General features: G+C 64.9%; 113 protein-coding genes, 1 tRNA gene and 1 riboswitch (1 of these 115 only partly in view). Of the genes, 33 read left to right on the top strand and 81 right to left on the bottom strand.

Going from position 1 to position 113,289, the window contains the following annotated elements:
• The 3 genes from CXR43_RS04660 to CXR43_RS04650 all read left to right on the top strand — a co-directional run.
• Positions 1-1,556: the 3' portion of a calcium-binding protein gene (locus tag CXR43_RS04660; protein WP_168219750.1), read on the top strand. The gene continues 967 nt to the left of window position 1, outside the view; the window shows 1,556 of its 2,523 coding nt (coding positions 968-2,523); the start codon falls outside the window, past its left edge; its stop codon occupies positions 1,554-1,556.
• A 168-nt stretch (positions 1,557-1,724) separates the two neighbouring features.
• Entirely contained in the window at positions 1,725-3,437 is a 1,713-nt protein-coding gene (locus tag CXR43_RS04655) for a glycosyltransferase family 2 protein (protein ID WP_146036466.1), read from the top strand.
• 68 nt (positions 3,438-3,505) lie between these two features.
• Complete coding sequence (locus tag CXR43_RS04650) at positions 3,506-7,579, top strand: glycosyltransferase family 2 protein (protein WP_168219749.1); 4,074 nt, start codon at positions 3,506-3,508, stop codon at positions 7,577-7,579.
• Here CXR43_RS04650 and CXR43_RS04645 read toward each other — a convergent pair.
• Together CXR43_RS04645 and CXR43_RS04640 are read right to left on the bottom strand one after the other, a co-directional pair.
• The gene (locus tag CXR43_RS04645; protein ID WP_103332913.1) at positions 7,492-9,024 is read right to left on the bottom strand and encodes a glycosyltransferase; all 1,533 of its coding nucleotides are present in this window, start codon (positions 9,022-9,024) and stop codon (positions 7,492-7,494) included. The two genes, CXR43_RS04650 and CXR43_RS04645, sit on opposite strands and share 88 nt — an antisense overlap.
• Positions 9,025-9,771, bottom strand: coding sequence for a sulfotransferase family protein (locus CXR43_RS04640; protein ID WP_103332912.1), 747 nt, complete (start codon positions 9,769-9,771; stop codon positions 9,025-9,027). It abuts the gene before it with no gap.
• A 157-nt stretch (positions 9,772-9,928) separates the two neighbouring features.
• Between CXR43_RS04640 and glf the strand changes: the two genes are divergently transcribed.
• A complete protein-coding gene (glf, locus tag CXR43_RS04635; RefSeq protein WP_103332911.1) occupies positions 9,929-11,035 on the top strand; it encodes a UDP-galactopyranose mutase in 1,107 nt (368 codons plus the stop codon).
• 15 nt (positions 11,036-11,050) lie between these two features.
• Here glf and CXR43_RS04630 read toward each other — a convergent pair whose 3' ends face one another.
• Together CXR43_RS04630 and CXR43_RS04625 are read right to left on the bottom strand one after the other, a co-directional pair.
• Positions 11,051-11,950, bottom strand: a complete 900-nt coding sequence (locus CXR43_RS04630) for a DMT family transporter (RefSeq protein ID WP_246831277.1) — start codon at positions 11,948-11,950, stop codon at positions 11,051-11,053.
• A gap of 40 nt (positions 11,951-11,990) precedes the next feature.
• Complete coding sequence (locus CXR43_RS04625; protein WP_354001002.1) at positions 11,991-12,878, bottom strand: LysR family transcriptional regulator ArgP; 888 nt, start codon at positions 12,876-12,878, stop codon at positions 11,991-11,993.
• 89 nt (positions 12,879-12,967) lie between these two features.
• Here CXR43_RS04625 and CXR43_RS04620 point away from each other — a divergent pair, with 89 nt between their 5' ends.
• A complete protein-coding gene (locus CXR43_RS04620; RefSeq protein ID WP_103332910.1) occupies positions 12,968-13,570 on the top strand; it encodes a LysE/ArgO family amino acid transporter in 603 nt (200 codons plus the stop codon).
• A gap of 83 nt (positions 13,571-13,653) precedes the next feature.
• Here CXR43_RS04620 and CXR43_RS04615 read toward each other — a convergent pair whose 3' ends face one another.
• The 7 genes from CXR43_RS04615 to CXR43_RS04585 form a co-directional block, all read right to left on the bottom strand.
• Entirely contained in the window at positions 13,654-13,860 is a 207-nt protein-coding gene (locus tag CXR43_RS04615; protein WP_101922075.1) for a cold-shock protein, read from the bottom strand.
• Positions 13,861-14,062: 202 nt separating this feature from the next.
• The gene (locus tag CXR43_RS04610; RefSeq protein ID WP_103332909.1) at positions 14,063-14,980 is read right to left on the bottom strand and encodes a sulfotransferase; all 918 of its coding nucleotides are present in this window, start codon (positions 14,978-14,980) and stop codon (positions 14,063-14,065) included.
• 85 nt (positions 14,981-15,065) lie between these two features.
• On the bottom strand, positions 15,066-15,806 hold the full coding sequence (locus tag CXR43_RS04605; protein WP_103332908.1) for a YebC/PmpR family DNA-binding transcriptional regulator: 741 nt from the start codon (positions 15,804-15,806) through the stop codon (positions 15,066-15,068).
• Between the two features lie 69 nt (positions 15,807-15,875).
• Complete coding sequence (locus tag CXR43_RS04600; protein WP_103332907.1) at positions 15,876-17,234, bottom strand: phosphohexomutase domain-containing protein; 1,359 nt, start codon at positions 17,232-17,234, stop codon at positions 15,876-15,878.
• 57 nt (positions 17,235-17,291) lie between these two features.
• Positions 17,292-19,070: an SLC13 family permease gene (locus tag CXR43_RS04595; RefSeq protein WP_168219748.1), complete on the bottom strand. Its 1,779-nt coding sequence runs from the start codon at positions 19,068-19,070 to the stop codon at positions 17,292-17,294.
• Positions 19,070-19,972: a DMT family transporter gene (locus CXR43_RS04590; RefSeq protein ID WP_246831276.1), complete on the bottom strand. Its 903-nt coding sequence runs from the start codon at positions 19,970-19,972 to the stop codon at positions 19,070-19,072. Before CXR43_RS04590 ends, CXR43_RS04595 begins: the two co-directional genes overlap by 1 nt.
• Entirely contained in the window at positions 19,969-20,781 is an 813-nt protein-coding gene (locus CXR43_RS04585) for a TIGR00282 family metallophosphoesterase (RefSeq protein WP_103332905.1), read from the bottom strand. The genes CXR43_RS04590 and CXR43_RS04585 overlap by 4 nt, the downstream gene beginning before the upstream one ends.
• 98 nt (positions 20,782-20,879) lie before the next feature.
• On the opposite strand from CXR43_RS04585, the gene CXR43_RS04580 reads away from it, so the two are divergent.
• Together CXR43_RS04580 and pdeM are read left to right on the top strand one after the other, a co-directional pair.
• A complete protein-coding gene (locus tag CXR43_RS04580; protein ID WP_103332904.1) occupies positions 20,880-23,273 on the top strand; it encodes a ligase-associated DNA damage response DEXH box helicase in 2,394 nt (797 codons plus the stop codon).
• 48 nt (positions 23,274-23,321) lie between these two features.
• Positions 23,322-23,978 carry a ligase-associated DNA damage response endonuclease PdeM gene (pdeM, locus tag CXR43_RS04575; RefSeq protein ID WP_103332903.1) on the top strand — a complete coding sequence of 219 codons (657 nt, stop codon included), beginning with the start codon at positions 23,322-23,324 and terminating at the stop codon, positions 23,976-23,978.
• On the opposite strand, the gene folD is transcribed toward pdeM, so the two are convergent.
• The 12 genes from folD to tolQ form a co-directional block, all read right to left on the bottom strand.
• Complete coding sequence (folD, locus tag CXR43_RS04570; protein WP_103332902.1) at positions 23,975-24,865, bottom strand: bifunctional methylenetetrahydrofolate dehydrogenase/methenyltetrahydrofolate cyclohydrolase FolD; 891 nt, start codon at positions 24,863-24,865, stop codon at positions 23,975-23,977. The two genes, pdeM and folD, sit on opposite strands and share 4 nt — an antisense overlap.
• 1 nt (position 24,866) lies before the next feature.
• Positions 24,867-25,181 carry a chorismate mutase gene (locus CXR43_RS04565; RefSeq protein WP_103332901.1) on the bottom strand — a complete coding sequence of 105 codons (315 nt, stop codon included), beginning with the start codon at positions 25,179-25,181 and terminating at the stop codon, positions 24,867-24,869.
• A gap of 89 nt (positions 25,182-25,270) precedes the next feature.
• Positions 25,271-26,947 carry a formate--tetrahydrofolate ligase gene (locus tag CXR43_RS04560; RefSeq protein WP_103332900.1) on the bottom strand — a complete coding sequence of 559 codons (1,677 nt, stop codon included), beginning with the start codon at positions 26,945-26,947 and terminating at the stop codon, positions 25,271-25,273.
• Positions 26,948-27,078: 131 nt separating this feature from the next.
• Positions 27,079-27,678: an MOSC domain-containing protein gene (locus tag CXR43_RS04555; protein ID WP_103332899.1), complete on the bottom strand. Its 600-nt coding sequence runs from the start codon at positions 27,676-27,678 to the stop codon at positions 27,079-27,081.
• A gap of 84 nt (positions 27,679-27,762) precedes the next feature.
• The gene (gene ftsH, locus CXR43_RS04550) at positions 27,763-29,670 is read right to left on the bottom strand and encodes an ATP-dependent zinc metalloprotease FtsH (RefSeq protein WP_103332898.1); all 1,908 of its coding nucleotides are present in this window, start codon (positions 29,668-29,670) and stop codon (positions 27,763-27,765) included.
• 78 nt (positions 29,671-29,748) lie between these two features.
• Complete coding sequence (tilS, locus tag CXR43_RS04545; RefSeq protein WP_146036465.1) at positions 29,749-31,005, bottom strand: tRNA lysidine(34) synthetase TilS; 1,257 nt, start codon at positions 31,003-31,005, stop codon at positions 29,749-29,751.
• Positions 31,006-31,016: 11 nt separating this feature from the next.
• Complete coding sequence (gene ybgF, locus CXR43_RS04540; RefSeq protein ID WP_103332896.1) at positions 31,017-31,865, bottom strand: tol-pal system protein YbgF; 849 nt, start codon at positions 31,863-31,865, stop codon at positions 31,017-31,019.
• A 4-nt stretch (positions 31,866-31,869) separates the two neighbouring features.
• Positions 31,870-32,406, bottom strand: a complete 537-nt coding sequence (gene pal, locus CXR43_RS04535; RefSeq protein WP_103334020.1) for a peptidoglycan-associated lipoprotein Pal — start codon at positions 32,404-32,406, stop codon at positions 31,870-31,872.
• Between the two features lie 87 nt (positions 32,407-32,493).
• Positions 32,494-33,825: a Tol-Pal system beta propeller repeat protein TolB gene (gene tolB, locus CXR43_RS04530; protein WP_103334019.1), complete on the bottom strand. Its 1,332-nt coding sequence runs from the start codon at positions 33,823-33,825 to the stop codon at positions 32,494-32,496.
• Positions 33,826-33,940: 115 nt separating this feature from the next.
• Positions 33,941-35,101 (bottom strand): cell envelope biogenesis protein TolA, encoded by a 1,161-nt coding sequence (locus tag CXR43_RS04525; protein ID WP_103332895.1) that lies wholly within the window; start codon positions 35,099-35,101, stop codon positions 33,941-33,943.
• Positions 35,102-35,126: 25 nt separating this feature from the next.
• Positions 35,127-35,597: a protein TolR gene (tolR, locus tag CXR43_RS04520; protein WP_103332894.1), complete on the bottom strand. Its 471-nt coding sequence runs from the start codon at positions 35,595-35,597 to the stop codon at positions 35,127-35,129.
• A 3-nt stretch (positions 35,598-35,600) separates the two neighbouring features.
• Complete coding sequence (gene tolQ / locus CXR43_RS04515; protein WP_103332893.1) at positions 35,601-36,296, bottom strand: protein TolQ; 696 nt, start codon at positions 36,294-36,296, stop codon at positions 35,601-35,603.
• Between the two features lie 388 nt (positions 36,297-36,684).
• Here tolQ and CXR43_RS04510 point away from each other — a divergent pair, with 388 nt between their 5' ends.
• Together CXR43_RS04510 and CXR43_RS04505 are read left to right on the top strand one after the other, a co-directional pair.
• Positions 36,685-37,737, top strand: coding sequence for a sensor histidine kinase (locus CXR43_RS04510; protein ID WP_103332892.1), 1,053 nt, complete (start codon positions 36,685-36,687; stop codon positions 37,735-37,737).
• A 75-nt stretch (positions 37,738-37,812) separates the two neighbouring features.
• On the top strand, positions 37,813-38,211 hold the full coding sequence (locus tag CXR43_RS04505; protein ID WP_103332891.1) for a response regulator: 399 nt from the start codon (positions 37,813-37,815) through the stop codon (positions 38,209-38,211).
• Positions 38,212-38,351: 140 nt separating this feature from the next.
• Here CXR43_RS04505 and ybgC read toward each other — a convergent pair whose 3' ends face one another.
• Positions 38,352-38,777, bottom strand: coding sequence for a tol-pal system-associated acyl-CoA thioesterase (gene ybgC, locus CXR43_RS04500; protein ID WP_103334018.1), 426 nt, complete (start codon positions 38,775-38,777; stop codon positions 38,352-38,354).
• 76 nt (positions 38,778-38,853) lie between these two features.
• Between ybgC and CXR43_RS04495 the strand changes: the two genes are divergently transcribed.
• A complete protein-coding gene (locus CXR43_RS04495) occupies positions 38,854-39,300 on the top strand; it encodes a CreA family protein (protein WP_103332890.1) in 447 nt (148 codons plus the stop codon).
• Here CXR43_RS04495 and CXR43_RS04490 read toward each other — a convergent pair.
• Positions 39,297-39,914: a hypothetical protein gene (locus CXR43_RS04490; protein WP_103332889.1), complete on the bottom strand. Its 618-nt coding sequence runs from the start codon at positions 39,912-39,914 to the stop codon at positions 39,297-39,299. The genes CXR43_RS04495 and CXR43_RS04490 overlap by 4 nt on opposite strands.
• A gap of 149 nt (positions 39,915-40,063) precedes the next feature.
• Here CXR43_RS04490 and dnaG point away from each other — a divergent pair, with 149 nt between their 5' ends.
• From dnaG to CXR43_RS04465, 5 genes are all read left to right on the top strand, one after another.
• A complete protein-coding gene (dnaG, locus tag CXR43_RS04485) occupies positions 40,064-42,046 on the top strand; it encodes a DNA primase (protein WP_103332888.1) in 1,983 nt (660 codons plus the stop codon).
• A gap of 123 nt (positions 42,047-42,169) precedes the next feature.
• Positions 42,170-44,182 carry an RNA polymerase sigma factor RpoD gene (rpoD, locus tag CXR43_RS04480; protein WP_103332887.1) on the top strand — a complete coding sequence of 671 codons (2,013 nt, stop codon included), beginning with the start codon at positions 42,170-42,172 and terminating at the stop codon, positions 44,180-44,182.
• Positions 44,183-44,582: 400 nt separating this feature from the next.
• Positions 44,583-44,855, top strand: coding sequence for a type II toxin-antitoxin system Phd/YefM family antitoxin (locus CXR43_RS04475; RefSeq protein ID WP_103332886.1), 273 nt, complete (start codon positions 44,583-44,585; stop codon positions 44,853-44,855).
• Entirely contained in the window at positions 44,852-45,112 is a 261-nt protein-coding gene (locus CXR43_RS04470; RefSeq protein WP_103332885.1) for a Txe/YoeB family addiction module toxin, read from the top strand. Before CXR43_RS04475 ends, CXR43_RS04470 begins: the two co-directional genes overlap by 4 nt.
• A gap of 8 nt (positions 45,113-45,120) precedes the next feature.
• Positions 45,121-45,402 carry an HlyU family transcriptional regulator gene (locus CXR43_RS04465; RefSeq protein ID WP_103332884.1) on the top strand — a complete coding sequence of 94 codons (282 nt, stop codon included), beginning with the start codon at positions 45,121-45,123 and terminating at the stop codon, positions 45,400-45,402.
• 3 nt (positions 45,403-45,405) lie between these two features.
• On the opposite strand, the gene CXR43_RS04460 is transcribed toward CXR43_RS04465, so the two are convergent.
• A complete protein-coding gene (locus tag CXR43_RS04460) occupies positions 45,406-45,717 on the bottom strand; it encodes a hypothetical protein (RefSeq protein ID WP_246831275.1) in 312 nt (103 codons plus the stop codon).
• Positions 45,718-46,042: 325 nt separating this feature from the next.
• Here CXR43_RS04460 and nrdR point away from each other — a divergent pair, with 325 nt between their 5' ends.
• Complete coding sequence (gene nrdR, locus CXR43_RS04455) at positions 46,043-46,510, top strand: transcriptional regulator NrdR (RefSeq protein WP_103332883.1); 468 nt, start codon at positions 46,043-46,045, stop codon at positions 46,508-46,510.
• Positions 46,507-47,598: a bifunctional diaminohydroxyphosphoribosylaminopyrimidine deaminase/5-amino-6-(5-phosphoribosylamino)uracil reductase RibD gene (gene ribD / locus CXR43_RS04450; RefSeq protein WP_267134629.1), complete on the top strand. Its 1,092-nt coding sequence runs from the start codon at positions 46,507-46,509 to the stop codon at positions 47,596-47,598. Before nrdR ends, ribD begins: the two co-directional genes overlap by 4 nt.
• A gap of 39 nt (positions 47,599-47,637) precedes the next feature.
• Here the strand turns inward: ribD and CXR43_RS04445 are convergent, their stop codons facing one another.
• From CXR43_RS04445 to ruvC, 5 genes are all read right to left on the bottom strand, one after another.
• On the bottom strand, positions 47,638-48,432 hold the full coding sequence (locus CXR43_RS04445) for an Ivy family c-type lysozyme inhibitor (protein WP_103332881.1): 795 nt from the start codon (positions 48,430-48,432) through the stop codon (positions 47,638-47,640).
• A gap of 7 nt (positions 48,433-48,439) precedes the next feature.
• Positions 48,440-49,471, bottom strand: coding sequence for a Holliday junction branch migration DNA helicase RuvB (ruvB, locus tag CXR43_RS04440; RefSeq protein ID WP_103332880.1), 1,032 nt, complete (start codon positions 49,469-49,471; stop codon positions 48,440-48,442).
• 58 nt (positions 49,472-49,529) lie between these two features.
• Entirely contained in the window at positions 49,530-50,453 is a 924-nt protein-coding gene (gene htpX, locus CXR43_RS04435) for a zinc metalloprotease HtpX (protein ID WP_103332879.1), read from the bottom strand.
• A 134-nt stretch (positions 50,454-50,587) separates the two neighbouring features.
• Positions 50,588-51,268: a Holliday junction branch migration protein RuvA gene (ruvA, locus tag CXR43_RS04430; protein ID WP_103332878.1), complete on the bottom strand. Its 681-nt coding sequence runs from the start codon at positions 51,266-51,268 to the stop codon at positions 50,588-50,590.
• Positions 51,265-51,777 carry a crossover junction endodeoxyribonuclease RuvC gene (gene ruvC, locus CXR43_RS04425; protein WP_103334016.1) on the bottom strand — a complete coding sequence of 171 codons (513 nt, stop codon included), beginning with the start codon at positions 51,775-51,777 and terminating at the stop codon, positions 51,265-51,267. Before ruvC ends, ruvA begins: the two co-directional genes overlap by 4 nt.
• Before the next feature lie 343 nt (positions 51,778-52,120).
• On the opposite strand from ruvC, the gene CXR43_RS04420 reads away from it, so the two are divergent.
• Positions 52,121-52,324, top strand: a complete 204-nt coding sequence (locus tag CXR43_RS04420) for a DUF1127 domain-containing protein (RefSeq protein ID WP_103332877.1) — start codon at positions 52,121-52,123, stop codon at positions 52,322-52,324.
• A gap of 129 nt (positions 52,325-52,453) precedes the next feature.
• Here the strand turns inward: CXR43_RS04420 and CXR43_RS04415 are convergent, their stop codons facing one another.
• The 4 genes from CXR43_RS04415 to CXR43_RS04400 form a co-directional block, all read right to left on the bottom strand.
• Entirely contained in the window at positions 52,454-52,825 is a 372-nt protein-coding gene (locus CXR43_RS04415) for a hypothetical protein (protein ID WP_103332876.1), read from the bottom strand.
• 107 nt (positions 52,826-52,932) lie between these two features.
• The gene (locus tag CXR43_RS04410) at positions 52,933-53,829 is read right to left on the bottom strand and encodes a 50S ribosomal protein L11 methyltransferase (RefSeq protein WP_246831355.1); all 897 of its coding nucleotides are present in this window, start codon (positions 53,827-53,829) and stop codon (positions 52,933-52,935) included.
• Between the two features lie 327 nt (positions 53,830-54,156).
• Positions 54,157-54,813: a peptide-methionine (S)-S-oxide reductase MsrA gene (gene msrA / locus CXR43_RS04405; RefSeq protein ID WP_103332875.1), complete on the bottom strand. Its 657-nt coding sequence runs from the start codon at positions 54,811-54,813 to the stop codon at positions 54,157-54,159.
• A gap of 57 nt (positions 54,814-54,870) precedes the next feature.
• Positions 54,871-56,115 (bottom strand): MFS transporter, encoded by a 1,245-nt coding sequence (locus CXR43_RS04400; RefSeq protein ID WP_103332874.1) that lies wholly within the window; start codon positions 56,113-56,115, stop codon positions 54,871-54,873.
• Positions 56,116-56,234: 119 nt separating this feature from the next.
• Between CXR43_RS04400 and CXR43_RS04395 the strand changes: the two genes are divergently transcribed.
• Positions 56,235-57,071 carry an EamA family transporter gene (locus CXR43_RS04395; RefSeq protein ID WP_103332873.1) on the top strand — a complete coding sequence of 279 codons (837 nt, stop codon included), beginning with the start codon at positions 56,235-56,237 and terminating at the stop codon, positions 57,069-57,071.
• Here CXR43_RS04395 and CXR43_RS04390 read toward each other — a convergent pair.
• The 3 genes from CXR43_RS04390 to CXR43_RS04380 are packed head-to-tail and all read right to left on the bottom strand — an operon-like array spanning position 57,068 to position 59,432.
• On the bottom strand, positions 57,068-57,769 hold the full coding sequence (locus tag CXR43_RS04390; RefSeq protein WP_103334014.1) for a CDP-alcohol phosphatidyltransferase family protein: 702 nt from the start codon (positions 57,767-57,769) through the stop codon (positions 57,068-57,070). The genes CXR43_RS04395 and CXR43_RS04390 overlap by 4 nt on opposite strands.
• A gap of 39 nt (positions 57,770-57,808) precedes the next feature.
• A complete protein-coding gene (locus CXR43_RS04385; RefSeq protein WP_103332872.1) occupies positions 57,809-58,729 on the bottom strand; it encodes a tyrosine recombinase XerC in 921 nt (306 codons plus the stop codon).
• A 10-nt stretch (positions 58,730-58,739) separates the two neighbouring features.
• Positions 58,740-59,432: a DUF484 family protein gene (locus CXR43_RS04380; RefSeq protein WP_103332871.1), complete on the bottom strand. Its 693-nt coding sequence runs from the start codon at positions 59,430-59,432 to the stop codon at positions 58,740-58,742.
• A 150-nt stretch (positions 59,433-59,582) separates the two neighbouring features.
• Here CXR43_RS04380 and CXR43_RS04375 point away from each other — a divergent pair, with 150 nt between their 5' ends.
• Positions 59,583-60,434 carry an asparaginase domain-containing protein gene (locus CXR43_RS04375; RefSeq protein WP_103334013.1) on the top strand — a complete coding sequence of 284 codons (852 nt, stop codon included), beginning with the start codon at positions 59,583-59,585 and terminating at the stop codon, positions 60,432-60,434.
• A 41-nt stretch (positions 60,435-60,475) separates the two neighbouring features.
• On the opposite strand, the gene fsa is transcribed toward CXR43_RS04375, so the two are convergent.
• Positions 60,476-61,129, bottom strand: coding sequence for a fructose-6-phosphate aldolase (gene fsa, locus CXR43_RS04370; RefSeq protein WP_103332870.1), 654 nt, complete (start codon positions 61,127-61,129; stop codon positions 60,476-60,478).
• Between the two features lie 89 nt (positions 61,130-61,218).
• Here fsa and CXR43_RS04365 point away from each other — a divergent pair, with 89 nt between their 5' ends.
• On the top strand, positions 61,219-63,432 hold the full coding sequence (locus tag CXR43_RS04365; RefSeq protein ID WP_103332869.1) for a primosomal protein N': 2,214 nt from the start codon (positions 61,219-61,221) through the stop codon (positions 63,430-63,432).
• Between the two features lie 52 nt (positions 63,433-63,484).
• Here CXR43_RS04365 and ileS read toward each other — a convergent pair whose 3' ends face one another.
• Entirely contained in the window at positions 63,485-66,391 is a 2,907-nt protein-coding gene (ileS, locus tag CXR43_RS04360; protein WP_103332868.1) for an isoleucine--tRNA ligase, read from the bottom strand.
• 280 nt (positions 66,392-66,671) lie between these two features.
• Here ileS and CXR43_RS04350 point away from each other — a divergent pair, with 280 nt between their 5' ends.
• Positions 66,672-67,058 (top strand): DUF2237 family protein, encoded by a 387-nt coding sequence (locus CXR43_RS04350; protein ID WP_103332866.1) that lies wholly within the window; start codon positions 66,672-66,674, stop codon positions 67,056-67,058.
• Positions 67,059-67,121: 63 nt separating this feature from the next.
• On the opposite strand, the gene trpB is transcribed toward CXR43_RS04350, so the two are convergent.
• Positions 67,122-68,354, bottom strand: coding sequence for a tryptophan synthase subunit beta (gene trpB / locus CXR43_RS04345; protein ID WP_103332865.1), 1,233 nt, complete (start codon positions 68,352-68,354; stop codon positions 67,122-67,124).
• Positions 68,355-68,555: 201 nt separating this feature from the next.
• Between trpB and CXR43_RS04340 the strand changes: the two genes are divergently transcribed.
• Positions 68,556-69,335 (top strand): DUF4394 domain-containing protein, encoded by a 780-nt coding sequence (locus tag CXR43_RS04340; RefSeq protein ID WP_103334012.1) that lies wholly within the window; start codon positions 68,556-68,558, stop codon positions 69,333-69,335.
• Positions 69,336-69,439: 104 nt separating this feature from the next.
• On the opposite strand, the gene CXR43_RS04335 is transcribed toward CXR43_RS04340, so the two are convergent.
• The 17 genes from CXR43_RS04335 to miaB all read right to left on the bottom strand — a co-directional run bounded on the left by CXR43_RS04335 (position 69,440) and on the right by miaB (position 85,927).
• Positions 69,440-70,102, bottom strand: a complete 663-nt coding sequence (locus CXR43_RS04335; protein ID WP_103332864.1) for a phosphoribosylanthranilate isomerase — start codon at positions 70,100-70,102, stop codon at positions 69,440-69,442.
• Between the two features lie 6 nt (positions 70,103-70,108).
• Positions 70,109-70,468 (bottom strand): lipopolysaccharide assembly protein LapA domain-containing protein, encoded by a 360-nt coding sequence (locus CXR43_RS04330; protein ID WP_103332863.1) that lies wholly within the window; start codon positions 70,466-70,468, stop codon positions 70,109-70,111.
• Positions 70,469-70,573: 105 nt separating this feature from the next.
• Positions 70,574-70,858 carry an integration host factor subunit beta gene (ihfB, locus tag CXR43_RS04325; protein ID WP_103332862.1) on the bottom strand — a complete coding sequence of 95 codons (285 nt, stop codon included), beginning with the start codon at positions 70,856-70,858 and terminating at the stop codon, positions 70,574-70,576.
• Positions 70,859-71,045: 187 nt separating this feature from the next.
• Entirely contained in the window at positions 71,046-72,788 is a 1,743-nt protein-coding gene (rpsA, locus tag CXR43_RS04320; protein WP_267134638.1) for a 30S ribosomal protein S1, read from the bottom strand.
• Positions 72,789-72,897: 109 nt separating this feature from the next.
• Positions 72,898-73,881 carry a hypothetical protein gene (locus tag CXR43_RS04315; RefSeq protein WP_103332860.1) on the bottom strand — a complete coding sequence of 328 codons (984 nt, stop codon included), beginning with the start codon at positions 73,879-73,881 and terminating at the stop codon, positions 72,898-72,900.
• A gap of 175 nt (positions 73,882-74,056) precedes the next feature.
• The gene (locus CXR43_RS04310) at positions 74,057-74,689 is read right to left on the bottom strand and encodes an NAD(P)H-dependent oxidoreductase (RefSeq protein WP_103332859.1); all 633 of its coding nucleotides are present in this window, start codon (positions 74,687-74,689) and stop codon (positions 74,057-74,059) included.
• Positions 74,690-74,802: 113 nt separating this feature from the next.
• The gene (locus CXR43_RS04305; protein ID WP_103334011.1) at positions 74,803-75,414 is read right to left on the bottom strand and encodes a (d)CMP kinase; all 612 of its coding nucleotides are present in this window, start codon (positions 75,412-75,414) and stop codon (positions 74,803-74,805) included.
• A 19-nt stretch (positions 75,415-75,433) separates the two neighbouring features.
• Entirely contained in the window at positions 75,434-76,780 is a 1,347-nt protein-coding gene (gene aroA / locus CXR43_RS04300) for a 3-phosphoshikimate 1-carboxyvinyltransferase (protein ID WP_103334010.1), read from the bottom strand.
• Between the two features lie 271 nt (positions 76,781-77,051).
• Positions 77,052-77,750 carry a tRNA (guanosine(46)-N7)-methyltransferase TrmB gene (trmB, locus tag CXR43_RS04295; protein WP_103332858.1) on the bottom strand — a complete coding sequence of 233 codons (699 nt, stop codon included), beginning with the start codon at positions 77,748-77,750 and terminating at the stop codon, positions 77,052-77,054.
• A gap of 81 nt (positions 77,751-77,831) precedes the next feature.
• Positions 77,832-78,998, bottom strand: coding sequence for a methionine adenosyltransferase (metK, locus tag CXR43_RS04290; RefSeq protein WP_103332857.1), 1,167 nt, complete (start codon positions 78,996-78,998; stop codon positions 77,832-77,834).
• An 8-nt stretch (positions 78,999-79,006) separates the two neighbouring features.
• Positions 79,007-79,056, bottom strand: a riboswitch (SAM-SAH riboswitch).
• A gap of 32 nt (positions 79,057-79,088) precedes the next feature.
• Entirely contained in the window at positions 79,089-80,585 is a 1,497-nt protein-coding gene (lnt, locus tag CXR43_RS04285; RefSeq protein ID WP_246831274.1) for an apolipoprotein N-acyltransferase, read from the bottom strand.
• Positions 80,582-81,550 carry a transporter associated domain-containing protein gene (locus CXR43_RS04280; RefSeq protein ID WP_103332856.1) on the bottom strand — a complete coding sequence of 323 codons (969 nt, stop codon included), beginning with the start codon at positions 81,548-81,550 and terminating at the stop codon, positions 80,582-80,584. Before CXR43_RS04280 ends, lnt begins: the two co-directional genes overlap by 4 nt.
• 40 nt (positions 81,551-81,590) lie before the next feature.
• Positions 81,591-82,094, bottom strand: a complete 504-nt coding sequence (gene ybeY / locus CXR43_RS04275; RefSeq protein WP_103332855.1) for an rRNA maturation RNase YbeY — start codon at positions 82,092-82,094, stop codon at positions 81,591-81,593.
• A 144-nt stretch (positions 82,095-82,238) separates the two neighbouring features.
• The gene (locus CXR43_RS04270; RefSeq protein WP_246831273.1) at positions 82,239-83,246 is read right to left on the bottom strand and encodes a PhoH family protein; all 1,008 of its coding nucleotides are present in this window, start codon (positions 83,244-83,246) and stop codon (positions 82,239-82,241) included.
• Positions 83,247-83,461: 215 nt separating this feature from the next.
• Entirely contained in the window at positions 83,462-83,836 is a 375-nt protein-coding gene (locus CXR43_RS04265; RefSeq protein WP_146036464.1) for a hypothetical protein, read from the bottom strand.
• A 5-nt stretch (positions 83,837-83,841) separates the two neighbouring features.
• Positions 83,842-84,402 carry an OmpA family protein gene (locus tag CXR43_RS04260; RefSeq protein ID WP_246831272.1) on the bottom strand — a complete coding sequence of 187 codons (561 nt, stop codon included), beginning with the start codon at positions 84,400-84,402 and terminating at the stop codon, positions 83,842-83,844.
• A 214-nt stretch (positions 84,403-84,616) separates the two neighbouring features.
• Entirely contained in the window at positions 84,617-85,927 is a 1,311-nt protein-coding gene (gene miaB, locus CXR43_RS04255; RefSeq protein ID WP_103332851.1) for a tRNA (N6-isopentenyl adenosine(37)-C2)-methylthiotransferase MiaB, read from the bottom strand.
• A 130-nt stretch (positions 85,928-86,057) separates the two neighbouring features.
• Here miaB and CXR43_RS04250 point away from each other — a divergent pair, with 130 nt between their 5' ends.
• Together CXR43_RS04250 and CXR43_RS04245 are read left to right on the top strand one after the other, a co-directional pair.
• Positions 86,058-86,927: a hypothetical protein gene (locus tag CXR43_RS04250; RefSeq protein ID WP_103332850.1), complete on the top strand. Its 870-nt coding sequence runs from the start codon at positions 86,058-86,060 to the stop codon at positions 86,925-86,927.
• Between the two features lie 148 nt (positions 86,928-87,075).
• Complete coding sequence (locus CXR43_RS04245) at positions 87,076-87,867, top strand: peptidoglycan-binding domain-containing protein (RefSeq protein ID WP_103332849.1); 792 nt, start codon at positions 87,076-87,078, stop codon at positions 87,865-87,867.
• 110 nt (positions 87,868-87,977) lie between these two features.
• Here the strand turns inward: CXR43_RS04245 and CXR43_RS04240 are convergent, their stop codons facing one another.
• The 10 genes from CXR43_RS04240 to CXR43_RS04195 all read right to left on the bottom strand — a co-directional run bounded on the left by CXR43_RS04240 (position 87,978) and on the right by CXR43_RS04195 (position 94,607).
• On the bottom strand, positions 87,978-89,066 hold the full coding sequence (locus tag CXR43_RS04240; protein WP_210402053.1) for a methyl-accepting chemotaxis protein: 1,089 nt from the start codon (positions 89,064-89,066) through the stop codon (positions 87,978-87,980).
• Between the two features lie 248 nt (positions 89,067-89,314).
• A tRNA-Phe gene (locus CXR43_RS04235) sits at positions 89,315-89,390 on the bottom strand.
• A 116-nt stretch (positions 89,391-89,506) separates the two neighbouring features.
• Positions 89,507-89,686, bottom strand: coding sequence for a DNA gyrase inhibitor YacG (locus CXR43_RS04230; protein ID WP_103332847.1), 180 nt, complete (start codon positions 89,684-89,686; stop codon positions 89,507-89,509).
• Positions 89,683-90,732, bottom strand: coding sequence for a ribonuclease E/G (locus CXR43_RS04225; RefSeq protein WP_103332846.1), 1,050 nt, complete (start codon positions 90,730-90,732; stop codon positions 89,683-89,685). Before CXR43_RS04225 ends, CXR43_RS04230 begins: the two co-directional genes overlap by 4 nt.
• Positions 90,729-91,304, bottom strand: coding sequence for a Maf family protein (locus tag CXR43_RS04220; RefSeq protein ID WP_103332845.1), 576 nt, complete (start codon positions 91,302-91,304; stop codon positions 90,729-90,731). Before CXR43_RS04220 ends, CXR43_RS04225 begins: the two co-directional genes overlap by 4 nt.
• A gap of 1 nt (position 91,305) precedes the next feature.
• Positions 91,306-91,524 carry a translation initiation factor IF-1 gene (gene infA / locus CXR43_RS04215; protein ID WP_054005112.1) on the bottom strand — a complete coding sequence of 73 codons (219 nt, stop codon included), beginning with the start codon at positions 91,522-91,524 and terminating at the stop codon, positions 91,306-91,308.
• Between the two features lie 167 nt (positions 91,525-91,691).
• Complete coding sequence (locus tag CXR43_RS04210; protein ID WP_103332844.1) at positions 91,692-92,573, bottom strand: carbon-nitrogen hydrolase family protein; 882 nt, start codon at positions 92,571-92,573, stop codon at positions 91,692-91,694.
• On the bottom strand, positions 92,570-93,193 hold the full coding sequence (locus CXR43_RS04205) for a GNAT family N-acetyltransferase (protein WP_103332843.1): 624 nt from the start codon (positions 93,191-93,193) through the stop codon (positions 92,570-92,572). The genes CXR43_RS04210 and CXR43_RS04205 overlap by 4 nt, the downstream gene beginning before the upstream one ends.
• The gene (locus CXR43_RS04200) at positions 93,190-93,606 is read right to left on the bottom strand and encodes a ketosteroid isomerase-related protein (RefSeq protein ID WP_103332842.1); all 417 of its coding nucleotides are present in this window, start codon (positions 93,604-93,606) and stop codon (positions 93,190-93,192) included. The genes CXR43_RS04205 and CXR43_RS04200 overlap by 4 nt, the downstream gene beginning before the upstream one ends.
• A 158-nt stretch (positions 93,607-93,764) precedes the next feature.
• Positions 93,765-94,607 carry an SDR family oxidoreductase gene (locus CXR43_RS04195; protein ID WP_103332841.1) on the bottom strand — a complete coding sequence of 281 codons (843 nt, stop codon included), beginning with the start codon at positions 94,605-94,607 and terminating at the stop codon, positions 93,765-93,767.
• 94 nt (positions 94,608-94,701) lie between these two features.
• On the opposite strand from CXR43_RS04195, the gene CXR43_RS04190 reads away from it, so the two are divergent.
• The gene (locus CXR43_RS04190; protein WP_103332840.1) at positions 94,702-95,100 is read left to right on the top strand and encodes a winged helix-turn-helix transcriptional regulator; all 399 of its coding nucleotides are present in this window, start codon (positions 94,702-94,704) and stop codon (positions 95,098-95,100) included.
• Positions 95,101-95,106: 6 nt separating this feature from the next.
• Here the strand turns inward: CXR43_RS04190 and CXR43_RS04185 are convergent, their stop codons facing one another.
• From CXR43_RS04185 to CXR43_RS04160, 6 genes are all read right to left on the bottom strand, one after another.
• A complete protein-coding gene (locus CXR43_RS04185) occupies positions 95,107-95,574 on the bottom strand; it encodes an arsenate-mycothiol transferase ArsC (protein WP_103332839.1) in 468 nt (155 codons plus the stop codon).
• Positions 95,575-95,577: 3 nt separating this feature from the next.
• Complete coding sequence (locus tag CXR43_RS04180; protein WP_103332838.1) at positions 95,578-96,057, bottom strand: UPF0262 family protein; 480 nt, start codon at positions 96,055-96,057, stop codon at positions 95,578-95,580.
• Positions 96,058-96,129: 72 nt separating this feature from the next.
• Positions 96,130-97,431, bottom strand: a complete 1,302-nt coding sequence (hisD, locus tag CXR43_RS04175) for a histidinol dehydrogenase (RefSeq protein WP_103332837.1) — start codon at positions 97,429-97,431, stop codon at positions 96,130-96,132.
• Between the two features lie 136 nt (positions 97,432-97,567).
• Complete coding sequence (locus CXR43_RS04170) at positions 97,568-98,950, bottom strand: MATE family efflux transporter (protein WP_103332836.1); 1,383 nt, start codon at positions 98,948-98,950, stop codon at positions 97,568-97,570.
• Positions 98,951-98,989: 39 nt separating this feature from the next.
• Entirely contained in the window at positions 98,990-99,937 is a 948-nt protein-coding gene (locus tag CXR43_RS04165) for a nickel/cobalt transporter (RefSeq protein WP_103332835.1), read from the bottom strand.
• Positions 99,925-100,578, bottom strand: coding sequence for a DUF1007 family protein (locus tag CXR43_RS04160; protein WP_103332834.1), 654 nt, complete (start codon positions 100,576-100,578; stop codon positions 99,925-99,927). The genes CXR43_RS04165 and CXR43_RS04160 overlap by 13 nt, the downstream gene beginning before the upstream one ends.
• 201 nt (positions 100,579-100,779) lie before the next feature.
• On the opposite strand from CXR43_RS04160, the gene CXR43_RS04155 reads away from it, so the two are divergent.
• Positions 100,780-101,436, top strand: a complete 657-nt coding sequence (locus tag CXR43_RS04155) for a glutathione S-transferase family protein (protein ID WP_103332833.1) — start codon at positions 100,780-100,782, stop codon at positions 101,434-101,436.
• Between the two features lie 192 nt (positions 101,437-101,628).
• On the opposite strand, the gene CXR43_RS04150 is transcribed toward CXR43_RS04155, so the two are convergent.
• A complete protein-coding gene (locus tag CXR43_RS04150) occupies positions 101,629-102,525 on the bottom strand; it encodes an NAD-dependent epimerase/dehydratase family protein (RefSeq protein WP_103332832.1) in 897 nt (298 codons plus the stop codon).
• Between the two features lie 151 nt (positions 102,526-102,676).
• On the opposite strand from CXR43_RS04150, the gene parE reads away from it, so the two are divergent.
• The 6 genes from parE to CXR43_RS04125 all read left to right on the top strand — a co-directional run bounded on the left by parE (position 102,677) and on the right by CXR43_RS04125 (position 107,555).
• Entirely contained in the window at positions 102,677-104,632 is a 1,956-nt protein-coding gene (gene parE / locus CXR43_RS04145; RefSeq protein WP_103332831.1) for a DNA topoisomerase IV subunit B, read from the top strand.
• Positions 104,633-104,671: 39 nt separating this feature from the next.
• Positions 104,672-105,007, top strand: coding sequence for a type II toxin-antitoxin system RelE/ParE family toxin (locus CXR43_RS04140; protein WP_103332830.1), 336 nt, complete (start codon positions 104,672-104,674; stop codon positions 105,005-105,007).
• The gene (locus CXR43_RS04135; RefSeq protein ID WP_103332829.1) at positions 105,004-105,297 is read left to right on the top strand and encodes a helix-turn-helix domain-containing protein; all 294 of its coding nucleotides are present in this window, start codon (positions 105,004-105,006) and stop codon (positions 105,295-105,297) included. Before CXR43_RS04140 ends, CXR43_RS04135 begins: the two co-directional genes overlap by 4 nt.
• 143 nt (positions 105,298-105,440) lie before the next feature.
• Positions 105,441-106,280, top strand: a complete 840-nt coding sequence (locus tag CXR43_RS04130; RefSeq protein WP_103332828.1) for a hypothetical protein — start codon at positions 105,441-105,443, stop codon at positions 106,278-106,280.
• Positions 106,281-106,553: 273 nt separating this feature from the next.
• Positions 106,554-106,688 (top strand): hypothetical protein, encoded by a 135-nt coding sequence (locus CXR43_RS18155; protein WP_267134628.1) that lies wholly within the window; start codon positions 106,554-106,556, stop codon positions 106,686-106,688.
• A 174-nt stretch (positions 106,689-106,862) separates the two neighbouring features.
• Entirely contained in the window at positions 106,863-107,555 is a 693-nt protein-coding gene (locus CXR43_RS04125) for a DUF1194 domain-containing protein (protein WP_103332827.1), read from the top strand.
• Here the strand turns inward: CXR43_RS04125 and CXR43_RS04120 are convergent, their stop codons facing one another.
• The 6 genes from CXR43_RS04120 to proS form a co-directional block, all read right to left on the bottom strand.
• Positions 107,556-107,969 carry a c-type cytochrome gene (locus CXR43_RS04120; protein ID WP_103332826.1) on the bottom strand — a complete coding sequence of 138 codons (414 nt, stop codon included), beginning with the start codon at positions 107,967-107,969 and terminating at the stop codon, positions 107,556-107,558.
• Positions 107,970-108,028: 59 nt separating this feature from the next.
• Complete coding sequence (locus CXR43_RS04115; RefSeq protein WP_103332825.1) at positions 108,029-108,706, bottom strand: ABC transporter ATP-binding protein; 678 nt, start codon at positions 108,704-108,706, stop codon at positions 108,029-108,031.
• Positions 108,699-109,982, bottom strand: coding sequence for a lipoprotein-releasing ABC transporter permease subunit (locus CXR43_RS04110; RefSeq protein ID WP_103332824.1), 1,284 nt, complete (start codon positions 109,980-109,982; stop codon positions 108,699-108,701). Before CXR43_RS04110 ends, CXR43_RS04115 begins: the two co-directional genes overlap by 8 nt.
• 91 nt (positions 109,983-110,073) lie before the next feature.
• Positions 110,074-110,742, bottom strand: a complete 669-nt coding sequence (gene trhA, locus CXR43_RS04105; protein WP_103332823.1) for a PAQR family membrane homeostasis protein TrhA — start codon at positions 110,740-110,742, stop codon at positions 110,074-110,076.
• 81 nt (positions 110,743-110,823) lie between these two features.
• Complete coding sequence (locus CXR43_RS04100; RefSeq protein ID WP_103332822.1) at positions 110,824-111,474, bottom strand: ThuA domain-containing protein; 651 nt, start codon at positions 111,472-111,474, stop codon at positions 110,824-110,826.
• 108 nt (positions 111,475-111,582) lie between these two features.
• Positions 111,583-112,923, bottom strand: a complete 1,341-nt coding sequence (gene proS / locus CXR43_RS04095) for a proline--tRNA ligase (RefSeq protein WP_103332821.1) — start codon at positions 112,921-112,923, stop codon at positions 111,583-111,585.
• Between the last annotated feature and the right edge of the window lie 366 nt (positions 112,924-113,289).

Genomic DNA, 113,289 nt, shown 5'->3' with positions numbered 1-113,289 from the left:
TCACCGCGGTCAAGATCATTCACAGCGGCGAGCGGCTGTTCATCATTGTCGGGGGCGAAACCGAGATCGGGCTGACGGTGCTGGAATGGCCGCTGGGATCTCTCGGTGACGTGATCACAGGCGCAGGCAACGGCGCCACGCTGGCCGGCACCGGCGGGGCGGATATCCTGACCAGCGGTGCCCCCAATCAGGGTCTGACCGGGGGCGGCGGTGATGATGTGCTGATCGCAGAGACCTCCGGCACGCGTCTGACCGGAGGCGCAGGACGCGATACCTTTGTGCTGCGAGACGCCGCAACCCTGACCACGATCACCGATTTCCAACGGGGGGCCGATGCGCTCGACCTGACAGGCTGGCCCATGCTGCGCGATACCGGGCAGCTGACCGTCACGCCCCGCAGCGACGGCATCACCCTGTCCTTCAATGGCCGGACGGTCACCATTCTCGCATCCGACGACCGCCCGCTGACGCTGGCGGAGGTCTTGCCCGTCGGGCTCGGCCCGGCGCGCATCCCGGTGTCCACCCTCACCGCAAGCGCCGAGGGCGGTTCGGCTCATGGCGAGGGTGATGGGGCCCTGAGCCCTGGTGCGCCGGATGAACCGGGCGGCACTGGGGACGATGGCGGCACCCCTCTGCCCACGCCCATGCCCGCCACCGGTCTTACCGGCAGCAGCAGCATCGACCCGGCCGACGGGCCGACCGAACTCTCCCGTCTGCCAGACTGGTCAACAGATCCCGGCTGGCAGAACCGGTCCACAGGTCCGCTGACCCGTACCGGCACCCAAGGCGATGACACCATGACCGGTGCCTCGGGCGCTGATTCGCTGGATGGCGGCGCAGGGAATGATCTGATCTACAGCGGGTTGGGCAACGATACCGTTTTCGGTCTGGCAGGCGACGACTTCATCTTTGCCTCCGGTGGCAACAACCAGCTTTGGGGCGGGCTGGGCAATGATGTGATCCGCGCCCGCGACGGACACGACCTGATCGGTGGCGGCGCGGGGCACGACCTGCTGGACGGCGGCAACGGCCAGAACACAATCTGGGGCGGGTCCGGCAATGATACCCTTCTGGGGGGCGACCATTTCGACACCATCGGCGGCGGTCCCGGCAATGATCTGATCTTCGGCTTTGCCGGCGATGACGATCTGTTCGGCGCCTCGAACCATGACACTCTCCATGGCGGGTCTGGACATGACACGATCTGGGGCGGTCCGGGCAATGATGTGATCTCGGGCGGCCCCGGCAACGACCTGATCGCCTCGGGCGCAGGCACAGACCATGTCTGGGGCAATGACGGCGCGGACACTTTCCTGTTCTACCGCTATTACAAAGATACCTTTGTCCATGATTTCAGCTTGGCCGAAGGCGACCAGATCCAATTGACGCAATGGATGTTCCGCGGCACCTTCCCGTCGGGCAGCCAGATCGCGCAGCACTATGGCAGCGTGACCCCCTATGGCATCGTGCTGGATTTCGGCCTGTCCGACACGATCGTTCACTTACTGGGGGTTTACGATCTGCAGGCACTGGAGAGCCATATCACGGTGATCTGACCCCGCCGCCGCCCACCCTGCCCCCCTGGTGCTGGCCTGTTCCGGCGGGCGCATGTTTTTGATGGAATTGCGGCGCGCTTTTGTGTTGTCTGCTGGCATGACAGACCTGCCTGCGCCCCGTTCCCCCTGCGATTTCGCATCACGCTGGCTGTGCGACGGCATCCTGACGTGACCCGGCACGACAGCCCTCAGATCAGCGTCATCGTGCCGGCCTATAACGTGGCCCCCTACATCGGCGCCGCGATTGACTCGCTCCGCTGCCAGACCTTTTCGGGCTTCGAGGCGCTGGTGATCAACGACGGTTCCACCGACGCCACCCGCCAGCAGGCCCTTGCCGCAATTGGCGGCGATCCAAGGTTCCGGCTCATCGATCAGGAAAACCGGGGCCTGTCCGGCGCGCGCAACGCAGGGCTGGATCTCGCCCGCGCCCCGGTCATTGCCTTTCTGGACGGGGACGACCGCTATGCCCCGACCTTCCTGTGCCGCCTGCACGACACGCTGCACAGCACCGGGGCCGATTGGGTGGCCAGCGGTGTCGCCTTCTGCACGCCCGATGGCAGCCGGCATCCGCATTCCGCGATCCACGGCCAGACTGAACCACGCCCCGGCACGCAGGCGGTGCCCTTTGCGCTGGACGATTGGGCGCAGGTGATCTGCCATTTTCCCTCTGCCTGGAACAAGCTCTACCGGCGCGCCTTCATCGGCGATCTGCGCTTCGATGAAGGCACCTGGTATGAGGATCACACCTTCTTTCAGCGCCTTGCTGCCAAAAGTCGGGTCCTGCACCATCTGTCTGACCCGCTGTACCTGTACACGCTGGACCGCGACGGCCAGATCACCCGCGCCGATGATGACCGGGTTTTTGAACAGATTCCGGTGCTGGAACGCTCGGCCAAGATTTTTCGCAGCGCCGACAAATCCGGTGCCGATACCGGGCTGGCACGGCTTGCCACCCGGCTGTTCTGCGAACGGCTGGAGGTGATCCGCGCGCCCCAACGTGCCGCACGGTTCCGACAGGCGGCAGCCGATTTCCTCGCCCGCCATCAGCTTGCGCCCGACTGGGCCTGGGACGGCTACCTTGACGCGCTGCAGGCATGCAGCCTGTCGGGCCAGCCGCCGGTGACGATCCGCCTTGCCGCCGGACTTGGCGAAAGCATGGAAGACACCCCGCCTGACCTTCTGCCAGACCCTGCGTCACCCTTGGCCCCGCTTTTCCAGCTTGCCACGGCAGATCTGCCCTTGGCTCCGCAAGGTCTGATGATTGACCTGACCGGGTTCGGGCTGGTCGATCATGCCGCCCTTGCCGACATCGCCGGTCACCTGCTGCACAGCGATCTGGCTGCGGTCTTGGTCACGCGGTCTTCGACGCCACAACCACAAGCCAGCCCCCTGTCGCCGCCCCGCATCCTGTCGCCTGACGCAGCCCTTGACCTCAAACCGGATCGGCACGCCCTGCTGGTCAAGGCGGCCTTCGCCTGCCAACCCGTCAGCCCCCAGCCGCAGTTGCGCCTGGCAGAACGGGCCCTGCGGCTCTGCGCGGCGCAAGCTCCGGTTGCCTGCGCGCAAATCCCGGGTGCCGCGCCCCCGCCCGTCCCGCCGCCCCCCTTGCACATCGCCCTGCAAGCGCTTGACGGCTGGAGCACCGCCCTCGCCCCGCTTTTGCCAGCGGGGGGGGCGCGCCGCCTGTTCCTGCGCCAGGCCAGCCATTTGCTGGCGCAAGAGCAGCGGCGCGGCACCCGGCACCGCCTGCGACGCGCGCTGATGCTGCTGCGCCTGTGGCAGATTGGCAAAGCGCGCGGCTGGTGCGGCACGGCGGGCGTGATTGACCCCGACACCCCCTCGGTCCTGCGCCAAATCTTCCGCTTGCCCCCAGCCGGATGATTGCCACACTGCGCCCGGCACCGCATAACCGATCCGTACCCGTACCAGTATCCGCAGACAGGCCCCCGATGATCCCGTTCCGCACAACCAATGGTGCCACCTTCCGCTGCCAGATCGACCCGGACTGGACCCCTTACGCCAACCTGAATTTTTGCGCAGCGGGCCCCAACGATATTCCCTTCCATCTGTCATTGCGCCTTGCCGACAATCTTGCCGTGATCAACCAGCAAGATGCCAGGGGCTGGCACCGCGAAGACCACCTTGCCGTACCCTTTCCCAGACACCGCTTTCCCTTAACTCTGTCCTTTGACGCCCATGCCGTGACCGTCGAGATCGACGGTCTGCGACGGGCCCGCTTTTTCCGCCGGCCCCGGTTTGACCGGACCGCACGTTTCCTGCTCCGGCGCGGCTATCCAAGGCTGCACCAGATCACCGGCTATATCGCCGATGGCGCCGTGCTCTGGGACAGTATCGAAACCCGGGATCACAGCTTTGACCGGCTGTGGCAGGAACTGCGCGCCGGCGCAGGTCCGGTGCTGACCGACCGGATGGAACTGGCAGAACGGCTGCAACGCGGGCAGTCTGCGCCGCGCCATGCGGTGATCCTGCCCGGATCAGCGGCACCGGTCGCCTTGTGCCCCGCAACGCAGGCGCTGTCTTCGCTGCCCAATACCTTTGCCCTGCCCGAGGGCGTCGCGGCCGTTCTGCTGCCGGGCCGGATCTGGCTGGGCACAGGCCCCGATGATGCTGCCGAGCTGGCCATGATCGACCTGCTGACCGGCGGCACCCTCCCGCCTTTGCGCATCGACCGAACCGGCCTTGCCCGGGGCCTGCTGCGCCAGACCCGCAACGGTGCCATCGCCAATGACGATATTGCCGCCCTGCAGGCGATCGAGCATGTCTGCCATTCCGGCGTCTGGCCCCGTCTGGACCCGCAGGTTCACGCAGCCCTTGTCGCAGCGGCGGCCCGGCTTGGCCTGTCAGGCTTTCTGGCCACAGCCATCGGCCCGACGCCCCCCGTCCTGGCACCGCCAGCAGCCCCTGCCGCAGCGCCGCTTGCCGCGCTGACAGCCGATCTGTCGCGCCTGCTGGCCACCGCGCCCGACCGCACCGCCCTTGCCGACTGGCTCGCCACCGCCCTGCCAGCGCCGGCGGGAGAGGATCGCGAACACCTCGCCCTCACCCTCTGCCCCAGCTTTTGCGAACGAGATGCCTTTGATCTGCTGCACGCGGCTGTCTCCGCGCGCGGCCTTCCCCCGGTCCGCCCCAGCGATGATGTGGGCTATGTCTCGCTGCGCCTGCCGTTCCAGCTACTTGATGGCGAACATGATCAGGTCATCAGCCGGATGCATCTGCTGGCCAACCGCCACGGCGGCTGGCTGGCAAGCGCGGCTCTGGGCTGGATCGCACGGGCTGTGGCATGCCCCGGCACCCTGCCGATCCCCGAACATCAGCGCCTCGGCATCATCGACGGTTTTTGCACCCTGCTGACCGCGCAGGCCCAAGACCCTTGGGGCCGCACCCCCTGCCACGGGATGATGGACGGCCTGCTTGCCCTGCTGGGCCAACTGGCCCGCTTGCCGCCCGACCAGCGCAGGTCAATCGAACAGACGGCACTGGCCGCCTATGGCCTGTCGCCGCGGTTTTGGTCCCTCCTTCCCTCCGCTGCGGACAGCGATACCCTGTCGGCCTTTGCCCCCGCCCTGCTGGCCGCCGGACAGGCCTTTGCCCGCCTGACCGATCCCGCGCGCAGTGCCGCCGCCCTGTCGGTGCTTCACGCCCTCAACGTTCAGGGTGTGGCCGCCGCCGCACTCTGCCTGCACTCTGTCCCCGATCTGCGCGAGAGCGCGCCCTGGCACCCCGATCTCGCCTTGCGCGATCTGTTCCGGCCCGGGGCCAGCGATGACCCCGGCTTTGATGTGCGCAGTGCCATCAGCCGCAGCCAGTCCGGCACTGGCCGCGCCCCGCGTTCCGCGGCGTTCGAGGTGCTGGAACGCCAGCTCGGCCAGACCGCCTTTGACCTGATCACCGCCTGGCCCGACACGCCCCCCGCCCAGCGTCTGGCCCGGCTGGACAGGGTTCTGACCGATGCCCTGGCACTGGCAGGCAGCGGAGCCGGGCATCTGGGGCTGGGGGTCAGCCTTGGCCTGATCCTTGCGCTGCGCGAGGACCCGGCAGCCATCAGCCTGCTGCTCGCCGGGCTCCGACGGATGGTCGCGGTCGCACAGATCACGCCCGGCGCGCTGACCTGTGCGGCTGTGGCACCTGCCTTGCAAGCGGTGCAGGCCAACCCGCAACTGGCCGCCCCGGTTCAAGCGGCACTGGGCCTGCCGCCGTTGCCCGCAGGCCAAGCCAGCCCTGCCCTCCCGCCCCCCGATGCGGCAACCGCCTTGTTCAACGCCGTGGTCGTGGTCATGTCCTGCCACCCCAACCTTGCCACCCGCATTCCTGCCCTGCGCCGGGGCTGGCTGGCGGATCTTGCCCGTCTCGGCATCCCCGCGATCGTCGTCGTTGGCGACCCCACCGGCCCGGCCCCGCCGGATGTCGTCTGCCTGACCGCCCCCGATGATTACGAAGGCCTGCCGCAGAAATCCCTCGCCGCCATTGCCCATGTGCATCAGCACTTCCCCGGCCGCCGGATGCTGAAGGTCGATGACGACTGCTTTCTGGATGTAGAGGAATATTTCTTCAGCCTGTCCTGCCTGAAAGCCAATTATTACGGCCGCCCGCTGGCCCGGGCGCGCGGCCAGACGGACCGCAGCTGGCACATGGGCAAATCAAGCTCGCTGCGCGGCCGTCATGATCTGGACAAATCGCCCGAGCCGTCAACCTATGCCGATGGCGGATCGGGCTATCTGCTCAGCCCCCGTGCCATCTCTGCACTGCTGGCCAGTGCCGCCAGCGCAGAAGGCCAGCGCCTGATCCAGGCCTCGTTCATGGAGGACAAGCTGGTGGGCGATCTGCTCGCGCTGTCCGGCATCCGCGTCAGGGGCGAGGATTACCGCGTCCATGTGCTGCGCCGGGCACGCGCGGGTGGTATGCTGGTGCCCAAGTGGGAAAACACCTGCCTCCCCTTTATCGGGTCGGGCGTCAAACTCGCGCATCTGGACGGGCATGACCTGCAAGACCTTGCCACACGCACCGCGAAATCCCGTCGCCCCGCGGCGGCAAAGCTCTGGCCCACGCTGATCCCGGCCCGGCTTGGCGCGCAAAGCCACGCGCTGGATCTGATCTCTCCCCCGGCCCGGCTTGACCATGCTCGCACGGCCCCGGTGGCCATCGTGGCCTGTCTGCGCAACGAAATCACCATGCTGCCGCATTTTCTGGCCCATTACCGGGCCTTGGGCGTCACCAGCTTTCTGATGGCCGACAATGGCTCGGATGACGGGACGCTGGAACATCTTGCCGATCAACCGGATGTGGCGCTCTTTACCGTCGACTCCGATTACCGCCGATCGCATTACGGCGTGCTCTGGCAACAGGCGCTGCTGGCCCAGCGGACCGGCCTGTGGTCGGTGGTTGCCGATGCCGATGAGCTGCTGACATGGACTGCCGATGCCACGGGCAATCTGCCCGACCTGCTGTTGGGCCCCGACTTCACGGATCATGATGCCGCCCGTGTCTTCATGCTCGACATGTATCCGGGCGGGCCGCTGTCAGACGCAACGTTCGCCGACCAGTCGCCGTTTACCGCAGCCCCCTACATCGACCGTGATCCGTTTCTGACCACTGCGCTGGGGCGCGGCCCGTTTTCCAATGCGCAGACCTATACCTCCGCCACCCGGCACCGCCTGCTGCCGGGTTCGCGCCCCGAACTTTTTGTAGCGCAGAAAATCGCCGTGCTGCGCTATCAGCCCTGGATGCGCCTGTCCGACGGGCTGCATTACGTCGCCGAAACCCGGCCCTCCCCGCGCGCCCTGCTGTTTGGCCATTTCAAATATACCGCCGCCTTCCGCGCCAAGGCTGTGGCCGAGGTGGCGCGCGGCCAGCATTTCAACAATGCCGAGGAATACCGCAAATACCTGACCCTGATCCGCGAAGGGCGCGAGACCATCTATGACCCCGCCATCTCGGTTCGCTGGACCGAAAGCCCCTTTGTGCAATCGGTGCTGTCCAGCGGCAAAGCCGCCTCGCCGCGATAGAGCGCCAGCAGCTTGTCGAGATGCGGTCCCATCGTCTCTGGCACCATCGCATTGCGCCAATAGTCCTGCGGCCCCACCGCGCCGGACAGGATTGCCCCGATCCGGTCAGCAAAGGCCGCCACATCGCCGGCGCGGAACACGAAGTCCGGGCTGTTGCCCAGTTCCTGCGCGCCGCCCATGTCGCTACAAAGCAGGGGAATGCGCCGCGCATGCATCTCGATCGCCACCTGCGGCAGGTTGTCCTCCCACATCACCGGCAGCAGGCCCAGACCCACATCGGCCAACAGCCCGTCCAGATCGCCATGGCCATAGCCATCCTGATGCCGGAACACCGCCAGCCGGGGCTCCAGCGCCGCGAGCCGCGCCATCACCTGTGCCTCACCGCGCCGGGCGGCCACCACCAGATGCAGGCGGTTCAGCACCGCGTCCGGCAGCGCCTCCAGCGCATCGAGCAGAAAGTAGAACCCCTTGTCGCGCCGCATGTAACCAAAATAGGCCAGCTTCACCGTGCCATCGGGCCGAAGGATCGGGCCACGCGCCGGGGCCTTGGCAAAAGCCTGCGCCTCGACCGTGCCGATATAGCTGGTAACGGCCTTGTCGGCCCTGATCCCCTGGCGCAGCGCGATCTGGCGCACGCGGTCTGACACGCACAGAACCAGGTCGCAATGCGCGTTGATCTGGCGCACCATCGCCGCCCGCCGCTGCACAAAGCCGGACGCCGCATCTGCCCCTGCCACCGGGTCCGCCACACGCCGCTGCCATGCCCCCTGCACGCGGCCCAGACGCCGGCCCAGACCGAAGATCACCCGGAAGGCCTGCCGGAACATCGCGCTGTCCGGCGATACGCCCGCCACCTTCAACCGATAGGCCAACCCATGCCCGGCCCGGATCTGCCCGGCGTTCCACCGATGCGGCAGGCAGGTGACACAGCGCGCGCCCGCGCCATCATCGGTGCAATGGCGGGCTTCATCCTGCCAGAAATTCACCTGCGGGCAGAACGGATAATAGTTGTGCAGGGACAGCACCAGCCGGGTGGCCGGAAACAGCTGTTTGAGGTGCAGCACATCGACCGGAAGCCCTTCAAGATTGTTGAAATGCACCACATCATAGGGGCCGGTCCGCGCCAGAAAGTCGAAAAACACCGCCTCGGTCGCCGGATGGCTGATCTGGGCCGCCTGCCCGAAGGACGCATGCCCCGGCGCGAGCGTGCCGGAATTGACCAGATCAAACCGCCGGTCCCGTGCCTCCTGCGGGCCATGATGCATCTTTTCCCAGCGCGGCCGCGGGCGCAGCGGATCATAAGACGTGCCGCAGGCGATGAAACTGGCCTCTGCCCCCGGCAGGGCCGCCATCGCCCGCATCAGATTGCGCTGATACAGCGACACGCCGCCGCCCCGGCCCTCGGGGTCAAGATAATCAACCCAATTCACATACAGGATTTTCATTCAGACCAGCTCATCCTCCAGCCAGTTGGCGCGGCCAAGATAACGCATGTAGGACTCGATCGGGCCGGGTGTGGCAAACCGGTCAAGGACCCGGTTGCTTCCCTGCTTGATCAGCGGAGAGTTCATGTCCGGGTCCGTCTCTATGCCCAAAAAGCCGCAGATCCGCGCATTGAAACCCGGCTTGAACAGCTCGCAATACTCCAGCGTCAGGCTCGGATTGGGCAGGGTGCCGAGCCATTGGGCAAACAGGAAGTCCATCGTCGCATATTCATGCCAGCGATGGCTGATCTCCTCGGGACTTGCGACAATCTTCTGTGTCATGGCGCGTGACCGCCGGGTTTGCGCCCAGGTCTTGGTCTGCATTGCCTTCAGAAAGGACGCGACCTGTGCCAGCCGGTTGTCGCGGTGAACATAGATGATCCGCACCTGTGCCAGATCGGGCAACTGGCTCAGCACCCTGATATTGTGCCCCAGCATCAGCTTGAACCCGATCCGCTGCCACGGTCCCGCCTCATGGCGTTCGAAGAATTGCCGCATGAAATAACGCGGCCCCCAGTCGCGCTTGTATCGCAGATCCGGGTCGTAATTGGGCTCTGCGGTTTCGATCACGCTGTAGGGGTTGAACAACTCACCCGAGCAGGTCACCAGGCGGTGCGAGTTCAGCAAGGTCATCAGATAGGTCGTGCCACTGCGCGGCAGACCCACGATGATGAACCGCCGATGCTGCGCCTGATCTGCCTGCGTCATCCTAGCCCTGCCGTATTGCACGCGTCTGCCGCGCGTGGGTTTCCCCACGTTTCACCATCACGCGCCACAGGGCAAGGGGGCTACACCACAACACCGCAGGTTGTGCGACGCCCTCCCGCCGTCTAGACAGGACTCACACACAAGTCGGGGGCGGCGCATGACCATTCTGATTGTCGGGGCAGGGTTTTCCGGGGCAGTCATTGCGCGCGAACTGGCCGAAGCGGGCCTGTCCAGCACCGTGATCGACAGCCGGCCCCATATCGCCGGAAACTGCCATACCGAACGCTGCGCCGAAACCGGCGTCATGCTGCACCGCTATGGGCCGCATATCTTTCACACCGATGATGCCGAAGTGTGGGACTATGTCACCAGCCGCGCCACGTTCATGCCGTTTCGCAATCAGGTAAAATCCACGGCACGCGGCGCAGTCTATTCGATGCCGATCAACCTGCACACCATCAACCAGTTCTTCGGCCAGACCCTGCGTCCGGCCGAGGCGCAGGCCTTCATCGCCAGCCGCGCCGCGCCCGCCGATGTGCCCGCCACCAATTTCGAAGATCAGGCGCTGCAGATGGTCGGCCCCGAGATCTACGAGACCTTCTTCAAGGGCTATACCGAAAAGCAATGGGGCCTGTCACCGCGCGCATTGCCCGCCTCAATCCTCAAGCGGCTGCCGATGCGCTTCACCTACGATGACAACTATTTCAGCCATCGCTTTCAGGGCATTCCGCAACAGGGCTATACCGATCTGGTCGCCCGCCTGCTGGATCACCCGGCCATCCTCACACGGCTGAACACGCCCTATGACCCAAGCATGGCGGCCAGCGCCGATCACATCTTCTGGTCCGGCCCGCTGGACGGCTATTTCGGTTTCCGGCTGGGACGGCTCGGCTACCGCACGCTGGACTTTGAGCGCTTTACCGATACTGGCGACCATCAGGGCTGTGCGGTCATGAACTACCCCGATCCGGATGTGCCCTATACGCGCATCACCGAACACAAGCATTTCGCCCCGTGGGAAAGCCATGCCCGCACTGTCTGCTACCGCGAATACGCCCGCGCCGCCGGCCCCGACGACATCCCCTATTACCCGATCCGCCTCAGCGCCGAGCAGACGCTGCTGGCCGATTACGAAGCCCTGGCCCGCGACGCGCAAAACGTCACCTTTGTCGGCCGGCTGGGCACCTATCGCTATCTGGACATGGATGTCACCATCCGTGAAGCCCTGAACACCGCCCGCGCCTTTCTGGTCCGCCGCCGCTGACGTCGCGGCGGTGGCCTAAAGCACCTCGGGCACCAGGCTGCGCCGCCTCTGCCGCGCTTCGGCCCAGGTGATATAGCTGACCGATCCCACAATCACCGCACCACCCACCAGCACGAAGACATCCACCGCCTCACCAAAGGCAGCCCAGCCCAGCAAGGCGGCCCAGATCAGTTGCAAGAACACCACCGGCTGCGACACCGCAATCGGGGCGGCGGCAAAGGCGCGGCTCATGCAATAATGCCCGCCCGTCGCACAGGCCGCCACCACCGCCAGCCATGCGACCTGCGCCACGCTGACCGGCACCCAGACAAGGGCCGCAAGCGGGGCCAGTGCCAGGGTCACCCCCAGGGACAGCATGGCCACGATCTGCCCGGCACTGGCCATCCCCGCCAGCCGCTTGGCAAACAGGTAAGAGCCGGCAAAAAACACCGCCGCACAGATCTGGGCGATATGGCCATCGGTCACCTCCCGCAGGCCGGGCCGCAGCACGATCAGCGCCCCGATCAGGGCCACCCCAATCGCCAAGACCCGCCGCCACGACAGGCGCTCGCCAAAGAACACCACCGTACCAAGGGTCAGCAACACCGGGTTCAGATAGCCGATCGCGGTCACCTCGGCCACCGGGATGCGGGCCATGGCATAGAACCAGCACACCACCGCCGCCACATGCACCACGCTCCGGCCCAGATGCAGCCGCAGGTGCAGACCCGGCATCCCCTTGCGCAGCACCCCGATCAGCGCCGGCAGCAGAAACACCACGCCCCAGGCAAAGCGCAGGAAAGCAGATTGCACGGCAGGCAGATCCGTTCCCAGATAGCGCACGATCCCTGTCACCCCCACGAAAGACAGGCCAGAGGCCAGCATCCACAGAATGGCCTGCACGGGATTGGTCTGATCGGGTGATGTGGTCGTCATGGCCGCACCCTGTGGCGCGCTGTCGCCAAGGACAAGCGCGTTATTGTAACCGTAACATCTGCGCCGCCGCCGCCCGCATCGCCAGCGTCAGCGGCCGGATCGCCGACGCGGTCAGCCGGGCAAACTGCCAATGCAGCGCCACGTCCAGCGCCGCCCCGGGCACCAGTTCCACCAGCCGCCCTGCGGCAAGGTGCGGGGCGACCAGGGGTTCAGGGTTCAATCCCCAGCCTAGACCCAGCAGGCAGGCATCGACAAAGCCCTGCGTCGAGGCGATCCGGTGGCTGGGAAAGCCCGCCCGCACCCCCAAGCCGCGCGCGGCCACCCATTGCACCTGCAACTGGTCCTTGTCGGAAAACGTCAGCGCCGGGGCGCGGGCCAGAGCCTGCGCCGTAACGCCATCCGCAAACCAGCGGCTCACATAGGCCGGGCTGGCGGTTGCCACATAGCGCAGCGCGCCCAGCGGCAGCGTGTCACAGCCCTGCAAGGGTCCGGCATGCGACGTGACCGCCGCCGCCACCTCGCCGCGCCGCAGCCACTCCTGGCTGAAATCCTGATCATCAATCACCAGATCAAACAGCACGTCGGGCACCTGCACAAGCGCGGGCATGACCCAGGTGGCCAGCGAATCGGCATTCACCGCAATGCGCAAGGTCACCGCGCCCGTCTGCACGCCCGGCAGATCTTCCGCTGCCTGACGCTCCAACAGCACGACCTCGTCGAAATGCCGGATCAGCCGCAGCCCTGCGGCCGTCGCCACGCTGGGGCTGCCGCGCCGGATCAGCAGCACCCCGGCCCGGTCCTCCAGCGCCCTGATGCGCTGTGACACGGCCGATTGCGTGATGCCCAGATCGGCGGCGGCAAGGTCGAAGGACCCGCGCCGGTGCACGGCCGTCAACGCCGCCAGATGCAAAGGGTCAAAGATCAGCACAGCTTATCTGCTATCAGAAAGATGAACTGGATTGATCATCACACCCCACGCTAAGTCAAGCAGCACACCGCAGCTGAAAGGCCCCTTACATGACCGCCGCCCTTGCCGGATTTCTGACCGCCCTGTCGCTGATTGCCGCCATCGGCGCGCAGAATGCCTTTGTGCTGCGCCAGGGGCTGCGGCGCGAACATGTGGTGCCGGTGGTTCTGGCCTGTGCCCTGTCTGATGCGGTGCTGATCTACGCCGGGGTTGCTGGGTTCGGCACGCTCGCCGCCCTTCTGCCCTGGATCACCACCGCCATGCTCTATGCCGGGGCGCTGTTCCTGTTTGTCTATGGCGCGCTGCGGTTCCGCGCGGCCCTGCGCGGGGGTGAGGCGCTGCGCCCTGCCCCCGGCACCGGCACCAGCCTTGGCCGCACCCTTGCCACCGCACTGGTGCTGACCTGGGCCAACCCGCATGTCTATCTGGACACCGTGGTGCTGCTGGGGGCGATCTCGGCGCAATATGCGCCCGGCCAGTGGGTCTTTGCCGCCGGTGCCATCGCGGGCAGCTTTGTGTTTTTCGCAAGCCTGGGATTTGGCGCCCGCCTGCTGGCCCCGTTGTTTGCCAACCCCAAAGCCTGGGTCTGGCTGGAACTGATCGTGGGCAGCACCATGTGGATCATCGCCGCCGCCCTGATCGCCGGGGCCTGACACATTCCTGCAAAATGCAAAACGGGGGCAGCTTGCGCCACCCCCGTTTCAAAATGTCTGACCGATGGATCAGACCTGACAGATCAGGCCAGTGCCAGATTGGTCGCAGATTCGCGACCGTTGCGGTCACGTTCCAGATCGAAGGTCACAGCCTGACCGTCGTTCAATGCACGGATACCAGCGCGTTCCAGCGCGGTGATGTGCACGAACACGTCTTTCTGGCCGCCTTCTGGCGCGATGAAGCCGAAGCCTTTGGTTGCGTTAAACCATTTCACGGTGCCGTTGGCCATCGTGAGATCTCCTGTAGTGTCTGCCATCCACAGCATGCGATGGCCCGGCCCAGAGTCGTCTAGATCGTGTGACTGTGGGCCGAAGCAGACAGAAGACCGAAAGAGAAGATACTTTGCTTCCCTAACTTGCGCCGATTTCCCTCAAATTGCAAGGGGCGGTGCAAAAGAAAGGCCAAAACGCGCCCGGCGACCGACCAGCCGGTCAGCAGTATCGCCAGATGCTGGCAATGAAATCAGCCCCGAAGCGCTGTTTGCACACCTCATAGACCTCATCATAAAACACGCGGACCGATTGCAGCGCCCCGTCATCCAGATCGCCCTCGCGCGGCGACCAGTTGACCCGCCGGTCAAAGTTCGGATGCCTGCGGTCGATGCCCAGAAAAGCACAGGCGCGGCCCAGTTCTTCCAGCGTCAGGAAGGTTTCATAAAAGCCGTAGAACAGTTCTTCCGGTTGAAACGCCGCCTCCAGCGCCGCCATGGTCCGGTCATAACGGGTGTACATCTGGCACCAGTCGCTTTTGGCCGCCGTGTCAAAGCGTTCATGCGCTGGCCGCCCCACGGCATGGCCCGCCTCCGCCGCATTGCGGTCTGCCATGCGCAGCATTGAAAAACAGCGTTCGATCGGGTCGCGCATCAGAAACACCACGCGCGGCACATAGCCCTCCGTCAGGATGCGGGCGCGGATGTCCGAGAAGTTTTCCGCCGTCAGCCCCGCATATTCCGGCGTGATATCCCCCAGCAGGCGGGCCTGCGGATGCTGCGCCCGCAACAGGCGATAGGACGCCCAATAGCGGTCGATGTCATGGTTCATCGCCAGATTGTCGAGCAGCGACACCAGCTCGGCAGGGTCGGCCGCCGCCTCACCCTTGTGAAATCCCCGCACCGATGCCGCCAGATGGTCGCGCAGCCGCTCAATCTTGACCACCTCGGACAGCCGGAAGCGGTCGGGCTGGTAATAGGACTGGAACACCGACTGTTCCTTGATCGGCCCCATCGCACAGTAGGGATGATCGCGCAGATAGCGGTAAAGCCAGGTGGTCGCCGCCTTCTGCGCGCCCACACCAAGAAGAAAAACCGGCTTGGGGGGATCAGGCGGCTTTTTGAAGAACGAAAGTCGCATCACTCACCCACCACCAACACACAGCGCCAACGCGGCGCATCACCATCCCATCCGTCAGCGCCCGCGCTGTCGCGCGCAGCGCCGGTTACAACTGTGCCGCGACATCCTCGGGAATGTCAAAGTTATGCGTCACCGTCTGCACGTCATCATCTTCTTCCAGCATGTCGATCAGCCGCATCAGCTTTTGCGCGGTGTCCAGATCCACCTCGGTCAGGGTCTGCGGCTTCCAGATCAGCTTGGATTCACTCGATTCGCCCAAAGATTTTTCCAAGGCATCCGACACCTCGTTCAGCGACTCGACCGGGCAATAGATCCAGTGGCCGTCCTCATCGGACTCCACATCATCGGCCCCCGCCTCCAGCGCCGCCATCATCACCGTGTCGGCATCGCCCACAGATGCGGGATAGGAGATTTCGCCCACCCGGTCAAAGCTGTGCGCGACCGATCCGGTGGTGCCCAGATTGCCGCCGGCCTTGCTGAAATAGGACCGCACATTGCTGGCGGTGCGGTTCAGGTTGTCGGTCATCGCCTCGACGATGATGGCAATGCCGTTGACGCCATAGCCTTCATAGCGGATTTCGGTGTAATCCTCACCATCGCCCATCTGGCTTTTCTTGATGGCGCGGTCGATCACGTCCTTGGGCATCGACACGGCCTTGGCGGCCTTGACAGCCAGACGCAGGCGCGGGTTCATCTCGGGGTCGGGCATGCCCATCTTTGCTGCAACGGTGATTTCCTTTGCCAGCTTGGAAAACATCTTCGAGCGCAGCTTGTCCTGCTTGCCCTTGCGATGCTGGATGTTCGCCCATTTCGAATGGCCTGCCATGACCCGTACTCCTGCCCGTCTGATCGGTAATGGGTTCCCTTACACCAGCCCGCCTGCCGCCTGCAAGGCTCAGGCCAGGGCCTTGCGCACCTGCGCAAAGGCCAGCGCCATCAGCGCCTCTGCCGCCGCGACCGTCTCAGCTTCGGCATAGACCCGGAATTCCGGCGCATTGCCCGAAGGCCGCAGATGCACGATGGCCCCGCCCTCCAGCGTGGCACGCAGCCCGTCGCTGCGGTCCACGCTCGCCACCTGCCCCAAAGGTGCGAGGAACCCCGCCAGTTCCCCCGCGCCCAGCCGCGCCAAAAGCGCGCCCGACGCTTCGGGGGCGATCCCCTCCAACCGGTCGGTCACGGTAAAGCGCGCGGGTTCCAGCGCCACCCGCGCCGCCAACGACCCGGTGCGCCGTGCCTCGATCAGCGCGGCCACAATCGGCAGCAGGCTGTCGCGGGTCATCAGCCGCGGCAACGGCCCCCAGGGCCCCGCCGCGTCAAATCCCAGCAGAAAGCCGCCATTGGGTTCATAGCCGACCACACGCCCCCCGGCCGCCTCCATCGCGGCAATCACATAGGGCGATCCGATCCGCGTGCGGATGACCCGCCCGAACCGGCCCGACAGATCCACCCCGCTATTGGCCGATACGGTGGTGACAACCGTTTCCGCCCCCACCAGCGCCGCCGTGATCTGGCCCAGCACATCGCCCGGCACAATGCGGCCCGCGGCATCGGCCACCAGGGGCCGGTCGCCATCGCCATCGGTGGACACAACCGCATCCAGCCCCCGCACCCAGCCCGGCAACTGCGCCCGCACCTCCGCCGGCACCGCTTCGGTATCGACCGGCACGAACACCTCCGACGGGCCAAGCACCACCAGCTGCGCGCCCAAAGCTTCCAGACAGGCGACAAGTCCGGCACGGCTGACCGCAGAATGGGCCCAGACCCCCACCTTCATCCCGTCCAGGCAGCGCCCGAACGCGCCGCGATACCGCGCCGCCCAGTCGCCGCTGATCTCGAACGAGTTGCGGCGCGGGGCCGTCAGACCCGCCGGGTCGCGGCCAAGGCCGCCCAGAATGGCCGCCTCCTCTGCCTTGGTGATCTCACCGCCCGGCACGTAGAATTTCAATCCGTTGCGATCTGCCGGGATATGGCTGCCCGTCACCATCACCGCTGCCGCCCCCGCCGCCATCGAGGCCATCGCCAGCGCCGGCGTCGGCACCGCCCCGCAATCGGTCACCGTCACCCCTTCGCCCCGCGCCGCCGCGATCACCCCCTCGGCCAGCAACGGCGAACTCGCGCGCAAATCGCGCCCGACCCACAGACCTGTGCCCACCGGACATGTTGCCAGAAAGCTGCGGGTGTAATCCGCCACCAGATCCGGCGTCAGCTCTGTCACCAGCCCGCGCAACCCGCTTGTCCCGAATTTCGGTGCCATGGCGTCAAACCCACAGATCGGCTGGGCAGAGAGGAAACACAGGCATAAAACGCTCCTTCAGAACGGAAAGAACAGCGGAATCAAGGCCGAGATCCCCACCATCATCACGATATTCAGCGGCACGCCGATCCGCAGAAAATCGCTGAACCGATAGCCTCCGGGCCCATAAACCAGCGTGTTCGTCTGATACCCGATCGGCGTGGCGAACGAGGCCGAGGCCCCAAACATCACTGCCACCACAAAGGGGCGCGGATCAACCCCGATCTGCGCCGCCAGCCCGATCACAATCGGGGTCAGAATCACCGCCACCGCATTGTTCGACACGATCTCGGTCAGCACCGAGGTCAGCGCATAGACCACAAAGATCAGCATGAAGGGCGGCAGCCCCTGCATGACGGGCGCGATCCAGCCCACAATCAGCTCCACCGCGCCGGAATGGTCCAGCCCCGCCCCCACCGCCAGCATCGCAAAGATCAGCGCCATCAACCGGCCATCGACAAAGCCGAAGGCCTCATCCGCATCGATGCAGCGCGTCACCAGCACCACGGCCACGCCGATCATCGCCAGCATCAGGATCGGGGCCACGTTCAGCGCCGACAAGCCGACCACCGCCGCCAGCACCAGCACCACGATGGGCGCCTTGGTGCGGCGGTAGGCCCGGTCCGACGGTTCCGAGATATTGACCACATCCATCTCTGTCGCCAGCCGCCGGATGTCGCCGGGCGCGCCTTCCAGCAGCAGGGTATCGCCGATCTGCACCACCAGATCATCCAGCTGCCGGCCGATGTTCTGGTTCTTGCGGTGCACCGCCAGCGGATAGACACCGTAGCGCCGCCGCAACCGCAGGCTGCCCAAAGACCGCCCCACCATCGCGCAGCCGGGTGTGATCAGCACCTCAACGGTCGTGGTCTGGACCGAGGACAGCTTGTCCACCATCCGCAGCTCTTTCGACTCCTGCAGCGCCAGCACCTCGGACATCGGCGTGCGCAGCACCACCCGGTCGCCCAGGGCAAGCTCCACCCCGGCCAGTTCACGCCGCAAGGACGCATCGCCGCGCAGCACATCGACGACGCGCATGTTGTCACGCTTGAACAGGCCCACGGCATCAACCTTTTGCCCGATGATCGGGCTGTCCTCGGGCACCACCACCTCGGTAAAGAACTTCATCTGGCTGCGGTCTGACAGCATCATCGCCATGCTGTCGCGGTCGGGCAACAGACGTTTGGTGAACAGCGCGAGGTAAGTCAGTCCGACCAGCGATGCGGCTATGCCCAGCGGCGTGATCTCGAAAATGCCGAACGGCTCCAGCCCCCGCTCGCGCGCCACCCCGTCCACGACGATATTGGTCGAGGTGCCGATCAGCGTGATCGTGCCGCCGAAAATCGCGAGGTAGGACAGCGGGATCATCAGCTTGGACGGCGACAGCGCCAGCTGCCGGGCAATCTGCATGAACACCGGGATCATCACCACCACGATGGGTGTGTTGTTCATGAAGGCCGACATCGCAATCACGCCCAGCGCGATCACCACCAGCGATGATTTCGGATGCGTCTTCACATAGCGCAGCGCATATTGCGTGGCTGTGTCCAGCGCGCCCGTCCGCACCAGACCGCCGGCAATGATGAACATCGCCGCAATCGTCCAGGGTGCCGCGTTCGACAAGGCGCTTACCGCATCGGCCTGCGGCAGGATGCCCAGCGCCAGCATCAGGCAGGCCCCGCCGATCGCCGTCACCTCGACCGGATAGGTTTCGCGCACGAACAGCATCAGCATGCCCGCCAGAATCGCCAGCGCGACATAGGCCTGCACCGCCTGATCCAGCTCGATCCCCAGCATCACGCCTCCTGTTCCACGCGCAGGGCGGCAGCCCTTGGCCGCACCAATGCCACGCCCGACAGCACCACCACAAGCGCAACCCAGACCAGGGGCTGCAACCGCTCGCCCAGCAGCAGCATCGCCCAGATCACCCCGGCCCCGGTGACCAGATACGAGCATTGTGCCGCAAAAACCGCCCCTGCGCGTGCGGCCAGCCAGACATAGCCCGCATAGCACAGCGCATGCACCACGCTGGACCCGACCAGCGCCCATTCCGGCGCGGCCCAGTTCCCGCGCGGGTCAATCCACTGCCCCGTTGCAAGCGTGACCGGCAGGCACAGCACCACCCCCACCAGACTGGCCATGAACATCGCCTGCACCGCATCCATCCCGCCGGTCCCGGCGCGGGCGACGTAATTGGCCTCCAGCGCATAAAACAGTGGCCCCACCAGCGCCAGCGGCAGAAACACCAGCAGATGCCCCGGCAAGCCCGCACCCGGGGCCGCAATCATCGCCACCCCAACCAGCCCCAGCCCCAGCCCGGCAATCCGCCGCAGCGAAAACCGGTCCATGCCCAGCGCCAGCGCGATGGGAAAAGACAGGATCGGCACCGCCGAAATCAGGATCGACATGATCCCCGACGGCAGGTGCTGAATGCTGGTGTAGAATGTCGCATTGGGCACCAGCGTGCCCAGCACCGCCACCACCAGTGCAAAGATCAGCGCGTCGCGGGTGACCACCAGCCCTTTGCCCCGTGCCAGCGACAGCGCCCCCAGCACCATCGTGCAGATCACCAATTGCCAGAAGATCAATCCGAACGGCTGATAGCCGGTGCTGGTCGCAAGCTTGCCCAAGGGCTGCGTCAGCCCCCAGCCAAGACCAAGCGCCATCAGCACAAGGGCAAACAGCCGGTGGTCGCTCAAGGCAGCGCCTCTTCCAGCCGCCCGCCAAGCCGGATCATCCGCAGCTTTACCGCCTTGCCGGTGCGGTCATCGGTTTCCACATACACCCCCGACAGCGTGGCCGGCCCGCCCGCCGGTTCAAACCGCGCCTTCGGCATGCCGGTGATAAAGCGGCGCAACGGCTCCAGCTTTTCCATCCCGATCACGGAATTATAGTCGCCACACATTCCGGCGTCGGTCAGATAGCCGGTGCCCCCAGCCAAGATCTGCGCATCCCCCGTGGGCACATGGGTATGGGTGCCCACCACAAGGCTGGCCTGCCCGTCGCACCAATGCCCCATCGCCATCTTCTCAGACGTGGCCTCGGCATGCACATCGACGAGTGCAGCCTGCACCATGCCGCCCATCGGATGCGACTTCAGCACCTGTTCGATGGCGGAAAACGGGTCGTCGAACGGGCGCTTCATGAACACCTGCCCCAGCACCTGCGCCACCAGCACCTTGCGCCCCTGGGTCGCGGTGAACACCCGCCACCCCTTGCCCGGCGCGACCTTGCTGAAATTGATCGGCCGGATGATCCGCGGTTCCTGCTCGATGAAGCTCAGCATGTCCTTCTGGTCAAAGGCATGATCGCCAAGCGTGACACAATCCGCCCCGGCCCCCAGCAGAAGTTTCGCGTGCTCCGGCGTCAGACCCGCCCCCGAAGACGCATTCTCGCCGTTCACCACCACGAAATCGAGGTTCCATTCCAGCCGCAGCCCCGGCAACCGCTCGGCAATCGCCGCGCGCCCGGTCCGGCCCATCACATCGCCAAGGAAAAGCATTCGCATGCCCCTCCGGTTAAGCCCCGCAGCACGGCCCTTCAAGCAAAATCGCAGCGGTCCCTGCGCCCGGTTGACGCGGCACCCCACACGGCTACCTTGCGAGAATGAACCGCCTCCCCGCCGCATTGTCAGACTGGTTCGCCGCCAAGGGCTGGACCCTGCACCCGCATCAGTGGGAGATGCTGGCCCGCGCCGAGGCCCCGGCCACCCTGCTGATCGCGCCCACCGGGGGCGGCAAGACGCTGGCAGGCTTCCTGCCCACCCTTGCCGAGCTGACCGAGAGCCCCGCCAAGGGCCTGCACACCCTCTATATCTCGCCGCTCAAGGCGCTTGCCGCCGACATCCGCCGCAACCTGCGCACCCCCATCGAGGGCGCAAACCTGCCCATCCGGGTCGAGGACCGCACCGGCGACACCACCTATACCCAGCGCCGCCGCCAGCGCGCCGACCCGCCGCACATCTTGCTGACCACGCCGGAATCCCTCGCCCTCCTTCTGTCCTACGAAGATGCCCCACGTATCTTTGCCGGGCTGCAACGGGTTATTCTGGATGAACTCCACGCCCTGGCCGAATCCAAACGCGGCGATCAGATGACGCTGCTGCTCGCCCGCCTGCAAACGCTGTCACCAACGCTGCGCCGCGTCGGCCTGTCGGCCACGGTCGAAGACCCGCCGGCCCTGGCCCGCTTTCTCGCCCCCGAGACCGGCATCCTGCTGGCCGACCCCGGCCCACCGCCCGATATCCAGATGCTGGAAACCGACACGGCCCCGCCTTGGGCGGGCGGTGGCGGGCGCTATGCCATGGCCGCCATTCTGGAACAGGTGGCGCAGCACCGCACCACCCTCATCTTCCACAACACCCGCGCGCAGGCCGAACTGTTCTTCCGCGACCTGTGGCTGGCCAATACCGCAGACCTGCCCATCGGCATCCACCACGGCAGCCTGTCGCGCGAACAGCGCGAACGGGTCGAGGCCGCCATGGTCGCTGGCGCCTTGCGCGCCATCGTCTGCACCGGAAGCCTCGACCTTGGCATCGACTGGGGCGATGTCGATCTGGTGATTCAGGTTGGCGCGCCCAAGAACGTCAAACGCCTTGTCCAGCGCATCGGCCGCGCCAACCACCGCTACAACGCGCCCTCCAAGGCGCTGCTGCTGCCCGCCAACCGCTTTGAGGTGGTGGAATGCAAAGCCGCGCTTGATGCCGTGCGCGACGGCACGCTGGATGGCGAGCCGCGCGGCCCCGGCCCGCGCGACGTCTTGTGCCAGCACATCCTGCTGACCGCCTGCGCCGGCCCCTTCGACGCCGATCGCCTCTATGCCGAAGTTCTCACCGCCGGCCCCTACGCCGCCCTGACCCGCCCCGCCTTTGACGCCACGCTCGATTTCGTCGCCACCGGCGGCTACGCCCTGCGCGCCTATGACCGCTGGCAGCGCCTGAAACAGACCAGCGGCCTCTGGGCCTTGCGCGACCCGCGCGCGGCTGCCGTGATCCGCCAGAACCTTGGCACCATCATCGACACCGAAACCCTCAAGGTCCGCCTGAAAAACCGCACCGGGGGCACACCGCTGGGCGAGGTGGAAGAGGCCTTCGCCGCCACCCTGACCCCCGGCGACACGTTCCTGATCGGCGGGCAGGTCGTGCGCTATGAAGGCTTGCGCGAGATGACGGTCGAGGTCACCAACCAGCCGGGCCGCGACCCCAAGGTCGCGGTGTTCAATGGCACAAAATTTGCCACCTCCACCCTGCTCACCCAGCGGATTCTTGACATATTCCAGCAATCCAGCTGGCCCGACCTGCCCGCCCATACCGCGCAGTGGTTGTCCCTGCAACGCGAGGTGTCGCGCCTGCCCGATACGGACACCCTGCTCTGCGAAAGCTTCCCGCATGACGGGCGCGAGCATCTGGTGGTCTACGGCTTTGCCGGCCGCAACGCGCAGCAAACCCTTGGCCTCTTGCTGACCAAGACGATGGAAGAGGCGGGCCTTGCCCCGCTTGGCTTTGTCGCCACCGATTACGCCACCCTGATCTGGGGCATCGACGCCGTGCAGGACGCCGCCCCCCTGTTCGACCTGCAGGCGTTGCAAGAGGGGCTAGAAACCTGGCTCGCGGGCAATGCGGTCATGAAGCGCACCTTCCGCGCCAGCGCCATCATCGCGGGCCTGATCGAACGCAGCCATCAGGGCCGCCGCAAATCCGGGCGGCAGGCCACCTTCTCCTCCGATATCCTCTATGACACCTTGCGCAAATACGACCCCGACCACCTGCTGCTGCAAATCACCCGCGAAGAGGCGATGCGCGGGCTGATCGACTTTTCCCGCATCGAAGAGATGCTGACCCGCGTCGCGGGCCGGATCGAGACCCGCCGCCTGCCCCGCCTGTCACCGCTCTCCGCGCCCCTGTTTCTGGAGCCCGGCCGCATCCCGGTGCAGGGCATGGGCCGCGAACGGCTGGCCGAAGACGCGGCACGGCGGCTGATGGAGGCGGCAGGGCTGGCGTGACTCACAGGGGGATTGCCAATCCTGCCCGCTTTGGGCAAGCCGGGGCGCATGACCCTTGCCCTTGTCCTTGCCGGTGAATCCCTGATCGCCCGCCCTTCGGGTGCCCTGTTCTGGCCGGACCAACAGCTGTTGTGCGTGTCAGACCTGCACCTTGGCAAATCCGGGCGCATGGCGCGCCGGGCGGGCACCCTGTTGCCGCCCTATGAGACACGCGAAACCCTGCTGCGGCTGGAGGCCGAGATCGAGTCCACCGGCGCGCGCAGGGTGATCTGTCTGGGCGACAGTTTCGATGACAGCGCGGCGCTTGACGGGCTGGACGTGGATGACCGGCTCTGGCTCACCCGTCTGATCGCCGGGCGCGACTGGATCTGGATCGCCGGCAACCATGATGCAGGCCCGCTCGATGTTGCGGGCAGCCACCGGGCCGAGGTGCATCTGGGTGCCCTCACCTTCCGCCACATCGCCGAACCGGGTGCCAAGGGCGAAGTGTCGGGCCATTACCACCCCAAGGCACGGCTGGCGGGCAAGGCATGGCGGTGCTTTCTCGCAGATGCCGGGCGCCTGATCCTGCCGGCCTTTGGCACCTATACCGGCGGGCTCTGGTGCCACGATCCGGCGCTGACCGGGCTGATGCAGCCCGGCGCGCTGGCAGTCTTGTGCGGCGGCACCGTCGCCCGCGCAATCCCGATGCCGCGCCGGCCCTAGGCGGTCAGCCCCTCGGGCTCGGGCAAGCCATGCGCGCGGCAGCAGGCGGTCAGCGTATTGGCCAGCAGGCAGGCAATCGTCATCGGCCCCACCCCACCCGGCACCGGGGTGATCGCCCCCGCCACGGGTGACACGCTTGCGAAATCCACATCGCCCACCAGCCGCGCCTTGCCATCCCGTTCCACCCGGTTGATGCCCACATCAATCACCGTGGCCCCCGGCTTGACCATATCACCGGTGATCATCTCTGCCCGACCCACGGCGGCCACCAGAATGTCCGCCCCCCGGCAGATCGACGCCAGATCCTTCGTGCGCGAATGCGCGATGGTGACCGTGCAACTGTCCCCCAACAGCAGCTGCGCCATCGGCTTGCCCACAATGTTGGACCGCCCGACCACCACCGCATGCATTCCCGCCAAAGACCCGTGATGGTCGCGCAGCATCATCAGACAGCCCAGCGGCGTGCAGGGCACCATCGCCTTTTGCCCGGTACCCAGACGCCCGACGTTCAGAATGTGGAACCCGTCCACATCCTTGGCCGGATCAATCGTGTTGATCACCAGATCGGCGTTCAGATGCGCAGGCAACGGCAGCTGCACCAGAATGCCATGCACCGATCGGTCCGCATTCAGCCGCGCAATCAGCGCCAGCAGATCGGCCTGCGATGTCTCGGCCGACAGCTTGTGCTCAAAGCTGGCCATCCCGGCTTCCACCGTCTGCACGCCCTTGTTGCGCACATAGACCTCCGAGGCCGGGTCTTCCCCCACCAGCACCACGGCCAGCCCCGGCACCACCCCGTGCTCTTCGCGCAGCCGCGCCACGCCCTGTGCCACGCGGGCGCGCACCGCTGCGGCAAAGGCCTTCCCGTCGATCACCTGCCCTGCCATATCAGTCTTCCTTCCGCATCGAATCCGGTCCCAGCCGGTTTTCTTCCCGCGCAATCGACCAGTCGATCAGCCGCCGCCACAGCTTTTCCACCAGATCGGGCGGCAGGCCATAGGCCACCGCATGGCGGCGCACATTTTCCACCACCTCCTCGACGCGAGGCCCGATCCGCGCCGGCAGATCCACCTCGGCCTTGATCTCGGCAGCGCGGTCGATATAGCCCGCGCGTTCCGCCAGCAACCGGACCAGATCCTCATCCAGCCGGTCAATTTCGGCCCGGATATGGACCATGGTTTCGCAGTTCGCAGGTGTGCGCATCGGATGTGTCCCGTTCAGATCAGCCAGATGGCTTCGACATAAAGTGCGGCCTCGCAAAGGGCAACGCGGGGTTTTGCCTCAACGCGCGCTTAGAACAGCCCCTCGACATCGCCATCCGCATTCAGCCGGATCACCTCGGCCGATGGCACGCGCGGCAGGCCGGGCATCGTCATGATCTCGCCGCAGATCGCCACCACAAAGCCCGCGCCCGCCGACAACCGCACCTCGCGCAGCGGGATGCTATGGCCCACCGGGGCGCCCCGCACCGACGGATCGGTGGTAAAGCTGTATTGCGTCTTGGCGATGCACACCGGCAAAGGCCCGTGGCCTGCCTCCTCCCACGCCTTCAGCTGATCGCGCACCGAAGCATCGGCCACCACCCCTTCGGCGTGATAGATCTCGCGGGCGACGGTCTCGATCTTGTCAAACAGCCCCATCGCATCGGGATAGAGCGGCGCAAAATCGGCCACGCCACTTTCGGCCAGCTCCACCACCTTGCGCGCCAGATCCTCGATCCCCGCCGACCCTTCGGCCCAGTGCTTGCACAAAACGGCCTCGGCCCCCAGCCCGGCCACGTAATCCTTCACCGCCTGCACCTCGGCAGGCGTATCGGTGGTGAAATGATTGATCGCCACCACCACCGGCACGCCAAACTTGCGCACATTGCCGATATGGCGGCCAAGATTGGGGCAGCCCGCCCGCACCGCCGCGACATTCTCGGCCCCCAGATCCGCCTTGGCCACGCCGCCGTTCATCTTCATCGCCCGCACCGTGGCGACAATCACCGCCGCCGCAGGCCGCAACCCCGCCTTGCGGCACTTGATGTCAAAGAACTTCTCCGCCCCCAGATCGGCGCCGAATCCGGCTTCGGTCACCACATAATCGCCCAGCTTCAGCGCCGTGGTGGTGGCAATCACCGAATTGCAGCCATGCGCGATATTGGCAAACGGGCCGCCATGCACAAAGGCCGGATTGTTTTCCAGCGTCTGCACCAGATTTGGCTGCATCGCATCCTTGAGCAGAACCGTCATCGCGCCATCGGCCTTGATGTCACGGGCCGTCACAGGGGTCTTGGCCCGGGTATAGGCCACCACGATATCGCCCAGCCGCCGCTCAAGATCGGCCAGATCGCGGGCAAGGCACAGGATCGCCATAACCTCCGACGCCACCGTGATGTCAAACCCGGTCTGGCGCGGAAAGCCGTTCGACACGCCGCCAAGGCTGGTCACCACATCGCGCAGCGCGCGATCGTTCATATCCATCACCCGGCGCCAGACAATCCGGCGCGCGTCGATATCCAGCGCATTGCCCCAATAGATATGGTTGTCGATCATCGCCGCCAGCAGGTTATGCGCCGAGGTAATCGCGTGGAAGTCGCCGGTGAAATGCAGGTTCATCTCCTCCATCGGCACCACTTGCGCCATGCCGCCGCCCGCCGCCCCGCCCTTCATCCCGAAATTGGGGCCAAGCGACGCCTCGCGGATGCACACCACCGCCCGCTTGCCGATCCGGTTCAGCCCGTCACCCAGCCCCACGGTCGTCGTGGTCTTGCCCTCCCCCGCCGGGGTCGGGTTGATGGCCGTCACCAGAATCAGCTTGCCGTCGGGGCGGTCCTTCAGACCGGCGATGAAGCCTTGGCCCACCTTCGCCTTGTCATGGCCATAGGGCAGCAGATCCGCCTCGGGGATGCCCAGCTTTGCGCCGATGGCCTGAATCGGCAGTTTTTTCGCCGCGCGGGCGATTTCGATGTCTGATCCCAAGGCCATGTCACTCTCCCAAACGGCAAGGATGCGCCTTTTACCGGCGCTTGGCCCCAGTGTTAGCCGCCCGAAGGCTCAAGACACAGGCATTTCCGACCTGTCAGCCGTAAAATTCGGCGCAGACAGGCCCTGGCGCATCACGCGCGCCGCGCCTCCTTCAGATGGGCCCAGACCGGCTGATCGGGAATGTGCAGCGTGATCGCCTCGCCCAGCGTGAACACGCCCTCGCGCTCCACCCAGGCCGTAACCCCGCGCCGCCCCTTGGCTGCCGCCTTGAACTTGGCCCCGAACCCGGGATGCACCGCATTGATCGGCTTGCCGGGCAACACGCAGGGGCGGTTTTCCATATCCACCACCAGCGTGGCCCCCGAGTCGCCCTGCAAGCGCGACGAGGGCGGCAGATGGCTGAAATCGGGCAGGCCCGCAATCACCATGGTCGCCCCCACCAGCGCAGGGTCCAGCGCGTCAAGCCCCATGCGCGCGGCAATCTCGGCCAGATCCTCGGCCCCCAGCAGGGAAAACTGCCGCGTGTTGCGGATCACCGTATCGCGCGGGTATTGCGCCTTGACCCGGCTGCAGGCAGGCCGCGTCAGCCCGCCATGGGCCTCGCCTGCAGGGCCGTCAAAATCGGCCCGCAGCTCGGTGACCGGCTCTGCCTCCAGCTGCCGGTCGCGGTCAGGCACCACGCCCAGCCAGGTGATCCGGCCCACAAATCCGGTTGGTTTCAAAGCTGGCATCGCATGCCCCCCAAAGCACGTGTCACAAAGAAAAACCCCCGGAACCTTGGCGGGTTCCGGGGGTCTGTCAGATCATCGGTCCGATCAGGCCATCGGCTCCGGCTCCAGCCCGCCAGCGGCCTTGGGCTTGAGCTTCGGGATCGACGGGATCGAGGCCAACCCGCCCCCCGAGGCCGGCTTGTCGGCATCATCATCGCCGCCCAGCTTTTCGCCTGCGACAACCTTCTTGATCTCATCGCCGGTCAGCGTCTCATACTCAAGCAAGCCCTGCGCCAGCCGCTCGAACTCCGTATTCTTTTCCAACAGAATGCGGCGCGCCGTCTCATAACCCTCATCGATCAGGCGCTTCACTTCCTGCTCGATCAGCCGCTTGGTCTCGGCCGAAACCGAGAAGCCGCCGGTATTGCCGGAATAGCCCTCGGCCGCTTCGGCATAGTCGATGTTGCCGACCACATCCGACATCCCCCAGCGCAGCACCATGGCCCGCGCGAGGGCCGACGCCTGCTGAATGTCACCCGATGGGCCGTTCGACACCGAATCCTCACCCCATTTGATGATCTCGGCAGCCTTGCCGGCCATGGTCATCGCGATGCGCTGTTCGCACTGGTCGCGGTGCCAGTTCAGGCGGTCCATCTCCGGCAGGCTCATCACCATGCCAAGCGCACCACCGCGCGGAATGATCGTGGCCTTGTAGACCGGGTCACATTTCGGCAGCGCCATGCCCACAACGGCGTGGCCAGCCTCGTGATAGGCGGTCATTTCCTTCTGGTCCTGCGTCAGCACCATGCTCCGACGCTCGGCCCCCATCATCACCTTGTCCTTCGCGTTTTCGAAATCGTCCATCGCCACAAAGCGACGGCCCACGCGCGCGGCCATCAGCGCCGCCTCGTTCACAAGGTTCATCAGATCGGCCCCCGAAAATCCGGGCGTGCCACGCGCAATCGTACGCAGGTCAACATCCGGGCCCAAAGGCACCTTGCGGGCATGCACGCCCAAGATCTTCTCACGGCCCTTGATATCGGGGTTTGGCACATGGATCTGGCGGTCAAACCGCCCCGGACGCAGCAGCGCAGGGTCCAGCACGTCCTTGCGGTTGGTGGCGGCGACGATGATCACACCTTCATTCGCCTCAAACCCGTCCATCTCGACCAGCAGCTGGTTCAGCGTCTGTTCGCGCTCGTCATTGCCGCCGCCGATGCCCACGCCCCGGGCGCGGCCCACGGCGTCAATCTCGTCGATGAACACGATGCAGGGCGCGTTCTTTTTCGCCTGCTCGAACATGTCGCGCACACGGCTTGCCCCCACACCGACGAACATTTCCACAAAGTCAGAGCCAGAGATGGTAAAGAACGGCACCCCCGCCTCGCCGGCAATGGCGCGGGCCAGCAGGGTCTTACCGGTACCGGGCGGGCCAACCAGCAGCGCGCCTTTCGGGATCTTGCCGCCCAGACGGCTGAATTTCTGCGGATTGCGCAGGAATTCGACGATTTCCTCAAGCTCTTCCTTGGCCTCATCAATCCCGGCCACGTCGTCAAACGTCACCCGGCCATGCTTTTCGGTCAGCAGTTTGGCGCGCGACTTGCCAAAGCCCATCGCCCCGCCTTTGCCGCCGCCCTGCATCCGGTTCATGAAGAAGATCCAGACCCCGATCAACAACAGGAACGGCAGGAAGGTCATCAGGATCGACACAAAGCCGGACTGCTGCTGCGCCTCGGCCCGCACTTCCACCCCGGCGGCCACCAGCCGGTCGGTCACATCGGTGCCCTGCGGCACGATCGCGGCATAGCTGTTGCCGTCGCTGCCGCGCACCTGCAGCCGTTCGCCATCAATAACCACACTCGACACCTGACCGGCATCCACGCGCTGCACGAATTCCGAATAGGAAATCTGGCGCGAGGATGTGGTGGTCTGGTTGCCGCCAAACAGATTGAACAGCGCAAGGATCAGAAAGAACAGTACGACCCAGAATGCGATATTTCGTGCATTGCCCACGAGGCATCTCCCCACATGTCCGCCGCCCGGAACGGGGTGGCGGTCTTGTAACCTAAGATAGACAGAACCGCGCCGGGTTCAATGCGATAACAGGAATAAGCCGAAACCTGCCGTCAATGTCGCAGAGTAAGCGCTGTCTTTCGACAGGATCGGGGCGCTGATCAGCCCTGCGCCCCGCCAAACCCCGGGTGTGGCCATGGCCACCGCCCGCGCAAGGCCGGCCGCGCGCCAGTCTGGCACCTGCGCCAGCCCTTGTGCCCCCAGCGCCCGGACCGACGCTGATTCTGGCCCCGGTTCCGGCCCCGGTTCTGGCCCCGTCACCCGCCAGCGCCCGTCCCACACCGCACCCAAAGCCACCTCCGGGCCCAGGCCGCGCGACTCGCGCACCAGCAGCATCACGCCCTTGTGCGGCAGCAGACGACAGCCCCACAGCGTCGCCGCCCGTCCCGCCGCCATCGCCTGCACCATCCGTGCCAAGGCCTCGGCCCGTGGCGGATACTCCGCCCCCGACATCCACAACAGCGCCGCCTGCATCAGCCGCCGTGCCACCTCGCCCGGCAGCGCGGCAAAGCCCGCGCGGTCAATCTCCAGCGCCCCCCCCCGCTCCACCACCAGCCGCGCGGCGGCCCCTGCCACCATCCCGCGCAGGTCGGCCTGCACCGCCGCCAGATGGCGCGCCACGCTGGCCAAGCCTTCGGCCGTGATCCCCACCTCGCCCAGGCCCGCCAGCGCCCGGCGCATCTTCACCCGGTCAAAGCCCGGATCGTCATTGCTCGGGTCATCGACAAACCACAGCCCCCGGCTTTGCAGATACCCCCGCAGTGCCGCCCGCGTCACGCCCAGCAGGGGCCGGTGAAACCACACGCCCCCCTGTTGCCACCGGGGCCGCATGCCGGACAATCCGTCAAGACCCGCCGCCCGCGCCAGCCCCAGAAGCACGGTTTCCGCCTGATCATCCGCCGTATGCGCCACCAGCACCGCGCCAATCCCGCGCGCCGCCGCCCAATCGGCCAGCAACCCGTACCGCGCCCGCCGCGCGGCATCCATCAGATTGCCCGCCACCGCGCCATGCTGCCAGACCAGCACCTCATGCGGCAGGCCCAGCCCGGCGCAGACCTGCGCCACGCCGGCAGCCTCTGCCGCCGAAGCCGCGCGCAAGCCATGGTCCACCGTCGCCACCGCCAAAGGCCGCGCCCCGGCGACCCCGGCCATCAGATGCAGCATCGCCATCGAATCGCCGCCACCCGACACCGCCAGCCCGACCGGCCCCGGCGGAAATGACGAAAGCGCCCGACGGGCGCTTTCACTCGGATCATGCTCTGGATCAGCCTGCACTGGCCCATCCCTCACTGGCACTGATAGCCTTGCATCGCCACCTGCGCCTGCGTCGCGGCCATGCTGCCGGGATAGCGTGTGCCCACCTCGGCCAGCGTCACGCAGGCCTCGGGCGTCTGCCCCAGCACCCCCAATTGCTCGCCCAGTTTCAGCAGGCTGTCCGCCGCCAATGGCCCGTCCGGGTTCACCGAAAACGACTCCAGATAGGCCCGCGCCGCATCCGAGGTTTCCCCCAACCGCACCAGCGCCTCGCCCCGGCTGAACTGTGCCTCCTGGCTCAACGGCGAGCCAGGATAGGATTGGGTAAAGGTCGCAAAGAGGTCCGCGGCGGTGCGAAAGTCACCCTGACCGAGCACCTCCCGGGCCCGGTCAAAATCCGCCTGCTCGCCAATCGCCAGCTCTGCCCCGCCCGCAAAGGGCGCTGTCGGTTCCTCGATCACCACCGCATTGGGCGCTTGCGGCGCGGCAACCGCCCCGCCAGCGACATCCCCCCCCAAGGGCGGCGTGGTGCCGATGGTGGCAATATCGCAGCCCGGCGTCACTTCGCACAGCCGGAACTCCAGATCGCCGATCCGGTTGGTGCCATCGCTCACCACCCGGTTCAGCCGCAGCTCGATCTCCTCGGCCCGCGCGGTCAGCCGGGACAGCTCTGCCTCCAGCGTATCCATCCGCTGCAGCGCCGACCCACCGGCCAGCCCACCGCCCGAAGCGCCGGTCTGCACCAACTCGGTTTTCAACTGATTGAACTCGGCCGACAAAGACCCAAGCTCGGCCCTTATATCGGCCAGCGTCTGATCGCTGGCCTGCCCGAAGGCAGGCCCCGCCATCAGCACGCATGCAGTCAGGGCAGCACGCAGCATCCGCTTACGCCCCCGCGCCCATCGACAGCACCGTCACCGACCGGCGGTTCTGCGAATAGCAGGCCTCGGTCGAGCACACCTCGATCGGGCGCTCCTTGCCATAGCTGACAGTGCGCATGCGGCCCGCAGGAACCCCTTGCGAAATCAGGTAGTTCTGCACCGCAGCCGCCCGGCGCGCGCCCAGCGACAGGTTGTATTCGCGCGTGCCCTGCTCATCGGCATGACCTTCGATGATCACAGCATAAGAGCTGTTGGCCATCAGCCATTGCGCTTGACCCGACAGCACCTGACGGCCCTGATCGGTCAGCGTGTGCTGATCCACCGGGAACAGCACGCGGTCCCCGACGCGCTGGTTGAAATAGGCAATCGACGCCGGATCATTCGGGTCACCCAGACCCGTGGTGTCGACGAACCCGCCGTTCATGCCACCGGCCCCACCCGCGCCCGCGCCCGCGCCACCGGCGCCAAAACGATCAGGGTTGTTACAGGCTGCCAGCCCAAAGACAGCGACAAGCAGAAGGGCCTTGGGAAGAAGCGTCATCATCAGTTTCCTTTTGTTCTCTGGCGCGATGCACCAGATTCATATCAGATGTGCCGCGCCCTGTGAAATGGGGCGCGGCGGAATGGGTCAGGGCAGCAAGGGCGACCATGCCGGGTCGGACGCGGCCCCCTCGGTCGGGATCTGGCGCAGGTTGCGCCCGGAAATATCCACCGAATACAACGCCGCCTCGCCGCCCGCACCGCTGGTTTCGCGGGTGAACATGATCACCCGGCCATTCGGGGCCCAGGTCGGGCCTTCATCGAGGAAAGACGCGGTCAGCAGACGCTCCTCCGAGCCATCGGTGCGCATCACGCCAATGTGGAACCGGCCCTGATGCTGCTTGGTAAAGGCAATCATGTCGCCGCGCGGGCTCCACACCGGGGTGCCATAGCGCCCCTGCCCGCCCGACACACGCCGCCCTTCGCCGCCACTGGCGGGCATGATATACAGCTGTTGCGTCCCCGACCGGTCGCTTTCAAACACGATCTGGCTGCCATCGGGCGAAAAGCTGGGCGCGGTTTCGATCGATGGCGCATTGGTCAGCTGCTGCAACCCGCCCGACCCGATGTCGAGCATGTACAGGTCCGAATTGCCGCCCCGTTCCAGTGAAAACACCACCCGGCTGCCATCGGGCGAAAAGCGCGGCGCAAAGGTCATGGTGCCCTCCTGCTCCGCCAGGCTTTGCGTGCGCAAAGACCCCACATCCATCAGCGTGATGCGCGGAAAGCCCGAGGCATAGCTGGTATACAGAATGCGGTCGCCGCTGGGCGAAAACCGCGGGGCCAGCACGATGGAACTGCTGTCGGTCAGGTACTGCACATTCGCGCCATCATAATCCATCACCGCCAGCCGCTTCAGCCGCTGGTTCTTTGGCCCGGACTCGCTCACGAACACCACGCGGCTGTCGAAATACCCGCCCTCGCCGGTGATCCGGCTATAGGCGGCATCGGCCACCTTATGCGCCATCCGCCGCCAGGTCTGGGTGGTGCCGGCAAATTGCAGCCCCTCGCCCAATTGCTGGCCGGAAAACACGTCGAACAGTCGGAACTTCACCACGATCCGGTCACCCGACACCGTGACCGCCCCGGTGATCACCGCCTGCGCGTTGATCGCCTTCCAGTCCTCATAGCCGATCGAGCTGTCAAAGCTGCTGACCCGCGCAATGTGGGCCTCGCGCGGGATCTCGCGGAACAGCCCGGTGCCCGACAGATCGCTGGCAATGACCCGGGCGATGTTGCGGGCATAGTCGCCCGCCCCGCCCTCATCGACAAAATCGGGCACCGCAAAGGGCAGCGGTTCAATCACCCCTTCGGTGATCTCGATGCGCAGCGGCCCGGTCTGCGCCTGCGCCGGGGTCATGGCCCCGGCCAGCGTCACGGCGAGCGAAAGCGCGGAAATGAGAAAACGGTTTACTGTCATCATGGCCTCGGGTTGTCCTCGGTCTGTTGCGGGCAGCATAGTGCAGCCATCGCCGGGGTTAGGGGGAAAAGGAACCGCAAAGGTGCCTTTTCGGCAAATATTGGCGCAAATGTGATCATCGCATCCGCATCCCATCGGGGTTGAACACCAGCTCCATCTCGCGCCACTGGTCATATTTCTCGGGCGGCAGTGGAAATCCGCGCGCGCCACAGCGGATGATCGCCCGACGCGCCGCCTCGAACGCGCCGCGCGCCCCGGCGTCAGATCCGCCGGTGGCCTCGATCATGCGGATCGACCCCGCATCCGGCACCCCATCCTGCCCGACCGACACATAGACCACCACCGTGGTGTTCAGCGCATCCGACGACAGGCTGCCCACATTCCAGCACTGCTGCACCGCCACGCGCAAGGCATCGCGCTCGCCGCCGGTCATCGGCGGCCCTTGCGGCGCATTGGTGGCCCCGGTCGCGGCCGGGGTTTCCGCCGCCATCGCCTCGGCCAGGGCCGCGGCCACCGCATCCGCATCGGTATCGGTCGCAGGCTCGGGTGCAGGCTCCGGCGCGGGTTCTGGCGTGGCCGCCGCCGCCGTCTCTACCGGCGGGGCTTCGCTCTGCACCGGGCGGCCGCGCGGGCGCGGGCTGCTGGGCGGCGCGCCCGAGGCCACAATCTCCTCATCACGATTGGCTTCGGTCTCCAGCACGGTGCCCGCCTCTTCGGGCGCTGCCTCCGGCTCTTCGGGCTCCACCACCTCGGGTTCCTCGATCGGGTCCGGCGTCACCGCCTCGACCGGGGCTTCCGCCACCTCCACCGCAGGCTCTGGCGCCTCCACCGGCACCGGGGCCACACGCGGCGCGGGCCGGGGGCGCGGGCTTTCGGTCAAGGGCAGCGGCACCTCGGGAATGGGGTCCGGGTTCACCGGCAGCGGCAAGGCATCCGCCACCCCGTTGTTTTCGGGCAAAGGCTCGGGCGAAGGCTCCGGCTCCGGTGCCGGTTCGGGCGCGGCCTCGGGCAGATCTGGCACCACCGGCGGCGGCGGCTGCACCGCTGCCTCCTCTGCCGCCTCCTCTGGTGCCTCCTCGGGGGCAGGGTCTGGCGCGGGCGCAGGCGTCGACGGGGCCGCCGCCACCATCGCATCAAACTCCGCCGCAGACATCAGCGACACTTCGGCCACCTCCACCGCCGCCGGCTCGGTGCGTTCAAACAGCCAATCTCCCAGAATCACCCAGAGGATCAAAGCCGCATGGCCCGCGCCGGAAATGAGGGTGCCCGTCTGCATACCGCCTGCGTTTTCCCAATCGGCCCTAGTTGCCTGTGCCGTTCATCGCAGGCCCATCCGTATCGGTCACCAGACCGATGGAATTGAACCCGCCCGCGTTCAGCGCTCCCATGACTTCCGCCACCCGCTGATAGGGGATCGCCCCATCAGCGCGCAGAAACACCTTGTTGCTGTCCCGCTCCGCCGCAATGGCCGTCAGCCGCAGGATCAGCTCCTCCATCGGCACATCGGTGGTCTGGATCAGCGTCCGCCCATCCGCCGTCAGCGTGATGGTCAGCGGCTCTTCCTGCTCGGTCGGCAAGGCACTGGCGGCCGTGCGCGGCAACTCCACCGGAACCCCCACGGTCAGCATGGGTGCCGCCACCATGAAGATGATCAGCAGCACCAGCATCACATCGACAAAAGGCGTGATGTTGATCTCATTCATCGCCGCCGACTTGCCGCGCCGCCGCCGGCCCGTGCCGCCGCCCGATTTCTGCTGAACCCCGCCCCCCATGGCTCAGGCGTCCAGCTGGCGGGACAGGATGGTGGCGAATTCATCGGCAAAGCTTTCATAGCCGCCAAGAATGCGCTCACTGTCGGAATTCAGCTTGTTGTAGAACACCACCGCCGGAATCGCCGCGACAAGGCCGATACCGGTGGCCAGCAGCGCCTCGGCAATGCCGGGGGCCACAACCGCAAGGTTGGTGTTCTGCGAAATGGCGATCTGCTCAAAGCTGTGCTTGATCCCCCAGACCGTGCCGAACAGCCCGATGAACGGGGCCGTGGCCCCGGTGGTGGCTAGGAAGGACAGGCCGTTGTTCAGCCGCTCGCTCTCACGCGCAATCGCCACATTCATCGCCCGGTCGATCCGCGCCTGCGCGCCGGCAATCAGCGCCCCGTCCTGCCGGTGGCTGCGCCGCCATTCCAGCATGCCGGCGGCAAAGATCTTCTCGCTGGCCCCCTCGGGCGTCGGGCCGATCTTTTCGAACAGCTCATCCAGCGGTTCGCCCGACCAGAAGGCGCGGTCAAACACCTCGGCCTCGCGCCGGGCCGCGCGGAACATGATGTGCTTTTGCACAATCGTGGCCCAGGACCAGAAGGACATGACCGCCAGCATCAGCATGACGATCTTCACCGTCAGCGTTGCGCGGGCAAAAAGCGCGATCAAGGAGAAATCAATCTCCTGTGCCATCGCAAGGGTTTCCGTTTCCATTACGCCTGCTCTTGTTATCGGGGCCTTGGTGACCGCCTGTTGACCTGATTCTATCCGGATTTGAAGGGGAATGCCAACACAACTGCGTCACGATGCAGCGGGTGGCTGAAACATGCTGTAACAGGGGAGCGTGCATGCCAGCGCCGCCATCCTTCGTGCGCGCGGGTTCCACGCGCAGGTTCCACGCGCAGGTTCCACTGGGCCGGGACCGCCCCTTCAATGAACGCTTCGCCCGGCAAGGCCTTGACCGGTCCATTAAGTATGGTGCTGGCCCGAAGAGGGTGTGTTAGGCACAGACAGATCGTCACTCCAAAGCAATCCCTTTGGACTGCATCCGTGCCGGGTGTTGACTTGCTCCGCAAGTTCTCGGCCAAAGGAGGCTCGCGCCATGTCCAAGACACCCGCTGCCCATGTCGAAGCGGCAAGCACGCTTGCCGTGGTGCTCTCTTCACATGAACCCCTGCTCTATCTGACCGCAGATCAGGTGATCATCGCCGCAAGTGCTTCGTTTTGCAGTGCTTTTGACCTTGAATTGGCAATATTGCCCGGCAAACGCCTCGGCGCGGTGGGAAACGGCGAATGGGCGATGCCCAAGCTTGCCTCGTTGCTGGAAGCAACCGCTGCGGGAAGTGCGCAGATCGACTCCTATGAAATCGACCTCAAGCGGCCGGACCGCAAGACACGGAATCTGGTCGTCAACGCCTGCACATTGGAAGACGGCGACACAGATCATATCCGGTTGCTGGTTTCCGTGACCGACGTCACGGACGCGCGCGCCAACGCACGCCTGAATGACGATCTCGTCCGGGAAAAGGCCGTTCTGCTGCAGGAAGTTCAGCATCGGGTCGCAAACAGCCTGCAGATCATTGCCAGTGTTCTGATGCAGAGCGCACGCAAGGTCCAGTCCGAAGAGGTGCGCGGTCACCTGCACAACGCCCATCACCGGGTGATGTCGATCGCTGCGGTGCAAAGACAGCTTTCCATCTCTCCAGGCGGTGACGTCGAAATTCGCAGCTATCTGACCCAGCTTTGCAACAGCCTTGGCGCCTCAATGATCGCCGACCCTGATCGTCTCTCGATCTCCGTCTTGGTGGATGACAGCTCGGTTACGGCAGAGGTATCCATCAGTCTCGGCCTTATCGTGACCGAACTTGTCATCAACGCGCTCAAGCACGCCTTCCCCGATCAGGCGACCGGCAAGATAGTGGTGGGTTACCAGACAAAGGGCAGCGACTGGACCCTTTCGGTCACGGACAATGGCATTGGGATGCCAGAGGGCAGCAGCGCGCCCAGAGCCGGCCTCGGAACCGGGATTGTGGAAGCGCTGACCAAAAACCTCGGGGGCGAACTTCAGCTCACCGAGGCAAACCCCGGCACCGCCATCAGGATCAGCCATTGTGGAAGCGTCGATCACCATAAAGACATCCGGCCCGCGGCATAGGAACCAAAGGGGGTGCGGGCGCGCTTTGTAAGAGTGCCCGCGAACGCCGGCTCTTTTATCAGGAATGAGAAACAGATGAAGAACGGTACGCACATTGTCCTGGTGGTTGAAGATAGCGCGCTCATTCGCATGGGTGCCATCGACCTTGTCCGCTCTGCCGGTTACGAGGCGCTGGAAGCCTGTGATGCAGACGAAGCCATCCGGATTCTCGAGTCGCGGGACGATATCGATCTGGTCTTCACCGATGTGCAGATGCCGGGCACCATGGATGGCATAAAGCTCTCGCACTACATCCGTGACCGGTGGCCACCTGTAAAGCTGCTTATCGCGTCCGGCGCAGCGATCATCGGAGCAAGCAGCCTGCCATCAGGAAGCCAGTTTTCCTCGAAACCCTACGATGATCATGAAATCATCGACGTGATGACCCGCTTGCTTGCCAGCGACGGCATGTCTTTCACCAAAGTGCCGGACTGATCCATCGGGGCTTTCTGTCGCTCTTTCTCTCTGATCGGGGCGATAGAACACGGGACAGGCGACACCTGAAGACCCCTCGCCATTCCTACGCTCAATCGTTAAAAATTCCCTAAAAACAATTCTCAACCCCTTGATTTCCCTCACCCCGTACCGGCTTCCCCCTGTGTTACAAGCCACCCCTCCAGCAAACCCCTCACCCCGGCCGGGATCCGCACCGCCCCCAGCCCCGCCCCCACACAGACCAGCACCACCCGCGCCGCGAACAGCCGCTCTTGCCCGCGCCAGACCACCTGATCCAGCACGATCCGCGCGCCCCCCAGTTCCACCAGCGCGGTCTCCACCACCAGCACATCATCAAACACCGCAGGCCGCAGGTAATCTGCCTCCAGCCGCCGCACGGCAAAGACCACTCCCTGCTCGGCCCGCAGCCGCGCCTGATCCACCCCCAGCGCCCGCACCCATTCGCTGCGCCCCCGTTCAATGAACCGCAGATAATTGGCGTAGTAGACGATGCCCGCCAGATCGGTATCCTCGTAATAGACCCGCAGCTCAAACCGATGCGCCACAGCCATCCCCTTTTTCCACTCCGCGGGAACCCAAGCCCCCGCCACACGTTCCCCAGCCCCATAACCGGAGTTTGCCATGCACCGCGCCGCCCTTGTCCTCGCCCTGACCCTCGCCACCCCCGCAGTCTCGGAAGAAATAGGCCGCGTCGGGGTGGACTGGGTCGGCAATGACATCATCATCGAAAGCGTGGCCGATCCCAAGGTCCAAGGCGTCACCTGCCATCTGGCCTATTTCGACCGGTCCTTGATCGACCGGCTGTCCAACGGCAACTGGTTCGAAGACCCATCCTATTCCGCCGTCGATTGCGTGCAGACCGGGCCGATCACGGTGGGCGACATCGACGATGATGACAGCGGCGAGACGGTGTTTTCCGAACGCCAGTCGCTGATCCTCAAATCCCTGCGCATCACCCGGATCTATGACCGCGCCAACAACGCGCTGGTCTATCTGGCCCATGCGAATGAGCTGACGCAAGGCTCGGGCAAGATGTCGATCTCGGTCATTCCGCTGGCCGCCCCCTAAAGCCTGATCCGCGCGGCCAGCCGCAAGGCGTGGCTGGCATCGCGCCCCGCCACCGGCATCACCGGATGATAGGCCGCGCGGATCACCGCCGCCACCTCGGGGCGCAGCACTGCCCGTCCCTCCACCTGCCCCAGCGGCGACGCCGCCGCAAAGGCAGCCTCACCCCAGGTCAGTATCACCTGTGCCGCTTGCGACAGGGCCAGCGTCTCGGCCGGCAGGTTCGACAGATGGCCGTCCATCCGCACCAGCACGAAACAGGCCCGGATCGCTCCCGTCGCCTCGAACCGGAACGCGCGGTACTGGTTGGCCCCCGCCGCCTCCAGCCGGTCCAGCAAGGGCAGCAGGCCGGGAATCAGCTGGTCAAGCTTGGGCACCTCGCGCAGCTCATCCCAGTCGCGCACGAAAAACAGCATCAGATTGGCGCCCAGCTCGCTGTCGGTCTCGGCCATCTCATGCCCGGCAAGGGCCACCACCGCCTCGACCGCGCCCTTGATCACCCCCAGCGTCGCGTCTTCCACGCCAAAGACCACCGGCACGATCGGCCGCGCCCAGCGGGCGCACAGATAGCTGCCATCGCCCCGCGTGAACAAAGCCCCGATCTGATCCGCGTCCATACCCGCCCCCGTTTGCTGGCCCGCAATTACCGCCACCGGCTCCCGGAAACAACTCCCGGCCCGTGCACCTTTGCCAAATAGGACCGCCAGAGGCGCGCCCGCTGCACCCCGCGCTGGACTCGGCGGGGCGAAGACCCGATATAGGCCCCATGTCCCTGCCACCCGGATTCCTCGATGAATTGCGCACCCGGATCTCGCTCTCACAGGTCGTGGGGCGCAAGGTCACCTGGGACATGCGCAAATCCAACATGGCCAAGGGCGACTGGTGGGCCCCCTGCCCGTTTCATCAGGAAAAATCCGCCAGCTTTCACGTCGATGACCGCAAGGGGTTTTACTATTGCTTCGGCTGCCATGCCAAAGGCGATGTGCTGACCTTCATCAAGGAGTCGGAAAACACCGGCTTCATGGAAGCGGTCGAGATTCTGGCCCGCGAGGCCGGGCTGCCGATGCCCGCCCGCGACCCGAAGGCGGCAGAGAAGCAGGATCACCGCACCCAGCTGGCGCAGGTGATGGAAGAGGCGGTGAAATGGTTCCGCCTGCAGCTGAAAACCGGGGCCGCAGCAGAGGCGCGCGCCTATATCGCCAAACGCGGCCTGTCCGAGGCGGCGGTAGAGCGGTGGGAGATCGGCTTTGCTCCGGATGGCTGGCACGGGCTGCAACTGGCCATGAAGCAAAAGGGGGTGTCCGATGACCTTCTGGTGGCTTCCGGTCTTTGCGCCAAATCCGAAAAGGGCGGTGAGCCTTATGACCGTTTTCGCAACCGCATCATCTTCCCGATCCGCAATGCTCGAGGCCGGGCGATTTCGCTGGGTGGCCGGGCGATGGACCCGAAGGACAACGCCAAATACCTCAACGGCCCGGAAACCGATCTCTTCGACAAGGGCCGCAACCTCTACAACCACGCGCCTGCGCGCGAAGCGGCGGGCAAGGGCCAGCCGCTGATCGTGGCCGAAGGCTATATGGATGTGATCGCCCTGTCCGAGGCCGGGTTTGGCGCCACCGTCGCCCCCCTTGGCACCGCCGTCACCGAAGACCAGCTGCGCCTGATCTGGCGCATTTCCGATGAACCGGTGATCGCGCTGGATGGCGATACGGCCGGCATCCGCGCCGCCCTGCGCGTCATCGACCTTGCCCTGCCGCTCCTGGAGGCCGGCAAGGGCCTGCGCTTTGCCGTGCTGCCGCCGGGGCTGGACCCGGATGATCTGATCAAACAGCAGGGCGCGCCTGCGATGCAAAAGGTGATCGACACGGCGCAGCCGATGGTCAGCCTGCTGTGGCGGCGCGAAACCGAAGGCCGGACCTTCGACAGCCCCGAACGCAAGGCGGCGCTGGACAAAACCCTGCGCGCCGCCCTGATGCGGATCACCGACCTTTCAATTCGCGGCCATTACGGCGAAGAAATCAAACGCCTGCGCGCCGATCTGTTCGGCACCAATGCCCGCCCCTTCACGCCCTTTCCCGCACGCGCCCCCCGCGCGCCCTGGCAACCGGGCCAGCGCGGCAAACCCTTTCAGCCGGTCGCCCCGATGGCCAGCACCAAGCAATCCCTGCTCGCCACCCCGGCCGATCTGGTGCAGGATTCCTTGCGCGAAGCAGTGGTGCTGGCCGCCTGCATCCATCATCCCGGCCTGATCCCGCGCTTCGAATCCGCTCTCGAACGGCTCGAGTTTCTGGGCCATGGCCATGACATGCTGCGCAGCCTGATCCTCTATCACCAATCCGCACCGGACCTTAGGGCTGTCCTGATGGCCGAAGCCCCGATGCCGACCGAAGCCGTCCTTTTGCACCCCCATGTCCGCATCACCGCCGCAATCAGCGCCACCGCCCCAGATGACGCCGCCGAACATTGTCTGGCCGAGGCTTTGGCCCGCCTGCAGGCAGATCGCGCGCACCGCCTTGAAATTGCCGAGGCCGAAGACGATGTAACAGGTGTGGCCGATGAAGGCCTGACCTGGCGCGTGTCCAAAGCCGCCGAGGCCCGCCATTCTGCCGCGCGCGGCCCCCAGGACGCCAAGGGCGAATCAGTGATCGCCCCGAACGGCATCGAACTGGACCGGGACGAGCTGAACCGCGCCCGTTCCCTGCACGACTCCATCGATTTCACCCGGGGTGGGCGCGGTGGTAAGCAATGAGTAACCCTTTTCCCGACCTATCGGGCAAGAAAAACTGCCTTACGACCTGTAATCCGGTGTGATTCTCGGTATTGATTCGAAAACGAGCGCACCGATTCGCCCTACGCGCCTCAAGGAGCACCCATGGCCCTGAAAGACACTGACGACGGCAAACCCGAAGCAGACGAGGCCGATGTCTCTCTCGACATGAGCCAGACGGCCGTCAAGAAGATGATCGCCGACGCGCGCGAGCGTGGGTACATCACCTATGAACAGCTCAATCAGGTCATGCCGCCCGAACAGGTGTCTTCGGAACAGATCGAAGATGTCATGTCGATGCTGTCCGAAATGGGCATCAACGTGATCGAGGATGACGAGGTCGAAGACGGCGAAGCCCCCTTGGGCGGCGCGCTGGTGGAAACCTCCTCCACCTCGCGCGACGTGGCCGTTGCCGGCTCCACCTCCGAAACGCTCGACCGCACCGATGACCCGGTGCGCATGTATCTGCGCGAAATGGGCTCGGTGGAACTGCTGTCGCGCGAAGGCGAAATCGCCATCGCCAAGCGGATCGAGGCGGGCCGCAACACCATGATCCTCGGGCTGTGCGAAAGCCCGCTGACCTTCCAGGCCATCACCATCTGGCGCGACGAACTTCTGAACGAAGACATCCTGCTGCGCGACGTGATCGACCTTGAGGCCACCTTTGGCCGCAGCCTTGATGGCGAAGAAGACATGGATGGCCCGATCGGCGCCCCCGATCTGGACGGCGTCGATGTCACCGCTGCCACGACCCCGCGCCGGAGCGAATCCTCGGAACCCGAGCTGGACGCTGACGGCAACCCGCTGATGCGCAGCGATGACGACGATGATGATGACGAAGCCTCCAACATGTCGCTGGCCGCGATGGAGGCGGCGCTCAAGCCCAAGGTTCTGGAAACGCTGGCCATCATCGCCCGCGATTATGTCAAGCTGGCCGACATGCAAGAGGCGCGGATGACCGCCACCCTGTCGGAAAAATCCCACTTCTCCGCCAAGGACGAAGCCGCCTACCAGAAACTGCGCTCGGAAATCGTGGTGATGGTGAATGAACTTCACCTGCACAACAACCGGATCGAAGCGCTGATCGACCAGCTCTACGGCATCAACCGCAAGATCATGACCATCAACTCCGGCATGGTCAAACTCGCCGATGCCGCCCGTATCAACCGCCGCGAATTCATCGACGAATATCAGGGCTACGAGCTGGACCCGTCCTGGTGCGACCGCATGGCCGCCAAGGGCGGTCGTGGCTGGCAGGCGCTGATGGAACGCTCGCGCGACAAGGTCGAAGAGCTGCGGGCCGAAATGGCCGTGGTCGGCCAGTATATCGGCGTCGACATTTCCGAATTCCGCCGCATCGTCAATCAGGTGCAAAAGGGCGAGAAAGAGGCGCGTCAGGCCAAGAAGGAAATGGTCGAGGCCAACCTGCGTCTGGTGATCTCCATCGCCAAGAAATACACCAACCGCGGGCTGCAATTCCTTGATCTCATTCAGGAAGGCAACATCGGTCTGATGAAGGCGGTCGATAAATTCGAATATCGCCGCGGCTATAAATTCTCGACCTATGCCACCTGGTGGATCAGGCAGGCGATCACCCGCTCCATCGCCGATCAGGCCCGCACCATCCGTATTCCCGTGCATATGATCGAGACGATCAACAAACTGGTCCGCACCGGGCGGCAGATGCTGCATGAAATCGGCCGCGAACCGACGCCCGAGGAACTGGCCGAAAAGCTGCAGATGCCGCTGGAAAAGGTCCGCAAGGTGATGAAAATCGCCAAGGAACCGATTTCCTTGGAAACCCCGATTGGCGACGAGGAAGACAGCCAGCTTGGCGACTTCATCGAAGACAAGAACGCCATCCTGCCGCTGGATTCCGCCATTCAGGAAAACCTGAAGGAAACCACCACCCGCGTTCTGGCCAGCCTGACCCCCCGCGAAGAGCGCGTCCTGCGCATGCGCTTTGGCATCGGTATGAACACCGACCACACGCTGGAAGAGGTCGGCCAGCAGTTCAGCGTGACCCGCGAACGCATCCGGCAGATCGAGGCCAAGGCGCTGCGCAAACTGAAGCACCCAAGCCGGTCACGGAAGCTGCGGAGTTTCCTGGATCAGTAATAAAAGCAATACTTCTCAGGGCTTTGCATGAAGACGTTATACGTCAGTTCCGGACCAGAGCCATGGGTTGTCTTTGTTACGATCTTGTTGGGTGTCCTGTGCCTTTGGACCGCGTTGCATATCATTTTGCGTTTCGTGCATCGGCGACACCTAGAAAAACCGTGCCGATGGAAGCGGGTCGCACACAAGGGCGGCCCGACACTCAGCAAGTGGTCCTGCGAGACATGTGCCGAACATGCCTATTCTCCGACAGGCAAAGCACCCGCGAACTGTGCTCGGAACCTTGCTGCGCGCGGGTTGTAGTGCGCCGTTGGGTGGGCAATTGTCTGTCGGGGCGTCACCCTGCTCCGGCTCATCACAAGTATTGATCTTGTGTACGCAATCACGTACACTACCTCCCATGAAAACCCTCTCCTCCACCGAACTCCGCGCCAATCTTTCCGCTGTCATGGACCGCGTGAATGATGATCATGAACCCGTCATCATCCATCGCGCCAAGGGCAGGCCCGTGGTGATGGTCAGTCTGGAAGATTGGGCCAGCATGGATGAAACCACCTATCTGCTGTCAAACCCTCACAACAGGGCCTCTCTTTTGGCATCTCTTGCCGATGCGTCCGCCGGCAAAGGCATCGTCAAAACGATCGAAGAGCTTGAGGCGATGGCAGAAGAGTGAATTTGCTGTTCCGACCCAAAGCTTGGGAGCATATCCAATTCTGGCAGGAAACAGACAGGGCAATGCTCAAGAAGATCAATGCCCTGATGCGCGAATGCCAGCGCCACCCGTTTGAAGGAACAGGCAAACCCGAACCGCTCAAGGGCAATCTGGCAGGATATTGGTCGCGCCGCATCGACCGCGAACATCGTCTGGTCTATCGGGTCGAAGGAGATAATCTAGAGATCCTGTCCTGCCGATATCATTATCAGAACTAGGGATCCCCATGCCATCCTTCCTCTCCCGACTGTTCGGCGCTTCCACCACGGAACCCGCCAAACCCGCAGACCCCATCCTGCACAACGACTTCCGGATCTTCCCCGACCCGATCAAGGAGGGCAGCACCTTCCGCATTGCCGCCCGCGTCGAGAAGACCTTTGACACAGGGGTAAAAACCCACCAGCTGATCCGCGCCGACACCCGGGCCACGCTGGAGGAGGCGACCGAGGCCTCGGTCGCCAAGGCAAAACAGGCCATCGACCAGCTGGGCGATACGCTGTTCAGCTGACGCTCAGGCCGGGTCGCTCACCACTGCTTCCCAGGCCTCACCCATTGCCACGATACAGGCCCGCCCGTCGCTGTAGCTTTGCACCAGCGTCCAGTCGCCGCGTGGTGTGGTCCAGACCTCCATCACCATCTCAAGGTTGCGCACCCCCTGCCCTGCCAGTTGCGCGCCATAGGTCAGGGTCAGGCGCTGCAACATCTCGGCACGCGGCGCACAGATCACCTCGGCAATCGGCGACCCGGCCGCCCAGGCTCCAGGCGGCATCACCGGCCAAAGCAGGCACAGGCAGGCCACAGCGGGAATGATTCTGCTGCTCATGCAGGAAAGTGTAACACAGCAATGACAAGGTCCAAGCATCCTGCCCGCCTGTGGTTACGCTTGTCTTGCCCTGCCGCGCGCCGCCGCACAGGGCAGGCCGCCTGCGCACACATGTCATGCGCAAAGCCATACCTTTGCCAGCCGTAAACCAGACGCAGATCAGCCCCCCTGAGTCCGCGCCGCCACACCTTCCCCCCCAGATCATGTGGCTCCAACTTCGCCCTAGCCCAGATCGTTGGCTTGCCCCTATAGTCTGTGGGTAAACCACTCGGAGCCTACCGGGACCAGAGGCAGGCCCATCAACGAACAAGCGAGGAGGGAGCCCATGCGCTGCCCATTCTGCGGCAATATCGACACACAGGTAAAGGACTCGCGCCCGGCCGAGGATCACGTCGCCATCCGGCGCCGGCGGTTCTGCCCGGCCTGCGGCGGCCGCTTCACCACCTATGAACGCGTGCAGTTGCGGGACCTTGTGGTCATCAAATCCAGCGGCAAGCGCGAAGATTTCGACCGCGACAAACTGGAACGCGCCATCCGCATCTCGATGCAGAAACGCCCGATCGACCCCGAGCGGATCGACCAGATGATCAGCGGAATCGTGCGGCGACTGGAATCCATCGGTGACACCGACATTCCGTCACGCACCATCGGCGATATCGTGATGGAAAGCCTCGCCCGGATCGACACCGTGGCCTATGTCCGTTTCGCCAGCGTTTACAAGAACTTCCAGGCCGCTGACGATTTCGACAAATTCGTGAGCGAGCTGCGCCCGGGTGAGAAACCCGAAGAGTGACTGCATCTGACGAAGCCCATATGGCCCATGCGCTCGCCCTTGCGGCGCGGGGCCTGGGCCGCACCTGGCCCAACCCCGCGGTGGGCTGCGTGATCCTGCGTGAGGGGCGCATCCTGGGCCGGGGCTGGACCCAACCGGGTGGCCGCCCCCATGCCGAACGCCGGGCGCTGGATCAGGCCGGTGATGCGCGCGGGGCCACGGCTTATGTCACGCTGGAACCCTGCGCCCACCACGGCCAGACCCCGCCCTGTGCCGGGACGCTGATCGCGGCGGGGGTCACCCGCGTGATCACGGCGCTGACCGACCCGGACCCGCGTGTTTCCGGCAAAGGCCACGCGATGCTGCGCGCAGCCGGCGTCACAGTCACCGAAAATATCCTTTCAGAACAAGCCACTCAGCTAAACGCAGGCTTCCTCAAACGCGTGACCCAAGGCCTGCCCTTCGTCACTTTGAAACTCGCCACCACCATTGACGGGCGCATCGCCACCGCCAGTGGGGAATCGCGCTGGATCACCGGCCCGCAGGCCCGTCGCTTCGTCCACGGCCTGCGGCTGAGCCATGATGCGGTGATGGTTGGCTCCGGCACCGCCCGCGCCGATGACCCGGACATGACGGCACGCGACATAGGTGCCACGCATCAGCCCGTCCGCGTCCTGCTGGACCGCGCCCTGAGCCACCGCCCCGACAGCCGCCTCGGCCAGACCGCGCGGACCCATCCGGTCTGGGTCATCCACGCCGCCGACGCCCCGGCACAGGCACGGCAAGCCTGGCAAGACACCGGCGCGCGGCTGCTGCCCTGCCCCCTGGCGCAGGGCCATCTGGACCTGACCGCCGCCCTGAAAATCCTTGCAGCCGAAGGCCTTACACGCATCCTGAGCGAAGGCGGCGGCAGCATCGCCGCCGCCCTGATCGCGGCGGGTCTGGTGGATGACCTGATCCATCTGACGGCCGGCAAGCTGATCGGCGCCGATGGCACCCCCGCCCTTGGCCCGCTCACCCTGCCCCGTCTGGCCGATGCCCCCGCCTTCCGGCTGCGCGCACGGCAAGCCCTTGGCCCGGACGCGTTGACACACTGGACCCGCATCTAATCCATTGCAGTGTTTACACATACGCCCCGCCGAGCGGTGTCACTGCCGCGCCATCACCTTGGCAATGGCCGCGGGCATCATCCCGGTCTGGTCGCCAAAGACCCGCACGCCCTTTCCCCGCTCCCACAGGGCCACCAGCAACCACTCACGGTACATCGCGACAGCGCCTTCCGTGACATCGCAGGCATGCGGCTGGCAGCCACTGGCCACCACCCAATCGCCCACCAACTCGAAATTGGTGGCAACCCCGATGATCCGCTGCGCATCCAGCAATCCATCCGCACCCATCTGCGCCACCAGCCTGTCGCGCTGTTCCGGGGCCGACAGAAACGCGCTTGGGTGGCGGCCCAGCCAGGCCATTGGCGGCGCGGTCGCCGGGATGCCACTTGCGGGCGGGGCCAAGGCAACCTCCCGGACTTGCGGCGTTTTTCCGTCCCAATGAAAGGCCACAGGCCCCTCACCGGGCCGCATCGACGGCAGCGTGACAATCAGCGACTCGGCGTCCCAGCTTACCTCGGCAAGATCCGAACAGGTGCCAAAGCGCTCGGTCAGGCGGACCAGACCGGGGCGCGTGTCCAGCCAGACAAACTGCGCCGGACAGGCCGATCCGCCCGCCGATACCGACACCAGCACCACATCACCAAGCCGGTCGCCAAAAGACGCGTAAGGCATGCCCTCAAACACAAAGCTTTGCCCGGCGATCGCCAGCACGGAATCAATCCCCTGCTGCGTGATCGTGGCGGTGCCGGACGGCGTGTCGATCCGGTTGTGGCTATCCTGCGCCTGCACAGGCCCCGCGACACAGGCCAACAGGGCCAGAACCGTCCTCAGCATGATCCCGCTACCCTTCTGCAAACAAATCACTTTGCCCCGCGGCCCGTGGGGCCTCCAGCCCCAGATGCCGCCAGGCCTTGGTCCCCAACATGCGCCCGCGCGGGGTGCGCAGGATCAGCCCCTGTTGCAGCAGGTAAGGCTCGATCACCTCTTCGATGGCATCGCGCGGCTCGCTCAGCGCCGCCGCAATCGTCTCCACCCCCACCGGGCCGCCGCCGTAATTCTCGGCCAGAAGCACCAGATAGCGCCGGTCAGCCCCGTCAAGCCCAAGGTGATCCACCCCCAGCCGCGTCAGCGCCCGGTCGGCCAGGGCCCGGCTGATCCGCCCGCCCTCTTCCACCAGCGCGAAATCCACCACCCGGCGGAGCAGGCGCCCGGCAATCCGCGGCGTGCCGCGCGCACGCCGCGCGATCTCACGGCAACCGTCGGGCTCGGCCTGAACGCCCAAAAGCCGCGCGCCCCGGGTCACGATCTCGAACAACTCGGCTTCGGTGTAGAATTCCAGCCGTGTCGGAATGCCAAATCGGTCGCGCAACGGCGTGGTCAGCAGACCCAGCCGCGTGGTGGCCCCCACCAGCGTGAAGGGTTGCAATTCAATGCGCACCGTGCGCGCGGCCGGCCCCTCACCAATCACCAGATCCAGCGCAAAATCCTCCAGCGCCGGATAGAGCACCTCTTCCACCACCGGGGAAAGCCGATGAATCTCGTCGATGAACAGCACATCGCGCGGTTCCAGATTGGTCAGGATCGCCGCCAGATCACCCGGTTTGGCCAGCACCGGGCCGGAGGTCATGCGAAACCCCACCCCCAGCTCGCGCGCCATGATCTGCGCCAGCGTGGTCTTGCCCAAGCCCGGCGGGCCGTGGAACAGCGTGTGGTCCATCGCCTCGCCCCGCATCCTTGCGGCTTCGATGAACACGCGCAGATTGGCCCGCGCCTCGGCCTGACCAATGAATTCGTCCAACCCCTGCGGGCGCAGGGCGCGGTCCGTGTCTTCGGGCAGGCGCTCGGGGCGCAAGGCGGGGTCTGGCTGCAACATGGCAGAACAATCCCCGAACGCGCAGGCTTTTGCAAGCCGTCAGATCAGACCGAAAGCCTCAGACCCACGGCCCCGACTTCGGTGCTGATCCAGACAGGGGCCGCCCGCCCGCGCGCGGGATCGAGCTCCGCGCCACCGGCTGCCGCGTCACCACCATCTTCTCCAATGCGGCAATCCGGTTGGCAGTGTTGGGATGGGTGGAAAACAGCTTGTCATGCGCATGGGCATGCAACGGATTGATGATGAACATATGTGCAATGGCCGGATTGCGCTCAGCCGCATTGTTGTCGATGCCCTTGGCAAAGGCCTCGATCTTGCGCAAGGCGCTCGCCAGCCAGGACGGCTCGCCACAGATCTCGGCCCCCACCCGATCCGCCTCATACTCGCGTGACCGCGAAATCGCCATCTGCACCAGTGCCGCCGCAAGGGGTGCAAGGATCATCAACGCGATGGTCCCGATCATCCCGCCCGGCCTTTCCCGGTCACCGCCAAAGAACAGCGCGAAATTGGCGAGCATCGAAATGGCACCGGCAAAGGTCGCGGTGACGGTCATGATCAGCGTGTCATGGTTGCGGATATGCGCCAGTTCATGCGCCATCACCGCCGCCACTTCCTCCTCGGTCAGGCGGCGCAACAGCCCGGTGGTCGCCGCCACCGCCGCATTCTGCGGGTTGCGCCCGGTGGCAAAGGCATTCGGCTGGTCGGTGTCGATGACATAGACCTTGGGGCGCGGCATGCCCGCACCATCGGCCATCTGGTTCACCATCCGCACCAGACCGGGCGCGCTGGACTCGTCCACCGCCTTGGCCCCGGTCATCGACAGCACGGCCTTGTCCGAGTTCCAATAGGCAAAGAGGTTCATCACCGCCGCAATGGCAAGCGCAATCGCCGCGCCACTGGCCCCGCCCAGCATCGCGCCCAACCCCATGAACAGCGCGGTCAGCGCCGCCATCAGCATGAATGTCTTGACGTAGCCGCCCATTGGTCCCCTCACGTTTCCTCGCAAGGATATGGGAAACCCCGGCGCGCTTGAAAAGGGCAATGGGCCAGATTGCTCTGTGCATCGCAGCTTTTCCAAATATTCCGGGGGCAGGCCGAAGGCGGGGACAGCGCCCCCTACTTGGGTGCCAGCAGGCGCAAGGCCTTGCGGATGATGGCGGCCGTTTCGGCCTCGGGCTCCTCACCCGCCACAGTGGCCACCGCCTGCGCGGCGTCGCCATGGCCATAGCCCAGGTTCAGCAGGGCCGACAGCGCATCGGCAGTGGCCCCGGCGCGCCTTGCCGGGCCTGCATCGGGCTTTGCGGGCTTTTTCGGGGCGGGCACCGGGGCGGCATCCTCGATCACAGAGTCGTCCACCTCGGCCCGGGCCGACAGGCTGACCCCAGCCGCCATCACCGCCGGGGCCTTGGCCTTCAACTCCAGAATAACCCGCTGCGCCAGTTTCGGCCCCACACCGGGGGCCGCCTGCACCGCCCGCGCATCGCCCAGCGTGATGGCGCGCGCCACACCTTCAGCCCCCAAAGCGCCCAAAATCGACAGCGCCGCCTTGGCCCCCACGCCCTGCACCGTGACCAGCAGCCGGTGCCATTCCTTTTCCAGCATGGTGGGAAAGCCGAACAGTTGCAGCAGATCCTCGCGCACCAGCAATTCGGTATAAAGCGCCACCGGCTCCCCCAGCAGCGGCAGCGCGGCCATGGTGCGGTCTGACACATGCACGATATAGCCCACGCCGCGCACGTCGATCAGCACTTCGCCGGTGCCCCGCCAGTCCAACCGGCCCGAAATTTTCCCGATCATCCTGCCGCCCTTTTCAATGCAGACTCCAGCCGGCCCGCCGATTGCAGATGATGCGCATGGCAGATCGCAATGGCCAGGGCGTCCGCCGCATCCGCCCCCGCAATCACCACCCCGGGCAATTGCAGCCGCACCATATGGTCGACCTGAACCTTGGCGGCATGGCCGACCCCCACCACGCATTTCTTCACCGCATTGGGGGCATATTCCCCCACTTCCAGCCCGAACTGCGCCGGCACCAGCAGCGCAATCCCCCGCGCCTGCCCCAGTTTCAGCGTGGCCACCGCGTCCTTGTTCACAAAGGTATGCTCCACCGCCGCTGCCTCGGGCTGCCAGAGCCGGATCACCTCGGTCAGTTGCGCGTGCAGACTGCGCAGGCGCTCTGCCAGCGAGCCCTCGGCCCCGTCGGAATGGCAGATGCCATTGGCGACATGGGTGATACGCGCGCCGGCCACGTCGATCACGCCCCAGCCCAGGTTTCGCAACCCCGGATCGATTCCCACCACCCGCATCCCTGCCCACAGCCCCTTTTTTGTCCGGCCCTTTTCCAAGGGTTAGCACGAAAGGGGAACATTGGCCAAGCCAATTCCAGATGCGGGGATCAACCGGTGCCAGGATCAGCCCGCTGGTCACAGCGCTGTTACACCTTGCGGCCGATTGCGACACCTTGCAGGCGAAAGGCGACGGCTTGCGTCAAATCCTTAAAACAAAGGCGAAAATTGGCCTGACGTCCATGCAATTGCTGCATGGCAGCCATGCCAAGCCGCCATCTTGCTTTGCACATGCAGCATCGTTATCTGGCACAGCGAGGGCAAAAACGCCTCTCACATAAGCAGTTTAAAAAGGATAACCGCAATGGCCGCTTTTGAAACGACCCGTACGGCGCCGTTCGGCGCCATCTCGATTTTCCGCGCCGTTCAGGGCGTCGGCAGCATGTTTGCCGCCGTTTCCGCCTGGAACGATGCCCGTATGACCCGTAAAGCCCTGTCCCGCCTGTCGGACCGGGAACTTGACGATATCGGCCTGTGCCGCGGCGACATCGAGACTTTGACCCGCTGAACCGGTCCCCGGCCCCAAGGCCGTCCCGGTTCCGCAAAAGGATCAGCCGAATGACATAAGGCCGCCGAGCATCGCTCTGGCGGCCTTCTTGTTTGACATGCCGGGCCTGACGCTCTCGGCCCGGTTCGTTCAGCCGTCAAGCCGCGCGAACAGCGCAATCTGCCGCGCCACCGCCACGGTGACCGGATCGGCCTGCATCACCCAGCCGCCAAGCCGATCAACCGCCTGCCCCGCCATCAGATCGGCCACCCGCTCCCCATAGGCCACACTGCCCAATTGATACAGCAAGCCCGCCTTCATCAGGGTGCCGACACAGACCGCAATCAACAGGGGGCGCAGCACCGGCACCTGCAGCCGCCGCCTGCGACGATACCGGGGGTGAGAGCGGGTGTAGAACGACCGACCCAACGTGCCTTCGGCCTCAAAGCCATGGCCATTGGCATGCGCCTTGTGAATGCGCGCGATGCGGGTCTTGAATTCAGCGATGCCTGGATCAGTCATTGACCAGCCTCCACACTCAAACGCCCCACGCAAAAAGCATAGGGCGAAAATGTGGCATGTTTTGGGCAATAAAGGCAGCGTCCCGGCAACAATCGCCGGGCGTTGTCCTACAGACGGCGCATAACCAGCGTCGACCATTCGCCAATGTCTTCGCGCCCGGCCAGATCAAAGCCGGCGGCAGCATAGGCCGCCGTCACGGCTTCGGCCTGCACCACCAGCAGCCCCGACAGGATGCACAGCCCCCCCGGCACCAGATGCGCCGCCATCGGCGGGGCCAGTTCGATCAGCGGGCCTTTCAGGATATTGGCAAACACCAGATCAAATGGCGCCGCCTCGGCCAGACGCGGATGGGCAAAACCCGCCGCCTCCAGGCATTCGATCCGGCCCTCCAGCGCATTGATCGCCACATTGGCGCGGGCCACATCCACCGCGACCTGATCAATGTCACTGGCCAGCACCAGCGCTTCGGGCAGCACCGCCGCCGCCGCCATGGCCAGAACGGCTGTGCCACAGCCAATGTCGGCCACCTTGCCCGGCGCAAAGCCCGCGCTGAACAGCCGGTCAAAGGCCCGCAGGCAGCCCAGCGTGGTGCCATGATGGCCGGTGCCAAAGGCCACCGTCGCCTCGATCTGCAAGGCCACACGATCCGGCCCCAGATCCGCCGCGCGCTCCGCATCATGACTGCCGAACACAAAGAACCGGCCCGCCTCGACCGGGGCCAGCTCGCGCCGCACCTTGGCCACCCAGTCGATTTCGGGCAATTCCGACACGGCAAAGGGCTTTGCCCCCTGCGCCGCCCCCAAAGCGTCCAGCATCCCGACATCGGGCTGCTCAAGGAAATAGGCCCCCACCTCCCAGAGCCCGGAATCGTCCTCGATCTCGAAGGCACCCACGCCATAAGGGGCGGGTTCCATCGCCTCGATCGCCTCGGCCAGGGCCTTCGCCGCCGCCTCACCGGGCAGCGTCGTCAGCGCGGTAAAGGTGCGTTGCGCAGCTTCGGTCACCGTAAAGGGGGTCGCGCAAAATGCCTGGGCCAGCACATCCAGCAGGGTCGCGTCAGGGGCCTTGGCAAACAGGGCAATGACGCGCGCCAGATCAGGAACCTCGGGGTCGTCGTAGATCTCGACCTCCAGCGGTTCGGGCTGCATCCGCTCCAGCGCCTGTGCCAGACTTTCGGCGGCGTCATCGCCTGCGATGGTGGTCAGGGCGGTGAATGTGGGCATGGCAAAAAAACCTCTGGCAGCTGCGCCCTTGGCCCTAGCCGCCGCTGCCCGTCACGTCAAGCCGACTGGCGGGCGGTGATCATCAGACCCCCGCCCGCAAAAGCCGGATCAGGCCGTAACGCCGGTGCCGATCGGGCAAGTCACGCCGGTGCCGCCAATGCCGCAATAGCCGTTGGGGTTCTTTCGCAAATATTGCTGGTGGTAATCCTCGGCAAAGAAGAACTCGGGCACCGGCAGGATTTCGGTGGTGATCGTCCCTTTTCCGGCGCGGCTCAACGCCTCTTGATAGACGCCGCGCGACGCCTCGGCAGCCTGCGCCTGCGCGTCGGTATAGGTATAGATCCCCGACCGATAGGTGGACCCCACATCATTGCCCTGCCGCATGCCTTGGGTCGGGTCATGCCCTTCCCAGAACAGTTTCAACAACTGCTCATAGCCGACCACTTTCGGGTCATAGATCACCCGCACCACTTCGTTATGGCCGGTCAACTGGGTGCAGGTTTCCTTGTAGGTCGGGTTCGGCGTATAGCCGCCCGCATAGCCCACCATGGTCAGCCAGACGCCGGGGGTCTGCCAGAACTTGCGCTCCACCCCCCAGAAACAGCCCATGCCGAACATCGCCTGTTCCATACCCTCGGGCACCGGCGATTTCAGCGGGATGCCGGAAATGAAATGGGTCTCGGCGGTCGGCAACGGCTCTGCCCGGCCCGGCAGCGCATCTTTCGGATCAACCATCTGCGATTTGGCGCGGTTCATGAAGAACATCTTGAAACTCCCCTGAGGTCAGACAGGATATATAGGTGGGCTTGCGCAAATCGCCACTCACTCCGCCGGTTCTTGGGCAGGCTGCGGCAGACCCCGGGCAAAAATCGTCTCATAGCCCGGCTCCGGGTGCCGCGGGATCAGCAAGACCAGCCCCAGCGCCACCAGCGCCATCCCCGCCCCCAGCAGGAACACATAATCGGGCGAGGTCGCCCACAGATACCCCATCCCCGCTGGCAAAAACACCGCCGCGATATGGTTGATGGTAAAGGCCACCGCCGCCGTGGGGGCAATGTCTGCCGGATCGGCGATCTTCTGGAAATAGGTGCGCAGGGCAAAGGACAGCGCAAAAAACATCTGATCCGCGATATAGAGCGCGCCCGCAATCACCAGCCCCCAGCCAAACCAGTAGATCCCGCCATAGAACAGAAACACCAGCGTCAGCCCGACATATTCGAAGGCCATCACCGACCGCTCGCCAAACCGCCCCAAGGCACGGCCCATGGCTGGGGCGGCGACCATCTGGAGGATGTAGTTGATGAGCAGAAGCGCCGTCATCTCTGACACTTTCATGCCGAAGCGTTCCACCATCATGAACCCGGCAAAGACCACAAAGATCTGCCGCCGCGACCCGGCCATGAATTGCAGCGCATAAAACAGCCAGTAGCGGCGGCGCAGCACAATGGAATTGCGCTGCTTGACCGGGTTCACGAACTGCGGATAGGCGACCGCCGCAAACAGGGTCAGCGCAATCGTCGCCCCGCCCGCCACCATATAGACGGTGTCATAGGTCAGGCTGAACCGGTCCCACAGCAGCATCAGCAGGCCATAGGCCAACAGGGCCGCCCCCGACCCCACCGCCACGATGCGGCCCAGCACCTGCGGCGCGCGGCCCTTTTCCACCCATTGCAGTTGCAAGGACTGGTTCACCGTCTCAAAATAATGAAATCCGATCGACGACAGCAAGGTGACGATCAGCAAACCGCCAAAGCTGGGAAACCAGGCCGTCACCACCGTCGCCATTCCCAGCAGCAGCAGGCTGCACAGCGCCAGCATCTGTTCGCGGAACACCAGCAAGAGCGCAATCACCCCCACCGCCAGCAGCCCCGGAATCTCGCGCACCGTGTGCAGCCAGCCGATCTCCACCCCGGTGAACCCGGCCATTTCGATGACGAAGTTGTTCAGCACCGCCGACCAGGTGGCAAAGGCCAGCGGCATCGCCGCCGCCATCACATAAAGCAGCGCCTCCGGCCTGCGCCAGCGGGGCAATCTGGGGGCGTCATCAAGGGACATGCGCTCGAACATCCCAAACCTCCTACACCCGAAGCGCGCAATCCGCCAAGCGCGCGATTGTGTGGGATACAGGCCCGGCCTTGCGCGCCGCCGACCCCCCGCCTAACCATAGGAAAAACGGGGGCGGTCGGGTGAGCCTTGGTGTGTTTCTGGCGGTCCTCGGGGCGGCCTTCCTGCATGCGCTGTGGAATGCGCTGATCAAGCTTGGCACCTCGAAGGTCGGCACGATGGTGATCCTGTCGGTGATCGAGGTGCCCATCGGCCTCGCCGTGGTGGCGCTGTCGCCCCCCATCGACCCCGCCGCGATCCCTTGGGTCATCGCCGCAGGCTGCACGCATTTCGCCTACAAGTTCTTTCTGACCTACGCCTATGACCGGGGCGATCTGAGTCGGGTCTACCCCATTGCGCGCGGGGCGGCCCCGATGCTGGTGGCCCTTGCAGGCGCGCTGCTGCTGCCCGATGCGGTCAGCGGGCGGCAGTATATCGCCATTGCGGTGCTGGGCCTTGGCATCCTGCTGATGGCGCGGGGCGTGTTTTCCAGTGGCGAGGACCGGCGCCTGCTGCCCTTTGCCCTCGGCTCTGCCGCAGCCACCGCCACCTATACGATGATCGACGGCATGGGCGCGCGCATATCCGGCGCGCCTGCGGCCTATGTGGCCTGGGTCTTTGTGGCCGATGGCCTTATCTTCACCCTTGGCATGCTGGCCCTGCGCGGCAGATCGGTCCTGCCGCGCGATGCCCGTGCCTGGGGCCTCGGCTCGGTGGCCTCGGTTGCCAGCTACGGGGCCTATGCGGTGTCGATCTGGGCCATGACCATCGCCCCCATCGCCGTGGTCGCAGCGCTGCGCGAAACCTCGATCCTGTTTGCCGTACTGATCGGCTGGATTGCCTTTGGCGAACGGATGAGCGGTGAAAAAGCCCTCGCCGCCACCATCATCGTCGCCGGGGTTCTGCTGACGCGGCTTTAGCGGGCGCCCAAACGCTCGGGGATCACCTGCTGCGCGATCCCGGCAAAGGTCAGGTAGAGCGAGGTGATGACCAACCCCCAATGCGCCCAGGAGGCCGGATGAAAGTCCACAAAAGCGGCCCAGCCGGCAAACACCACCCACAGCAATGACATCGGCAGCGACACGCTGCGCCAGCGTTTGGTGCGGACAGGGTGAATGAATTTCAGGTTGCAGAACATCGCCACCGTCAGCGCGATCACAATCGCCAAGACCAGCGCCGTTCCGGGGGCCACCGCAAACAGCACCAGCACCACCATGTTCCAGCAGGCCGGAAACCCGGCAAAGGACTTGTCCTTGGTCTTCATGCGGGTATCGGCAAAATAGATCACCGATCCGTAGACGATCACGATGATGGCGATCCACCCGGTCCAGCCGGGCAGCAACCCGGATTTGAACAGCGCATAGGCCGGAATGAACACATAGGTCATGAAGTCGATGATGAGGTCCATCAGAACGCCGTCATAGGTCGGCCAGTTCTGTTCAACATCATAGCGCCGCGCCAAGGGCCCGTCGATGCCATCGACGATCAGCGCCACCACCAGCCACAGGAACATCAGGCTCCAGTTCTCTTCGACGGCGGCCAGCATGGCAAACATCGACAAAACCGCGCCGGTGGCGGTCAGCAGATGGACGGACAGGGCTTTGTATCGCAATTGCATCAGGTTTTGATGGCGCAATCCGCCGGGCAGTGCAACCAATCAGGCACGCGGATGTGCCTTTTCATAGACTTCCATCAGCCTCGCGGCATCAACTGCCGTATAAACCTGCGTTGTCGACAGCGAGGCATGGCCCAGCAAATCCTGGATCGCGCGCAGATCCCCCCCCGCAGACAGCAGATGCGTGGCAAAGCTGTGGCGCATGGCATGTGGCGTGGCGGTCGCGGGTAGGCCAAGCTGCATCCGCGCCGTCTCCATCACGCCAGATATCAGCCTTGGGTTCAGCGGCCCCCCGCGCGCCCCGCGAAACAGCGGGCCCTTGGCCTCCAGATCAAACGGGCACAGCCGCACATAATCGGCCACCGCCGCCCGCGCCACCGGCAACACCGGCACCAGCCGGGTCTTGTTGCCCTTGCCGGTGATCCGCAACACCTCGGCCAGCGGATGCGCCGCCCCGGTCAGACCCAGCGCTTCGGAAATCCGCAAGCCGCAGCCATAAAGCAGCGTCAGCACTGCCCGGTCGCGCGCGCCGACCCAGTCCTCGCGCCCCTGCTCGGCCACCGTGTCGATCATGTCTTGCGCGCCCGTAACCGACAGCGGGCGCGGCAGCTTGCGCGTGAAGCGCGGGCCGCGCGCCGACAGCACCGTGGTCGCATCCACGCCGGCCCGGTCGGCCACCCAGGCGGTGAAGTTCTTCACCGCACTCAGGGCCCGCGCCAGCGACCGCGCCGACACGCCGCGCGCCCGCTCATGCGCCATCCAGGCCCGCAGATCGCCCTGCGGCAGGCTGGCCAACCCCGCCAGCCCCTCGGCGCCCCCCCGATGGACCGCCAGAAAATTCAGATAGCCGGTCACATCGCGCAGATAGGCCGTCACCGTATTCCGCGCCGCCCCGTGAATGGCCGAAAGCTGCTGGCTCCAGGTCGCCAAAGCCTCGCGCACCTGCGGCGATATTGCGGTCATGCCGTCAGGCTCACGACAACCATCTCCGCATCGTCCGCTCGAACACACCGGCAAAGAAGGCCAGCAGATCGGTGCCATGCGTCGGCTTGAACTGATGCGGGTCTTCCGCCCCCAGCACCAGCATCCCCGGCAGCCGACCCTTGCCGAAATCCAGCTTCAGCAGCGCCTCGGACCGGATCCACCCCGACCGGTCGCCATAAATCAGATCCGAAGAGGGAATCGTCTGGCGCAGCGTCACCGGGCGCAGCGACACATTGCGCCCCCCCGTCAGATACTCGCCGACAAACCCCGGCTCGGCCACGAACAGCACCTCGCCCAGCTTGCGCAGCGCCGGGTCTTCCGCATCCTGCACCGATTCCAGCACCAGCCGGATGCAATCGACCCGCAAGGTGGCCGCCACGTCGCTGGACAGGTTTTTCAGAAAATCCTCAAAGCTCAGCGGGTCCAGCATCTGCAGAATCGCCCGGTGAACCTGATTGGTCCCGGCCAGGTTTTCATAGGCCGCCGCAATCACCGTGCGATGGGTGTCTTCCAGCCGGTCCAGCCGGTTTTCCAGCCGCTCCATCGCGATCCCGCGCAGATCGACGATATTGCTGCCCATCGCCCGCTCATTGGCCCCGATCAGCGCCGCCATTAGATCGCGGTCCTCCAGAATCGTCTCGGGTTCCGCAAGGATGCGGTCACGCAGGTCTTGTTCGATCATGATGGCACTGCCCGGTTTTTTTCGGTGATTTGGCCGCGACCCTAGCGGAAAATGCAAAGCATGGCGACGGGTTTCCGCCCTTGCCCGCTGCATTCCGCAACGGCCCTGTATCTGATATGTCGCGCGGATGTCGTGCTGAGGACCATTGCCATGACCCATGTTCTGATCCTGTACACCGGCGGCACCATCGGCATGGTGCCCGGTCCCACTGGCCTGCACCCCGGCGCGGGCGTGCTCGAGTCTGCCCTGCCCGCCCTGACCCCGGCGGGGGCCCGGCTTACGGTGGAACAGCTCACCCCCCTGATCGACAGCGCCAATATCCGCCCGTCAGACTGGAACCACATGCTCGACCGGATCGCGGCGTGGCAGGGCGATGCCGTGGTCATCGTCCATGGCACCGACACCATGGCCTACACGGGGGCCGCCCTGTCCTGCGCCTTGGCAGACCTGCGCCTGCCGGTCATCCTGTGCGGCTCCATGGCCCCCCTGAACACGGGGGGCGATGCCGAAGCCAACCTGTCGCTGGCGCTGGCTTCGGCCCTGACCGCCCCGCCCGGGGTCTGGCTGGCCTTTGCTGGCCGCCTGCTGCCTGCCGCCGGGCTGGTCAAGCAGCACAGCCACGCGGCAGATGCCTTCCGCAGCACCCCGCAGACCGCCGCCCCCACAGCCGCCCGCCGCTTCGCCGACCGCAGGCTGGCCATCCTCTCGCTCTCCCCCGGCCTGCCAGCGTCAGCCCTGCGCGCCGTTCTGGCGGAGCTGGATGGCGCGGTGCTGCGGGTTTACGGTGCCGGCACCATGATGAACGATCCGGCGATCATCGACGCCCTGCACAGCGCCACCGCCCGTGGCTGCCGCCTGCGCGCGGTGAGCCAATGCGAAAACGGCGGGCTGGAGCCCGCCGCCTATGCCGCCGGAGCGGCGCTGTGGTCTGCCGGAGTGGAAAACGGCGGGGCCGAAACGGCAGAGCTGGCGCTCGCACGGCTCTGGCTGGCCCTGTCCTGAACCTCCCCCTCCTGCAGGAGGGGGCAGTTTCTGTCCTGAAATTACAGGATCTTCTGGCCGGTCTGCGCCCAGTCCTTGTTGAACTGGTCCAGCCCCTTGTCGGTCAGCACATGGGTCGCCAGGGCCTTGATCACCGCTGGCGGTGCGGTCATCACATCGGCCCCGATCAGCGCGCATTGCGTGACATGGTTCGCGGTGCGGATCGACGCCGCCAGGATCTGGGTGTCAAAGCCATAGTTGTCATAGATCTGGCGGATGTCGCTGATCAGCTCCAGACCATCCAGGTTGATGTCATCCAGCCGCCCGATGAAGGGGCTGATGAAGGTCGCGCCCGCCTTGGCGGCCAACAGCGCCTGATTGGCGGAAAAGCACAGGGTCACGTTGACCATCAGCCCATCATCCGACAGCACCTTGCAGGTCTTCAGCCCGTCCCAGGTCAGCGGCACCTTGACGGCGATATTCTCGGCAATATCGGCCAGCTTGCGGCCCTCGGCGATCATGTCCTCGGCCTTCATCGCCACCACTTCGGCAGACACCGGGCCCGAGACGATGCCGCAGATCTCTTTGGTCACCTCCAGAATATTGCGACCGGATTTCAGGATCAGCGACGGGTTGGTGGTCACACCATCGACCATGCCCAGGTCGTTCAGCTCGGCAATCGCCGCGACATCGGCGGTATCTACGAAAAATCTCATGGGGCGCGTCCTTCGGGTAAGTGCGGCAGGGGGTTGCGACAGGTTCCGGGGGGGTTTACCCCAAGACCATCAAAAGCGAAAGACAGGTGATGGCGCAAACAGTCACAGACCGGACATATGCGCCGGGCCAGACCGTGGGAGTGCTGATCACCGAAGCCTTGGGCCGGGCTGGTCCTGGCGTGCTCGACTACCGCGCGCCCGAGGGCGGCTGCGGCGATGGCGATCTGGTCGAGGTGCCGCTGGGCCCGCGCAAGATTTTGGGCGTGGTCTGGGGCCCGGGGGAAGGCAGCTATGACCCGGCCAAGCTGCGCCCTGTGACCCGCGTGCTCGACGCCCGCCCGATGCGGGCCGAGCTGCGCAGCTTTCTGACCCGCGCCGCCGATTATACCCTGACCCCCCTGCCCGCCATGCTGCGCCTTGCCACCCGCGCGCCGGGGCTGATGGCCGGCACCGCGACCCGCCGCGTCTACCGGCTTGCCGGGCCGGTGCCCAACCAGCTGACCGACGCCCGCTTCCGCGTGATCGAGGCGCTGCGCAGCTACGGCGGGGCCGCGGTCACCCTTGCCGAACTGACCGAAGCGGCAGGCTGCACGGCCTCGGTGGTCAAGGGCCTTGTGGCCAAAGGCGTGCTGGCCGAAGAGGACGCGCCCAAGGATACCCCCTACCCGCCGCTGAACGCCCAGGCCGATGGCCGTCTGGCCGGCGACCAGATCGCCGCAGGCGATGCACTGGTCGCGGCGGTGGACCGAGGGGAGTATTCCTGCACCCTGCTCAAGGGCGTGACCGGATCAGGCAAGACCGAAGTCTATCTGGAAGCCGTCGCCGAATGCCTGCGCCAAAGACGCCAGGCCCTCGTGCTGCTCCCCGAAATCGCCCTGACCGCCGATTTCCTCACCCGCGTTCAGGCCCGCTTCGGCGCCCGCCCCGCCGAATGGCACTCGGGCGTCACCATGACCGAACGCCGCCGCCTGTGGCGCATGGTGGCCGAAGGTGGTGCGTCTTTTGTCGTGGGGGCACGCTCGGCCCTGTTCCTGCCGTTTCAGGATCTTGGCCTGATCGTGGTCGATGAAGAACACGACACCTCCTACAAGCAGGAGGAAGGGGTGCTCTACAACGCCCGCGACATGGCGGTGCTGCGCGGCGCGATTCAGGGCTGCCCGGTGGTGCTGGCCTCTGCCACGCCAAGTCTGGAAAGCTGGGCCAATGCCGACGCCGGCAAATACCTGCGCCTTGACCTTGGCGCGCGCTATGGCGCGGCGGAAATGCCCGCCATGCAGGCCATCGACATGCGCGCGGAGGCGCTGTCAAACGACCGTTTCATCTCTCCCAGCCTCGCCGCCGCCGTCACCGCCCGCGTGGCACGCGGCGAACAGTCCCTGTTGTTCCTCAACCGCCGCGGCTATGCGCCCATCACGCTGTGCCGCGCCTGCGGCCATCAGGTCGGCTGCGACGATTGCGACGCGCGGATGGTGGAACACCGCTTCCTCAAACGCCTAGTCTGCCACCAATGCGGGGCCACCAAACCGGTGCCCACCACCTGCCCCGCCTGCAAGGTCGAGGGCAAGATGGCCGCCGTCGGCCCCGGCGTCGAACGTCTGGCCGAAGAGGTCACCGCCCGTTTTCCGGGTGCCCGCGTGGCGGTGCTGTCGTCCGACCTGTTCGGATCGGCCCGCGCGCTGAAAGCCCAGATAGAAACCATCGCCTCTGGCGGCGCCGATATCATCATCGGCACCCAGATCGTTGCCAAGGGCCATAATTTCCCCCTCCTCACCCTCGTTGGCGTCATCGACGCCGACCTTGGGCTACAAGGGTCAGACCTGCGCGCCGCCGAACGCACCTTTCAGCTGATGCGTCAGGTCGCGGGCCGCGCGGGCCGGGCCGAGCTGCGCGGCACCGCCCTGTTGCAGACCCACCAGCCCGACCATCCGGTGATCCGCGCCATCCTGGGCGGCGATGAAGAGGCGTTCTGGAAGGCCGAAGCCGCCGAGCGGCAGGCCGCTGGCGTGCCGCCCTATGGCCGGATGGCGGGCATCATCCTCTCTGGCCCCGATGTGGCGCAGGTGTTCGATCTGGGCGCAGAGCTCGCCCGCCGCGACGCCCCCCTGCGCCGCATCGGCGCGCAGGTCTTCGGCCCGGCCCCCGCCCCCATCGCCCGGGTGCGCGGCCGCCACCGGGTGCGGCTGCTGGTCAAGGCCGACAAGGGCAGCACCCTGCAAGCCGCCCTGACCGAATGGGTCGCACAGGTGAAGCTGCCCGCCAATCTGCGGCTGGCGATCGACATCGACCCGCAAAGCTTTTACTGACCAACCCCTCGCGCGGGCACCCGTCCCGCACGCCGGGACTGCCCGTTCCGGATCAGCCCAGCACGGTGTCGCAGCGCTGGCAGACGCCCGGGTGGCTGTGGGTGCCAACATCGGGCAAAATCTGCCAGCAGCGCTGACATTTCTGGCCCGCAGCCGGGGCAAAGACCACGGCGACCCCCGGCACATCCGCCATGGTAAAGGCCCCCGCCGGTGCAGCCCCGCTGGACAGGGCAAGCGCCGAGGTGATGGCGACCTGCGCCATATCAACCTTGGTCAGCGCCGCTTGCAGCGCGGCCGACTCGACATAGACCTCCGGTGCCGCCTCCAGCGACGAGCCGATCACCTTTGCCGTGCGCTGCACTTCCAGCGCCGCCGTCACCACCCGGCGCACCTGCCGCACCTGCGCCCATTTCGCGCCAAGCGCATCATCACGCCAGCTGGCGGGGGTTTCCGGGAAATCGGTCAGATGCACCGAGGAGTCCTCGCCGGGGAAGCGCTCCAGCCAGACTTCCTCCATCGTGAACACCAGGATCGGCGCAAGCCAGCCGGTCAGCCGGTGATACAAAAGATCCAGCACGGTGCGCGCCGCGCGGCGGGTCACCGCATCGGGCGCGTCGCAATAGAGCGTGTCCTTGATCACATCGAAGTAAAACGCCGACAGGTCGGTGGTGGCAAAGGTGAACACCTCTCGGAACACGCCCTGGAAATCATAGCGCGCATAGCCCGCCCGCACCTCGGCATCCAGCTCGGCCAGCCGGTGCAGCACCCAGCGGTCCAGTTCCGGCATCTGGTCGACCGGCAGCCGTTCGGCCTCATCAAACCCATGCAAGGCGCCCAGCATATAGCGCATGGTGTTGCGCAGGCGGCGATAGCTGTCGGCAACGCCTTTCAGGATTTCCTTCCCGATCCGCAGGTCAACCGTATAGTCGGACTGCGCCACCCACAGCCGCAGGATATCGGCACCATATTCCTTGATCACCTCTTCCGGGGCAACGGTATTGCCCAAGGACTTGGACATCTTCATGCCCTTTTCATCCAGCGTGAAACCGTGGGTCAGCACCCCGCGATAGGGCGCGCGGCCCTTGGTGCCGCAGGCTTGCAGCATCGACGAATGGAACCAGCCGCGATGCTGGTCGGTGCCTTCCAGATAAAGGTCGGCAATGCCGTCGCTGGCCCCATCCTCCCGGTCACGCAGCACGAAAGCATGGGTCGAGCCAGAGTCGAACCACACATCCAGCACGTCAAAGACCTGTTCATATTCCAACGGATCGACGATGCCACCCAGCACCCGCTCCTTGAATCCTTGCACATACCAGACATCCGCGCCCTCGGCCTCGAAGGCCGCCGTGATCCGGGCGTTCACCTCCGCATTGCGCAGCAGGAAGTCCGCATCGGTCGGCTTGGCCCCCTTCTTCACAAAGCAGGTCAGCGGCACCCCCCAGGCGCGCTGGCGCGAGAGCACCCAGTCGGGCCGGGCCTCGATCATCGAATGCAACCGGTTGCGCCCGGTTTGCGGGGTCCATTGCACCAGTTGGTTGATGGAATTCAGCGCCCGGCTGCGGATGCTCTCACCATAGGTCGCCATCCCATCGTCCAGCGGCTTGTCGATGGCGACAAACCACTGCGCGGTGTTGCGAAAGATCAGCGGCGCCTTGGACCGCCAGGAATGCGGGTAGGAGTGCTTCAGCTTGCCCTTGGCCAGCAGCGCGCCCTGCGCGTGCAGCGCCTTGATGTTGGACACATTGGCCGGGCCTTCCTTGCCCTCCGCCGTCAGGATCGCCTGCCCGCCAAACACCGGCAGATCGGCGCGATAGCTGCCATCGGCCTCGACATTATAGGTCATCGGCAGGCCGAATTTCAGCCCCAACTGATAGTCGTCATCGCCATGGCTTGGCGCGGTGTGCACAAACCCGGTGCCCGCGTCATCGGTCACATGATCGCCGGGGAGGAGGGGAACGTCAAAGTCCCACTCGCCGTTGCCCTCCGCAATCCCACGGTAGGGGTGGGCAAGGAACACGCCGCCCATCTCTGCCGCCGTCACATCGCGCAGACGGGTAAAGCCCTCGACCTTGGCCGATTTCATCACCCCCTCGGCCAAGGCATCGGCCACGACAATCTTTTCACCGGCTTTGGCGGTCGCACCTTCGACCACCGCATCGACCGAATACACCCCATAGGCAATACCGGGGTTGAAGGCGACAGCGCGGTTCTGCGGGATGGTCCAGGGCGTCGTGGTCCAGATCACGACCGACGCCCCGTCCAGCGCCCCCGCCTGCGGCACGAACCGCACCCAGATCGTATGGCTGGTATGGTCGTGATACTCCACCTCGGCCTCGGCCAGCGCCGTTTTCTCCACCGGCGACCACATCACGGGCTTTGACCCCTGATAGAGCGACCCGTTCATGACGAACTTCATGAACTCATCCGCGATCACCGCCTCGGCGTGGTAATCCATCGTGAGGTAAGGCTTGTCCCATTTGCCGGTGATGCCCAGCCGCTTGAACTCCTCACGCTGGATGTCGATCCAGCCTTCGGCAAAACGGCGGCACTCCTGACGGAAGGTGACGATGTCCACATCATCCTTGTCCAACCCCTTGGCGCGGTACTGTTCCTCGATCTTCCACTCGATCGGCAGACCGTGGCAATCCCAGCCCGGCACATAGCGGGCGTCGCGGCCCATCATCTGCTGGCTGCGCACCACCATGTCCTTGAGCACCTTGTTCAGTGCGTGCCCGATGTGCAGGTGCCCGTTGGCATAAGGAGGCCCGTCATGCAGCACAAAGGGCGCGCGCCCCTTGCCACCCGCGCGCAGCCGGTCATAGACCCCCAGCCGCTGCCACTTAGCCAGCCACTCCGGCTCCCGCGCGGGCAGTCCCGCCCGCATGGCAAAGCTGGTTTCGGGCAGGAACACGGTCTCGCGGTAATCTGGCAAAGTGGTGTCAGGCGTATCGGCGCACATCGGCGGAATCCTTGGAAAGGGGGAGTGGATCGGCGACCAACGCAGGTCGCGCAGCAGGCAGAACGCGTCCCGGACGCCTTGACGCTACCGTCAAAACGCCGGGCGGCTAATTCGCGCTATGATACGGATCATCCACATGACCCGCCTTATACGCGCCGGATCGGCGGCGGTCCAGATCACACGGTATGGCAGCGCCGCGCGCTGTGCCGCAGGGCCGCGCTCCAGGCACAGGGTGGACAGTCCCGCCCCAGTGCCTATCATCGACAAAAAGGAATGCGCCATGAAAGAACCCTCCGTCAACGTGCTGGGCCTGCCGCTGCAGCCCTGCTCCACCGCGCCCATGACCGGATTTTTCCGCAACGGCTGCTGCGACACCGGCCCGATGGACCGGGGCCTGCACACGGTCTGCGCGGTGATGACGGCAGAATTTCTGGCCCTGTCGAAATACCTTGGCAATGACCTGTCCACCCCGCGCCCCGAATACGGCTTTGCCGGCCTCAAACCCGGCGACCGCTGGTGCCTCTGCGCCGGGCGCTTCCTGCAAGCGCATGAGGAAGGGGCCGCCCCGCAGGTCAACCTTGCCGCCACCCATGCCATCACGCTGCAAGTCGTGCCGCTCGAAGTGTTGCAGACCTATGCGACCGATCCGGCGGGCAAACCCGAGTGACCAGATAAAAAAACCCCCGCAAGCCATCGCCTGCGGGGATGCGTTGCAACCGGAAAGGCCCGGTCAGATCTTCATGTCAAAGCCTAAGTGCTTGGCCACAGTGAAGATGTCCTTGTCGCCCCGGCCACACATGTTCATCACGATGATATGGTCGGCAGGCAAGCCGGGCGCGATCTTCATCACATGCGCCAGGGCATGGCTTGGCTCCAGCGCCGGGATGATCCCCTCCAGCGCGCAGGACAGCTGAAACGCCTCCAGTGCCTCGGCATCGGTGATGCTGACGTATTTCGCCCGGCCCACATCATGCAGCCAGGCATGTTCCGGCCCGATCCCCGGATAATCCAACCCCGCACTGATGCTGAACCCTTCCAAAATCTGCCCGTCTTCATCCTGCAGCAGATAGGTGCGGTTGCCGTGCAGCACGCCGGGCCGCCCGCCGGTCAAGGACGCGCAATGCTCCATCCGGTCATCGACGCCCTTGCCGCCCGCTTCCACCCCGATGATGCCCACCGACGGGTCATCCAAGAACGGATAGAACAGCCCCATCGCATTCGACCCGCCGCCAATGGCCGCAATCACCGTATCTGGCAGGCGCCCCTCGCCCTCCTGCTCGGCAAGCTGCCAGCGGACCTCTTTCCCGATGATGCTTTGAAAATCGCGCACCATCGCCGGATAAGGATGCGGCCCCGCGACCGTGCCGATGCAATAGAACGTGTCGCGCACATTGGTCACCCAGTCGCGCAGCGCGTCGTTCATCGCGTCCTTCAACGTGCCGCGCCCCGATGTCACCGGCACCACCTCGGCCCCCAGCAGCTTCATGCGGAACACGTTGGGGGCCTGCCGCTCCACATCATGCGCGCCCATATAGACCACGCATTTCAGCCCGAACTTGGCACAGACCGTGGCCGTGGCCACCCCATGCTGCCCAGCCCCGGTTTCCGCGATGATCCGGGTCTTGCCCATGCGCCGCGCCAGAATGATCTGGCCCAGCACATTGTTGATCTTATGCGCGCCGGTGTGGTTCAGCTCGTCGCGCTTCATGTAGATCTTGGCACCACCCAGATGCTTGGTCATCCGCTCCGCATAATACAGCGGCGACGGGCGCCCCACATAATGCGTCCACAGATCCTCCATCTCGGCCCAGAACGCCGGATCGGTCTTGGCGAACTCATAGCGCTCTTCCAGCTCCAGGATCAGCGGCATCAGCGTTTCCGACACAAAGCGTCCGCCAAAGATGCCAAAACGCCCGGCCTCATCCGGCCCCGTCATAAAGCTGTTGATTCCGTCCTCGGCCATGGCGCGCGTCCCTCTCCTGCCCAGACCAGTCCCGGTCCGGCTGTCCTCGCCTACCTAGCGCGCTCCCCCGGTCTGGTAAAGCCGCGCGGCGGGCCACAGATAACGGTTTCGTTATGACACCGCCTGAAACTCTGCCCCAAACCCATACGTATCCTCTGTGCAATGGCCAACACGGCCTTCCTGACAAAACGGAGTGACATGATGACCCGCCTTCTTACCGCCCTTCTGGCAACCGCCGCCCTGACAGCACCGGCCCATGCCGAAACCGCCCTGGGCCTGACCGGCGACAAGACCCTTGTGATGATCGACACGGAAACCGCCGCCGTGACCGGCACGGTCGAGGTGCAGGGCGTCACCCGCCTGCACGGCATCGACTACCGCCCCGGCAACCAGACCGTGATCGGCGTGACGGATGAACAGGCCATCGTGGTCATCGACCCGATGACGGGTGAAACCACGCCCCTGTCAACCATGAACACCATGATGGAAATTGCCGATGGCGCGCCGGTCATCGTCGATGTGAACCCGGCGGCAGACCGTCTGCGCTTCATGTCGGGCAGCACCAACCACCGCATCAACATGGACACCGGCGAAGTCACCGTGGACGGCGCGCTGAACTGGGATGGCGCGGATGCCAATGCCGGCAGCGGTCTGATGGTCGCCGCCACCGCCTATACCAACAGCTTCGGCAAGCCGGAAAAGACCGCGATGTACAACATCGACACCGGCATGTCGGCCCTGCTGCAACAGACTGCCCCGAATGATGGCACCAATGCCACCATCGGCATGCTTGGCGTCACACTCGAAGGCCCGGTTGCTCTGGATGTCTACACCACCGAAGATGGCACCAACACCGCATGGCTGGCCGCAAACGGCGGGCTGCACACGGTGGATCTCGCCACCGGCGCGCTGACCGGCACCTGGGCCATCACCGGCACGGATGAGGCGCTGCGCGACCTGACCATCCTGCCCGCCATGTAAGCGGACAGTCCGACCATCTATGCTGGGAACGACAGAAGGGGGGCAAGTCATTGCCCCCCTTCTTCCAATCTGCCCTTGGCCCTGCGCGCAAGCCGTTGGCCGGGTCAGCGCAACATCGGCACCACAGGGTCCCGGGTTGCCGCGACAAACCCCGCAATCTTTCCCGCATCCTTGATCCCGGGCGCAGACTCCACCCCTGACGACACATCCACCTGCCGCGCATTGGTCAGCCGGATCGCTTGCGCCACATTCCCGGGCGTCAGCCCGCCCGCCAGCATCCACGGCCGCAACCAGCGCCGCTGCGCCACCAGCCGCCAGTCAAAGGACAGTCCGTTGCCGCCCGGCAGATCGGCATTTTTCGGGGGCTTGGCATCGACCAGAATCTGATCCGCCGCCAGCGAATACTCCAGCACCGCGGCCAGATCGCCCTCATCGGCAACCCCCACCGCCTTCATCACCGGCAGGCCATAGCGCGCGCGGATCTCGGCCACCCGCTCCGGGCTTTCATGGCCATGCAGTTGCAGCATATCCAGCGGCATCGCCTCGGTAATTTCGTCCAGCGTCGCATCATCGGCGTCCACCACCAGCGCCACCTTGGCCAGCCCGACCGGAGCCGCCAATGCCAGCACCCGGGCCTGCGCAATCGTCAGGTGCCGGGGGCTTTTGGGAAAGAACACAAACCCCGCATAGGCCGCCCCCGCCGCCGCGACAGCCGCCACATCCTCCACGGTCCGCAGACCGCAGATCTTGACCCTGATATCCGCCATGAAAAATCAGCCCGCCTTGCGCTGGTCCAGAATCGCCAGCACGTCATCGCGCTGTTCCGGCTTGGTGTCGCGCATCACCGCAAGCTCGCGCTCCAGCTTGGACACTTCGCGCGACTTGGTGGTCATCTCGGCGCGGTACTTGTGTTCGCGGAACCATTCCCAGACAAACCCGATCAACACGCCCGCCAGAATGCTGGCAAAGATCACCGCATAAAGCGGCAGGTCGATCTGCCAGCCAAAGCCGGCAAAGGCCGCCAGATCATCGGGCAGCGCGCGCAGCGTCACGGGGGCCCGGTTGGCCAGCGCCACCGTCAGCAGGGTGATGGCCAGCACGGCCAGCCACAGATAGCGCAGGTAACGGATCATGGGCAAACTCCCCCGGAGCATCTCTTGTGCAGGTCTGATCCCGAGTATCGGCGCTGCAGCTTCCCGGCGCAAGGGGCGCGCGCCTCATGCGGCAAAAGGCGGCCCTCAGCTTTTCCCGTTCAGCCGGTCGCGCAGCAGCTTGCCGGTCTTGAAGAACGGCACCTTCTTGTCCTCAACCTCCACCGCCTCGCCGGTCCGGGGGTTGCGGCCCACGCGCGCATCACGCGACTTGACCGAGAACGCGCCAAAGCCGCGCAGCTCTACCCGATCGCCCTTGGCCAGGGCCTCGATGATTTCCTCAAACACCGTGTTCACGATGCGCTCGACATGGCGCTGCGTCAGATGCGGGTTTTCATCCGCAATTTTCTGGATCAGTTCCGAACGGATCATCCGAAGTGTCCCCCCTGTGGCCGGCTCGCGCTTCGATCACGCAAATGCTGCCGCCACGTTAATTATTGTGACCCGACTATAGGCAAAAAAAATCGCACCACACAAACGAAAAGGCAGGAATCCCCGTAAGATACAAAAAGGCCCCACCTTTCGGCGGGGCCTTTCATCAACATTCGAGGGGAAAGCCTCAGTTCTTGTCGCCTTTCAGCGCCGCACCAAGGATATCGCCCAAGGACGCACCCGAATCGGACGAGCCATACTGCTCAACCGCTTCTTTCTCTTCGGCGATCTCGCGTGCCTTGATCGACAGACCCATGCGGCGGGTCTTGGCGTCGATGTTGGTGACGCGCACATCCACCTTGTCGCCAACCTGGAACCGCTCGGGGCGCTGGTCGCCACGGTCACGGCTCAGGTCGCTGCGGCGGATGAACGACTTGGCGCCGTTATACTCCACCTCGACGCCACCCTCTTCGATCGCGGTCACTTCAACCGTGATCACCGAGCCACGCTTCACGCCATCAACCGCATCGGTAAAGGTGTCTTCGCCCAAAGCCTTGACCGAGAGAGAGATACGCTCTTTCTCGACGTCAACTTCCGACACAGCCGCCTTGACGGTATCGCCCTTGCGGTAGTTCGCAATGGCATCCTCGCCGCGCTGGTCCCACGACAGGTCGGACAGGTGAACCATGCCGTCGATGTCGTTTTCCAGACCGATGAACAGACCGAATTCGGTGATGTTCTTGACTTCGCCTTCGATGGTCGAGCCCACAGGGTTGTTCTCGGCGAACACTTCCCACGGGTTGCGCTGGGTCTGCTTGAGGCCGAGCGACACACGGCGCTTGGCGGAATCGATCTCCAGCACCATGACATCCACTTCCTGGCTGGTCGAAACGATCTTGCCGGGGTGCACGTTCTTCTTGGTCCAGGACATTTCCGAGACGTGAACCAGACCTTCAACACCGGCTTCCAGCTCAACAAATGCGCCGTAATCGGTGATGTTGGTGACACGGCCCTTGTGGACCGAGTTCAGCGGATAGGCGCGTTCCACCGCATCCCACGGATCTTCCTGCAGCTGCTTCATGCCGAGGGAGATACGATGGGTTTCCTTGTTGATCTTGATGACCTGCACTTTGACAGTCTCACCAATGGCAAGGATTTCCGACGGGTGGTTCACACGGCGCCAGGCCATGTCGGTCACGTGCAGCAGGCCGTCAACGCCGCCCAGATCCACGAAAGCACCGTATTCGGTGATGTTCTTGACCACACCGTCAACGGTCTGGCCTTCGGTCAGGTTGCCGATGACTTCAGCACGCTGTTCGGCCCGCGATTCTTCAAGGATGGCGCGGCGCGACACAACGATGTTGCCACGGCGACGGTCCATTTTCAGAATCTGGAACGGCTGCTTCAGACCCATCAGCGGGCCGGCGTCACGCACCGGGCGCACGTCAACCTGGCTGCCGGGAAGGAAGGCAACAGCGCCCCCCAGATCGACGGTAAAGCCACCTTTGACACGGCCAAAGATCGCGCCATCGACGCGGGTCTCGGCGGCATAGGCTTTTTCCAGACGGTCCCAGGCTTCTTCGCGCTTGGCCTTTTCACGGCTGATCTGGGCTTCCCCGCGCGAGTTTTCCACGCGGTCCAGATAGACCTCGACTTCGTCGCCGACATTGATGTCAGGCTGCTCGCCGGGGTTGGCAAATTCTTTCAGATCGATGCGGCCTTCCATCTTGTAGCCGACGTCGATGATGGCCTGGCCCGCTTCAATCGCGATGACCTTGCCTTTGACAACCGAACCCTCTTCGGGCGTGTCAATTTCGAAGCTTTCCTTCAACAGGGCTTCAAAGTCTTCCATGGTAGCTTTAGCGCACATATGCAGTTTGTCCTTTTTCGTGGTTTTCTGGCCATGCGGTTGGCTCCGCCGGTCTGTGATCCGCCTGCAGGACACCGCGCATGGCCCGCAGTTGCGGCCATCAAGACTCCTGTCAGGATGGGCGGCCTATATCCAAAGATCACGCCAAGGGCAAGACAAACACGGGCAATCAGCCCAGATCGGCGCGGATGCCCAACCGGTCCGGCGCAAATCCGGCCTGTGCAAAGATGCGCAGCACCTTTTGCGCAAACCCCGACCCCGAGACGTTCAGACAATTGCGCGCGAAATACCAGAACAGGAACCGCGCATAGTCAGGCTCCGGCGCGGCCAGCACCCTGGCCAGCGCCTGCGGAAACCCTCCCGGATGCCGGACCGTTTCCGCCAGATGGTGAAAATCCGAACGCCCGAACAAAAGCGCGGGCTTTCGCTGCAAAAACCCCTCGATCGCACAGGCGGAATTGGCGCTGACCGTCGCCACCGAGGCGGCAATCATGTCATTCACATTGGCTTGGGTCGGGGTCACCGCCACACCATCGGCCAGCACCCGCGCGATCACCTCGGTGTCATGCTCCACCGCCAGCGGATGGGCCTTGACCAGAACCGCCCGGCCCCCGGCCCCTTGCGCCACCGCGCGCAGCATCGCCTCGCCGCTGGCATAGGTCAGGCCATACGCCTCCGGCAGCGGCCCTTGCAGGAACACCGATATCGCCCCGGCCGGAAACCGGGTCACCTGCATCTCCTGCTCGCGGCGCGACTGCCGCCGCGCCGGAAATCGCGCCTGCATCCGCTCATAGAACGCCCGTGCCGGCTTGGTCCTGATCCGCGACGCGTCGAACGCCCGCGCCCCGATGCTGCTTTCCGCCAGCACGCCCACCGGGTCCAGATGCCAGAACGGATGCAGATAGGCGACGGAGGCATTCAGAACCCCCGGCCCCCGCGCCCGCCCGGTTTCCAGAATATGCAGATCGCCGTCATCATAGGCCCGCGTTGCCCCGTCCTGAAACGGCCCGTCCCGCCGGTCACGCACCACGATCTGCGCGCCAAGCGGTGCGAACAGCTCTTCAATCCGGCGAAACAGCAGCAGATGCCGCGCCTCGCGCCACTCGTCCAGATAGCGTGCCGGCAGATGAAACACGATGCGCGCCTGCGCCATGGCCGGTCCGTCCCTTGCCGCGATCCCCGTCGCGCCAGCAGTAGCGCAGATGGGCGGCCCCTGCACAGCCGAAAACCGCAACACCCCGGCCCCACACAGACACAGGCGCGACATCCCGGGGATGCCGCGCCTGCCAAAGGTCACAATGCTCCGCCAGCCCCAGGGGCCACCCGGATCAGGCGACCTCGCGCACCATCTCGGCCAAGGGCTTGCGCACCTTCTTCATGCCCTGCAGCCAGTCGCCTTCCGCCGCGCGGTAGCCCAGCGGCATCAGCGTGACAGACCGCAGCCCGCGCGCGCGCAGACCCAGGATCTCATCCACGGCGGCCGGATCAAACCCTTCCATCGGGGTCGAGTCCACCTCTTCAAAGGCGGCGGCAGTCAGGCCGATGCCAAAGGCAATATAAGCCTGACGCGCGGCATGCTCAAAATTCACCTCCGCGTCGCGCGGCAGCAGCATCGACTTGAGGTTGTCATAATAGTCCGACACGGCAGACCGCGGAATGCCGCGCTCTTCCACCAGCAGGTCCACCACCGCATCAACGCGCGCGGCGGTGTAATTGTCCCAGGCCGCGAACACCAGCACATGGCTCGCATCGGTGATCTGGGCCTGATTATAGCCCACCTCGCGCAGCTTGGCCTTGATCTCCGGATTGGTGACCACGATCACTTCGAACGGCTGCAACCCGCTCGAGGTGGGGGCAAGCTGAATCGCCTCCAGAATGCGGTCTACCTTGTCCTGCGGCACGGCCTTGGACGGGTCCATCTTCTTGACAGCGTAACGCCAGTTCAGTTTTTCGTTCAGCATCGGACAAGCCTTCTTTCTGACCGGCCCTTGATCGGACCGTCTTGTGATCATCTGCTCCCGATGTAAGTCCCCTTTCGGCGCAGAACCATCGCATACCCGCGCACAAGACTTGTTCACCCGCGCAAGAGATCCAGCCGCGCCCGCACCACGGCCACCGCACGGTCAATCGCCGCCGTCACCGCCAGATCTGACGTGTCCAGCATCACCGCCTCTGCCGCCGGTCGAAGCGGCGCATCGGCGCGGTTCATGTCGCGGTCGTCGCGCTCGCGCACCTCGGCCAGCACCTCGGCCAGCGACCGCGCCCCCGCCTCTGCGCCCAGTTCCAGCCAGCGCCGCCCGGCCCGCACCTCCGGGCTGGCGGTCACGAACAGCTTCACCTCGGCCTCGGGGCAGATCACCGTGCCGATGTCGCGCCCGTCCAGCACGGCCCCCCCCTCCCGCCGGGCAAAGCGGCGCTGAAAGTCCAGCAAGGCCGCCCGCACCTCGGGGATCACCGCCACCCGGCTCGCCGCCTGCCCGGCCCCCAGCGTGCGCAGATCGTCGCGCGCCAGATCCTCGGGCATCAGGCTTTGCGCCGCCAGCACCGGATCGCCGCCCTTGACACCCACCGCCCGGTACAGCGCCCCGGTATCCAGATGGGCAAAGCCAAAGGCCTCGGCCACCGCGCGGCTGATCGTACCCTTCCCCGCAGCAGCGGGCCCGTCGATGGCGACTGTAAAGATCATGCCTGCCTTCTCGTGCCGCTCATCCGCGCCGGATCGCGCCGCCAAGACCATTCATCAAATCTTCGAAGATCGGGAAGGACGTGACGATCGGCGAGGCGTCATCCACCGACACCGCTGCCCGTGCCGCCATCCCGGCAATCAGGAAGGACATGGCAATCCGGTGGTCCAGATGGGTGGCGCAGACCGCCCCCCCCGGCATTCCGCCCGCGCCCATCCCATGCACGATCAGCGTATCCTCGTCTTCCTCGATGGTCACGCCGCAGGCCTCCAGCCCGCGCGCCATCGCGTCAATCCGGTCGGATTCCTTGACCCGCAATTCCTTGACCCCGCGCATCACCGTGCGCCCGGTGGCAAAGGCCGCGACCACCGACAGGATCGGATATTCGTCAATCATGCTGGGCGCGCGCTCGGGCGGCACCTCGATGCCTTGCATAGTGTCCGAAAACCGCACCCGCAGGTCGGCCACCGGCTCGCCGCCCTCAGTCCGCGGGTTGAGGAACTCAATCTGCGCGCCCATCTCGGCCAGCGTGAGATACAGCCCGTTGCGCGTCAGGTTCTGGCTCACACCCGGCACCAGAATATCTGACCCTTCGACAATCAGCGCCGCACAGGTCGGAAAGGCGGCAGAGCTTGGGTCACGCGGCACCGCCACCGTCTGCGGGCGCAGCTCTGGCTGGCCCGTCAGGGTGATCACATGGCCCTCGGCGCTGTGCTCCACCGAAAGCTCGGCCCCGAACCCCAGCAGCATCCGCTCCGAATGGTCCCGCGTCGGTTCGCGCTCGATCACCACCGTCTGGCCCGGCGCGTTCAGCCCCGCCAGCAGCACCGCCGACTTTACCTGCGCACTCGCCACCGGCAGCGCATAGCGCACCGGCACCGGGTTGGCGGCCCCCACCACCGTCATCGGCAGCCGGCCGCCCTTGCGGCCATAGGATTGCGCGCCAAACAGCGAAAGCGGGTCCGTCACCCGCGCCATCGGGCGCTTGCGCAAACTCGCATCGCCGGTAAAGGTCACCGTCATCGCCGTGGTCGCCATGCAGCCCATGATCAGCCGCACGCCGGTGCCGGAATTGCCACAATCAATCACATCCGCCGGCTCGCGAAAGCCGCCCACACCCACGCCATGCACAGACCAGTCCCCGGCCCCGTGCTGCACCACCTCGGCCCCGAAGGCGCGCATCGCCCGCGCCGTGTCCAGCACATCCTGCCCTTCCAGCAGCCCGGTGATCTTGGTCTCCCCCACCGCCATTGCGCCGAACAGCAGCGCGCGGTGCGAGATCGACTTGTCGCCCGGCACCGCCGCCGTCCCCCGCAGCGGTCCGCATTTCGCAGAAGTCATCGGTTGCGCTTCGCCATGGCCGGACATCATCATCTCCCGAATGTGAACGCCCGCCTGATAGCGCAAGCAACCGTGGCGGTCCATGGGGGATGCCAAGGCCCCCCAAGCTGGCCTGCACCGCAACCGCCGGACCGCCGTCGCCATCCGGTCTGCGCAGCCGCCGTGATCCGCACCCACGTCATGACGTAAGCCATACGCAAACCAGACGTGGATCAGACCCGAACCATACCATAAATTTCACTGATTTTCAGATGCTTACGCCCCTCGCCGGGGGCAAGCCCTGATGGCAGGCAGACAGCTACCCCAGACGCCGGAACGTCAGATAATGCGGCGCCCGCCCCTCGCGCAGCGCCTTTTGTTCATAGCGGGTGGAAATCCAATCTTCCCATGCCTCGCCCTCCCCGGTCTGGGCCAGCAGCTCAAACCCGGCCTGCGGCACCTCTTCCAGCGTCTGGCGCACGTAATCGGGAATATCCGTCGCCACCCGGAACTCCGCCCCCGGCTTCATCACCTGGGCCAGCAGTGCCAGATATCCCGGCGTCACAAAGCGGCGGCGATGGTGGCGCGCCTTGGGCCAGGGGTCGGGATAGTTCAGAAAAACCTTGTCCACACAAGCGGTTGGCAGCACGTCAAACAGGTCGCGTACATCTCCGGGATGGATGCACAGGTTGGTCACCCCCGCCTGACGGATCTTGCCCAGCAGCATGGCAATACCGTTCACAAACGGCTCACAGCCGATGATGCCCACTTGCGGATAGCGCGCCGCCATATGCACCAGATGCTCGCCGCCGCCAAAGCCAACCTCCACCCACACAGGGCGCGGGGTGGGAAACAGCGTGGCGATGTCCAGCGGCCTGCGGTCGGGGTTCTCCTCAACCGTAACCCCCTGAATCCGCAGCGCTTCCAGGTCGTTTTCCAGATAATCCTTCTGGCTCGCGCGCAGGGTCTTACCATGCACGCGACCATAGAAATTGCGGCGTTCGGATGGCTCGGTCATGGAATGTGGTCCTGTTCGCGGGTTTGCCGCGCCTCGTGTCAGGCTGGGACGCCCGGGTCAAGCCCGGGCGCGCCCAAACCCTCAGACAGCGGCCTTCAAAGCCTCAACCAGATCGGTTTTTTCCCAACTGAATCCGCCATCTGCATCCGGTGTGCGGCCAAAATGGCCATAGGCACTGGTGCGGGCATAGATCGGGCGGTTCAGGTTCAGATGGGTGCGAATGCCACGCGGCGTCAGATCCATGCAGGCGGCAACGGCGCGCTCGATCTGCGCCGCCTCCACCTGCCCGGTGCCATGGGTATCGACATAGATCGACAGCGGCTCTGCCACGCCAATGGCATAAGACACCTGCAAGGTGCAGCGATCAGCCAGCCCGGCGGCCACCACATTCTTGGCCAGATAGCGCGCGGCATAGGCCGCCGAGCGGTCCACCTTGGTCGGGTCCTTGCCGGAAAACGCGCCCCCCCCATGCGGGGCAGCCCCCCCATAGGTATCCACAATGATCTTGCGCCCGGTCAGCCCGGCATCGCCATCGGGGCCGCCGATCACGAAAATACCCGTGGGATTGACGTGCCATTTCGTCGCCTCGGTCAGCCAGCCATCCGGTAAAACCTCACGAATATAAGGCTCTACAATGGCGCGGATATCGGCAGAGGTCTGGGTGTCCAGCGCATGCTGGGTCGACAGAACGATAGAGGTCACCTCCACCGGCATACCGTCTTCATAGCGCAGCGACAGCTGCGATTTGGCATCCGGCCCCAGCGTCGGCTGTTCGCCCGATTTGCGCACCTGCGCGAGACGCCGCAGGATGGCCTGCGCATATTGCAGCGGGGCCGGCATCAGCTCGGCGGTTTCGCGGCAGGCATAGCCGAACATGATGCCCTGATCGCCCGCACCGTCCTTGTCGACGCCCTGCGCGATATGGGCCGATTGCCCGTGCAGATAGTTCTGCACTTTCAGCGTGTTCCAGTGAAACGCCTCTTGTTCGTAACCGATGTCGCGCACGCAGTCGCGCACAATGCCCTCGACCCGCTCCAGCATGGCGTCGGTGGCGGCCTTGCTTGACAACCCCACCTCGCCGCCAACCACAACCCGGCCGGTCGTCGCAAAGGTCTCGCAGGCGACGCGGGCATTGGGCTCTTCGGTCAGAAAGGCGTCCAGAATGGCATCCGACACACGATCACACACCTTGTCAGGATGCCCCTCGGAAACGGATTCCGAGGTAAATACGTAATTCTTGCGGCTCATTGGGGTAGTGCTCCATTTGAATGATCCCTGCCACGCCAGGAAGCCGTTGTGGCAGTTCAGTGTGGTGCGTAAGCCCAATGGCGCAAGGCGTCAAGCAACCCGGGGCCTGCGGCGCAGGAAAGACCCTGCAATTAGAACGACCAGCAGCACCAGCACCGGCCCCTCGCCCCACCTTGCATAAAACGGGGTCGGCAGCGCCCCGGGCACCTGCGCCACATCCAGATAGCCCGCCGTGCCAAAGGGCAGCGCCTGCAAAACCCGCCCCCGCGCATCGATCACCGCCGTCACCCCGGTATTGGCCACGCGGATCAGCGGCAAGCCCTGTTCAATGGCCCGCAACCGCGCCTGTTCGAAATGCTGGAACGGCCCGGTCAGCGTGCCAAACCATGCGTCATTGGTGATCTGCAACATCCAGTCGGGCCGCTCCGGCGCGCCGCGCGGGATCTGCGGAAACACCGCCTCATAACAGATCAGCGGCAACACGCGGCCAAGCGCCTCGCCCAGATCAATGACCTGCGGCCCGGTGCCGGCCGAATAGCCGTTTCCCACCTGCGCGGCAAAAGCGCCGATGCCGAACCAGTCCTGCAACAGATCGCCCATCGGCATGTATTCGCCAAAGGGCACCAGATGGAACTTGTCATAGGTGGCGCTGACCCGGCCTTCGCCCTCCAGAACGCGCAGCGCGTTCCAACCCCGGTCACCCTCCACCCGCTGAATGCCGATCGCCACCCGATTGCCAGCCGAGGCATCGGTGATCATCGGTGCCACCTCGGGCGAATATTCCAGCAGATAAGGCACCGCGGTTTCGGGCCAGATCGTCAGCGTGGCAGGCGTGCCCTCCCGCGTGAACGCCAGCTGGCGCTGAAACAGCATGCGGGCCTGATCCGGGTCCCATTTCAGATGCTGCTCGGCATTGGGCTGCACCAGCCGCAGGCTCGCCGCCCGCGCGCCGGGCTCTGGCTGGTCCAACTGCCACAGGCCAAAGCCCGTGCCCGCCAGCAGCAGGGCACCCGCCGCCGCAGCCCCCCACCAGCGGTGCATCAGCGGCAGCGCGGCGGCCCCGAGGGTCGCCGCCGTCAGCCCCGTCGCTCCCCACAGCGCCACCGTCTGCACCAGCGGCCAGGCGTGCCACATGTGCCCGACCAACGCCCAGGGAAAGCCGGTAAAGACATAGCCGCGCAGCAGTTCCACCGCGCCAAGGCTGGCGGCAAGCGCCAGTGGTCTGACCGCAAACCGGCTGGCCGCCGCCGCAGCCCCCGCCCAGAACAGCCCAAAGCCAAAGGCCATCAGCACCACCGCAAACGGGGCCATCCAGCCATAGACCCAAGGATCGATGAAAAACGGCGAAACGATCCAGGTGAGCGAGGCCCCGAAATACCCCGCCCCCACCAGCAAACCGGCCCAGCCCGCCCCCGCCGCCGATGCTGGCCGCAGCATGCGCGCCATCGCCCAGATCAGCGCCGGAAAGGCCAGATACCAGGCCGAGATCGGCGCCTGCCCCAAGGCAACCGCCGCCCCCGCCAGCACGTCAAGCCCTGCCTGCCGCCGGACCGGAGCGGCGGCAAACAGCCGGTGGCGCAGGCTCAAGACGCGACCTTCTCCATGATTGAAGATACGGGTGCCGCAGCGGCTGCTGGCGTCTCGGTTTCGGTCACCGGATCGCGCTTGCTCCCCGGCAGGCGCACGCGAAGCCGCTTGATCCGCCGTGGATCGGCATCCACCACCTCGAACTCGGCCCCCGATTCGTGCGGCACGATCTCGCCCCGCACCGGCACCCGGCCGATGCGCACAAAGACCAGGCCGCCCAGCGTGTCGATCTCGTCATCATCCTCGCCGTTGCGCAGCTTCATTCCGATGACGGCCTCGAACTCCTCCAGCGGGGCAGTGGATTGCGCCAGGAACACGCCGGGCTTTTCCTCTTTCCACAACAGGCTTTCATCCTCGTCATGCTCGTCCTCGATCTCGCCGATCACGGTCTCGATCAGGTCTTCAATGGTTACCAAACCGTCAACGCCACCGTATTCATCGATCACCAGTGCCATATGCACCCGTTCGCGCTGCATCTTCTGCAACAAAACGCCGATGGGCATCGACGGCGGCGCATAGAGCAAGGGGCGCAGCAGTTTGCGCAGGGAAAACCTCCCTGAGGTGCCAAAGCCGTGCTGCAGCGCCAGATCCTTCAGCAAAACAAGGCCCTGCGGATGGTCCAGCGTGCCCTTGTACACCGGCAGGCGCGAAAACCCCTGCTCGCGGAACACTTCGACCAGATCATCTCGACCGATATCGACGGGCACGGCAACGATATCCACCTTGGGAATCGCCACATCATCCACCCGCAACCGCCGCAGGTTTCCAAGCCCCGGCACCGAAGCGCCTCCGCTTGTCACCACCGGCGCCGGAGCATCCGACCGGCCGCCCGGCGGGCTGTCAGCCCCCGAAAACACACCCAACAAACGTCCGAACAGGCCCCTACTCGGAGGTTGATCGCCTTCGGCCTGTACACCAGACGGCGCGCGCTGCGCCGCCGTAGACCCGTCGTTACTACTGCCCATCAGTCCTTATCCAGAAAAGCACCCTGTCATGGGTGCGGCTTCAATATGGGTCATCAACCCCAAGCGTGGCAAGTATGGCCACCTCATGTTTTTCCATCAGATCCGCATCGGCATCATGAATGTGATCATATCCCAGCAAATGTAACACGCCATGCACGACCAGATGGGTGACATGATCCGCCAGCGGCTTGCCCGCCACCTCGGCCTCGCGCGCGCAGGTGTCATAGGAAATCGCGATATCGCCCAGCGACCAGGGCTCTGCCGCCTCACCCGCCAAGGGCCGCGCCGGCACGGCACCGGGCAGGTCTTCCGACAGATCTTCCGTCGGCCAGCTCAGCACATTGGTGGGGGTGGGCTTGCCACGGAATTCCGCATTCAGCACCGATATCCGCGCATCATCGCAGCCCATCACGCATAGGGTAAACCCCGTCTGCGGCAGCTCCAACCCCGCAAGCACCGCCGACGCCGCACGCAAGGACAGGGGCTCCAGCCCCAGCCTCTCCCAACGGGCATCCTCGATCACACACTCCACCAGCGGGTCCATCCGCGCGCCCTATCCCAACTGGACAGGTCGGGCAAGAGAAACGAAGGCCCAGCCTGGACGGCCCGCCTGTTTTCAGTCTTTAAACATCCTCGACGGGGGGACCGGGGGGCAGACAGCCCCCCGGTGCCTTGATCGGCCCAACTCTCAGGTCTGCGGCGTCTCGTCCGATTCGTAAGCCTCGATGATCCGCGCCACCAGCGGATGGCGCACCACATCCTTGGATGTGAAGTAATTGAACGTCACCCCACGCACCCCCTTCAGTATGCGTTCTGCATCGGCCAACCCCGAGGGCATGCCGCGCGGCAGGTCCACCTGGGTGCGGTCGCCGGTGATCACCATGCGCGACCCCTGGCCCAACCGGGTCAGGAACATCTTCATCTGCATGGTCGTGGCGTTCTGGGCCTCGTCCAGCACCACAAAGGCATTCGACAGCGTGCGCCCGCGCATGAAGGCCAAGGGCGCGATCTCGATGCGCTTCTCCTCCATCAGCTTTTGCACCTGCTTGGCAGGCAGGAAATCATTCAGCGCATCATAGAGCGGCTGCATGTAGGGATCGACCTTCTCCTTCATGTCACCAGGAAGGAAGCCCAAACGCTCCCCCGCCTCCACCGCCGGGCGCGACAGGATGATCTTTTCGACCGCCCCTGACACCAGCATGGTCACGCCGACCGCCACTGCCAGATAGGTCTTGCCAGTGCCCGCAGGCCCGATGCCAAAACCAAGTTCATGGCTGAACAGGTTGGCGACATAGGCCTTCTGCGCCTCGGTCCGCGGCTCCACCGGTTTCTTGCGGGTGCGGATTTCCATGCCGGGGTTGAACAGTTCGATCTGCTCGCCCTCGGCGCTCATCGTGGCCTGACCCAGACGCATCGCACCGTCAATATCGCCTGCGGCGACCGTGCGACCGGATTCGAGCCGGGCATAGAGGCTGCGCAGCACGGCGGCCGCCTGCTCCCGCGCGCCCTTATCCCCGATCACCGCAAGGCGGTTTCCGCGCCGCAGGATGTGAACGCCCATCTGGTGCTCCACCTGCGCCAGATTGCGGTCAAACTCGCCGCACAGGTCAATCAGCAAACGATTGTCTGGAAATTCGAGAACAGTCTCGATGATGTCCTCGGGCTTGGTCGGGGGGGTCAGCGCGCTGATGCCCAATGAGGTCTCCTTGATGCTAGGGCCTGTATGTATCGTGCGCCGCGTCACATGATCTGGCAAGCATCGATTTCGTGTCAGTCCGAGTTTATATCCAGCCACCGCACGGAATTGTGACATCCGCCCAAAACCCAGGCAGCGATTGGTCTGTCACCCCAACCACGACAAAGGGGGCCCGGTTCCCCGTGGCCCCCGGAATATGCCGCCAAAGCGGTCTGTCAGTTCGACCGGCGCACCACCGTGCGAATGCCGGGACCGGGCACATAATCGCGCAGGCCCGGCGAGTCGGTCTGGTAGTTTCTGATCACCGTTCCCGGCGGAAAGTGATCGTTGCAGACGGGCAGGCCCGATTTCGGGTCAAAACGCGGGCTGGAATACCCCTCCACCCCGTCATCCATGATCCAGTTCTGGCACCCGTCAGGATCATAGGCAATGGCCGCATGGCCATGGCGCAGGACGCCGGAGTCGCGGCCCTTGTCCACCCCGGTCGCGATCACAGAGTCGGGGCCCTGATAGGGGGTCAGACCATCACTGACACAGCCGCTCAGGAACAAGACTGCCAGGGCCGCGCCGAATTTGAAACTAATCTTCATGTTCATCACCACCGGTAGCAGACAACTTCGACCCGACGGTTCTTCTGCATGCCGGCAGCAGACCTGTTCGAGGCGACAGGCTGACGTTCGCCATAGCCGATTTCCCGCTCCACATGCGCGCCGACCGAACGCGCCACATTGGCAACGGCGGCGGCGCGACGCTCTGACAGGCCCATGTTGTATTCATCCGATGCGCGGCTGTCGGTATGGCCATAGATCGCATAGCCAAAGGCCCCGGCATTCCGGAAAAAGGATTGCAACCGCGACCGCCCCTGCGCTGTCAGCCGGGCGCTGTCGGTCGCAAACAGCTGATCGGTGTTTTCCACCAGACAGGTGTTGCGCTTCAGGCAGACCGGCTTGCCATCCTTGGGGTTGCGGCGCGGCACCATATAGCCTTCAAGCCCGCCATCGGCCCACCAGTGCATGCAGCCGTCATCGTCGATCCAGACGCCCCATTCGATCTTGCCGACAACTTCGGGGGCCCCCTGTGCCAGGACCGGCGTCACGCCTGAAAGCCCGACAGCAAGCGCTGCGCCCCCCAGGATCATCCGTACCGCTTTGGACATCCGCTCCACAGCCGCAACCCCCTTGTTAACCATTCACATGCAAAATTATGCCCCAAGGATTGACGACCGGGCAAAGTGAAGTAAAGCGAAATTTGAATAAATCAGGGCATTTATGCGGCGAAGTCAGGGCAAAAACCCTGCCCTTCCCGCAGCATCCTGCGCCATTGTCGCGATCAGCCAAACAAAGCGCCCCCTGCGGGCCGACTGATCAGCCTCAGGAAACCCTGACCGCCGAGAGCGAATTGGCGGCAGAGGCCACCACCCGCACCCGCGCCAGCTCGCCTACCCGACCCGTCGCATCATCGACATGCACCGCATGCAGGTGGTCAGACTTGCCCACCATCTGCCCCGGCTGGCGTCCGGCCTTTTCATAAAGCACCGTCACCTCGCGCCCCACCATCGCCTCCTGGCCCGCGCGCTGCTGGTCAAGGATCAAGGCCTGCAACGCTTGCAAGCGGGCGTCCGCGACCGCAGCCTCGACCGCAGGTTTCTCTGCCGCCGGCGTGCCGGGCCGCGCCGAATACTTGAACGAATAGGACTGGCCGTACCCCACCCGCCGCACCAGATCCAGCGTATCGGCAAAATCGGCGTCGGTTTCACCCGGAAAGCCCACGATGAAATCGGACGAAAACAGCGTATCGGGCCGAACGGCGCGGATCTTGTCGATCACCCGGAAATAATCATCCCGCGTGTGCTTGCGGTTCATCGCCTTCAGAATGCGGTCTGACCCCGACTGCACCGGCAGATGCAGATAGGGCATCAACTGCGGCACATCGCCATGCGCCGCGATCAGATCGTCGTCCATGTCATTGGGATGGCTGGTCATGTAGCGCACCCGCTCCAGACCGTCGATGCCCGCCAAGGCCCGGATCAACCGGCCCAGCGTCCAGGCCCCGCCCTCGCCTGCGCCGTGATAGCCATTCACGTTCTGCCCCAGCAACGTCACCTCACGCACCCCGCGCGACACCAGATCACGGGTTTCGCGCAAGATGCGCTCCACCGGGCGGCTGACCTCGGCCCCCCGGGTATAGGGCACCACGCAAAAGGCGCAAAACTTGTCGCAGCCTTCCTGCACTGTCAGAAACGCCGTCGGCCCGCGCAACGCCTTGCGCTCTGGCAGATGGTCAAACTTGTCTTCGGCGGGAAATTCGGTGTCCACCTGCGGGCCGCTGGCCCGGGCCAGGGCGGGCAGCCGGTGATAGGCCTGCGGCCCCACCACAATATCCACCAGCGGCATGCGCCGCTGAATCTCTGCCCCCTCCGCCTGTGCCACGCAACCCGCCACCCCGATCTTCAGGTCAGGCTTGGCGTCCTTCAACGGGCGCAGACGGCCAAGGTCGGAGAACAGCTTTTCACTCGCCTTTTCGCGGATGTGGCAGGTGTTGAGCAGCACCATATCGGCGTCTTCCACCACATCGGTCAGCGTATAGCCATCCGCGCCCATGGCCTCGGCCATGCGCTCGCTGTCATAGACGTTCATCTGACAGCCATAGGTCTTGATGAACAGCTTCTTGGCATCAGACATGGGCTACCCCGCCGTGGATCAGCGCGTGTTCTACCGCGAACCGCAACCGGGCGCAACGCGAAGCCCCCCTTGCCAAACGCCCCCCCATCGCCGAGTCTGCCCAGATCAGCAGGGAGGGACCAAGCGAGACATGCGCCACAGCGGACTGAACGCTTTTCTGGCAGGCGCCCGCGCCCTCATCGGCACGGGCCCGGTCGCCGTGATCCTGGCCGAAGACGAGGTCGAGGTGGACACCACCCTGCGCCACCACCAGACCGCCGGCTTTCCCACGATTGTGCTGCTCGCGTCGCCCGGGCTTACCCTGCCCGCCAGCGTCGAAGACAAGATCCACCGCGTGGACCATGACGTGCATGCCGAAGGCGCGCTGATCACCGCCGTCAACCGCCTCATCGCGGCGGTGCCGGGGGTTTGGCTGTTTTATGGCTACAATGCCGAATATCTGTTCTACCCGTTTTGCGAAACTCGCAATGTGCTGGAACTGCTGGCTTTTCACAGCGAAGAACGCCGCGACGCCATTCTGACCTACACCATCGACCTCTATGCAGGCGATCTCAATCGCTTTCCCAATGCCGTCTCGCTGTCCGATGCCCATCTGGACCGGTCGGGCTATTACGCCCTTGGTCGCCCCGATCCGTTGAACCACAATCACCCCAAGGAGCGGCAGCTTGATTTCTTTGGCGGTCTGCGCTGGCGGTTTGAGGAACATATCTCGCCCCAGCGTCGCAAGATCGACCGGATCTGCCTGTTCAAGACCCGCCCGGGCCTGACCCTGCGCCCCGACTTCACCCTCTCGGATGAAGAGATGAACACCTATGCCTGTCCCTGGCACAACAACATCACCACGGCGCTGGTGTCTTTCCGCACCGCCAAGGCCCTGCGCACCAACCCCGGCTCACGCTTCGACATCCAGGATTTCCGCTGGCGCAACTCCACCCCCTTTGACTGGCACAGCCAACAGCTGATGGACCTTGGCCTGATGGAACCCGGGCAATGGTTCTGACCGGCTGACGGCCCCCATCCGCGCGCCGCCCCCCAGACCAAACCGCGGGGCCTGCGGAACCATGCGCGGCCACATGCGTTAAAGCCATGGACGGACCCGACGAAATTCCTGCGTCGCGACAATCACTTCGTCCGAAAGGAACCATGCCATGCGCACCCTCACTCTTCCGCTGCTGCTGATCGCCGGTCTGGGCACCGCTGCCCCCGCGACGGCACAGGATCTTGGCGACATCCTGTCCGGTGTCGCGAAATCGCTGGTCACACAAGAGCTGGACAAGACCGCTTTCTCACAGGCGCAAAGCCAGAACACCGCCGAGGCCTATCGCAGCTATCTGTCGCAACACCCGGAAGGGGCCTACCGCGCCAATGCCGAACGCGCGCTGCGGCGGCTGGGGGTATCTGTCGGGCAGCCCGCCCCGGTGGAGCCGGCACCGCCCGTCAGCGGCCCCGCCCGCGCCGCCGCGGCCGAGGCCGCCCTTGGCCTGACCCGCAGCCAACGCGTGCAGCTGCAGACGCAGCTGACCAGGCTGGGCTACCCCACCGGCGTGGCCGACGGGCTGTGGGGCGCGAACACCCGCACGGCGATCCGCCGCTGGCAAACCGCCAATGACCAGACCTCGACCGGTTATGTCACGCAAGGACAGGTCACGCTGATCGCCCGCCAGGCTGGCCCCGTGGCCGGCCCCGCACCGGCGACGCCAGACCCGGACGCCGTGGATGACCGCACCGAGGAACGCCTGCTGGGCCTTACCCTGGCAGAACGGCGCGAAATCCAGCGCAGGCTGACGACCCTGGGCTATCGCACCGGTGGCGTCGACGGGGTCTTTGGGACCAACACCCGCAGCGCCCTGTCCAGCTGGCAACGCGACGAAGGCCTGCGTGCCACCGGCTACATGACCGCCGACCAACTGCGCGAACTGCGCCGGCAGACCGGAATCTGACGCTTTCGGGCGGGCCAGACCATCCGTGCAAGGCCCGCCCGCACCGCTAGGGTCGCCCTGATACCTCATGGGTGCAGACCGGCGCACTGGCCCCTGCCCCATCCGTCGCCCTACAGCTTGCCGCTGCGCATCGCCCCGATCAGCGCGCTCAGGTCGGTTGACCGGCTTTTGAGCGAGGCACTGGTTTGGCTTGCGGAATGTGCGGTGGCCGCACTGTTCTGGATCACCCGGTCCAGATCGCGGATCGCCTGATTGACCTGTTCGCCGCCCACCTGCTGCTCCCGCGTGGCCGCCGATATTTCCCGAACCAGATCAGCCGTCTTGGCGATTTCGGGCACAAGGGCGGCAATCTCCTGTCCGGCTTCCTGCGAAGCTGCCCGGGTCTCGGATGACAGACGGCTGATTTCAAGCGCCGCCGCCTGGCTGCGCTCGGCCAGCTTGCGCACCTCCGAGGCCACCACTGCAAAACCCTTGCCATGCACCCCCGCCCGCGCCGCCTCGATCGCCGCGTTCAGCGCCAGCAGATCTGTCTGACGCGAAATTTCCTGCACGATCCGGATCTTGTCGGCAATTTCCGCCATCGCCTGAACCGCACGCGATACGGAATCGCCGGCGCGTTGCGCATCCCTGGAACACCCCGTTGCAATCCTTTCGGTGGTTGCGGCATTGGTTGCGCAGTTGCGCAACGACGCCGTGATCTCTTCCATCGCGGCGGTTGCCTGCTGGGCCGAGGAGGCCTGACGCGCGGCCCCCTCGCTGATCTGGGTGGAAAGGGCGGCGACCTTTTCGCAATCCACGACAACCAGATCGACACTTTGCCCCGCCCGGTCAAGAATGTCGTTGCGGGTTGCAATCTCCTTGGACATGTCCCGAATGAAGGCGGCATATTGCCACGACCCCCGCACCTTCATCTTCGACAATGCCAGACTTGCCGGCACGGTCGAGCCATCCTTGCGGGGAATGGTGACCTCGCGGCTGGTGCCGACGATCTTGTTGATCCCGGTTGTGCGATTGGCGTCGATCAGGGCGTCATGATTGTGCCGGTGCGCTTCCGGAACCAGCATCGACACGTTTTTGCCCAACACCTCGTCGCGGCGATAGCCCCACAACTGCTCCGCCGAATCATTGAAATAGGTGACAGCGTTCGTCTCGTCGATCAGCACCACCGCATCAATCGCCTGCGCAACAGCGCTGTGCAACAGGGCGGAAGAGGTTCCCCTTTTGCCATGCCGAAACCCCTGCAACATTCCGTCAGCCCCCTATCCTTGGACACTCTGCGGAAAATAGACATCCAAGCGTGAAAAAGAGATTATCGAAACCAGGGCAGAAGTCCCTGCCCCCCGATCGGTCGCAGGGCGCTCAGACTCAGCACGCAGCGCAGACGTCGCCCTCAGCGCAAACGACGCCACAGGGTAAAAACCGCACAGCAATTTCGGGGGAGATGAAATGGTGCCCGGAGACGGATTTGAACCGCCGACACGCGGATTTTCAATCCGCTGCTCTACCAACTGAGCTATCCGGGCACTGCACCGTTGCAGCAAGGCCACCTTCGGTTGGCGGGTGATACGTCAGGGCGGCGGGGCTGTCCAGAGGCTTTTTCGCCTTTTTGCCGCACCATCCTCCGCCAGCCGGTCCCGGCTCAGGACCGCGGCAAACCGCCGTCGTCGTCGCCCTCGGCCGGTGTTTCTTCCTCGCCCTCGGCTGCGGGAATCACATAGCTTTCGGTCAGCCAGCGGCCCAGATCCACATCGGCGCAGCGGCGCGAGCAGAACGGACGGTATTTCGCATCGGTGGGCTTCTTGCAGATCGGGCAGGTCATGCGAACAGCCCCCCCGCCACCTCGGCCAGCGGCAGCCGGTCGCGCTTGCGGGTCAGCTCGTACAGGCCCAGCGTGGTCCAACCTGCCAGATTGGCCTCGCCGTCCCCCTTGAAGGCGGCCTTGATCACCTGATCCAGTATCGCGCGATCCTTCTTTGACATCGGCGCGAAATCCACCACCACCTGCCCGCCAAGCCCGCGCAGCCGCAACTGTCGCGGCAGATCACGGGCGGCGGCGATATTCACCTTCAGGCTGGCGGCCGGGCTGGTATCGGGCCCGGTGTTCACATCCACAGCCACCAAGGCCCGCGTCGGCTCCACCATCATATGGCCGCCCCCCGGCAGATCGACGCGCGGGGTCAGCAGGTCGGCCACCATCGCATCCACGCCCTGCGTGGCAAAGCCGCCCGGCTCTGTCACCACCTCATCCGGCACCGGGTCCAGCCAGTCCCGAAACGCGATGTCATGCGCGCCCGGACCATCGACCAGCAGCTCCGCATCCCCCTTCAGGTCCACCAGCACCGCCTCGGCCAGCCCGCGCATCGCCGCAATGTCTTCGGCGATGGCCTCGGGCTCGGCCCCGTCACAGGACGATCGCAGGATCAGCCCCAGCGTTTGCGCCGCCCCCGCCATCCCGGCCCTGGCCAAAGCATCCAATTCCACCCGCGCATCCTCATCCCGGATGCGGCGGCTGATGTTCAACCCCGGCGCATCCGGCGTCACAATCGCAAAGCGCGATTTGAACAACAGCCGCGCCGTCACCGGAACGGCCTTGCCGGGCTCTGCCGGTCCTGTCACCTGCACCAGCAGACGCTGACCGGGGGCGATGCCGCTGATCTGGCGCAGAAAGCCTGACCCGCCCGGCAGCTTGACGAAAATCCCGCCCTGCCCTTTCACCGGCCGGTCGGCCACGGCACGGTAGATCGCGCCCGGCAGCACCGTATCGCCAGCCGGGTCCACCGACAGCTCTTCCAGCCGCCCGTCCACCACCAGCGCCGCCATCTGCCGGTCGCCCATCTCATCGAGGATCACCACCCGACCAATCATGCCTGCCTCCAGACCGGATAGCCGATGGCCTCCAGCAAAACTGCGGTTTCCGCCACCGGCAAGCCCATGATGCCGGTGTAGCTGCCCTGAATCCAGGGGATCAGCGCGCCTGCAAGCCCCTGAATCCCGTAACCGCCCGCCTTGCCCTGCCAGTCGCCCGAGGCAAGATAGCCGTTCAACTCGGCATCCGACAGCCGCTTCATCTTGACCGTGCTCACCGACTCGCGGGTCAGAATCCGGTCGCCGCGGCGCACGGCAACGGCGGTGATCACCTCATGCCGGCGGCCGCCCAGCAGGGTCAGGAAGGCCGCAGCCTCGCCCGCGTTTGCAGGCTTGCCCAGAATCCGGCGGCCCAGGGCCACCGTGGTATCGGCGCAGATCACCACATCATCGGGGCCAGCCGCCACCGCAAGCACCTTTTCCCGCGCAAGCCGCGCGCAATAGGGCCGCGGCAATTCACGCGGGCGCGGGTCCTCATCGATATCGGGGGGCAGGATGGCGTCCGGCACCAGCCCGATCTGCGCCAGAAGATCCTTCCGGCGCGGGCTGGCAGAACCTAGAATCAGCCGCAACTTACTTGAAACGATAGTTGATACGGCCCTTCGACAGGTCATAGGGGGTCATTTCCACCTGTACCTTGTCGCCAGCCAGAACGCGGATGCGGTTCTTGCGCATCTTGCCTGCCATCACTGCAATCAATTCATGGCCATTGTCGAGTTCAACCTTGAATGTCGCGTTCGGCAGGAGTTCCTTGACGACACCGGGGAATTCGAGAATGTCTTCCTTGGCCATGGTCACTCCAATAAATATGAGCCCGCGGGAACCGCAGGCCATGTGCGGCGCATATGCGCCTGATTCCCCGGGTTTTCAAGAGGATTCTCCGCCCCTCGCCCCGCACCACGGCCCAGACGCAACAGCCCGGGGCGGCCCGCGCCCGCAGCCAGGCGATGCAGCCCGCCTTATGCGCCGGTGCGCGCCTTCTGCTCGTCCCAGTGCAAATGGTTCAACACCCGGCCATCGCGCCGCACATGGCGGATCGCCTCCAGGCTCACCTCCGCCACCGCCCAGCCCGGCACGTTCAGCGCGGTTTCAGCCAGTATCCCATTGGGCGGAAAGCCGGTATCCGGCGGGCCGTAAATCGAGGCCGATCCGGTGTTCATATCCACCGCCGGACAAAAATCGCAGGGCCCAACGGTGGGCGCATGGGCCACAACACATTGATTTTCCAGCGACCGCGCCATCGACCCGATCCGCACGCGGTTGAACCCGGCATAGGTTTCGGTACAGGACGGGGCCAGCAAAATCTCGGCCCCCTGATCCACCAGATGCCGCCCCAACAGCGGGAATTCACTGTCATAGCAGATGATCACCCCGATGCGGCCCAGATCGGTGTCAAACGGCGTCAGACCCCGGCCCGCGACCACATCCCATTCCTCGCGTTCAAACCGGGTCATGATCTGCTTGTCCTGATGCCCGACAATTCCGTCCGGCCCATAGAGCGTGGCCCGGTTCACCGGGCGCGGCCCGATGAAAAAGGGGCGTGACGCGCCCAGGATCAGGCAATCATGCGCCCGCGCCAGCTCCAGATGCAGCGCATCAGTGGCCGCCCCGTGCCGCGCCACCTCATGCAGACCGGCCTCCAGATCGGCGGCCACATCGCGCCCGCCCAGACTGCTCAGCTCCATCGCGCCATATTCCGGAAACACCAGCAGCTTGGCCCCCTGCGCCGCTGCCCCGGCCACCCAGACCCCCAGCTTGGCGGCATGGTCGTCGAAATGGTCAAACCAGGTCAGATCATAGGCCGCTGCGGCCAGAGTGAAGGCTGTGGTCGGGCTGGTCATAGCGCGCGCATCCAGAATTGCAGGGGTTTCTTGGTCTCGGCATCATGGCCCACATCGCGCCATGAAAACTCGGCGATCACCCCCGGCAGCGGCGCATAGCCGCGCCCCAGCCAGAACGCATCATTGCTGCGGTGATGTGCGGGGCGCAACGGATGATCCTCGGGCCGCTGGACCGCGCAATAGGCCACATGGCTGCGCCCAAGCCTGCGCGCATGCTCTTCGCGCAGGTCAAAGAACCTGTGCCCCAACCCCAGGCCGCGATAGTCGGGCAACAGCACCGACTCCGCGCCGTACAGGATAGAGCTCAGCGGCAGCCCCAGCCCGGCAAAAGGCGCGGCGAATTCCGCCGCATGATCCTCCATCGGGGTCGAGGTCGAGGCCCCGATCAGCCGGTCGCCGTCAAACGCCCCCACCAGCAACGCCTGCGGCGCATCACGGTAGGTCTGCAAATAGTCGCGTTCATACTCCAGCGCGCCATCATACAGATAGGGCCAGTCGCGGAACACCGCAATGCGCAGGCCCGCCACCGCCTCCAGATGCGCCTCCAGCTCCGCCCCCTGCAGGGCGCGGACATGGATGCCATCCGGCAGGTCGGGCCGCGCGGCGTCAGGCGCGCTCATGCCGACACCATCGCCACCCAGTCCGACAGGTTGTAGAATGTGGTGATCCGGGCGATTTTCCCGTCGCGCAGATCGAAAAAAGCCCCCGCCGGCAACACATAGCGCTGCCCCCGCGCTTCGGGCAGGCCGGGGTCGGTCTTCAGATATTCCCCATGCACGGTAAACTCTGCCGCCCCGCGCGTGCCATCGGGCGACGTGAAGATCACCAGATCCTGCAACTCTTCCCGGTAGCTGACGCCCATATGCGCGCAGAACTCTGCAAACTTTTCCCGCCCGCGCCGGATGCCGCCCTCATTCACCCGGTGCTCCACATCCTCGGTGACCAACGCCAGCATTCCGGCGGGGTCGCCCGCATTGAAGGCGGCGTAATAGGCGGCAATCGTGGCTTGGGCAGTGGCATCGGCTTTGGACATGACAGGCTCCGGGGTTTTGACCGCACGATAGCGGCAAACCGCCGGATGGCCAGTCCTTTTGGCCAAAGGCGCAGGGGGGACCCGTCCGCAAGCCCATACGGTTCCCGAACCCGTGGCGAAACGCTTGCGCCCTGCAGTATCTGGGAAAGCTGCACCTGTCAGAGCGCTTTGAGCGCCTGTGCGATCCCCTCTGCCATCGGCGTGGTCGGCCGCCCGATCAGGCGCGACAGCGTGCCACTGTCATCTTGCAAAGCCCCTTCGGCAGCCTTGGCATCGCTGTCGGCCAGAATGCGGGCAAAGCCTTCGGGCAGGCCGAAACCGATCAGGATCTCGGCATAGGTCGCCTCGGGCAGGCTGTCATAGCGCATCGCCTTGCCCGACTGCCGCCCCAGTTCGGCGGCAAATTCTGCCATGGTGAAACTGATGTCACCCGCCAGCTCAAGGGTGGCGTTCTCATGACCTTCGCTGCTGGCCGTCACCGCAATCGCTTCGGCGAAATCGGCGCGCGCCGCCGCCGAGATCAGGCCCTCCCCCGCCGCGCCGATCACGGCACCATGCGCCAGTGCCGCCCCCAGCGTTCCGGTCAGGTTCTCCAGATACCAGCCATTGCGCAGCAGAGTATAAGACAGGCCCGATGCCCGCAGCGCCGCCTCGGTCGCGACATGATCCTGCGCCAGCAGCATCGGTGACGCCTCGCCCTTGAGCAGCGACGTATAGACCACCCGCCCCACACCCGCCGCCTGCGCCGCCGCGATCACCTTGCCATGCTGACCGGCACGATCATTGAAATCATTGGATGAAATCAGCACCAGCACATCCACCCCCGCAAGCGCGGCACGGTCCGGCGCGGTATAGTCAAACCCGCGCACCTCCACCCCCAGATCGGCGGCCTTGTCCGGGCTGCGGGCAAGCGCGATGGGGCTTTCCCCCCGCCCGACAAGCGCCTTGATCGCCAGGCGCCCCAACTGGCCAGTGGCCCCGGTGATGGCAATGGTTGTCATGATCGTCTCCTGCGATTGCGATGGCACCGGAATACCGGGTTTACTTCCGAATCGTAAGTACCTACATTTTTGTAAGTACACCACAGAGGCGCACATGACCCTTTCCACCACAGCACAGGATCTGATCGGCGCGTGGGAGCGCGGCAATGTTCTGGCGGCCGGTTGCCCGTCGCGCGGCATCCTCCAGCACCTGACCAGCAAATGGGGCACGCTTGTGATGGTCACCCTGGCCACCGGCCCGCACCGCTTTGCCGAACTGCGCCGCCGGATCGCCGGGGTCAGCGAGCGGATGCTGGCGCAGACCCTGCAACAGCTTGAAGCAGATGGCTTTGTCCTGCGCGTCGCGCGCGATGTGGTGCCGCCGCATGTCAGCTACAGCCTGACGCCCCTCGGGGTCGAAGCGGCAGCCCATGTCGTCGCACTCACCGCCTGGATCGAAACCAACCTGCCCAGACTGGGCCCCCCCTTGCCCCGACCGCAAGCCGAGCGTTGAGCGCCGCTAGACCGCCGCCGGCTCCTCGGTCGGCGCGCCAAAGCGGGCGATCATCCGCTCGCGGATCTGATCACGCGCCTGCCGGTAGGCCGAAAGCTTGTGCTCGCGCGATTCGCCCAGACCGGTCGGGTCCAGGATCGGCCAATACTCGATCTCCAGATGGCAATGCCGCGTCAGCTCCAGCGCCATCCGCTGGCTGGCGGGCGACAGCGCGATGATCAGGTCGAACTGCGACAGGTCATCGCCCCAATCCTGCATCTCTTCAAAGCTGCGGCTGCGATGGCGGGCCAACTCGACCCCCACCTCCTTGCACACGGCGACGGAAAACCCGTCCACCTCCATGTCATTGCGCACCCCGGCCGATTGCACATAGGCGCGCTGGCCGTAGAACTTCTTCATCAACGCCTCGGCCATCGGCGAACGCACCGCGTTATGGTCGCAACAAAACAACACAGACTGGGGGAAATCAGCCAAACCCTACCCCCAGTGCAGAACGCAGATCAGCGTGAACAGCCGCCGCGCCGTGTCGGTATCGACCTTGGCCTTGCCCTCCAGCCGTTCCTGCAAGATGCGCGCGCCCTCGTTGTGAATGCCGCGCCGCGCCATGTCGATCGCCTCGATCTGGCTGGGGGGCAGGCGCTTCACGGCCTCGAAATAGCTCTCGCAGATCTGGAAATAATCCTTCACTACCTGCCGGAACGGCCCAAGCGACAAATGAAACGCCCCCACAGCCGCCCCGTCCTCGGCGGCCACATCAAACACCAGCCGCCCCTCACGGATCGCCAGCCCCAGCCGGTACGGCCCCGCCGGCACCGCCCGCCCGTCGCGCGGCGGCAGATCAAAGGAATTGTCTTCCAGCAGATCAAAAATCGCGACCCGCCGCTCCTGCTCGATCTCCGCCGTGGGGCGGGCAAGGCCCTTGTCGTCAATCTCGATATGGCAGATGCGGTTCGTCATGATGGGCGGGCCTTGCGCGGGGATGTACAGGTGATGCCTGACCGCAGGGCGCTGTGCAAGTGCGGCGTTGGCCTAGCCGTTCAACCGGTCCAGCCGCGCCCGCACGCTCAAGCCATGCGCCTCAAGGCTTTCGCTGATCGCCAGCCGCTCGGCACTCGGCCCGATCGCCTTCAGCGCCTCCGGCGTCATCCGCGCCATCGTGGTGCGCTTCATGAAATCGAGCACATTGAGCCCACTGGAAAACCGCGCCGAGCGTGCCGTGGGCAGCACATGGTTCGGGCCGCCGATATAATCGCCAATCGCCTCGGGCGTCCACGGCCCAAGGAAGATCGCCCCGGCATGCAGGATCTGGGCGGCAAGCGCCTCGCAATCCTCCACCATGATCTCCAGATGCTCGGGCGCGATCCGGTTGGCCAGTGCCGCGGCCTGCGCCAAGGTCTCCACCACGATCACCGCGCCATTGTCGCGCCAGCTTGCGCCCGCAATCTCGCGCCGCTCCAGCGTCTGCAACCGCAGCTCGACCGCCGCCATCACCGCGCGGCCCAGCCCCGCATCGGTGGTGATCAGAATGGCCTGCGCGCTCTGGTCATGCTCGGCCTGTGACAGCAGGTCCAAGGCAATCCAGTCCGGGTCGTTCCCGGCATCGGCAATCACCAGAATTTCCGACGGTCCGGCAATCATGTCGATGCCCACCCGGCCAAACACCCGCCGCTTGGCCGCCGCAACATAGGCGTTGCCCGGCCCGGTGATCTTGTCCACCGGCGCAATGGTCGCCGTGCCATAGGCGAGCGCCGCAATCGCCTGCGCACCGCCAATCCGGTACACCTCATCCACCCCGGCAATCTGGGCCGCCAGCAGCACCAGCGGGTTCACCACCCCATCCGGCGTGGGACAGGTCACCACCAGCCGCCCGACCCCCGCCACCTTGGCGGGAATCGCATTCATCAGCACGCTTGACGGATAGGACGCCAACCCCCCCGGCACATAGAGCCCCGCTGCCGAAACCGGCGTCCAGCGCCAGCCCAAAGTTGCGCCCGCATCATCGGTCCAAGCCGCATCCTCGGGCCGCTGCCGCGCGTGATAGGCGCGGACACGCTCTGCCGCCAGCTCCAGCGCCGCCCGATCCTCTGCCGAAACCTTGGCCACTTCCGCCGCAATCTCGGCCCCAGAAAACGCCAGCCCCGACGGCTCCAGCTTCAGCCGGTCATACCGCGCCGTCAGCTCCAGCACGGCGGCATCGCCCCGCGCCCGCACATCGGCGATGATTTCCGCCACCGCCTGATCCACATCCTCCGCCTCTTCGCGCTTCATCCCCAGAAGCGCGGCAAAACGCGCCTCGAAATCCGCCTCATCACAGCTCAGAAACACAGGCATCACGGCATCCCTTCCACGGTCCCGCCCCAGATAGCGCGCCCCTGCCTCCCCCTCAACCCGGCAAGTGGGTTTGCACCTTTGCCAAATACGCGGGCGGGACGCGCCTGCGCGGGGGGCAACGCCCCCCCCCCCGCCCTCAGACCGCAGATGTCGCAGGCAGCCGCGACCAGAACCGCAGCATCAGGCTCACCGCTGCACAGGCCAGCCCGATCACCAGCCCCAGCCACAACCCCACCGCGCCAAAGCCCAAGGGGAAGGCCAGAACATAGCTGGCCGGAATCCCGATCAGCCAATAGCTGATCGCGGCATAGATCATCGGCACGCGGGTGTCCTGCACCCCCGCCAGCAGCCCCAGCGCCATCACCTGCATCGAATCCGCCATCTGGAACAGCGCCGCACAGGCCAGCAGCGACGCCCCCACCGCCAGGATCACCCCGCGCGCCGGCTCCTCCGGGTCGATGAACACCGAAATCAGCGGCTCGGGCAGGGTCAGGAACACCACCATGGTCAGCCCCGCCACCGCCACCGACAGGGCAATCGCCACCTTCGCCCCCAGCCGCATCGCCGCGTAATTGCCCGCCCCGGCAAAGCCGCCCGTCCGCACCGTCACCGCATTCGACAGGCCCACATGCACCATGAAGGTCAGCGCGGTGATCTCCAGCGCAATCCCGTGCGCGGCCAGCTCCACCGTCCCGATCCAGCCCATCATCAGCGCCGACGCCTGAAACAACCCGCTTTCCGCCAACCCGGTCAGCCCCATCGGCCAGCCTAGCCGGAACACGGCAGCAAAGGCGCCCCAGTCCGGCCGCCAGAACCGCAAGAACAGCTGATACCGCCGCAAGCTGGGCAACAGCGCCGCGTACCCGCACAAGAACAGCAGCGACAAGACCTGGATCGTCACCGTCGCGATGGCCGCCCCCATCACTCCCAGCTCGGGCGCACCCCAGTTGCCAAAGATCAGCGCCCAGTTGATCGCCACATTCAACGGCACCGCCGCCACCGTGACCCACAGCACCACCTGCGTCCGCTCCAGCGCCGCAAGATAGCTCTTCAAGACCATCACCAGCAGCGCCGGAATCATCCCCAAGCCCACCACCCGCAGATAATCCTGCCCCAGCGCCGACACATCCGGGGCCTGCCCCAGCGCCAGCAGAATCGCCTCCGACCACCAGAACACCGGATAGATCAGCACTCCGAACAGGATCGACAGCCACAGCCCCATCCGCGCCACCCGGCGCACCTGCACCTCATCGCCCTGCGACTGCGCATTGGCCACCATCGGCATCACGGCCTTCGCAAACCCGGACCCCATGATGAAAATCACGAAAAAGCTCGACGCCCCCAGCACCCCCGCCGCAAGCGGCACCACGCCATACCAGCCCAGCATGATGGTATCGGTCACATGCAGACCGAATTGCGCAACATGGCTGCCGATCAACGGCAGACCAAGCGCCAGCGTGGCGCGGACATGATCGGTCGCGGATTGCGACGCTGGCGGGGGGGCAGATGCTGAAATCATGGGCAAACCGATACGACGCCGCCTGCCCTTAGGCAAGCGTCACAGCGACCCGGCCAAAACCGTCAGCGAGACCGCCGCAATCACCGCCCCCGCCACCAGTTCCACCCCCGGCAACACCCTTGCCAGCCCCGCGCCGGGCAGCGCGGCAAAGGCCCCCTCGCGCGCCCAGACCGCCAGCCCAGCAACCAGAACCGTTACGCTCGCGGTGCCCAGACCCATGGCAAAGGTGCCCGCCACCCCGGCCCAGCCGATCCCCATGGCAAAGGTCAGGATCAGCAAAAACAGCGCCCCCGAACAGGGCCGAAGCGCAATCGCCCCGATCAGCACCGCCGCATCGCGGGCCGAGGTGACCTGCGCCACCTGTTCCACACTCGGCCCATGCGCATGGCCGCAACCACAGGCGTCGGCAGGGCCATGGTCGTGTCGGGGCCCGTTGCCATGATCATGATCGTGGTGGTGGTGGTGATGGCCCTGCTCAGGCTCCGCCCCCCGCCGCCCCGCCATCAGCCCGCGCAAACCCCGCCACACCAGCCACAGCCCCAGCCCGGCCACCAGCCCATGCGACAGCGGCACCATCGCCGTTTCGGCAAAGCCCTCCATCCGCGCGCGGGTCCAGCCCAGCGCATAAGCCCCGCCCGCGACCAGCGCCACCGCAACCGCCGCCTGCGCCAGCGATGACGCCAGCGCCAGCCCGGCCAGCGGCATCAGCCGCACCCGCCGCGCCAGACCATAGCCGCCGATCACCGCCTTGCCATGCCCCGGCCCCACCGCATGGAAAAACCCATATGCAAAACACACCGCCAGCAGCGCCGACCATGCCCCCGGCTGCCCGCCGCGCAAGGCCCGCACCGCCGCCGCCAGCGCCTCCTGCACCGCGCGCTGCTGCGCCCCGGCCCAGGCCGCCACCGGCTCCAGCCCGCCAAAGCCCCACAGCCCCGCCAGCACCAGCGCCACCGCAAGGCCGCTCGCCAACATCACGGCGCGCATGAAATCCGGGCCTCCTCGGCATAGGCGGCCCCGATGGCCGGAAACTCGGTCTCGGCATCGGCACTGCCCGCCAGCTCTGCCAGCGCCGCCTCCAGCCGCGCATCCGCCGCGGCCCGGTCCGGCTCATAAACCTGCACCCGGCAGCCCGCCCGCCCGGTCAACACCGGCGTCCCGGCGATCAGATAGGATGTAAAGAAAGACGGGTCATAGACCTGCACCACCAACTCCCCCGCCCCCAGTTCCACCGGCTCCGACAAACGGCGCAGATGGGTCGAAACCAAAGAGCCGTCCAGGTAAGCCGCCGTCGACTCCACCGGCCGCGACAGCTCCAGCGGCATATCGCCCAGCAAGGCATAGGTATCGCCCGCAAACTCGGCATGCCACTCCATGTCAAACCCGGCCAGCGCCGCCTCTTCCTCCGGCGTCAGCACCCCGTCAAAATCCGGGTCCAACCCCTGTTCGGCCACATAGGTCATGGAAAACAGCGAATCATAGGTCCAGCCGATCCGCACCGCCTCGGCCCGGCCTTGCCCGTCGAAAATCACCTCGATGCTCGCGTCGATAAACACATGCGGATGCGCCGCCGCCCCGACCGGGGCCGTCACCAGACCAGCAAAACAGACAGCCCACAGGGTTCGCATGCGGCAACCCTAACCCAAAGCAAATCGCGCCGCCATGGCCCCCAGCGCGCCAGACCCGGGCCCCGGCGCAGAATTGCCATCACAGTTCCGGCACAGGCAGCCCCCCGTCTCCCCGTCCTCTTCCCCCCTTGCCCGCGCCGCGCCGCCGTGCTGCACTCGGGCCAGATCCTCCTCGGGCCAGCCACAAAAGGACCAACCCCGATGCTCACCATCTACGGCGTCTACCGATCCCGCGCGATCCGGCCCCTCTGGGTGCTCGAAGAATGCAAGGCCCCCTTCACCCATGTTCCGGTGATTCAGGCCTACCGCCTGGCCGGCACCCCGGCTGCCGATGGGCCGCTGAACACCGCCATGCCCGAATACCTTGCCATCAACCCGCTGGGGCAGGTGCCCGCCATGCGCGACGGGGCCTTGCTGCTCACCGAATCCCTCGCCATCTGCCTGCACATCGCCCGCAAATACGGCGGCCCCCTGGGGCCCGCCTCGGATGACGAAGCCTCGGTGATGGAACAATGGGCCCTGTTCGCCGCAACGGCGGTGGAACCTGCCGCCATCGAAATCCTCTACACCACCCGTGACGGCAATGCGGACACCCCCACCGGCCAGGGCATCATCCGGCTCGCCGCCGAAAAGCTCAAACGCCCGCTTTCTCGGCTGGAACAACATCTGGCAAACCATGACTGGTTGCTGAACCGCTTCACCGTCGCTGATATCATGGTGGCCGAATGCCTGCGCTACGGTCAATCCTATGCCGCCCTGCTCAGCGATTACCCCAAAACCGCGCGCTGGCTCTCTGCCGCGCAGGCCCGCCCGGCGTTCAAAACCGTCTGGTCAAAGCGCAATGCAGAACCCGAATAGGGGGGCCAGCCCCCGGCTTCGCCTCCCCCAAAGGCTTTGCCAAGCAGCACTGCCCTGAACAAACTGAGAATGCTGCCAGCCAAATCTCCCCGCGCGGAACGCGCGCACCTGAGGAGACGCGGCGCAGCCGCGCGACGAGGTAAAACCCGCGCGGCGCAGCCGCTCCTTCAGATCAGCTCTGGCCCGGGCTGATCAGCCATGGCCGGGCAGGATGCCACGCCAGTCATGCGCATCCGCAAAGCCCAGCACCTCCCGGATCTTGCGGTTCGACATCAGGCTGTCCCAAGGCCCCAGCTTTTCGGTCACCGGCACATCCGGGAAGAACCGCGCCAAAAGCTCGGCATTGGGAATATTCATGCCATTGGTCGAATTGCAGGCGTTGAACACCTGAAAGCCCAACCCGTCCTTCTTCAGGCACAGATCGACAATCTGCCCCAGATCGCGCGCATCGACATAGTTGAACGCATTCCTGCGCCGCAGCTCGGGCTTGGCAAAATACTGCGGGAACAGCGTCTCATACTCCTGCGGCTCCACCACATTGCCGATCCGCAGCGCATAGATATCCGCCCCCGACCGCTGCGCAAAACTGCGCGCCGTCACCTCATTGACCTTTTTTGACGTGCCATAGGTGTCCATCGGGTCGATGTCATAGTCTTCGGTCAGCGGCAGGCTATGCGGGTCGGTCACCCCATCGGCAAAGCAGATGCCATAGGTGGTCTCGGAAGAGGCGATGATCACCTTGGCGATGCCCAGCTTCACCGCCGCCTCGATCACGTTATAGGTGCCCACCACATTGACCCGCCAGGTCTCGGTATCCGGGCACATCATCATCCGCGGGATGGCCGCGAAATGCACAACCGCATCAAAGGCCCGCGCCCCCTGCCCGGTCTCCAGCTCGTCATAGCCCGCATGGGAATGCATCGCCGAATAGACCTGCCCCGCGTCCGTGATATCGCCCAGCAGGTCATGCACGCCGGCGCCCCCCAGCGGCACCCGGTCAAAGTTCAGCACCCTGTGCCCCTGCCCCACCAGATAGGGGATCACATGCTTGCCCGCCTTGCCCGATCCGCCCGTGAAAAACACCCGCATCGCATTTCCTCCATTTTGCCAGCCGAACCTAGGGCGCGGGGGGGACAACGGCAATGCCCCCAGATCTTGCGCCCCCCCCATCTTGCATCCCCGGTCCCTTGGGTGATCTAATGCGCGCCAGCCCTGACCCAGAACAAGAATCGAGCATGCCATGGCCAATGACCTCCTCTCCGGCGCGACCCCGACCTATGACGCCTCCTCGATCGAGGTGCTCGAAGGTCTGGAACCGGTCCGCAAACGGCCCGGCATGTATATCGGCGGCACCGATGAGCGCGCCCTGCACCACCTTGTCGCCGAGATCCTCGACAACGCGATGGATGAGGCGGTGGCCGGTCACGCCACCCGGATCGAAATCGAGCTTCACGCCGGCAACACCGTCACCATCCGCGACAACGGCCGCGGCATCCCCATCGACCCGCACCCGAAATTCCCCGGCAAATCCGCGCTCGAAGTCATCCTCTGCACGCTTCACGCGGGGGGCAAATTCGGCGGCGACGCCTATGCCACCTCCGGCGGCCTCCACGGCGTCGGCGCTTCCGTCGTGAACGCCCTGTCTGACCACATGCGGGTCGAGGTCGCCCGCAACCGCGAGCTTTACGTTCAGGAATTCTCCCGCGGCATCCCCCAGGGCCCGGTACAAAAGGTTGGCCCTGCCCCCAACCGGCGCGGCACCACCGTCACCTTCCACCCCGATCCCGAGATCTTCGGCTCCCTCACCCTGAAACCCGCCCGCATGCTCAAGGCCGCCCGCTCCAAGGCCTACCTGTTCTCGGGGGTGGAGATCCGCTGGAAAACCGCCGTCAACGATGGGGAAACGCCACTGGAGGCGGTGTTCCACTTCCCCGGCGGCCTCGCCGACTATCTCACCGACACCCTCGCGAAGTCCACCACCTATGCCGACCGCCCCTTTGCCGGCAAAGTCGCCTTCACCGAGAAATTCCAGGTCCCCGGCTCGGTCGAATGGGCCATCAACTGGACCCCCGCCCGCGACGGCTTCATCCAGTCCTATTGCAACACCGTCCCCACCCCCGAAGGCGGCACCCACGAGAGCGGCTTCTGGGCCGCCATCCTCAAGGGCATCCGCGCCTATGGTGAGCGGGTCAAGAACCGCAAGGCCGACCAGATCACCCGCGACGACCTGCTCACCGGCGGTTGCGCGTTGGTCTCCTGCTTCATTCGTGAGCCGCAATTCGTCGGCCAGACCAAGGACCGCTTGGCCACCGAAGAAGCCGCCCGCTATGTCGAACTTGCCGTGCGCGACCACTTCGACACCTGGCTTGCCGCCGATCCCAAATCCGCAGGCTCCATCCTCGATTTCCTGATCCTGCGCGCCGAAGAACGCCTGCGCCGCCGGATGGAAAAGGAAACCGCCCGCAAATCCGCCACCAAGAAACTGCGCCTGCCCGGCAAGCTCACCGATTGCACCGCGAAAAACCGCGAAGGCACCGAGCTCTTCATCGTCGAAGGCGACTCCGCCGGCGGCTCCGCCAAAGGGGCCCGCTCCCGCGAAACCCAGGCCCTGCTGCCGCTCAAGGGCAAGATCCTCAACGTGCTGGGCGCCGCCAGCAACAAGCTCAACGACAATTCCGAGATCCGCGACATCTGCGAGGCGCTCGGCGTCTCGATGGGCACCAAGTTCAACGTCGATGACCTGCGCTATGACAAGATCATCATCATGACCGACGCCGATGTTGACGGTGCCCATATCGCCAGCCTGCTGATGACCTTCTTCTTCACCCAGATGCGCCCGCTGATCGACAAGGGCCACCTCTACCTCGCCTGCCCCCCGCTCTACCGCCTGACGCAAGGCCCCCGCCGCATGTATGTGGCCGACGACGTCGAAAAAGACCTCTGGCTCGCCAAGGGCTTGGGCGGCAAAGGCAAGATCGACGTGCAACGCTTCAAGGGTCTGGGCGAGATGGACGCCAAGGACCTCAAGGAAACCACCATGGACCCCAAGTCACGCAAACTGATCCGCGTCACGATTGACGAGGATGAACCGGGCATGACCGGCGATCTGGTGGAGCGGTTGATGGGGAAGAAACCCGAACTGCGGTTCCAGTACATTCAGGAGAATGCCCGGTTTGTGGAGGAGCTGGATGTGTGAGGGCTGTATGCCATTGACATATAGGCCAATGGCGTATAGATGCTGACGACGGTTATCGAACTGGACGAATTTCTGCGTCAGGCCAAAGGTGTCATCACCGACGCCGAACGTGCTGAACTGGTCGACACCCTCGCCGCAAACCCAGAGGCTGGCGTGTCCTTGGGTGGCGGCCTTCGGAAACTGCGCTTCGGCAGGGCTGGCGGGGGAAAGAGCGGCGGATTTCGAACCATCCATTTCTACCGCCCAACCACCGGCCCGGTGATTCTGCTGGCGGTCTCTGCCAAAAGCGAAAAGGCCAACCTGTCGGCCCCTGAACTGGCAGCACTGTTGAAACTCGGCGACGTGCTCGCCGCACATTACGGAAAGCGGACATGACCAGCGAAGCGTTCAAGCGGATCGAACGGGGCCTCCTTGAAGCCATCGCCCATGCACAGGGCGAAGACACCGGCGCAATTGTCCATCACATCGAAGTGCCCACACCCGATGTCCGCGCCATCCGCGCCCAAACCGGTCTCAGCCAGGCCGACTTCGCCCGCTCCATCGGCGTCAAGAAAGCCACCCTGCTGAACTGGGAACACAACCGCCGCAAACCCGACGGCCCGGCCCGCGTGCTGCTCGCGTTGATCGAGAAAGAGCCGGGGATTGTGCAGCGGGTGTTGGTTTAGAAGTGGTGTGGACGAACTTCTGATTTGCAAAAACCGGAACGGAAGTTGCAGTACATTCATGAGAACGCACAGTTGTGTGAGGGATGCGCCGTGCTAAGATGACAGGACGTGGTGGCATGGTGATCTCTTAAGATAGGTGCCGAATGATAGAATTAAAACCGACCCTTTACCTTGACAAGGGCGCGCTAGGGGCATTTGACCTTAACAGTCTTAGCGACTATTTCCAAATTTGCTATTCAGAAGCCACGTTGTTTGATCTGCTAAATGATAGAACCGACCTAGGTGAAGGAGAATTGAGAACGCTCAATGATATTCGGGCGCTCTACTATTACCGCGATTCAGATCGAATTCTCTCCACCGAGGCTAACGCAATTGATTTAATGAGAAAAATTGAGCCCCTTGAACTAGAAATCATGGCGAGCGCCTATAGATTTGTCAATGGAGGTGGTGCTCAAAGTTTATTCGACGTGTTGCATAATCAGTTGTCGGCTTTGCTTAATGCCGACAAAGACAATGCAGGCACTACCCAACTTATTGTCGAATCTTTGGTATCGGACCAAACTCTTCAACCACTGAAGTATCAGAAGTCTGAGCAATGGCACATCGAACTGCAAAGGGCAACGAAGTGCTGGAGCCAGAAACAAGATTTCACACTTCGGTCAATATTCGACCAGCATCCCGACCTTTACCTCGAACTAAAATACTACTTCCCAGACAAGGTACCAAGACCAGAACAAGTTCAGCTAGCCGCAATGCTACTTGGAGTTCTTCAGATGGGGAGCGACAAAGGAATTCTTTCTACGAATGACGACAAGTCAAGAAAGGCCGCAGTAAATGGCTATGTTGACTGTCTGCACGTTATGTTTGGATTGCACTGCCAGTATTTCTTAACCACCGACAAGGCCACTCTGCGACGTTTCCGCTTGCTCAATGATTACTGGCAACTCGAACGAAAGTGCGCGTTAGTTTCAGCTCAAGCGTAGGGCGGGGTTCACCCCGCCGCCCCGCGCCACATCGGCGGGGTGAACCCCGCCCTACCTCATGCCCCTCGCCCGGGCGTGCCCCGGTCAAACGATCCACCCAACCTGCTCCCCACCCCCCTTGCCTTCCCCCCGCCAAGCGCCCATCCTGCCCCCAGAGGCTCCGCCCCATTGGGACCGCCCCTGATGCCTTCCGCACTGTGGCCCCCGGCCCCTGGCAGGCAGCGATCCCCCCGGCATGGGCTGGCGGGTACCCCGGCACAAAGGAACCGCGCCATGGGCAAGGAAAAGAACAAGGGCAACAAGGAAACCAAGAAGCCGAAGAAAGAGGTCGTCAAGGTGCTGGCCACCGCCAATGCCGGGCTGTCCAAGGATGGCACCACGATTGCCGGCAAACGGGTCAAGCAATAGCCTTGGCGCCCCGGCGGGGGGCGTCCCCGCCAGCGGCGCCAACGTCATGACGTAAGCCATACGCAAACCAGACGCGTGCCATACGCAAACCAGACCCGTTTTCGCGCCATTTGACGCGCATTTCACCCACGCCATCGTGATGCCACCCGTCCGCCATCCGCGCTAGGCTTTGCCATGCGATGGTTCCTCCCCCTCCTGTTCTTCCCCCTGCCCGCCCTCGCGCAAGAGGTGGATCTGGAACTGGTGCTTTTGGCCGATGCCTCCGGCTCGATTGATCAGGAAGAGGTGGAATTCCAGCGTCAAGGCTATGCCACTGCCATCACGCATCCCGATGTTTTATATGCGATTTCTTCCACACTCACCGGCACGATTGCGGTCACTTATGTCGAATGGGCCGCCAATCAGATGGTGGTGGTCGACTGGACGGTGATCGACGGAGAGACGGCGGCGCAGACCTTCGCCGCCCGCCTGCTGGAACCGCCGCGCCTGGCCTATGGCCGCAATGCCATTGGTGCGGCACTCTTGGAAGGCAAGCGCCTGATCGAGGACAACCAGATCACCAGCCTGCGTCAGGTCATTGATTTTTCAGGGGATTCTGTCGGAAACTTCTCCGGCCCCCGCATCAGCGATGCGCGGGCCGAGGTGCTGGCGGCGGGCATCACCATCAACGGCCTCCCCATCCTGCGCGACGGCCGCGCCCAAGATCTGGCACAGGCCTATGAGGATCAGATCATCGGCGGCCCCGGTGCCTTTGTGGTCGCCGCCACCAGCCGCGACACCTTCGCCGAAGCCGTCCGCCGCAAGCTGGTGCTGGAAATCGCGGGCGCGCCGGTGGCCACGCAAACCGCGCAGGCAACCGGCCCATAACTACTTGATCTGAATGGTTTTCAGATGCTCGGCAATCTGCACCAGCCGCACCGGCGTCGGTGTCTGGATGCCATCGCCACCGTCATAGGGAACCAGCTCACTGTCCAGCAGCGGGCCGAAGTTCGGCATCACATCACTGCCCTTGCCACCGGTATAGCCCCAGATCTTGGCCATCACCGGCGTGGTCGGGAAGGTCCCGCCATTGCGGCGCGCCAGCAGGGTCAGGTCGGCCGGACGCCGCGCCAATCTGCCAGCCAGTTCCCCGTCGCCCTTGCCACTAAGCCCATGGCATCCCGCACAAAAATCGGCAAAATCCTGTGCCCCGCTCGGCACCGGATCGGGCGCGGTGGCAAACACGCAGGCCCCCAGACCAAGGGCTGCAAACAGCGAGAAAATGGGCAAGGGCTGCGCCATGGCGGCCTCCTTTGGGACTTTGCCGCATGGTGACAGGGCACGCGCCCCGGCACAAGCGCTTAGACCACCCGCCCCTGATCCAGCCGCACAATCCGGTCCATCCGCGCGGCCAACTCCATGTTATGGGTCGCGATCAGCGCCGAAAGGCCAGTGGCACGCACCAGATCCATCAGCGCAGCAAACACCTGATCCGAGGTTGCAGGGTCAAGGTTGCCCGTCGGCTCATCCGCCAGCAACAGGCGCGGCGCGTTGGCCATGGCGCGGCAGAAGGCCACCCGCTGCTGCTCACCGCCCGACAGCGCCGCGGGGCGGTGATCTGCCCGTGGCCCCACCCCGACGCGGGCCAGCAAATCCATCGCCCGCGCCCGCGCCGCGGCCTCGTCGGCACCATTAGCCAGTTGAGGAATAACGATATTTTCCAGCGCCGAAAACTCGGGCAGCAGATGGTGAAACTGATAGATGAAGCCCACATCCGCGCGCCGCACTTCGGTGTGCGCCTTGTCGGCCAGCCCGTCCATATCGCGCCCGTTCAGCCGGACCTGCCCCACATCCGGCGTGTCCAGCAGCCCGGCAATATGCAGCAAGGTCGATTTCCCCGCCCCCGAAGGGGCAACCAAAGCCACCACCTCACCCGGTTTCACCGACAGCGTTGCGCCGCGCAGCACCATCACCTCGGATGGTTTGCCCTTGTTATAGGTCTTCTCGATGCCTTGCAGATCCAGCGCCAGATCACTCATAGCGAAGCGCCTCCACCGGGTTCATCCGGGCCGCGCGCCGTGCCGGAAAGATCGTGACAATGAACGACAGCCCGAGCGACAAGGACACGGCCGACAGCACATCCGCCCATTGCAGCTTGGCCGGCAACGCATAGATCCCCCGGATCGACGGGTCCCAGACCCCACCCCCGGCAAGGTAATTCACCGCCGAAAACAGCGGGTCGATGTAGAGCGCAAACAGGCACCCCAGAACCACGCCAAGCACCGTACCGACAATGCCGGTAAACGCCCCGCACATAAAGAAAATCCGCAGAACCGATCCTTCGGTCAGGCCAATGGTGCGCAGGATGCCGATGTCGCGGCCCTTGTTCTTTACCAACATGATCAGACCGGAAATGATGTTCATCGTGGCGATCAGGACCAGAATGGACAGGATCACGAACATGATGTTGTCCTCCACATCCAAAGCCCGCAGGAAGGCCCCGGACGAGTCGCGCCATGTCCACAAAATCGCATCATCGCCCCCCGCCTGCAGCAAGGGTGCTGCATAGCGGTCCACATCATCGGGCTGATCAACCATCACCTCGAATTCATCCGCCAGGCCTTCGCGGTTGAAATAGCTCTGCGCCTCGGCAAAGGGCATGTAAAGCCGTGTGCGATCTATGTCATAGCGCCCGGCAGTGAAGACATAGACCACCTCATAGGCATTCACCCTCGGGCTGGTGCCAAAAGCCGTCCTGACCCCATCGGGCGAGATCACGCGGATGCGGTCGCCCACTGTCACCCCCAACTCGCGCGCCAGCACCGAGCCGATGGCGATCCCTTCGTCAAACCGGTCGATATCGCCTTCGGCCTGCGCGCCAAGGCCGATACGCGGGATGGATTTCAGATCGTCTTCCGACAGCCCGTAGACCTCGGCCCCATTGGTGGCCCCCTGGCTTGACACCATGACCTGCCCGCGGATCATCGGTGCGGCGCGAGTCACCCCCGGCACGGCGGCAAGCGCCTGCGACAGCGCCTCATATTCCGCAAAGCCCTTGACCAGATTGCCATTTTCATCCGCCCGGCCTGCCGAATAGACCGTCACATGGGCATTGGCCCCCAGAATGGTATCGACAAATTCCGCGCGAAAGCCCGCCCGCACCGCCAGCGTGGCGATCAGCGCAAAGACCGCCAAGGTGATGCCGATCAGGCTGATCCAGGTCATCACGCTGACCCCGCCTTCAGCGCGTTTGGCGCGCAGATAGCGCCAGGCGATCATCCGTTCAAAGCGGGAAAAGGGGGCGGTCTGGGGCATGTCTGCTCGCTTTGTATTTTGCGCGGACAGTGTCTGTTGCCGTTGCCCGCGTCAAGCCAGGCCAAGATGACCCGGTCTCACTTCGGCGGGATCAGCCCTGGCCAACAGCGATGGCAATCGCGCTAAAGTGCAGCCCGGCTGCAACCGCCACGCACAAATGCCAGATGGCATTGTGAAACCGCAGCCGGTGCCATTTGTAAAACGCCACCCCGCCGACATAGGTGATGCCACCCAGCACAATCAGCCAAAGCGACACATCCGGCAAGGAGGCCCGCGCAGGCCCGATCGCCAGGACGCCCATCCATCCCAAGGCGATATAGGCCACCACCGAAAGCCGGTCATACCGCCCCGGCAGCGCCAGCTTGACCACCACCCCCAGCACCGCCCCGGCCCAGACCACCGCGCCCAGAACCCAGACCATCACACCAGGGTCAAACTGCGCCAAAATCGCGGTGTAGGTCCCGGCAATCATGACATAAATCGCCGAATGGTCGAACCGCCGCAGCATCCATTTCAAGGCCGAAGGCGGGGCCATGTTATAGGCCAGTGAAAAGCCGAACATCAGGAAAAATCCTGCGGCATAAACAGCAAGCGCCGCAAACAGGCCAAAGTCGGCCTGTCGCAGCACGTGATACAGCAGGGCAGAAAATCCCATGATCCCGGCCAGCAGCGCAAGGGCATGCACCACCCCATCCGCCACCAGTTCCCCCAGTGTGAAAGGGCGCTTCATCAGTCTGGGATGTTCACTCGGCAGGGTCATCACGGGTCCGGATGCAAAGGCAGTGCTGCAAGATCGCCCTGCCGGGTGAAAGGTCAATCCGGTGCGGCGTCTGACGTTGCGTCAGCGCGCGGCCCAGAGCAGGCCACGCTTCATCAGTTCGGCTGCCGGGCCATGGTCGATGACATTGGCCTGATGCCCCAGCGCATTGTAATACACCCGCCCCTGCCCCCAGAGCTTGGTATAGACCACCGGCATCGCCACCGGCCCGTTGGGGGAATGCGGTCCCTCGACCACCGGGAAATCGCAGACGGCATGCACTTTCACAGCCGGGTCGACGTGCAGGTAATATTGCTCGGTCTCGACCTCGAAATCGCCGATGTCTTTCACCAGCGCGTCATCACTGACCATCCGCACGGCATAGCGCACCCCGTCATCGCCCGGATGCGCCACCCATTGCGCGCCGGTCATGAACTGCCAGGTCACGGAGGTGCGGAAGGCGTCGCACATGCCGCCATGGCAGCCGGCCAGACCCACACCCGCCGCCACCGCCGCCGCGGCATGCTCTGCCTGTTCCTTGCCGATCTCTGACATGGTCCAGACCGGGACAATCAGGCTCAGTTCCGCCAAGGCAGCAGGATCGTCAAAGCAGGTCAGGCTGTCGGTGACCTGCACCTCCATCCCCGCCTCGCGCAGCCACCCGGCGATCAAGGCTGCCACAACATCCGGCTGGTGCCCGTCCCATCCGCCCCAGGTGATCAATGCGCGTGCCATCCTTGCCCCTTCATCTTGGTCCAAATACTTTCGGGGGTGCCAGTCGGTTTCGCCATCAGGTCGAGAGACCGATGGGCTAGGGGGCCGACAGCCCCCCGACCGTTGCCCTCAGCGATGACCCTCGTAGATCTGCACGATCCGGTCAACCGCAGCCTCTGCCGACATTTCCTCGGACTCGCCCGTGCGGCGGCTGGTCAGTTCCACCACGCCATTGGCCAGCCCGCGCGGACCCACGGTGATGCGCCAGGGCAAGCCGATCAGGTCCATGGTGGCAAACTTCGCCCCCGCCCGCTCTTCACGGTCGTCATACAAAGCGTCCAGCCCCTTGGCGGCCAGGGCCTTGTACAATCCCTCGCAGGCCAGATCGGTGCTGGCATCGCCTTGCTTGAGGTTGACGATCCCCACCGGGAAGGGCGTGACGCCTTCGGGCCATATGATGCCCTTGTCGTCATGGCTGGCCTCGATGATCGCCCCCAAGAGCCGGCTGACGCCGATGCCGTGGCTGCCCATCTCGACCGGGACTTTGGTGCCTTCGGGCGTCACCACCGTGGCCCCCATGGCTTCGGAATATTTGGTGCCGAAGTAGAAGATCTGGCCGACCTCAATCCCACGGCCCACCTTGCGGCGCTCTTCGGGGATCTGGTCGAACAAGGCGGCGTCGTGCGTCTCGTCGGTGCGGGCGTAAAGCGTGGTGAATTCCTTGCAGATGCCTGCCACCTCGTCACGGTTGTCGAAATCGACCTCGCGTTCGCCCAGTTTCAGGTCGGTCACGGCGGCATCATAGAACACCTCGGACTCGCCGGTGCTGGCCAGCACCAGGAATTCATGAGTGTTGTCGCCGCCGATGGGGCCCGAGGCTGCGCGCATCGGGATCGCGGTCAGGCCCATGCGTTCATAGGTCCGCAGATAGCTGACCATGTGGCGGTTGTAGGCGTGCAGCGCCGCGTCCTTGTCGATGTCGAAGTTGTAGCCGTCCTTCATCAGGAATTCGCGGCCGCGCATGACGCCGAAACGGGGGCGCATCTCGTCGCGGAACTTCCACTGGATGTGGTAGAGCGTCATCGGCAGGTCTTTGTAGCTGCCGACATGGGCGCGGAAGATGTCGGTGATCATCTCTTCATTGGTGGGGCCGAACAGCATGTCGCGGTCATGCCTGTCCTTGATGCGCAGCATTTCCTGCCCGTAATCATCATAGCGCCCGCTTTCGCGCCACAGGTCGGCGGGTTGCAGGGTGGGCATCAGCAAGGGGATGTGCCCGGCGCGGGCCTGTTCTTCGTGCACGATCTGCTCGATCCGCTTCAGAACCCGGTAGCCCAGCGGCAGCCAGGAATAGATGCCTGCCGCCTGCTGCTTGATCATGCCGGCCCGCAGCATGTAGCGGTGGCTGACAATCTGCGCCTCGGCTGGGTTTTCCTTGAGGACGGGGAGGAAGTATCGGGAGAGACGCATTTGGGGCGGCCTATCGCTGAAAAGGGGGTCGCGAGGGTGTTAGCCGCTTCCCCGGGATCAGGCAAGGGCGGTGAGGGTTTCCCCCTGTGTTACAAGCTGTTGGGCTTCATGATTTCAAGGCGTTAGGATTCTGGAATTCATGATTTGTTAAGATTTGGGGCGGCAATTGATTTGGCAAGCGATGCGCATTGGTGGGTCAACTCGCCAGTGCCGGGTGGAACGACCCTCCCTGCCCTTGGAATGACCAGACGATATGGATTTTGCGGTAGGGCGGGGTTCACCCCGCCCTTGGTCGCAAAGGCGGGGTGAACCCCGCCCTACCGCGCGGCGGCCCCCCCATTTCCCATAAGGCCCATCACAGAACCC

The sequence above is a fragment of the Pseudotabrizicola formosa genome (genome assembly GCF_002900965.1).
Classification (GTDB): Bacteria; Pseudomonadota; Alphaproteobacteria; order Rhodobacterales; family Rhodobacteraceae; genus Pseudotabrizicola; species Pseudotabrizicola formosa.
The sequence above is the reverse complement of the archived record's forward strand: the minus strand, read 5'-3'. Positions and strand labels throughout refer to the sequence as shown.

Excerpts from the sequence above, each read along its gene's own strand:
- CXR43_RS04155 (WP_103332833.1), top strand. The coding sequence starts at position 100,780 with ATGCTCACCATCTACGGCGTCTACCGATCCCGCGCGATCCGGCCCCTC.
- ruvB (WP_103332880.1), bottom strand. The coding sequence starts at position 49,471 with ATGTTGCAGCCAGACCCCGCCTTGCGCCCCGAGCGCCTGCCCGAAGAC.
- CXR43_RS04340 (WP_103334012.1), top strand. The coding sequence starts at position 68,556 with ATGACCCGCCTTCTTACCGCCCTTCTGGCAACCGCCGCCCTGACAGCA.
- tolB (WP_103334019.1), bottom strand. The coding sequence starts at position 33,825 with ATGACAGTAAACCGTTTTCTCATTTCCGCGCTTTCGCTCGCCGTGACG.
- rpoD (WP_103332887.1), top strand. The coding sequence starts at position 42,170 with ATGGCCCTGAAAGACACTGACGACGGCAAACCCGAAGCAGACGAGGCC.
- CXR43_RS04605 (WP_103332908.1), bottom strand. The coding sequence starts at position 15,806 with ATGGCAGGCCATTCGAAATGGGCGAACATCCAGCATCGCAAGGGCAAG.
- parE (WP_103332831.1), top strand. The coding sequence starts at position 102,677 with ATGGCCAATGACCTCCTCTCCGGCGCGACCCCGACCTATGACGCCTCC.
- CXR43_RS04555 (WP_103332899.1), bottom strand. The coding sequence starts at position 27,678 with ATGCCAGCTTTGAAACCAACCGGATTTGTGGGCCGGATCACCTGGCTG.
- CXR43_RS04140 (WP_103332830.1), top strand. The coding sequence starts at position 104,672 with ATGCTGACGACGGTTATCGAACTGGACGAATTTCTGCGTCAGGCCAAA.
- ybgF (WP_103332896.1), bottom strand. The coding sequence starts at position 31,865 with ATGCTGCGTGCTGCCCTGACTGCATGCGTGCTGATGGCGGGGCCTGCC.
- CXR43_RS04390 (WP_103334014.1), bottom strand. The coding sequence starts at position 57,769 with ATGCAATTGCGATACAAAGCCCTGTCCGTCCATCTGCTGACCGCCACC.
- CXR43_RS04150 (WP_103332832.1), bottom strand. The coding sequence starts at position 102,525 with ATGCGGGTGTTTTTCACGGGCGGATCGGGCAAGGCGGGCAAGCATGTG.
- CXR43_RS04645 (WP_103332913.1), bottom strand. The coding sequence starts at position 9,024 with ATGAAAATCCTGTATGTGAATTGGGTTGATTATCTTGACCCCGAGGGC.
- CXR43_RS04115 (WP_103332825.1), bottom strand. The coding sequence starts at position 108,706 with ATGAGTGATCTGGCGCTGGATCTGCAAGGCATCGAGAAGACCTATAAC.
- CXR43_RS18155 (WP_267134628.1), top strand. The coding sequence starts at position 106,554 with ATGGGCAAGGAAAAGAACAAGGGCAACAAGGAAACCAAGAAGCCGAAG.
- CXR43_RS04610 (WP_103332909.1), bottom strand. The coding sequence starts at position 14,980 with ATGCGACTTTCGTTCTTCAAAAAGCCGCCTGATCCCCCCAAGCCGGTT.
- ruvC (WP_103334016.1), bottom strand. The coding sequence starts at position 51,777 with ATGCGGGTGGTGGGAATCGATCCGGGGTTGCGAAACCTGGGCTGGGGC.
- trmB (WP_103332858.1), bottom strand. The coding sequence starts at position 77,750 with ATGACCGAGCCATCCGAACGCCGCAATTTCTATGGTCGCGTGCATGGT.
- tolQ (WP_103332893.1), bottom strand. The coding sequence starts at position 36,296 with ATGGAAACGGAAACCCTTGCGATGGCACAGGAGATTGATTTCTCCTTG.
- ileS (WP_103332868.1), bottom strand. The coding sequence starts at position 66,391 with ATGTGCGCCGATACGCCTGACACCACTTTGCCAGATTACCGCGAGACC.
- CXR43_RS04350 (WP_103332866.1), top strand. The coding sequence starts at position 66,672 with ATGAAAGAACCCTCCGTCAACGTGCTGGGCCTGCCGCTGCAGCCCTGC.
- proS (WP_103332821.1), bottom strand. The coding sequence starts at position 112,923 with ATGCGTCTCTCCCGATACTTCCTCCCCGTCCTCAAGGAAAACCCAGCC.
- CXR43_RS04445 (WP_103332881.1), bottom strand. The coding sequence starts at position 48,432 with ATGCTGAGGACGGTTCTGGCCCTGTTGGCCTGTGTCGCGGGGCCTGTG.
- CXR43_RS04265 (WP_146036464.1), bottom strand. The coding sequence starts at position 83,836 with ATGAAGATTAGTTTCAAATTCGGCGCGGCCCTGGCAGTCTTGTTCCTG.
- CXR43_RS04465 (WP_103332884.1), top strand. The coding sequence starts at position 45,121 with ATGCCATCCTTCCTCTCCCGACTGTTCGGCGCTTCCACCACGGAACCC.
- CXR43_RS04510 (WP_103332892.1), top strand. The coding sequence starts at position 36,685 with ATGTCCAAGACACCCGCTGCCCATGTCGAAGCGGCAAGCACGCTTGCC.
- CXR43_RS04650 (WP_168219749.1), top strand. The coding sequence starts at position 3,506 with ATGATCCCGTTCCGCACAACCAATGGTGCCACCTTCCGCTGCCAGATC.
- CXR43_RS04130 (WP_103332828.1), top strand. The coding sequence starts at position 105,441 with ATGATAGAATTAAAACCGACCCTTTACCTTGACAAGGGCGCGCTAGGG.
- CXR43_RS04365 (WP_103332869.1), top strand. The coding sequence starts at position 61,219 with ATGGCGCAAACAGTCACAGACCGGACATATGCGCCGGGCCAGACCGTG.
- CXR43_RS04560 (WP_103332900.1), bottom strand. The coding sequence starts at position 26,947 with ATGGCCTTGGGATCAGACATCGAAATCGCCCGCGCGGCGAAAAAACTG.
- CXR43_RS04315 (WP_103332860.1), bottom strand. The coding sequence starts at position 73,881 with ATGGCGCAGGCGCGCATCGTGTTTCATCTGCCGGCACGCTATCTGGAC.
- trpB (WP_103332865.1), bottom strand. The coding sequence starts at position 68,354 with ATGGCCGAGGACGGAATCAACAGCTTTATGACGGGGCCGGATGAGGCC.
- CXR43_RS04100 (WP_103332822.1), bottom strand. The coding sequence starts at position 111,474 with ATGGCACGCGCATTGATCACCTGGGGCGGATGGGACGGGCACCAGCCG.
- CXR43_RS04120 (WP_103332826.1), bottom strand. The coding sequence starts at position 107,969 with ATGGCGCAGCCCTTGCCCATTTTCTCGCTGTTTGCAGCCCTTGGTCTG.
- CXR43_RS04400 (WP_103332874.1), bottom strand. The coding sequence starts at position 56,115 with ATGTTCGAGCGCATGTCCCTTGATGACGCCCCCAGATTGCCCCGCTGG.
- CXR43_RS04580 (WP_103332904.1), top strand. The coding sequence starts at position 20,880 with ATGAACCGCCTCCCCGCCGCATTGTCAGACTGGTTCGCCGCCAAGGGC.
- CXR43_RS04375 (WP_103334013.1), top strand. The coding sequence starts at position 59,583 with ATGACCCATGTTCTGATCCTGTACACCGGCGGCACCATCGGCATGGTG.
- glf (WP_103332911.1), top strand. The coding sequence starts at position 9,929 with ATGACCATTCTGATTGTCGGGGCAGGGTTTTCCGGGGCAGTCATTGCG.
- CXR43_RS04135 (WP_103332829.1), top strand. The coding sequence starts at position 105,004 with ATGACCAGCGAAGCGTTCAAGCGGATCGAACGGGGCCTCCTTGAAGCC.
- CXR43_RS04195 (WP_103332841.1), bottom strand. The coding sequence starts at position 94,607 with ATGACAACCATTGCCATCACCGGGGCCACTGGCCAGTTGGGGCGCCTG.
- CXR43_RS04615 (WP_101922075.1), bottom strand. The coding sequence starts at position 13,860 with ATGGCCAACGGCACCGTGAAATGGTTTAACGCAACCAAAGGCTTCGGC.
- CXR43_RS04160 (WP_103332834.1), bottom strand. The coding sequence starts at position 100,578 with ATGCGAACCCTGTGGGCTGTCTGTTTTGCTGGTCTGGTGACGGCCCCG.
- CXR43_RS04380 (WP_103332871.1), bottom strand. The coding sequence starts at position 59,432 with ATGATCGAACAAGACCTGCGTGACCGCATCCTTGCGGAACCCGAGACG.
- ihfB (WP_103332862.1), bottom strand. The coding sequence starts at position 70,858 with ATGATCCGTTCGGAACTGATCCAGAAAATTGCGGATGAAAACCCGCAT.
- CXR43_RS04305 (WP_103334011.1), bottom strand. The coding sequence starts at position 75,414 with ATGATCTTTACAGTCGCCATCGACGGGCCCGCTGCTGCGGGGAAGGGT.
- CXR43_RS04620 (WP_103332910.1), top strand. The coding sequence starts at position 12,968 with ATGACCGCCGCCCTTGCCGGATTTCTGACCGCCCTGTCGCTGATTGCC.
- ruvA (WP_103332878.1), bottom strand. The coding sequence starts at position 51,268 with ATGATCGGGAAAATTTCGGGCCGGTTGGACTGGCGGGGCACCGGCGAA.
- CXR43_RS04225 (WP_103332846.1), bottom strand. The coding sequence starts at position 90,732 with ATGATTGGTCGGGTGGTGATCCTCGATGAGATGGGCGACCGGCAGATG.
- CXR43_RS04475 (WP_103332886.1), top strand. The coding sequence starts at position 44,583 with ATGAAAACCCTCTCCTCCACCGAACTCCGCGCCAATCTTTCCGCTGTC.
- CXR43_RS04335 (WP_103332864.1), bottom strand. The coding sequence starts at position 70,102 with ATGGCGGATATCAGGGTCAAGATCTGCGGTCTGCGGACCGTGGAGGAT.
- CXR43_RS04110 (WP_103332824.1), bottom strand. The coding sequence starts at position 109,982 with ATGCCCCAGACCGCCCCCTTTTCCCGCTTTGAACGGATGATCGCCTGG.
- CXR43_RS04565 (WP_103332901.1), bottom strand. The coding sequence starts at position 25,181 with ATGCGCACACCTGCGAACTGCGAAACCATGGTCCATATCCGGGCCGAA.
- CXR43_RS04125 (WP_103332827.1), top strand. The coding sequence starts at position 106,863 with ATGCGATGGTTCCTCCCCCTCCTGTTCTTCCCCCTGCCCGCCCTCGCG.
- hisD (WP_103332837.1), bottom strand. The coding sequence starts at position 97,431 with ATGCCTGTGTTTCTGAGCTGTGATGAGGCGGATTTCGAGGCGCGTTTT.
- CXR43_RS04460 (WP_246831275.1), bottom strand. The coding sequence starts at position 45,717 with ATGAGCAGCAGAATCATTCCCGCTGTGGCCTGCCTGTGCCTGCTTTGG.
- CXR43_RS04165 (WP_103332835.1), bottom strand. The coding sequence starts at position 99,937 with ATGCGCGCCGTGATGTTGGCGAGCGGCCTTGCGGTGGCGCTGGTGCTG.
- CXR43_RS04260 (WP_246831272.1), bottom strand. The coding sequence starts at position 84,402 with ATGTCCAAAGCGGTACGGATGATCCTGGGGGGCGCAGCGCTTGCTGTC.
- CXR43_RS04210 (WP_103332844.1), bottom strand. The coding sequence starts at position 92,573 with ATGACCAGCCCGACCACAGCCTTCACTCTGGCCGCAGCGGCCTATGAT.
- aroA (WP_103334010.1), bottom strand. The coding sequence starts at position 76,780 with ATGTCCGGCCATGGCGAAGCGCAACCGATGACTTCTGCGAAATGCGGA.
- CXR43_RS04420 (WP_103332877.1), top strand. The coding sequence starts at position 52,121 with ATGGCCGCTTTTGAAACGACCCGTACGGCGCCGTTCGGCGCCATCTCG.
- CXR43_RS04415 (WP_103332876.1), bottom strand. The coding sequence starts at position 52,825 with ATGACTGATCCAGGCATCGCTGAATTCAAGACCCGCATCGCGCGCATT.
- CXR43_RS04245 (WP_103332849.1), top strand. The coding sequence starts at position 87,076 with ATGCGCACCCTCACTCTTCCGCTGCTGCTGATCGCCGGTCTGGGCACC.
- tolR (WP_103332894.1), bottom strand. The coding sequence starts at position 35,597 with ATGGGGGGCGGGGTTCAGCAGAAATCGGGCGGCGGCACGGGCCGGCGG.
- miaB (WP_103332851.1), bottom strand. The coding sequence starts at position 85,927 with ATGTCTGATGCCAAGAAGCTGTTCATCAAGACCTATGGCTGTCAGATG.
- CXR43_RS04200 (WP_103332842.1), bottom strand. The coding sequence starts at position 93,606 with ATGTCCAAAGCCGATGCCACTGCCCAAGCCACGATTGCCGCCTATTAC.
- folD (WP_103332902.1), bottom strand. The coding sequence starts at position 24,865 with ATGGCAGGGCAGGTGATCGACGGGAAGGCCTTTGCCGCAGCGGTGCGC.
- dnaG (WP_103332888.1), top strand. The coding sequence starts at position 40,064 with ATGTCCCTGCCACCCGGATTCCTCGATGAATTGCGCACCCGGATCTCG.
- CXR43_RS04630 (WP_246831277.1), bottom strand. The coding sequence starts at position 11,950 with ATGACGACCACATCACCCGATCAGACCAATCCCGTGCAGGCCATTCTG.
- ybeY (WP_103332855.1), bottom strand. The coding sequence starts at position 82,094 with ATGGACCCGCTGGTGGAGTGTGTGATCGAGGATGCCCGTTGGGAGAGG.
- CXR43_RS04180 (WP_103332838.1), bottom strand. The coding sequence starts at position 96,057 with ATGACGAACCGCATCTGCCATATCGAGATTGACGACAAGGGCCTTGCC.
- CXR43_RS04505 (WP_103332891.1), top strand. The coding sequence starts at position 37,813 with ATGAAGAACGGTACGCACATTGTCCTGGTGGTTGAAGATAGCGCGCTC.
- CXR43_RS04640 (WP_103332912.1), bottom strand. The coding sequence starts at position 9,771 with ATGACGCAGGCAGATCAGGCGCAGCATCGGCGGTTCATCATCGTGGGT.
- CXR43_RS04595 (WP_168219748.1), bottom strand. The coding sequence starts at position 19,070 with ATGCTGGGGATCGAGCTGGATCAGGCGGTGCAGGCCTATGTCGCGCTG.
- CXR43_RS04600 (WP_103332907.1), bottom strand. The coding sequence starts at position 17,234 with ATGGCACCGAAATTCGGGACAAGCGGGTTGCGCGGGCTGGTGACAGAG.
- CXR43_RS04205 (WP_103332843.1), bottom strand. The coding sequence starts at position 93,193 with ATGAGCGCGCCTGACGCCGCGCGGCCCGACCTGCCGGATGGCATCCAT.
- fsa (WP_103332870.1), bottom strand. The coding sequence starts at position 61,129 with ATGAGATTTTTCGTAGATACCGCCGATGTCGCGGCGATTGCCGAGCTG.
- trhA (WP_103332823.1), bottom strand. The coding sequence starts at position 110,742 with ATGACCCTGCCGAGTGAACATCCCAGACTGATGAAGCGCCCTTTCACA.
- CXR43_RS04230 (WP_103332847.1), bottom strand. The coding sequence starts at position 89,686 with ATGACCTGCCCGATCTGCAAGAAGCCCACCGATGCGAAATACCGTCCG.
- CXR43_RS04385 (WP_103332872.1), bottom strand. The coding sequence starts at position 58,729 with ATGACCGCAATATCGCCGCAGGTGCGCGAGGCTTTGGCGACCTGGAGC.
- pal (WP_103334020.1), bottom strand. The coding sequence starts at position 32,406 with ATGACGCTTCTTCCCAAGGCCCTTCTGCTTGTCGCTGTCTTTGGGCTG.
- infA (WP_054005112.1), bottom strand. The coding sequence starts at position 91,524 with ATGGCCAAGGAAGACATTCTCGAATTCCCCGGTGTCGTCAAGGAACTC.
- CXR43_RS04190 (WP_103332840.1), top strand. The coding sequence starts at position 94,702 with ATGACCCTTTCCACCACAGCACAGGATCTGATCGGCGCGTGGGAGCGC.
- CXR43_RS04170 (WP_103332836.1), bottom strand. The coding sequence starts at position 98,950 with ATGATTTCAGCATCTGCCCCCCCGCCAGCGTCGCAATCCGCGACCGAT.
- CXR43_RS04495 (WP_103332890.1), top strand. The coding sequence starts at position 38,854 with ATGCACCGCGCCGCCCTTGTCCTCGCCCTGACCCTCGCCACCCCCGCA.
- metK (WP_103332857.1), bottom strand. The coding sequence starts at position 78,998 with ATGAGCCGCAAGAATTACGTATTTACCTCGGAATCCGTTTCCGAGGGG.
- CXR43_RS04585 (WP_103332905.1), bottom strand. The coding sequence starts at position 20,781 with ATGCGAATGCTTTTCCTTGGCGATGTGATGGGCCGGACCGGGCGCGCG.
- CXR43_RS04250 (WP_103332850.1), top strand. The coding sequence starts at position 86,058 with ATGCGCCACAGCGGACTGAACGCTTTTCTGGCAGGCGCCCGCGCCCTC.
- CXR43_RS04310 (WP_103332859.1), bottom strand. The coding sequence starts at position 74,689 with ATGCTGAACGAAAAACTGAACTGGCGTTACGCTGTCAAGAAGATGGAC.
- CXR43_RS04330 (WP_103332863.1), bottom strand. The coding sequence starts at position 70,468 with ATGATCCGTTACCTGCGCTATCTGTGGCTGGCCGTGCTGGCCATCACC.
- pdeM (WP_103332903.1), top strand. The coding sequence starts at position 23,322 with ATGACCCTTGCCCTTGTCCTTGCCGGTGAATCCCTGATCGCCCGCCCT.
- msrA (WP_103332875.1), bottom strand. The coding sequence starts at position 54,813 with ATGTTCTTCATGAACCGCGCCAAATCGCAGATGGTTGATCCGAAAGAT.
- CXR43_RS04525 (WP_103332895.1), bottom strand. The coding sequence starts at position 35,101 with ATGCAGACGGGCACCCTCATTTCCGGCGCGGGCCATGCGGCTTTGATC.
- nrdR (WP_103332883.1), top strand. The coding sequence starts at position 46,043 with ATGCGCTGCCCATTCTGCGGCAATATCGACACACAGGTAAAGGACTCG.
- CXR43_RS04490 (WP_103332889.1), bottom strand. The coding sequence starts at position 39,914 with ATGGACGCGGATCAGATCGGGGCTTTGTTCACGCGGGGCGATGGCAGC.
- CXR43_RS04280 (WP_103332856.1), bottom strand. The coding sequence starts at position 81,550 with ATGGGCAGTAGTAACGACGGGTCTACGGCGGCGCAGCGCGCGCCGTCT.
- htpX (WP_103332879.1), bottom strand. The coding sequence starts at position 50,453 with ATGGGCGGCTACGTCAAGACATTCATGCTGATGGCGGCGCTGACCGCG.